Origin of the sequence: Euzebya rosea (genome assembly GCF_003073135.1) — a bacterium.
Classification (GTDB): Bacteria; Actinomycetota; Nitriliruptoria; order Euzebyales; family Euzebyaceae; genus Euzebya; species Euzebya rosea.
Genome location: NZ_PGDQ01000013.1, coordinates 1 through 115343, shown reverse-complemented (window position 1 = coordinate 115343; position 115343 = coordinate 1). Strand labels below are relative to the sequence as shown.

Annotated in this window: 94 protein-coding genes (1 of these 94 running past the window's edge); 43 read left to right on the top strand and 51 right to left on the bottom strand. The window is 72.0% G+C overall.

Translation table 11 applies throughout. From position 1 onward, the window contains the following. Together CUC05_RS17365 and CUC05_RS17360 are read right to left on the bottom strand one after the other, a co-directional pair. Window positions 1-1030: the 5' portion of a signal peptidase I gene (locus tag CUC05_RS17365; protein WP_157965696.1), read on the bottom strand. 215 nt of this gene lie to the left of the window's left edge; only the first 1030 of its 1245 coding nucleotides appear in the window; the start codon lies at window positions 1028-1030; its stop codon lies beyond the left edge, outside the window. A gap of 78 nt (window positions 1031-1108) precedes the next feature. Continuing rightward, the gene (locus CUC05_RS17360) at window positions 1109-1795 is read right to left on the bottom strand and encodes a TasA family protein (protein WP_108667393.1); all 687 of its coding nucleotides are present in this window, start codon (window positions 1793-1795) and stop codon (window positions 1109-1111) included. Between the two features lie 202 nt (window positions 1796-1997). On the opposite strand from CUC05_RS17360, the gene CUC05_RS17355 reads away from it, so the two are divergent. Together CUC05_RS17355 and CUC05_RS17350 are read left to right on the top strand one after the other, a co-directional pair. Continuing rightward, on the top strand, window positions 1998-3956 hold the full coding sequence (locus CUC05_RS17355) for a glycerophosphodiester phosphodiesterase family protein (RefSeq protein WP_108667392.1): 1959 nt from the start codon (window positions 1998-2000) through the stop codon (window positions 3954-3956). A 30-nt stretch (window positions 3957-3986) separates the two neighbouring features. After that, window positions 3987-4574: a GNAT family N-acetyltransferase gene (locus CUC05_RS17350; RefSeq protein WP_108667391.1), complete on the top strand. Its 588-nt coding sequence runs from the start codon at window positions 3987-3989 to the stop codon at window positions 4572-4574. Here CUC05_RS17350 and CUC05_RS17345 read toward each other — a convergent pair whose 3' ends face one another. The 6 genes from CUC05_RS17345 to CUC05_RS24305 form a co-directional block, all read right to left on the bottom strand. Further along, entirely contained in the window at window positions 4575-6629 is a 2055-nt protein-coding gene (locus CUC05_RS17345) for a S9 family peptidase (protein ID WP_108667390.1), read from the bottom strand. It abuts the gene before it with no gap. Then, entirely contained in the window at window positions 6626-7924 is a 1299-nt protein-coding gene (locus tag CUC05_RS17340; RefSeq protein ID WP_205712402.1) for an NAD(P)/FAD-dependent oxidoreductase, read from the bottom strand. The genes CUC05_RS17345 and CUC05_RS17340 overlap by 4 nt, the downstream gene beginning before the upstream one ends. 31 nt (window positions 7925-7955) lie before the next feature. Further along, entirely contained in the window at window positions 7956-10706 is a 2751-nt protein-coding gene (locus CUC05_RS17335; protein WP_108667389.1) for a phosphoenolpyruvate carboxylase, read from the bottom strand. Window positions 10707-10853: 147 nt separating this feature from the next. Beyond that, window positions 10854-11000 (bottom strand): type B 50S ribosomal protein L36, encoded by a 147-nt coding sequence (gene ykgO, locus CUC05_RS17330; RefSeq protein ID WP_108667388.1) that lies wholly within the window; start codon window positions 10998-11000, stop codon window positions 10854-10856. 184 nt (window positions 11001-11184) lie between these two features. Beyond that, window positions 11185-11928: a class I SAM-dependent methyltransferase gene (locus CUC05_RS17325; protein WP_108667387.1), complete on the bottom strand. Its 744-nt coding sequence runs from the start codon at window positions 11926-11928 to the stop codon at window positions 11185-11187. Then, complete coding sequence (locus CUC05_RS24305; protein WP_157965695.1) at window positions 11913-13070, bottom strand: amidohydrolase family protein; 1158 nt, start codon at window positions 13068-13070, stop codon at window positions 11913-11915. Before CUC05_RS24305 ends, CUC05_RS17325 begins: the two co-directional genes overlap by 16 nt. Before the next feature lie 177 nt (window positions 13071-13247). Between CUC05_RS24305 and CUC05_RS24300 the strand changes: the two genes are divergently transcribed. The 3 genes from CUC05_RS24300 to CUC05_RS17305 all read left to right on the top strand — a co-directional run bounded on the left by CUC05_RS24300 (window position 13248) and on the right by CUC05_RS17305 (window position 16976). Then, entirely contained in the window at window positions 13248-14600 is a 1353-nt protein-coding gene (locus CUC05_RS24300; RefSeq protein ID WP_114476331.1) for a hypothetical protein, read from the top strand. Window positions 14601-15162: 562 nt separating this feature from the next. Beyond that, the gene (locus CUC05_RS17310) at window positions 15163-15888 is read left to right on the top strand and encodes a MerR family transcriptional regulator (protein WP_170128048.1); all 726 of its coding nucleotides are present in this window, start codon (window positions 15163-15165) and stop codon (window positions 15886-15888) included. Next, on the top strand, window positions 15885-16976 hold the full coding sequence (locus CUC05_RS17305) for an isochorismate synthase (RefSeq protein WP_108667383.1): 1092 nt from the start codon (window positions 15885-15887) through the stop codon (window positions 16974-16976). The genes CUC05_RS17310 and CUC05_RS17305 overlap by 4 nt, the downstream gene beginning before the upstream one ends. Window positions 16977-17223: 247 nt before the next feature. On the opposite strand, the gene CUC05_RS17300 is transcribed toward CUC05_RS17305, so the two are convergent. The 4 genes from CUC05_RS17300 to CUC05_RS17285 all read right to left on the bottom strand — a co-directional run bounded on the left by CUC05_RS17300 (window position 17224) and on the right by CUC05_RS17285 (window position 21696). Continuing rightward, a complete protein-coding gene (locus CUC05_RS17300) occupies window positions 17224-18015 on the bottom strand; it encodes a DUF1206 domain-containing protein (RefSeq protein ID WP_108667382.1) in 792 nt (263 codons plus the stop codon). An 80-nt stretch (window positions 18016-18095) separates the two neighbouring features. After that, window positions 18096-19871 (bottom strand): 2-succinyl-5-enolpyruvyl-6-hydroxy-3-cyclohexene-1-carboxylic-acid synthase, encoded by a 1776-nt coding sequence (gene menD, locus CUC05_RS17295; RefSeq protein WP_157965694.1) that lies wholly within the window; start codon window positions 19869-19871, stop codon window positions 18096-18098. Continuing rightward, window positions 19871-20839: an o-succinylbenzoate synthase gene (locus tag CUC05_RS17290; protein ID WP_108667380.1), complete on the bottom strand. Its 969-nt coding sequence runs from the start codon at window positions 20837-20839 to the stop codon at window positions 19871-19873. Before CUC05_RS17290 ends, menD begins: the two co-directional genes overlap by 1 nt. Beyond that, a complete protein-coding gene (locus CUC05_RS17285) occupies window positions 20836-21696 on the bottom strand; it encodes a 1,4-dihydroxy-2-naphthoate polyprenyltransferase (protein WP_108667379.1) in 861 nt (286 codons plus the stop codon). The genes CUC05_RS17290 and CUC05_RS17285 overlap by 4 nt, the downstream gene beginning before the upstream one ends. A 136-nt stretch (window positions 21697-21832) precedes the next feature. Here CUC05_RS17285 and CUC05_RS17280 point away from each other — a divergent pair, with 136 nt between their 5' ends. The 5 genes from CUC05_RS17280 (at window position 21833) to CUC05_RS17260 (ending at window position 28023) form a co-directional block, all read left to right on the top strand. Further along, window positions 21833-23026: a class I adenylate-forming enzyme family protein gene (locus tag CUC05_RS17280; RefSeq protein ID WP_205712401.1), complete on the top strand. Its 1194-nt coding sequence runs from the start codon at window positions 21833-21835 to the stop codon at window positions 23024-23026. Between the two features lie 60 nt (window positions 23027-23086). Next, window positions 23087-23341, top strand: a complete 255-nt coding sequence (locus CUC05_RS17275; protein WP_108667378.1) for a hypothetical protein — start codon at window positions 23087-23089, stop codon at window positions 23339-23341. A gap of 94 nt (window positions 23342-23435) precedes the next feature. Then, the gene (locus CUC05_RS17270) at window positions 23436-24407 is read left to right on the top strand and encodes a cell wall-binding repeat-containing protein (protein ID WP_157965693.1); all 972 of its coding nucleotides are present in this window, start codon (window positions 23436-23438) and stop codon (window positions 24405-24407) included. Window positions 24408-24440: 33 nt separating this feature from the next. Further along, complete coding sequence (locus CUC05_RS17265; protein WP_108667376.1) at window positions 24441-27188, top strand: alpha/beta fold hydrolase; 2748 nt, start codon at window positions 24441-24443, stop codon at window positions 27186-27188. Window positions 27189-27219: 31 nt separating this feature from the next. After that, complete coding sequence (locus CUC05_RS17260; protein ID WP_108667375.1) at window positions 27220-28023, top strand: ABC transporter permease; 804 nt, start codon at window positions 27220-27222, stop codon at window positions 28021-28023. A 40-nt stretch (window positions 28024-28063) separates the two neighbouring features. Here CUC05_RS17260 and CUC05_RS17255 read toward each other — a convergent pair whose 3' ends face one another. Both CUC05_RS17255 and CUC05_RS17250 read right to left on the bottom strand, forming a co-directional pair. Continuing rightward, entirely contained in the window at window positions 28064-29884 is a 1821-nt protein-coding gene (locus CUC05_RS17255) for an acyltransferase family protein (protein ID WP_157965692.1), read from the bottom strand. A gap of 233 nt (window positions 29885-30117) precedes the next feature. Continuing rightward, window positions 30118-30846 (bottom strand): aspartate/glutamate racemase family protein, encoded by a 729-nt coding sequence (locus CUC05_RS17250; protein ID WP_108667373.1) that lies wholly within the window; start codon window positions 30844-30846, stop codon window positions 30118-30120. Window positions 30847-30962: 116 nt separating this feature from the next. Between CUC05_RS17250 and CUC05_RS17245 the strand changes: the two genes are divergently transcribed. The 4 genes from CUC05_RS17245 to CUC05_RS17230 all read left to right on the top strand — a co-directional run bounded on the left by CUC05_RS17245 (window position 30963) and on the right by CUC05_RS17230 (window position 34864). Continuing rightward, window positions 30963-32132, top strand: coding sequence for a mechanosensitive ion channel family protein (locus tag CUC05_RS17245; RefSeq protein WP_108667372.1), 1170 nt, complete (start codon window positions 30963-30965; stop codon window positions 32130-32132). Window positions 32133-32228: 96 nt separating this feature from the next. Beyond that, on the top strand, window positions 32229-32960 hold the full coding sequence (locus CUC05_RS17240; protein WP_170128047.1) for a TetR/AcrR family transcriptional regulator: 732 nt from the start codon (window positions 32229-32231) through the stop codon (window positions 32958-32960). Continuing rightward, entirely contained in the window at window positions 32957-33457 is a 501-nt protein-coding gene (locus CUC05_RS17235; protein WP_205712400.1) for a shikimate kinase, read from the top strand. The genes CUC05_RS17240 and CUC05_RS17235 overlap by 4 nt, the downstream gene beginning before the upstream one ends. 99 nt (window positions 33458-33556) lie before the next feature. Further along, window positions 33557-34864 carry an AAA family ATPase gene (locus tag CUC05_RS17230; protein WP_170128046.1) on the top strand — a complete coding sequence of 436 codons (1308 nt, stop codon included), beginning with the start codon at window positions 33557-33559 and terminating at the stop codon, window positions 34862-34864. 114 nt (window positions 34865-34978) lie between these two features. Here CUC05_RS17230 and CUC05_RS17225 read toward each other — a convergent pair whose 3' ends face one another. Beyond that, a complete protein-coding gene (locus CUC05_RS17225) occupies window positions 34979-35653 on the bottom strand; it encodes a hypothetical protein (protein WP_108667369.1) in 675 nt (224 codons plus the stop codon). A 163-nt stretch (window positions 35654-35816) separates the two neighbouring features. On the opposite strand from CUC05_RS17225, the gene CUC05_RS17220 reads away from it, so the two are divergent. Beyond that, complete coding sequence (locus CUC05_RS17220; protein ID WP_108667368.1) at window positions 35817-36101, top strand: hypothetical protein; 285 nt, start codon at window positions 35817-35819, stop codon at window positions 36099-36101. A gap of 319 nt (window positions 36102-36420) precedes the next feature. Here the strand turns inward: CUC05_RS17220 and ccsB are convergent, their stop codons facing one another. From ccsB to CUC05_RS17130, 18 genes are all read right to left on the bottom strand, one after another. After that, window positions 36421-37578: a c-type cytochrome biogenesis protein CcsB gene (gene ccsB / locus CUC05_RS17215; RefSeq protein WP_114476330.1), complete on the bottom strand. Its 1158-nt coding sequence runs from the start codon at window positions 37576-37578 to the stop codon at window positions 36421-36423. Then, window positions 37575-39224 carry a cytochrome c biogenesis protein ResB gene (resB, locus tag CUC05_RS17210; RefSeq protein ID WP_157965691.1) on the bottom strand — a complete coding sequence of 550 codons (1650 nt, stop codon included), beginning with the start codon at window positions 39222-39224 and terminating at the stop codon, window positions 37575-37577. Before resB ends, ccsB begins: the two co-directional genes overlap by 4 nt. Window positions 39225-39391: 167 nt before the next feature. Next, window positions 39392-40204 carry a cytochrome c biogenesis CcdA family protein gene (locus tag CUC05_RS17205; RefSeq protein WP_205712399.1) on the bottom strand — a complete coding sequence of 271 codons (813 nt, stop codon included), beginning with the start codon at window positions 40202-40204 and terminating at the stop codon, window positions 39392-39394. Beyond that, a complete protein-coding gene (locus tag CUC05_RS17200; RefSeq protein WP_157965690.1) occupies window positions 40201-40773 on the bottom strand; it encodes a TlpA family protein disulfide reductase in 573 nt (190 codons plus the stop codon). Before CUC05_RS17200 ends, CUC05_RS17205 begins: the two co-directional genes overlap by 4 nt. After that, window positions 40770-41609 (bottom strand): hypothetical protein, encoded by an 840-nt coding sequence (locus tag CUC05_RS24815; RefSeq protein WP_157965689.1) that lies wholly within the window; start codon window positions 41607-41609, stop codon window positions 40770-40772. Before CUC05_RS24815 ends, CUC05_RS17200 begins: the two co-directional genes overlap by 4 nt. Window positions 41610-41615: 6 nt before the next feature. Continuing rightward, window positions 41616-42635, bottom strand: a complete 1020-nt coding sequence (locus CUC05_RS17195) for a c-type cytochrome (protein WP_157965688.1) — start codon at window positions 42633-42635, stop codon at window positions 41616-41618. Window positions 42636-42686: 51 nt separating this feature from the next. Further along, entirely contained in the window at window positions 42687-43472 is a 786-nt protein-coding gene (locus CUC05_RS17190) for a QcrA and Rieske domain-containing protein (RefSeq protein ID WP_157965687.1), read from the bottom strand. Between the two features lie 9 nt (window positions 43473-43481). After that, on the bottom strand, window positions 43482-44333 hold the full coding sequence (locus CUC05_RS17185) for a cytochrome b family protein (RefSeq protein WP_205712398.1): 852 nt from the start codon (window positions 44331-44333) through the stop codon (window positions 43482-43484). Window positions 44334-44342: 9 nt separating this feature from the next. Next, the gene (gene extP / locus CUC05_RS17175; protein WP_420810909.1) at window positions 44343-45110 is read right to left on the bottom strand and encodes a selenite/tellurite reduction operon b-type cytochrome ExtP; all 768 of its coding nucleotides are present in this window, start codon (window positions 45108-45110) and stop codon (window positions 44343-44345) included. Between the two features lie 65 nt (window positions 45111-45175). Then, entirely contained in the window at window positions 45176-45520 is a 345-nt protein-coding gene (locus tag CUC05_RS17170; RefSeq protein ID WP_108667361.1) for an NADH-quinone oxidoreductase subunit I, read from the bottom strand. Next, window positions 45520-45993 carry a hypothetical protein gene (locus CUC05_RS17165; protein WP_108667360.1) on the bottom strand — a complete coding sequence of 158 codons (474 nt, stop codon included), beginning with the start codon at window positions 45991-45993 and terminating at the stop codon, window positions 45520-45522. The genes CUC05_RS17170 and CUC05_RS17165 overlap by 1 nt, the downstream gene beginning before the upstream one ends. A 228-nt stretch (window positions 45994-46221) precedes the next feature. Next, on the bottom strand, window positions 46222-46923 hold the full coding sequence (locus CUC05_RS17160; RefSeq protein ID WP_108667359.1) for a TlpA family protein disulfide reductase: 702 nt from the start codon (window positions 46921-46923) through the stop codon (window positions 46222-46224). A gap of 37 nt (window positions 46924-46960) precedes the next feature. Next, the gene (locus tag CUC05_RS17155; RefSeq protein ID WP_108667358.1) at window positions 46961-50188 is read right to left on the bottom strand and encodes a DEAD/DEAH box helicase; all 3228 of its coding nucleotides are present in this window, start codon (window positions 50186-50188) and stop codon (window positions 46961-46963) included. A gap of 27 nt (window positions 50189-50215) precedes the next feature. Continuing rightward, on the bottom strand, window positions 50216-51268 hold the full coding sequence (locus CUC05_RS17150; RefSeq protein WP_157965686.1) for an amidohydrolase family protein: 1053 nt from the start codon (window positions 51266-51268) through the stop codon (window positions 50216-50218). A 115-nt stretch (window positions 51269-51383) separates the two neighbouring features. Continuing rightward, entirely contained in the window at window positions 51384-52685 is a 1302-nt protein-coding gene (hemL, locus tag CUC05_RS17145) for a glutamate-1-semialdehyde 2,1-aminomutase (RefSeq protein ID WP_240606272.1), read from the bottom strand. 47 nt (window positions 52686-52732) lie between these two features. Beyond that, a complete protein-coding gene (locus CUC05_RS17140) occupies window positions 52733-53695 on the bottom strand; it encodes a hypothetical protein (protein WP_108667355.1) in 963 nt (320 codons plus the stop codon). A gap of 25 nt (window positions 53696-53720) precedes the next feature. Further along, the gene (locus tag CUC05_RS17135; protein ID WP_108667354.1) at window positions 53721-54749 is read right to left on the bottom strand and encodes an aldo/keto reductase; all 1029 of its coding nucleotides are present in this window, start codon (window positions 54747-54749) and stop codon (window positions 53721-53723) included. Window positions 54750-54797: 48 nt separating this feature from the next. Next, window positions 54798-55151, bottom strand: coding sequence for a nuclear transport factor 2 family protein (locus tag CUC05_RS17130; RefSeq protein ID WP_108667353.1), 354 nt, complete (start codon window positions 55149-55151; stop codon window positions 54798-54800). Between the two features lie 50 nt (window positions 55152-55201). On the opposite strand from CUC05_RS17130, the gene CUC05_RS17125 reads away from it, so the two are divergent. Together CUC05_RS17125 and CUC05_RS17120 are read left to right on the top strand one after the other, a co-directional pair. Continuing rightward, entirely contained in the window at window positions 55202-55384 is a 183-nt protein-coding gene (locus CUC05_RS17125; protein ID WP_157965685.1) for a hypothetical protein, read from the top strand. Between the two features lie 39 nt (window positions 55385-55423). Further along, window positions 55424-56191: a hypothetical protein gene (locus CUC05_RS17120; RefSeq protein WP_108667351.1), complete on the top strand. Its 768-nt coding sequence runs from the start codon at window positions 55424-55426 to the stop codon at window positions 56189-56191. 10 nt (window positions 56192-56201) lie between these two features. Here CUC05_RS17120 and CUC05_RS17115 read toward each other — a convergent pair whose 3' ends face one another. From CUC05_RS17115 to CUC05_RS17100, 4 genes are all read right to left on the bottom strand, one after another. Beyond that, entirely contained in the window at window positions 56202-57107 is a 906-nt protein-coding gene (locus CUC05_RS17115; protein WP_108667350.1) for an AIM24 family protein, read from the bottom strand. A 103-nt stretch (window positions 57108-57210) separates the two neighbouring features. Continuing rightward, window positions 57211-58806 (bottom strand): uroporphyrinogen-III C-methyltransferase, encoded by a 1596-nt coding sequence (gene cobA, locus CUC05_RS17110; RefSeq protein WP_108667349.1) that lies wholly within the window; start codon window positions 58804-58806, stop codon window positions 57211-57213. After that, window positions 58803-59738 (bottom strand): hydroxymethylbilane synthase, encoded by a 936-nt coding sequence (gene hemC, locus CUC05_RS17105; RefSeq protein ID WP_108667348.1) that lies wholly within the window; start codon window positions 59736-59738, stop codon window positions 58803-58805. The genes cobA and hemC overlap by 4 nt, the downstream gene beginning before the upstream one ends. 6 nt (window positions 59739-59744) lie before the next feature. After that, window positions 59745-61046: a glutamyl-tRNA reductase gene (locus tag CUC05_RS17100; RefSeq protein WP_108667347.1), complete on the bottom strand. Its 1302-nt coding sequence runs from the start codon at window positions 61044-61046 to the stop codon at window positions 59745-59747. A gap of 129 nt (window positions 61047-61175) precedes the next feature. On the opposite strand from CUC05_RS17100, the gene CUC05_RS17095 reads away from it, so the two are divergent. After that, window positions 61176-61460, top strand: coding sequence for a hypothetical protein (locus CUC05_RS17095; RefSeq protein WP_108667346.1), 285 nt, complete (start codon window positions 61176-61178; stop codon window positions 61458-61460). Between the two features lie 25 nt (window positions 61461-61485). Here CUC05_RS17095 and CUC05_RS17090 read toward each other — a convergent pair whose 3' ends face one another. After that, complete coding sequence (locus CUC05_RS17090) at window positions 61486-62637, bottom strand: acyl-CoA dehydrogenase family protein (RefSeq protein ID WP_170128045.1); 1152 nt, start codon at window positions 62635-62637, stop codon at window positions 61486-61488. Between the two features lie 182 nt (window positions 62638-62819). On the opposite strand from CUC05_RS17090, the gene CUC05_RS17085 reads away from it, so the two are divergent. Next, the gene (locus tag CUC05_RS17085; protein WP_157965684.1) at window positions 62820-65606 is read left to right on the top strand and encodes a cell wall-binding repeat-containing protein; all 2787 of its coding nucleotides are present in this window, start codon (window positions 62820-62822) and stop codon (window positions 65604-65606) included. Window positions 65607-65616: 10 nt separating this feature from the next. Here CUC05_RS17085 and CUC05_RS17080 read toward each other — a convergent pair whose 3' ends face one another. Then, window positions 65617-67839 carry a metallopeptidase domain-containing protein gene (locus tag CUC05_RS17080; protein WP_157965683.1) on the bottom strand — a complete coding sequence of 741 codons (2223 nt, stop codon included), beginning with the start codon at window positions 67837-67839 and terminating at the stop codon, window positions 65617-65619. Window positions 67840-67887: 48 nt separating this feature from the next. Then, window positions 67888-68340, bottom strand: a complete 453-nt coding sequence (locus CUC05_RS17075) for a YiiD C-terminal domain-containing protein (RefSeq protein ID WP_108667342.1) — start codon at window positions 68338-68340, stop codon at window positions 67888-67890. A gap of 72 nt (window positions 68341-68412) precedes the next feature. On the opposite strand from CUC05_RS17075, the gene clpB reads away from it, so the two are divergent. The 14 genes from clpB to CUC05_RS17005 all read left to right on the top strand — a co-directional run bounded on the left by clpB (window position 68413) and on the right by CUC05_RS17005 (window position 90386). After that, window positions 68413-71004 carry an ATP-dependent chaperone ClpB gene (gene clpB / locus CUC05_RS17070; RefSeq protein ID WP_108667341.1) on the top strand — a complete coding sequence of 864 codons (2592 nt, stop codon included), beginning with the start codon at window positions 68413-68415 and terminating at the stop codon, window positions 71002-71004. Window positions 71005-71310: 306 nt separating this feature from the next. Next, entirely contained in the window at window positions 71311-72468 is a 1158-nt protein-coding gene (locus tag CUC05_RS17065) for a phosphate ABC transporter substrate-binding protein PstS (RefSeq protein WP_205712397.1), read from the top strand. A gap of 163 nt (window positions 72469-72631) precedes the next feature. Then, window positions 72632-73612 (top strand): phosphate ABC transporter permease subunit PstC, encoded by a 981-nt coding sequence (pstC, locus tag CUC05_RS17060; RefSeq protein ID WP_108667340.1) that lies wholly within the window; start codon window positions 72632-72634, stop codon window positions 73610-73612. A 1-nt stretch (window position 73613) separates the two neighbouring features. Then, a complete protein-coding gene (gene pstA, locus CUC05_RS17055) occupies window positions 73614-74702 on the top strand; it encodes a phosphate ABC transporter permease PstA (protein WP_108667339.1) in 1089 nt (362 codons plus the stop codon). A 188-nt stretch (window positions 74703-74890) separates the two neighbouring features. Next, complete coding sequence (gene pstB, locus CUC05_RS17050; RefSeq protein ID WP_108667445.1) at window positions 74891-75670, top strand: phosphate ABC transporter ATP-binding protein PstB; 780 nt, start codon at window positions 74891-74893, stop codon at window positions 75668-75670. Window positions 75671-75907: 237 nt separating this feature from the next. Then, on the top strand, window positions 75908-77419 hold the full coding sequence (locus tag CUC05_RS17045; RefSeq protein WP_108667338.1) for a circularly permuted type 2 ATP-grasp protein: 1512 nt from the start codon (window positions 75908-75910) through the stop codon (window positions 77417-77419). Window positions 77420-77421: 2 nt separating this feature from the next. Further along, window positions 77422-78528, top strand: a complete 1107-nt coding sequence (locus CUC05_RS17040; RefSeq protein ID WP_108667337.1) for an alpha-E domain-containing protein — start codon at window positions 77422-77424, stop codon at window positions 78526-78528. A 46-nt stretch (window positions 78529-78574) separates the two neighbouring features. Further along, the gene (locus CUC05_RS17035; RefSeq protein ID WP_108667336.1) at window positions 78575-81973 is read left to right on the top strand and encodes a transglutaminase family protein; all 3399 of its coding nucleotides are present in this window, start codon (window positions 78575-78577) and stop codon (window positions 81971-81973) included. A 51-nt stretch (window positions 81974-82024) separates the two neighbouring features. Further along, complete coding sequence (locus CUC05_RS17030) at window positions 82025-84586, top strand: circularly permuted type 2 ATP-grasp protein (protein WP_108667335.1); 2562 nt, start codon at window positions 82025-82027, stop codon at window positions 84584-84586. Beyond that, on the top strand, window positions 84583-85596 hold the full coding sequence (locus tag CUC05_RS17025) for a transglutaminase family protein (protein WP_108667334.1): 1014 nt from the start codon (window positions 84583-84585) through the stop codon (window positions 85594-85596). Before CUC05_RS17030 ends, CUC05_RS17025 begins: the two co-directional genes overlap by 4 nt. A 32-nt stretch (window positions 85597-85628) precedes the next feature. Continuing rightward, the gene (locus tag CUC05_RS17020) at window positions 85629-86882 is read left to right on the top strand and encodes a lipase family alpha/beta hydrolase (RefSeq protein WP_240606276.1); all 1254 of its coding nucleotides are present in this window, start codon (window positions 85629-85631) and stop codon (window positions 86880-86882) included. Window positions 86883-87201: 319 nt separating this feature from the next. Next, a complete protein-coding gene (locus CUC05_RS17015) occupies window positions 87202-88008 on the top strand; it encodes an MBL fold metallo-hydrolase (protein WP_108667332.1) in 807 nt (268 codons plus the stop codon). A gap of 134 nt (window positions 88009-88142) precedes the next feature. Further along, window positions 88143-88676 carry an META domain-containing protein gene (locus CUC05_RS17010; protein WP_108667331.1) on the top strand — a complete coding sequence of 178 codons (534 nt, stop codon included), beginning with the start codon at window positions 88143-88145 and terminating at the stop codon, window positions 88674-88676. A 150-nt stretch (window positions 88677-88826) separates the two neighbouring features. Continuing rightward, on the top strand, window positions 88827-90386 hold the full coding sequence (locus tag CUC05_RS17005) for an AMP-binding protein (protein WP_108667330.1): 1560 nt from the start codon (window positions 88827-88829) through the stop codon (window positions 90384-90386). On the opposite strand, the gene CUC05_RS17000 is transcribed toward CUC05_RS17005, so the two are convergent. The 3 genes from CUC05_RS17000 to CUC05_RS16990 all read right to left on the bottom strand — a co-directional run bounded on the left by CUC05_RS17000 (window position 90371) and on the right by CUC05_RS16990 (window position 94580). Then, window positions 90371-90889, bottom strand: coding sequence for a DUF3237 domain-containing protein (locus CUC05_RS17000; RefSeq protein ID WP_108667329.1), 519 nt, complete (start codon window positions 90887-90889; stop codon window positions 90371-90373). The two genes, CUC05_RS17005 and CUC05_RS17000, sit on opposite strands and share 16 nt — an antisense overlap. A 144-nt stretch (window positions 90890-91033) precedes the next feature. Further along, entirely contained in the window at window positions 91034-92680 is a 1647-nt protein-coding gene (locus CUC05_RS16995) for an LVIVD repeat-containing protein (protein WP_108667328.1), read from the bottom strand. A 91-nt stretch (window positions 92681-92771) separates the two neighbouring features. Continuing rightward, a complete protein-coding gene (locus CUC05_RS16990; RefSeq protein WP_108667327.1) occupies window positions 92772-94580 on the bottom strand; it encodes a carboxyl transferase domain-containing protein in 1809 nt (602 codons plus the stop codon). An 81-nt stretch (window positions 94581-94661) separates the two neighbouring features. Here CUC05_RS16990 and CUC05_RS16985 point away from each other — a divergent pair, with 81 nt between their 5' ends. Then, entirely contained in the window at window positions 94662-95558 is an 897-nt protein-coding gene (locus CUC05_RS16985) for an NAD-dependent protein deacetylase (protein WP_205712396.1), read from the top strand. Window positions 95559-95592: 34 nt separating this feature from the next. Here the strand turns inward: CUC05_RS16985 and CUC05_RS16980 are convergent, their stop codons facing one another. After that, the gene (locus CUC05_RS16980; RefSeq protein ID WP_108667326.1) at window positions 95593-97209 is read right to left on the bottom strand and encodes a cytochrome P450; all 1617 of its coding nucleotides are present in this window, start codon (window positions 97207-97209) and stop codon (window positions 95593-95595) included. A gap of 207 nt (window positions 97210-97416) precedes the next feature. Here CUC05_RS16980 and CUC05_RS24810 point away from each other — a divergent pair, with 207 nt between their 5' ends. After that, window positions 97417-98337 (top strand): ABC transporter permease, encoded by a 921-nt coding sequence (locus tag CUC05_RS24810; RefSeq protein WP_108667325.1) that lies wholly within the window; start codon window positions 97417-97419, stop codon window positions 98335-98337. Beyond that, entirely contained in the window at window positions 98338-99930 is a 1593-nt protein-coding gene (locus CUC05_RS16970) for an ABC1 kinase family protein (protein WP_108667324.1), read from the top strand. A gap of 19 nt (window positions 99931-99949) precedes the next feature. On the opposite strand, the gene CUC05_RS16965 is transcribed toward CUC05_RS16970, so the two are convergent. Both CUC05_RS16965 and CUC05_RS16960 read right to left on the bottom strand, forming a co-directional pair. Beyond that, window positions 99950-100621 carry a hypothetical protein gene (locus CUC05_RS16965; RefSeq protein WP_108667323.1) on the bottom strand — a complete coding sequence of 224 codons (672 nt, stop codon included), beginning with the start codon at window positions 100619-100621 and terminating at the stop codon, window positions 99950-99952. Between the two features lie 59 nt (window positions 100622-100680). After that, window positions 100681-102606: a CocE/NonD family hydrolase gene (locus CUC05_RS16960; RefSeq protein WP_108667322.1), complete on the bottom strand. Its 1926-nt coding sequence runs from the start codon at window positions 102604-102606 to the stop codon at window positions 100681-100683. 71 nt (window positions 102607-102677) lie between these two features. On the opposite strand from CUC05_RS16960, the gene CUC05_RS16955 reads away from it, so the two are divergent. Beyond that, window positions 102678-103715, top strand: coding sequence for an alcohol dehydrogenase catalytic domain-containing protein (locus tag CUC05_RS16955; protein WP_108667321.1), 1038 nt, complete (start codon window positions 102678-102680; stop codon window positions 103713-103715). A gap of 108 nt (window positions 103716-103823) precedes the next feature. Further along, window positions 103824-104297 carry a hypothetical protein gene (locus CUC05_RS16950; RefSeq protein ID WP_157965681.1) on the top strand — a complete coding sequence of 158 codons (474 nt, stop codon included), beginning with the start codon at window positions 103824-103826 and terminating at the stop codon, window positions 104295-104297. Here the strand turns inward: CUC05_RS16950 and CUC05_RS16945 are convergent. Beyond that, a complete protein-coding gene (locus CUC05_RS16945; RefSeq protein ID WP_170128044.1) occupies window positions 104294-106036 on the bottom strand; it encodes a glycosyltransferase in 1743 nt (580 codons plus the stop codon). The genes CUC05_RS16950 and CUC05_RS16945 overlap by 4 nt on opposite strands. Before the next feature lie 111 nt (window positions 106037-106147). Between CUC05_RS16945 and CUC05_RS16940 the strand changes: the two genes are divergently transcribed. Then, the gene (locus tag CUC05_RS16940; RefSeq protein ID WP_157965680.1) at window positions 106148-107167 is read left to right on the top strand and encodes a TIGR03617 family F420-dependent LLM class oxidoreductase; all 1020 of its coding nucleotides are present in this window, start codon (window positions 106148-106150) and stop codon (window positions 107165-107167) included. Between the two features lie 12 nt (window positions 107168-107179). On the opposite strand, the gene CUC05_RS16935 is transcribed toward CUC05_RS16940, so the two are convergent. Together CUC05_RS16935 and CUC05_RS16930 are read right to left on the bottom strand one after the other, a co-directional pair. Further along, window positions 107180-108184 carry a Gfo/Idh/MocA family protein gene (locus CUC05_RS16935; RefSeq protein WP_108667317.1) on the bottom strand — a complete coding sequence of 335 codons (1005 nt, stop codon included), beginning with the start codon at window positions 108182-108184 and terminating at the stop codon, window positions 107180-107182. After that, a complete protein-coding gene (locus CUC05_RS16930; RefSeq protein ID WP_108667316.1) occupies window positions 108185-108778 on the bottom strand; it encodes an acyltransferase in 594 nt (197 codons plus the stop codon). A 124-nt stretch (window positions 108779-108902) separates the two neighbouring features. On the opposite strand from CUC05_RS16930, the gene CUC05_RS16925 reads away from it, so the two are divergent. After that, complete coding sequence (locus CUC05_RS16925) at window positions 108903-109367, top strand: hypothetical protein (RefSeq protein ID WP_108667315.1); 465 nt, start codon at window positions 108903-108905, stop codon at window positions 109365-109367. A gap of 27 nt (window positions 109368-109394) precedes the next feature. Here the strand turns inward: CUC05_RS16925 and folP are convergent, their stop codons facing one another. Continuing rightward, the gene (folP, locus tag CUC05_RS16920) at window positions 109395-110258 is read right to left on the bottom strand and encodes a dihydropteroate synthase (RefSeq protein WP_205712394.1); all 864 of its coding nucleotides are present in this window, start codon (window positions 110256-110258) and stop codon (window positions 109395-109397) included. An 80-nt stretch (window positions 110259-110338) separates the two neighbouring features. On the opposite strand from folP, the gene CUC05_RS16915 reads away from it, so the two are divergent. Continuing rightward, window positions 110339-110839 carry a CarD family transcriptional regulator gene (locus CUC05_RS16915; RefSeq protein ID WP_108667314.1) on the top strand — a complete coding sequence of 167 codons (501 nt, stop codon included), beginning with the start codon at window positions 110339-110341 and terminating at the stop codon, window positions 110837-110839. A 63-nt stretch (window positions 110840-110902) separates the two neighbouring features. On the opposite strand, the gene CUC05_RS16910 is transcribed toward CUC05_RS16915, so the two are convergent. Next, window positions 110903-111604, bottom strand: a complete 702-nt coding sequence (locus CUC05_RS16910) for a hypothetical protein (RefSeq protein ID WP_108667313.1) — start codon at window positions 111602-111604, stop codon at window positions 110903-110905. Window positions 111605-111685: 81 nt separating this feature from the next. On the opposite strand from CUC05_RS16910, the gene CUC05_RS16905 reads away from it, so the two are divergent. Then, window positions 111686-112390, top strand: a complete 705-nt coding sequence (locus CUC05_RS16905) for a hypothetical protein (RefSeq protein WP_108667312.1) — start codon at window positions 111686-111688, stop codon at window positions 112388-112390. Window positions 112391-112624: 234 nt separating this feature from the next. Continuing rightward, the gene (locus tag CUC05_RS16895; RefSeq protein ID WP_157965679.1) at window positions 112625-115174 is read left to right on the top strand and encodes a WD40/YVTN/BNR-like repeat-containing protein; all 2550 of its coding nucleotides are present in this window, start codon (window positions 112625-112627) and stop codon (window positions 115172-115174) included. The last annotated feature ends 169 nt before the right edge of the window (window positions 115175-115343 follow it).

Sequence of the window (115343 nt, the reverse complement as noted above, 5' to 3'; positions counted from 1 at the left end):
GCGTCGGCCCGGGCAGGGGGACGTCAGTCGGCAGGGGGTCCGGCTCACAGGTGTCCAGCAACGAGGCCGCGTTGGTGAAGTCGGAGGTCCATCCCTCGCTGACGGCACGCACGACCCAGGTGATCGAGGTGCCGAGCAGGGTGTCCACGAGCACGTCGTCGTGCGACGCAGCGTCGGGGCCCACCGTGGCGACCAGCACCGCGCTGCCGTCGAGGGGGCGACGCCACACCTCCTGGCCGACGAGGCCCATGCCGGATGACGGCGTCCACGTCAGCCGGACGGCGGTGGGGGCGTCGACCTCGCAGAGCAGCTGGGCACGCAGGTCCGACGGCGGGCTGACCGATGTCGTGCCCACGGTCGTCCCTCCGTCGGTCCGATCGGTGAAGGCGGCGCTGCCGGGCCGCAGTCCGCCGGCGACACCGACGATGCCCACCGACAGCACCGCGAGGACGGCGAGGCCGGGTCCCACGGCCGGGCGTCGTCGCGTCGACGGCGCCGCCGCCACGGGCTCGGCCGGGGCCTCCTCCCCGGCAGGCGCCCAGATCCTGCGCATGCCGACGAGCACGAGGAGCCCCACGATCGCGCCCAGGACGAGCAGCCGGACCTGCCGATGCTGCAGCCAGAGGACGGCGTGGCCGATCGTCGGGATGCGTCCCGTCGCCTGCCACAGCTCGGGGCCGTCCAGGCGAGCAGTCCACGGGTCGGGGTGCTCGTTGGCGTCACCCTTCGTGCGCACCACCGGCCGTTCGCCGACGTCGAGGACCTCGACCACGCGGTGCAGGGTCAGCGCGGCCTCGGGCGTGGGCGGGTGGAAGGCGATGACGTCGCCGACCCGGAGGTCGGCCGCGTCGAGGGGGGTCAGGACGCTGACGTCCCCTGCCTCGACGTATCCCGACATGCTGCCCGACAGCACGGGCACGAAGCGATGTGTGCCGAGCATCTGCAGCACGACGACGCCGGCGAGGACGACGACGCTGGCGAGCAGCATCAGCTGGGTCGGGCGAACACGGATTCGGGTGGCTCGGGACACGTGGGACCTCCGGATTGGCCGGGTCGGGGAAGGGGTGCACGCGGGGCCGGACGTCCGTGTCCGGCCCCGCGCTCCTGGCTACCGGCGCTCGGCGGTCCGCTGGACGGCGTCGAACACGTAGTCCACGGTCGTGGTCTGGCCCTGGAACTCGTTGCCGGCCGTCTCCGGCAGGACCAGCTCGATGGCCAGGTGTGCGGTCTCCCCCGCGGTGATGGCGGCGGTGGCCGAGAGGTCCATGTCGGTGCCGATGACGGGGCGCGGGCTGACGAGCGTGCTGGTGGCACCAGCGCAGGAGTACGCGAAGCCGTTCTCGACGCTGCGTTCCGTCCACGGGATCGAGCAGCCACGGACGGTCATCTGCAGGCCGTCGGCGGTGTCGGTGTCCAGCAGGGAGGAGCGAGAGGCCGACGTGGTCAGCGTCAGCTGCGAGAGGTCCAGCGTGCCGCTGTTGATGACGTCGACTGCACGTTCGACGATGTCCCCGGGCGCGATGTTGGCGGCGTCCATGGACAGGCGGTTGGCGGCGGTGCCGTCCGCGCCGAGGTCCAGCACGACGGTGCCGGAGGCGACCGACGTGGTGCCGGCGGTCGAGGCGGTGAACATGGCCGACGCGCCGGCGCCGAACAGCATCAGTGCGAGGACCAGCAGGAGGCCGCTCAGCAGGATGCGCTCACGACGCTGGCGGACGGCGGCGGGGTGCGCGGCGGACGGGCTGACGGTGGACGAGCGGGCGGTGGACGAGGGAGCGGTGGACGAGGGGGTCATGGGGTGTCTCCTTGGGGTCTGTGGTGTGTGACATCACGCACTGTGCGGTCGGCTCCTCACGGGTCACCGCCCGTCACCTCTCGACCACCTCAAGCTCCTCCGTGGATCGCCTCCAGCCATGTCGCGGTGATCACCCGGCCGTCGCCGTCCGGCCACTCGCCGTCCTCCCTCGTGTCATCCGCGTCCCCCACGGTCCCGCGGCATGTCCCTTCGCGCCCTCGCCTTCCTGCTCGCCCTGCTCGCGTCGTCCGTTCCGACGGCAGCCCTCGCCCAGGACGGCGAGCCGGTCGGCGCCGTCAGCGTCCTCGCCCACCGTGGCGCCAGCGCCTACGCCCCCGAGCACACCTTCTTCGCCTACGACCTGGCGGTCGAGCAGGACACCGACTTCCTCGAGTGCGACCTGCAGATGACCAGCGACGGGGTCCTGGTCTGCGTGCACGACTCGACGGTGGACCGGACCTCCGACGGCTCGGGCGACGTCGAGCAGCTGACGCTGGCCGAGCTCCGCCAGCTCGACTGGGGCAGCTGGTTCGAGGCGAGCGACCCGGCCGTCGGCGCACGGTTCGCCGGCGCGCAGGTCGTCCCCTTCGAGGAGCAGCTGGACTGCTACGCCGCGGTCAACCCTCGGCTGCGCTTCCACATCGAGACCAAGTCGCCCGACTCGTTGGGCGGGGCGATGGAGGAGGAGCTGGTCCGCGTCCTCGACGCCCGGGGGTTGGTCCCCGCCGAGGCCCCCTCCCCGCAGGCCGACCTCGCGATCGTGCAGTCCTTCAGCCGTCGGAGCCTGGAGATCGTGAAGGACCTGGAGCCCCGCCTGGCCACCGCGCTGCTGTTCGCGGCGCCGGACCAGGCCAACGTGACGCTGCTCGAGGCCCTGACCGGCCAGATGCCCGCCGTCGCCGACGTGATGGCGCCCAACGCCGCGTTCCTGACCGCCCATCCCCTGTACGTCGATGCGGTGCACGCCAACGGGGGAGAGGTCCACACCTGGACCGTCGACGACGCCGCACGGATGGACCGGCTGCTGGCCATGGGCGTGGACGGGATCTTCACCAACCGTCCCGACGTCGCCCGTGGACGGATCGACGCAGGGGGCAGCGCCGTCCCTGCGGACGTCCGAGGCAACCCGTCGGTGGTCGATCCGCTCTGCCCCGGCACCGCCGGGACGATCGAGCGCGATGCGGTCAGCGAGGCGCTGCGCTTCGCCGGCCTGGCGTTCTCCGCGTCCGGTCCTGCGGTCGTGGCCGAGCGCGGGGCCTTCGCCTACGCCCCCGACGTGCTGCTGGCCCGTGACGACGTGTTCGCCGATGCGCTCGGTGCGGGCGCCGCGCAGGGGTTGCTGCAGGCGCCGCTGCTGCTGACCGACGGCGACGTGCTCGACGGTCGGGTGCGGGCCGAGCTGGTCCGGCTGGGTGCCGAGCGCGTCCACCTGCTCGGCGGCGAGGCGGCGGTGTCACCTGCGGTCGAGCAGGCGCTGGTCGACCTGGGCTACGCGGTGTCACGGCTGGCGGGCGAGGAGCGGATCGCCACTGCACTCGCCGTCGCCGACGCCGCGATCGCCGCAGCGGCCGCTGCCGGCACCGAGGTGACGACCGCGGTGATCGCCAGGGCGGACGGCCCCGGCACGGCGGCCTTCGTCGACGCCCTCGGGGCCGGGGCGCTCGGCGTGTCCATTGACGCGCCGGTCCTGCTGACGGCGACCGACGGCCTGTCGCCGGCGACCGCCGCGTGGCTGGAGGCCAGCACCCTCACCGACGTGGTCGTCGCCGGGGGCGAGTCGGCCGTGTCCGCGGTGGTGGAGGCGGATCTCCGCGCGCTCGGACTGGGCGTGACTCGCGCCGGGGGCCCGACCCGCTTCGAGACGGCCGTGGAGCTGGCACGCGCCGCGGGCCACGAGTCCGGCGCCGATGTCGACACCATCGTGCTTGTCGACGGCACCGCCCCCGACGGCTGGACGGCCGGGTTCACGGCCACATCACAGGCCATGGGTCGCGACGCGGTGGTCCTGCCGGTCGCCGGAGAGTCGGTTCCGACCCCGGTGGCCGAGTGGCTGGGCGACGGCACGGGCGAGGTCGTCTGTGCGCTGGCCGTCGACGTGGGGGCGTGCCCGGACCACCTGCCGCTACGTGGGTCGAGCGTGGGGGAACATCCTGCGGGTTGACCTGTCCGGTGGTTGCTAGCGTCCATCCACATGACCACGTTCTTCCCGCCCGAGCGCTTGGAAACCGACCGGTTCGTGATTCGCTGCTGGATGCCGGGCGATGGTCCTGCCCTGCGGGATGCAAGCCTGGCGTCGTACGAGCACCTGCGGCCCTGGTTGTCCTGGGCCGTGCGGGAAGAACCCGAGGACGTCAACGAGGAGCGCGTCCGTCGGTTCCGGGCCAGGTGGCTGCTGAACGAGGACTACGTGCTGTCGATCTGGGACCCCGAGGGGGCCCGGGTGCTGGGCGGCTCGGGGTTCCACCTCCGGGACGGGTTCGGCTGGCAGGACGGGGTGGCCGAGATCGGCATGTGGATCAGCGGCGACGCCGCCGGTCGGGGCCTCGGCACCGACGTGCTGCGCGCCCTGCTCGGCTGGGGGTTCGACGCCTGGGGATGGGAGCGCCTGGAATGGCGCTGCGACGTCCGCAACGTTGCGTCGCGACGGGTGGCGGAGAAGGCCGGCATGCTGCTGGAGGGCACGTTGCGGGGCGAACCGGCACAGGTCGGCGAAGGACGCCGTGACACGCTGGTGTTCGGCCTCACCCGGGACGCCGTCGCGGCCGGGGAGGACCGCTGATCAGCTCGAGCTGATCACGCCGGTCGTCGACAGCAGGAACGCCAGGGTGCGGGCTTCGTCGCGCCACGCCTCGTAGCGACCCGAGGGACCGCCGTGGCCCGCTCCCATCTCGGTCTTCATCACGATGGGTCGCGTGCCGGTGTGCACCTCGCGCAGGCGGGCCACCCACTTGGCCGGCTCGTGGTAGCTGACCCGCGGATCGTTCAGGCCGGCCGTCACGTAGATCGCCGGGTAGTCGGCGGCGACGGTGTTGTCGTAGGGCGAGTAGCTCAGCATGTAGCTGGCGTACGGCTCCTCGCGCGGGTCGCCCCACTCCTCCCACTCCGTGACCGTCAGCGGCAGCGTCGGGTCCGACATGGTCGTCACGATGTCGACGAACGGCACGTCGGCCACGGCGCTGGCGAAGCGCTCGGGCCGCATCGTGATGCAGGCGCCGACGAGCAGGCCACCGGCGGATCCCCCACGGATCGCCAGCCGGTCGGGGGCCGACCAGCCCGTCTCGACCAGGTGGTCGGCGGCGGCGAGGGTGTCGGTGAACGTGTTGCGCTTGGCCAGCAGCTTGCCGTCGAGGTACCAGCGGCGGCCGCCCTCCCCTCCTCCCCTGGGGTGGACCAGCGCGTAGGTCATGCCACGGTCGAGCAGCGACAGTCGCGCGACGCTGAAGGACGGCGGGATGGAGTGCTCGTAGCTGCCGTATCCGTACAGCAGGCAGGCAGCCGATCCGTCGACGGGGGTGTCGACGTGGCGGACGACGTCGACGGGCACGCGGGTGCCGTCCTCGGCGGTCGCCCAGATGCGCTCGGCGGTGTAGTCGCCGAGGTCGACGTTGGGGGTCGGGTGCTGCTTGACCAGGGTCTGCTCGCCCGTGCGCACGTCGATGTCGACGATCCGGTGCGGGTCGACCATGGACTGCATGCCGACCCGGAGGACGTCGGTGTCCCAGGTGCGGTTGCCGGCGAAGCCGATGGAGTGGGGGGCATCCAGGCCCGGGAGGACCCGTCGGGTGCCGTCGCGGAACAGCAGCCGCATGCGCGGCTGGGCGTCGTGCCACTCGTGGATGACCAGGTGGCCGGCGAACGGGGCGACACCCGTGATGCGCGTGCCGGGCTGGTGGGGCTCGAGCTCGGTCCACTCGCCCGGGGCGTCGTGCGGGGCGGTCATGACCCGGAAGTCCTCGGCGTCGAGGTTGGTGTGGACGACCAGCGTGTCGTCCCAGTCGTCGACGTCGTACTCCACGCCGGTCTCGCGGGCGCGGACGAGGACCGGTTCGGCGGTCGGGTCGTCGGCGGGCAGCAGCCAGGACTCCGAGGTGATCTTGGACTGGCTGGAGATGATGATCCAGCCCTCCGACAGGGTCGTGCCGACCCCGACGAAGAAGCGCTCGTCGTCGTCGGTGTAGACCTCGAGGTCGTCGGCCTGCGGCGTGCCCATCCGGTGCCGCATCACCCGGTAGGGGCGCTCGGTGGCGTCGGGCAGCATGTAGAGGAACCAGCTGCCGTCGGCGGACCATGCCGACGCGCCTGACTTGGTGCCCTCGAGCACGTCGTCGATGTCGGTGCCGCTGGCGACGTCCCGGAACCGGACGGTGTAGCGCTCGGACCCGTCGGTGTCGGCCGACCACGCGGCGAGCGTGTGGTCGGGGCTGACGTTGAGCATGCCGAGGGAGAAGAAGTCGTGGCCATCCGCCTCGACGTTGGTGTCCAGCACCAGCTGCTCGCCGGCGGTCTCGGCGCTGCGGCCACGGGTGTGGATGGAGTACGCCTTCCCCTCCTCCGTGCGGCGCTGGTACCACCAGTCACCGTCGCGGACCGGCGGGGAGTCGTCGGTCTCCTGCACCCGGGAGCGGATCTCCTCGTAGATCGCCTCGATCGTCTCGCCGTGCGGGGCGAACCAGCTGTCGGCGAAGGCGTTCTCGGCCTCGAGGTAGCCGACCGTGTCGGGGTCCTCGCGGTCGCGGAGCCAGGCGTAGTGGTCCCGGGCCTCGCCGGTCGGACGGTCCCAGGTGTGGGGGACGCGCTTGGCGGCGGGGACTGCTGCGGGCTGGTTGCCGGTCATGCGGCGGGCACCGCGCGGGACAGGGTGTTGATGACGACGTCGGTCACGTTGCGGTTCTTCTCGTTGACCAGGTGCGCCATGGTCCGGAAGACGAAGTCCATCAGCCGCCGCTTGGGCATGCCGTACTGGGTGGCGATCTTCATCACGGTCGGGTCGGCCATGACGGTCAGGAAGACCCGACCGAGCTGGAAGTAGCCACCCCAGGCCCGCTTGAGCTCCGCGGGGTAGGCCAGCAGCGCGTCGTCGCGGCGGGTGCGCAGCGCGTCGTCGATGGCGCGGGCGGCCATCTCGGCGGCCTCGATGGCGTAGGAGATGCCCTCGCCGTTGAACGGGTTGACCATGCCGCCGGAGTCACCGACCAGCACCGCGCCCTTCCAGACGTGGGGGTGGCGGTTGTGGCCCATCGGCAGGCCGGCGCCCTTCGGCTTGCCGACCATGGTCTCCGGCGTCATCCCCCACTCCTCGGGGAAGCCGCTGACCCAGTCGTTGAGGACCTTGCGGTAGCTGGTCGTCTGGAAGTGCTTGGAGGTCGAGATCAGCCCCCAGCCCACGTTCACGAGCCCGTCGTCGAGGGGGAAGATCCAGCCGTAGCCGGGGAGGAGCTCGTCACCCTTCTTCAGCTCGAGGAAGCCCTCCATGTGGTCCATCGTGGAGCGGGGCGAGCGGTAGTACGCGCGGATCGCCGCACCCATCGGGCGGGACTCGTCGCGGTGCAGGCCCATCTCGATGGCCAGACGGGACGAGCCCCCGTCGGCCAGCACGACGGTGCGGGCACGGATGGCACCGGTGGTGCCGTCGGCCCGTTCGTAGGCGACCCCGGCGATGCGGTCCTCGCGCCCGTCGATCCACAGCGGGGCGACGGCCTTGGTCTCCTCCCACAGGTGGGCGCCGGCGTTGGCGGCGTTCTTGGCCAGCGTGTGGTCGAACAGCGCGCGGGTGGCGGTGATGGAGTGGGTCGGGAAGTCGTCGGTCTCGGGCCACGGCATGTTCCAGGTGACCCCGCCGCCGTACATCCGCAGTCCGGACTGGCGGGCCCAGCCGTCGGGGGTGCCCTCGGCCTCCTCCTCCAGGCCCAGCAGCTTCATGGCGTGGACCGCCCGCGGGGTCAGCCCGTCGCCGCAGACCTTGTCGCGCGGGAAGGCGTCCTTCTCCAGCAGGACGACGTCGTGACCCGCGCGGGCCAGGAAGTACGCGGCGGCCGAACCGCCGGGGCCGGCGCCCACGACGACGACGTCGGCCGTGTCGGTGGGGCTGGTGGGAAGGGGGGCGGCAGGGGAGTCCATCGCAGAGGCCATCGCCATCCGAGGCTACCCACCCCCGCCGCGGTCAGCCGGTGTTCTGGAGGGCGGCGGCGATGCCGTTCATCGTGAGCATGACGACCCGCTGGTCGTCCTCGGTGGCGTCGGTGCGGCGGGAGTGGCGCAGCCAGCGCTGCTGGACCGCCCCGAGCACGTCGAGGTAGGGGTTGCGCAGCGCCGTCGCCTGGGCCAGCGTCGGCCGGCGCTTCAGCAGCTGTCGCTGGCCGGTGATCTGCAGCACCAGCTCGGTGGTGCGGTCCAGCTCGTCCATGATCCGCTCGGTCAGGTCGGGACGGCCCCCGGCGTCCAGCAGCACGCGTGCCGCGGTCGCGTCGGCCTTCACCAGGCTCATCTCGGCGTTCTCCATCAGGTTGGCGAAGAACGGCCAGCGACGGTTCAGGTCCTGCAGCTCGGCCAGCCCCCGGGCGTCCACCCCTGCCTGCAGTCCGGTGCCGAGGCCGTACCAGCCGGGTGCGTTGATGCGTGCCTGGGCCCAGGCGAACGTCCACGGGATCGCCCGCAACGACGACAGGCCGTTGCCCGTCTTCCGCTTGGAGGGCCTGGAGCCGATCTGGAGGGCGCCGATCTCGTCGATGGGCGTGACGGTGCGGAAGAAGTCGGGGAACCCGTCGGCGCCGACGAGCTCGCGCCACGCCTCCTCGCTGGCCTTGGCCATCGTGGCCACCAGGTCGGCCTCGTCGTCCATCACGGTGTCGGGCTGGGTGGTCAGGTCGTCGAGCTCGGCGCGCATGGTGGCGCTGGTGACCTGCTCGAGGTGGCGCACGGCCAGCGCGCGCTTGCCGTAGCGCTGGTTGATGACCTCGCCCTGCTCGGTGACCTTGAAGCGGCCGGCCACCGCACCGCGTGGCTGGGCCAGCACCGCGCGGTTGGTGGGTCCGCCACCACGACCGAGGGCACCTCCGCGGCCGTGGAACAACGTGAGCTCGACGCCGGCGTCGGCAGCCCAGGCCACGAGGCCACGCTGCGCACGGTGCAGGGCCACGTTGGCGGCGAGGAAGCCGGCGTCCTTGGCCGAGTCGGAGTAGCCGAGCATGACCTCGAGGTGGGTGGTCCCGGGCTGCTCGGCGAGCCACTCCTCCAGCACCGCCGGCGCGGCGTCGAGGTCGGCGCGGGTCTCGAACAGCGGGACGATCTGGACGTCGAGGCCGGCGATCGCGGTCAGGGCCTTGACCCGCAGCAGGTCGACCAGCGAGGTGGTGAAGGAGATGACCCACCGCTCGCAGGCGCGACGGCCGAACCGCGCCTGGATCTCCGCGACCGTCCGCATCGTCGGCAGCACGTCGCCGGCTGGGTCCGCAGCAGCGACCTCACCGGCGGACCGGTCGGTCGGCGACAGGTCGCGGTGCGGGGCGGAGGCGACCGCGACGGGGTGGGGCGGCGACGGCCATGTCAGGTCGTCGGGCAGCGGAGGCGGGTCGGCCACGACGGCGCGCAGGGCGTCGGCATCGTCCGGGTCGATGCCCAGCCTCCGCAGCGCCTCGGCGTGCACGTCGGTGTGCTGGCGGACCTCCAGGGAGGCCAGGTGGAACCCGAAGGTGTCGGCCTGCCAGATCAGGTGCTGCAGTTCACCGTGTGCCAGCCGGGCGGCGTTGCCCCGGACGAGGGAGTCGCGGACCAGCCGCAGGTCGGCGGTGTACTCCTCGGGACTCGTGTAGGCCATGTCGTCGTCGACGCCACGCCCGGTACGGGTGGCGGCAAGCCGTTCGGCCGCCATGCTCAGCATCCGACGGTGGGGGGACCGGGCCGCACGCATGATCTGGGCGGTGGCGCAGGTCGGGAAGCGCTGGTCGAGGTCGGCCAGCACCTCCACCAGCTCGGGTGAGGGTGGGGTGACCTCCTCGGTGGCGCTCAGGGTCCGGGCGATGCGCGTCGTGGCGTTCTCCAGGCCGCGCAGCACGCGGTCGGCCATCAACGCGGCGGTCTCGGCGGTGACGGTGGAGGTCACCCGGGGGTTGCCGTCGCGGTCGCCGCCGACCCACGAGCCGAAGGTCAGGAACGGCGGCACCTCGGGCTCGGCGACCCCGCTGGCGTCACCGTGCATGGCCCGCTCGACCGAGCGGTACACCTCCGGCACCACCCGGAAGACCGTCGCGTCGAAGACGGCCATCAGCTTGCGGACCTCGTCGACCGGGGTCGGGCGGCTGGAGCGGACCTGGGCGGTGCGCCACAGGATCGCGATCTCCTCGAGGAGTCGCCGGGTGATGTCGGCCTGCTGCCCGTGGCCGAGCATGTCGGTGTCGCCGCGGGACAGCTCGGCGTCGATGCGACGCAGGCTGTCGACCACGGCGCGCCGACGGGCCTCGGTGGGGTGGGCGGTCCAGACCGGGTGCACCTCGAGCTTGGCGAGCACGCCGGCCAGCAGGTCCGGGGCGTCGTCGTCGGCGGGCTGGGCCCGGCGGATCGCGGCGATGCTGGCCGCCGGGGAGTCCTCCACCGGGGTGACCCCGTCGTCGCGACGGCGCAGCTCGCGGATCCGTACCCGCTGCTCGGCCAGGTTGGTCAGCTGGAAGAAGATCGTGAACGCCTTGGCGACGTCCTCGGCCGTCTCGACGTCGAGCTCGGCGACCAGCTCGTCGATCGGTGACCGGTCGGCCCCGTCGCGGCGCGCGGCCACGGCGGCACGGCGCAGGTCCTCGACCAGCTGGTAGGTCCGTTCACCGGCTTCTTCGGCGATCACCCGGCCGAGCAGGCGGCCGAGGTGGCGGATCTCGCCGCGAAGGCGTTCGGGCAGGTCGACGGAGGGGGTTCGTTGTTCCACACGACGAACCTAACGGCAGCGAGCCCCCATGTGAACACCGACCGGGTGAGAAACGGGACGTCGACCCCTGCGAGCGGGTCCCGCGGGGGGCAAGAACGACGAACGCCACCCCGCGGGGTGGCGTCGACTCGATCCCTTGGGGGTCGCCTAGTAGCGCTTCTTCTTGGCGCCGCCCTGGCGGACCTTGAAGCGGGGGTTGGTCTTGTTGATCACGTAGATACGGCCCTTGCGCTTCACGACCTGGCAGTCGGGGTGGCGCTTCTTGAGCGTGCCGATGGAGTTGACGACCTTCATGGGATGCTCCTCGTGGGGAAGGGGTGGTTCTCGTTGGTGCCCACCGTGGGGCGATGATGGGCACAGACGCGCGCACGACGCATGGCGGCGCGCAGCCGTGGACGAAGAAGCGTAGCACGCGGGTGGAGGGGGCGAAACCCGGGACCGGCCCGGGCTGTCCTCCGGCCCCTCCGGGGCGACCGGCTCAGCCGGGCAGGCGGGCGGTGTGGATGGCGACGATGCCGCCGGTCAGGTTCTGCCAGCGCGGGCCGGTCCAGCCCGCGTCGACGAACCATCTGGCCAGCCGGGGCTGGTCGGGCCACTCGAGGATGGAGTCGGCCAGGTACCGGTAGGCAGCCGGGTCGGAGGTGACGACCTCGGCGATGCGCGGCAGGGCGCGGACGAGGTAGTCCCGGTAGACCCGGCGGAACAGCGCGTTGGTGGGGCTGGAGAACTCCATCACGACCACGCGGCCGCCCGGCTTGGTCACCCTCGCGAACTCCCGCAGGCCCGCTCGGGGGTCGGGGAGGTTGCGCAGGCCGAAGCTGATGGTGACCGCGTCGAAGCTGTCGTCGGCGAACGGCAACGCGGTGCCGTCTCCGTTCAGCCACGCGAGCGGCCGCTGGCCGGTCCGGCGTTCGCTGCGCTTGCCCGCGGCCAGCATGTTCCACGAGAAGTCCAGCGCCACGGTGTCCGCGCCGGCCCGGTCCAGCTCGCGGGCCAGCAGCCCGGTGCCGGTGGCCACGTCGAGGATCCGCTCGGCCGGCTGCGGGTCGACCGCCCGGACGGCGACGCGGCGCCAGTGCTGGTCGGAACCGAACGACAGGATCGCGTTGGCGATGTCGTAGCGCGGGGCCACCCGGTCGAACATGTCCTGGACGAGGGCCGCGTCCTTGTCCTCGGTCGGGCGCGGGTCGGGCAGGGAACCAGCGGTCACATGTCCTTCCATTCTTCGAGCTCGGGCCACGGGATGTCGGGGTCCTTGCGGCGTGACTTGCGGAGGCCGCCGAGGACGGTCAGGACCTGCCGGCCCGGACCGCGTTCGACCAGGTCGCGGTAGACGCTGCCGGGTGTCGTGTCGATCGCGACACCCACCATGTCGGCGGGACGACCGGGTTCCAGGACACCGGCGATGTCACCGAGGCCGAGCGCTCGGGCGCCGTCGACGGTGGCAAGCCGGACCGCGGCCTCCTCCAGCGAGATGGGGCCGGCGGAGGGGGATGGCCACAGGACGAGCTCGCGGTTGCGGGCGACCCGCGCCCACGCGGCGGCGTCGGCGAGCAGGTCGGCGTCGCCGGCGGCGGCCGCGCTGCCGGTGCCGAGCGCCAGCGGCGTACCGGCTTCGGCGAAGCGTTCCAGCGGGGCCTCACCGACCTGCAGCATGGCGTTGGCCCGGGGGCAGCAGACGACGGGCACGCCGGCGCGGGCCAGCATGCGCGCTTCGGCGAGGTCGGCCCAGACGCCGTGCACGACGGAGGTGCCGGGGGCCAGCAGGTCGAGGGAGTCCAGGTAGCCGACCGCGCCCTTGCCGACGCCGTCGGGTGCCCACTCCACGTCCAGGCCGGCTTCGGTGGCGAGGTCGACCAGGGGGCCGTCGCCCTGGCGGATGGCGGCGATCTCGGCGTTGGACTCCGCCGCGCGGATCTGCAGGGGGCGGCCTAGCTCGCGGGCGAGTGCGCCGAGGGCCTGCAGGACGCCCGTGCCGAGGGTGTAGGGCGAGTGGGGGGCGACGCCGATCGTGCGGCCGTTGGCCGGCCTGGACAGCGAGGTCCGCACGGCCTCGAGCACCGCGTCGTGCTCGGTGATGTCGACCATCATCACCTGGACCAGCGAGTGGCCACGGAGGCCCGCACGCCCTGCAGCGGGCACCGCAGGTCCGCGGACGACGGAGTCCACGACCGTGGTCACGCCGTGCCGCAGGGCGTCCTGGACCCCACGGTGGGCCGACCGCATCCACCGTTCGCCGTCCCACCCGCGGGTGTAGCCGAGCACGGCGCGAAGCCACATGTGGAAGGGCCCCGGGCGGGCGATGGCACGCACGTCGGAGTGCTCGAGCACGGTGTGTCCGTCGACCAGACCGGGCAGCAGCACACCGTCGAGATGGTGGTGCCGGTCAGCCGAGGGTGCTAGGTCACTGGCGTGTCCGACCGCCACAATGACGCCGTCGGCCACGAGGACGGCCCCGTCGGCAAGCGGCGGTCCTGACATCGGGCAGACGACGGACGCGGAATAGCAGATGTTCGGCAACGAGCGCTGGAGTCTACGCACATGAGCCAGACCGACACACCTCGCGCCAGCCGCGGCAACCGCCTCGGCCGTGGGCGCGGTCGACTGCGCCACGATGTCGAGGCAGGCGAGCGGTGCGACAAGTGCCGGCAGGTCGTCGCGATCGACGACCGGGGCCGCTGCGCGCTGGGCCACCAGGTCGTCGACCCCGACCGGGCCGCCGAGATCCTGGCCGAGCTGGCTGCCCGTGCGGCCGAGGACGAGGACTCGCAGGACCACGAGGCGCGCGACGATTCGTCCGAGGAGGGTTCCGAGCCGGACGTCACGATCGTGCTGCCCGACGCGGAGCTGTCCCCGGCCATCCCGGCGCTGACGCAGAACGCGTTCACCACCCCGTCGCCGCGATTGGTCGAACGGATGGCCGGCGGTGGCGAGGGTGTGGCGGCGATGTCGGCGTCGGCGATGGCAGGCGACGCCGACGAACCGGCCCCCCTGCCGATCAGGGAGGTACCCGGCAGCCAGCAGCCGACGTCCGCTGGCGGGCCGACCCCCTCCTCCCCCGCGCCGCCCGCCACCACCCCCTCCACGACCTCGTCCGCTGCGACCCCTGCCGCACCCGCCACGACACCCGGCGCCGAGCCGGCCATCCGGTGGTCGGCCGACGCCACACCCCCAGCCGGCCTGCGGCGCAGCCACGTCGACGCCGTCGAGCGACGCTGGGTACCCGGCCGAGTGCTCGCGGGGCACACGCTGGAGACCCCCAGCTACCTGCCCCCGGCGGCCACCGGACGTCGACTGGCCCAGCCGGGCGACCACGCCATGCCGGTGATGGAGCCGTTGCCGCCGCTCCCCGGCCCGCCCGCACCCGACGGCCCAGCGGTGGCCCGGTCGCTCTTCCAGCAGCTGCACGGGCCGACGGAGGAGGACACCGGCGATCCGACCCCCGAGCGGCAGCCCCGGCAGGAGGACACCGTGCCGCTGTTCGCCCGCGCCGCCCACCTCCCACCCGAGCTGGAACGCACCCCGTCGGACCGGATCACCACCGAGCTGCCCGAGCTGGACCCCTCGACGGTCGTGCCCGCCGCCCTCGACACGCCGACCGACCCTCCCCCTGCCGTACACGAGGAGTGGGCCGTCGTCCTGCCGCCAACCAGCTCGTTGCCCCGAACCGGCGGACCGCGGGGCGTCACCGTCGACGACCTCGCCCCCGACGCCCCCTCCGTCCTGGACCTCCAGGACCTGCCCGCCGGCCCGCCCCGCGTCGAGCCGACCTACGAGCTCGAGCCGGTCACCGAGGACACCATCTCCCCCCGCGGCCCCCTCCAGCTCGCCGCTGGCACCCTCTTCCTGGTCGCCCTCGTCGCGATCGCCTGGTACCTCGCGACGACATTGTGAGTTGTTCGTTGGTCCTCGCTCCGCTCGTCGGGTCCTCGGGCTCGTGACCGACGATGTTTGTTGGTCCTCGCTTCGCCCGTCGGGTCCTCGGGCTCGTGACCGACGATCCGCTGCGGCTTCCTCGACCCCTCGCTTCGCATCGGGGCGCTGCGGGAGCCACCACGGAGTCGTCGGCGCCCTGCGGCGGTGCGTGGGCCCCCTCGGTGGGTCCCGCACACGACTGGTGTGTGCGTTCGAGCGCGCGAGGTGGAGTGGATCGCACCCACCCTTGCTCGGTGTGCGCGGTCGACGCCGTCCGGGGGCGCGCATGCCACACGAGGCCTGACCCTGGGTGCGGTCGACCGCCCCCAGAGGGGCCTATCGCACACGCCAGCCACCGCAGCCGAACCGAGCACAGACCGCCGCAGGGCGCCGACGCTCCGTGAGCAAGACTCGCAGCCACGAGCCTGCGAGAGGCGAGAATCGGCGCAGCGGATCGTCGGTCACGAGCCCGAGGACCCGACGAGCGGAGCGAGGACCAACGAACACTGACAGTTCGAGCAACCGCTCGTACAGTGGCGCGGTGCGATACCGCGTCGAAGAGCTCGCCAGCCGTTGTGACCTGTCGGTCGACACCATCCGCTACTACCAGTCGCTGGGGTTGCTCGACGCACCCGAGCGGGAGGGGCGGGCGGCCTGGTACGACGACGACCATGTCGCGACGTTGGGGCGGATCCGGGACCTGAAAGCGCAGGGGTTCACCCTCGCGATGGTCAAGCGGGCGTTGGCGGGCGAGCTCGACGCCGGGGAGGAGGCGCTGGCCGCCGCCATCCAGCGGCCCGCCGCCGAGGGGGCCGACCTCGCACCCATCGGCCCGATGGACCTGCCGGAGCTGTCGACGCACACCGGCGTGTCGCTCACGGTGCTGGAGTCCGTCGCCCGCCAGGGAATCCTCATCCCCTCGACCGACGAGGACATCCCCTACGGGGCCGAGGACGTCGCCGCCGTCCGGGCCGGTCAGGCCCTGCTCGACGCCGGGGTGCCGATCAGTGAGCTGCTGGCCCTCGCCCGGGAGCACGACGCCGCGATCGGCGGCATCGCCGACCAGGCCGTCGACCTCTTCGCCCGGTTCGTGCGCGACCCGATCCGCGCCCGGGTCGACGACGAGGACGAGGCGGCCCGACGGATGGTCGAGGCGCTGCAGACGATGCTGCCCGCGGCCACCGAGATCATCGCCCACACCTTCCGCCGTCGCCTGCTCACCGCTGCGCGCGAACGGCTCGAGGCCGACGAGGCCGCACGGGCATGACGCTGGACGCCCTCACCGACCCGGCGGGCTACGCGTTCGTCCAGCAGCAGCAGGGCTGGGTCGGCAACGGGGTGGCCGACCGGTTCGAGCCGCCCACCACCCTCGACCGCTTCACCAGCTCTGCGGAGTGGCTGGCCGACCGGCTCGCACCCGAGGGGGTGGCGTTCGCCTCCTTCACCTTCGACGCCGGGAGCGACGGCAGCGCAGTCGCGATCCCCGAGCAGCTCGTCCGGGTGGACGGCCCCGGGACCAGCGGTCGTGCGGAGCTGGTCAACGGCGTCGGCAAGGTCCGCTACGCCGGCGCCTCGGTCTCGGAGGTCGACTGGATGGAGGCCGTCGCCACCGCCACCGCACAGATCCGGGAGGGCCGCTACGAGAAGGTCGTCCTGGCCCGCGACCTGCAGGTCTGGGCCGACGACGTCCTGGACCCGATCGGGCTGGCCGAGAAGCTCGCCGCCCGCTTCCCCTCCTGCATGACCTTCGTGCACGAGGGGTTCGTCGGCGCCACCCCCGAGCTGCTGGTCCGTCGCATCGGCAACCGGGTCGAGAGCGTCGTGCTCGCCGGCACGACCACCCCCGACGACGCAGCCGGCCGGGCGTTGTTGTCCAGCGAGAAGGACCGGGAGGAGCACGGGTACGCCAGGGAGTCGGCCCGGACCGCCCTCGCGCCCCTCTGCGACGACCTCGAGGTGGACGCCGACCCGTGGCTGCTGCGGCTGGACAACCTCCAGCACCTCGCCACCCGCCTGACCGGCACCCTGCGGGAACCCACCCACGTCCTCGAGCTGGTCGGGGCCCTGCACCCCACGGCCGCCGTCGGGGGAACACCTCGCGAGGTGGCGGTTCCCCTCATCGGGTCGTTGGAGGGCATGGACCGGGCGCGGTACGCCGGACCGGTGGGCGTGGTTCGGGGCAACGGTGACGGCACGTTCGGCATCGCCCTGCGCTGCGCGCAGCTGACGGCTCGCCGTGCCCGCCTGTTCGCCGGCTGCGGGATCGTGGCGGGATCGTTGCCGGAGGCCGAGCTGGAGGAGACGCGCCTGAAGCTCAACACCATGCAGCAGGCGCTCGGCGCGCGAACGAACTGAACCGCGTTCGTGCGATGACCGCGCATTATGTTCGCTGACACAACATCGTTACATTGACGTTGCACAACGGCCACACACCCACCGCATTCTGTGGTCCAGCGACGGATCCGGACCTTGAAGCTCCGCCCTCTTTGCTCCAGGTGTCTCCGGAGTCCATCGCTCAAGAAGCGCCCGGAGATCGGCTCCTCCGGGCGCTTCGTTCTTTTCCCGAAACGTGTCAGCCGGCCCGGCGGCTGTCCCGGAGCGGTCAGCCGTTCGCGGGTTCCGGGGTCGCGTCGACCTCGTCCCGCACGCCGTGGCGGGCGACCAGGCCGAACCAGACGGCCAGCGTCACGAGTCCCAGCGCCACGACGGCGACGGCCACTCGCCCGGGCACGGTTCGCGACAGCTCGTCGAGGGCCTTGTCCAGTCCCGTCGCCTCGTCGGGGTCGAACACCACGGCGCCGTGGGTCACGAAAGCCCCGATCAGCAGGTAGCTGAGGCCGCGGCCGGCGTAGCCCAGGCGACCGACGGCGCGTGCCCACGACGGGTGCCCGATCCCGTCGAGCTCCTCGCGCAGGTCACCGTTCCACGCCCGCCAGAGCTGACGGATGCCGACGACGACGAAGACGACACCGGCGATGCCGATGGCGGCGCGACCGACGGGGTTCTCCATCACGGTCGCCGTCAGGGCGGACTGGGACCCACCGCCGCCGCTGGACCCGCCGGCGAACACCTGCTTGGCCGCGAGCACGGCAAGCCCGCCGTAGAACAACGCCTGCACACCCCTCCCCAGGCGGTGCATCACGTCGAGCTCCCCGTCGTCGCCGCCGATCGCCTGGACGCCTGCCCAGAAGGCGAACACCGCGAGGGTCAGCGACAGGATGCCCAGCAGGACCATCCCGAACGGCAGCTGGCCGAGCTGCTGCATCGCCCCCTGCGCCCCGGCGTCGCCGGGCAGGCCGACGGCGATGCGACCGGCCAGGAAGCCGGTGGTCGCGTAGAGGACGGCTCGTCCGGCGAACCCGATCTGGCCGAGGGAGGGGGAGTTGTCGGGCATGCGACGAACATGGCCCGCGGGGGGTGGGACGAAACGTGATGCGAGGGACGGGCCGGGCAGGGGCCGAGCCGACCCGGTGGTCAGCCGAGCTCGGCGGCGATGGCCTCGCGGATCCGGTGGTAGCGGGCGGTCTCGGTCGGGGTGTCGGTGGTGACCTCCACGATCGTGATGCCCGGGTTGGCCCAGGCGTCGTCCAGCGCACCGGGCAGGTCGGCCATCTCGTCGAGGCCGAGGTACCCCGCCCCGGTCGTGATCGCCAGCCCGCCGAGGGGCACGCCGTGTGGTGTGGCGAACAGCCGTCGGAACGTGGCCGGGGCCACGCCGGAGCCGTAGGGCAGCAGGTCGAAGATGCCGCCCCCGTCGTTGTTGATGACGACGATCGGGAGGGCGGGCACGGGTTCGTCGGGGCCGATGACCAGCCCGGTCATGTCGTGGACCATCGACAGGTCACCGGCCAGCGCCACCGCGGGGCCGTCGTGGGCGAGCGCGACGCCGACGGCGGTCGAGACGAACCCGTCGATGCCGGAGACCCCCCGGTTGCCGACCACCCGCAGGCCGTTCCGGACGGGCATGGTCTCGTTGAGGTGGCGGATCGCCAGGCTCGACGCGACGGTCAGCACGCTGTCGTCGGGCAGCGCCCGAGCGAGGTCACGGACCAGCCCCAGCTCGGTCGGGTCGGTGCCCTCGTCGAGGAGGCGGTCGAGCACTGCCCCGGCACGGTCATCGGCGTCCCGCCACGCGTCGAGCCACCCCTCGACCCGCTCGGCGCCGTCGACCGCGGGGGCAGCCCACTCCGCGAAGGCAACGGGCAGGACCAGTCGGGCGTTGCGCTGCGGATCCCACCCCCGGTCGAGGGGGTCGCAGACGACGACCTGTTCGCAGCCGGCCACGATCGCACCGACGGGGCGGGACAGGACGGGCCGGCCGAGCTGCACGACCACCTCCGGCCGGTGGCCCCCGACGAACGCCTCGCTGGCGGCCAGCCAGTGCCCGGTGCGGATGGCGGGGTCACGGTGACGCAGGCCGGAGGTGGGCTCGGCGAGGACCGGCCAGCCCAGCGCCGCGGCGACGTCGAGCACGTCGTCGCCCCCGACCGCCCCCTCCCCCGCGATCACCAGTCCACGTCGCCCCGCCAGGACCTCGACGGGGGCGGGCAGCCACGTGGCCGCCCCCGTGCCCGCCGACCCGGCCGGCCGAGGACCGGCACGATCGGGGCCTGCGTCGCCCATGCGCGATGCAGGCCCCGATCGCGCCGAAGGGGACGCGGCCACGGTCGAACCACCCGGGTGGCCGGGGAGGGCGGTGGCCGTGTCGTCGAGGAGCGGCTCGCGCAGCGGGACGTTGAGGTGGACGGGGCCGGCCGGGGCGACCCCGCCGGCCGCCAGCGCCATTGCACGGGCGACCACCGACCGCAGGTACGCGCCCGGCCGGTCACCGCCGGCCGACACCTCGTGGAACCAGCGGACCGCACCGCCGTAGAGGTGCTGCTGCGTGGCCGTCTGGTTGGCGCCGATGTCGCGCAGCTCGGGTGGCCGGTCGGCGGTCAGCACGATCACCCCGACCCCAGCGGCATCGGCCTCCATCACCGCCGGGTGGTAGTTCGCCGTCGCCGTTCCCGACGAACAGACCAGCGCCGTCGGACGCCCCGCCCCGCGGGCCAACCCCAGCGCCAGGAACGCCGCTGACCGCTCGTCGACCCGGACGTGCATGCGCAGCCCCTCGTGGGCCGCGACGGCCAGCGACAGCGGGGCCGACCGGGACCCCGGGGACACCACTACGTCGGTCACGCCCTGCGCCGCCAGCTCGTCGACCAGGGTCAGGGCAACGGCGGTCGCGCTCGGCTGCTGATCGGGCATCACAGTCCACCCTCCTCGGGCACCGCCGCCCCGGCGGCCGCGGCGGCTGCACGGTAGCGGTCCAGCACGACCTCGGGGTCCTCGGGTGCCCATTGCGCCAGCAGGGCGGGGTCGGGCTCGACCCGCCGGACCCCGAGCCGTCCCCCCTCCGGCACCAGCGGCTCGGCCACGACGTCACCGGCCAGCAGCGTCGCGGTGCCCAGGCCACACGCGTGGGGCAGCTCCGGCAGCGCGGCCGCCAGGGCCAGCCCCGCGGCCAGGCCCACCGATGTCTCCACGGCGGAGGACACCACCGCGGGCAGCCCGGCCGCGTCGATCACCGCCAGGGCCCGTCGCACCCCGCCGAGCGGCTGCACCTTGACCACGACGATGTCGGCGGCCTCCAGCCCGGCGATGCGCAAGGGATCCTCGGCGGTGCGGACTGACTCGTCGGCAGCCAGCGGCACCTCGACCCGCCGGCGGAGGGCCGCCATCTCCGCGAGCGTCGCGCAGGGCTGCTCGACGTATTCCAGGCCCCCGGCCGCCCGCTCGAGCAGGCCGATGGCGTGGACGGCTCGGTCGACGTCCCAGGCGGCGTTGGCGTCGATGCGGATCAGCCCGTCCGGCCCCAGCGCGTCGCGGACGGCCTCGATCCTGGCCTCGTCGTCGGCCAACGACACCCCGGGGTCGGCGACCTTCACCTTGGCGGTCCGGCAGCCGCTGGCGGTCACCATCGCGTGGGCTCGCTCGGGATCGACGACCGGCACGATCGTGTTGACCTCGACGTGGTCACGGACAGGGGCGGGATACCCCTCCTCCGCAGCCTCCTGCGCGGCGAGCCACCACCAGCGGGTGACATCCGGGCCGTAGTCGGGGAACGGCGAGAACTCCCCCCAGCCGGCAGCGCCGCGGATCAGCACGCCGGACCGGGAGGTCACCCGCCGGAACCGGGTGACCAGCGGGATGGCGAACGGGTGCGGCGCGCTCACGCCAGGACGAGGGCGATGGTCAGCAGCACCGCGAAGGTCAGCTGGGTGCGCGCGATCCCGCCGAGCACCGGGATCAGGCCCGGGCCGACCGCGCCCTCCCGGACGGCCTCGAGGGGTCGGGCGATCGGCACGGCGGCCAGCAGGGCGAGGAAGGGCCAGGCGGATCCGACGCTCAGGCCGATGACCCCGAGGAAGGCGAACGCACCGATGATCGTGCCGATCAGCAGCTGGCGGGTCCCCCGGTCACCGAGCACGACGGCCAGCGTGCGCTTGCCGGCGAGGCTGTCGGTGGGGATGTCCCGCAGGTTGTTGGCGATCAGGATCGCCACGGCGAACAGGCCGACCGGCACGGCGGCGAGGAGCGCGGTCACGGTCACCGCCTCGTCCTGCACGAAGGCGCTGCCGACGGTGGCGACGAGGCCGAAGAACACGAACACGAACACCTCGCCGAGCGCCGCCGACGCGTACGGCTTCGGGCCACCGGAGTAGCCCAGGGCGGCGAGGAAGCACAGCGCCCCGACCGCCACCAGCCACCACGTCGTCGCGGCGGCCAGCGCCAGGCCCGCCAGGGCGGTCACGACGAAGGCGTTGAGGATGGCGCGCTTCATGGCCGGCGGGCTGATCATCCCGGAGGCGACGGCGCGTCGAGGGCCCATGCGGTCCTCGGTGTCGACGCCCTTCACCCCGTCGAAGTAGTCGTTGGCGTAGTTGACGGCCACCTGCACGCTGACCGAGACGATCAGCGCGGCGAGGGCCCGCCAGGCGATGAACGTGGCCGCGGTGGCCGTTCCGACGATGACCGGCGCGACCGCGGCGGTGAGGGTGCGCGGCCGGGCCGCTTCGACATAGGCGTTCACGGGTCCAGATCGTACGGACGTGGTCCCGATGACACACACGCGCGGCCGCACCGTGCCGGGAGGGGGTCCGCAGCGCGTCGGGAGGGGGGTCCGCAGGGGCGTGGGGAGGATCGGATGGGCGGATACCGTGTCGACCGTGACTGACGACGGCTCCGCGACCCACAACGGCAACGGACGGCTGCTGCTGGCGGTGGAGGCCACCCCGGCGAGGATGGACGCGGCCCTCCGCGACGCGTGGGCGGGCGGGCCGGCCGTGCTGCCGCTGGACCCACGGCTGCCCCCACGGGCGCGTGGCGGCCTGGTCGCCGACCTCAAGCCCGGTGCGATCGTCAAGCCCGGCGGCCTCGTCGGCCTGCCCGGCGGCCAACCGGTGCCCGACGACACGGTCGTCGTGGTCCCGACCAGCGGCTCGACCGGCAAGCCCAAGGGTGTGATGCTGTCCCGCAGTGCGCTGGAGGCAAGCGTCACGCTGGGCCTCGAGGCCACCGGCAGCGACCCCGACGTGCCGTGGCTGTGCTGCCTGCCGACCAGCCACGTGGCCGGCGTCCTCGTCCTGCTCCGCGCGATCGTCACGGGCACCCCGGCGGTGCTGCACGACGACTTCGACGTCGATGCGATCCGCGGCATCGACGGCCCGGTGCACCTGGCCGTCGTCCCGACGATGCTGCGCCGCCTGCTGGACGCCGGCGTCGACCCTGACGGCTGGGGCACGGTGCTGGTCGGCGGGGCCCGCCTGACCGACGGACTGGTCGAGCGCGTCCCCGGCCTGACGACGACCTACGGGTCCAGCGAGACCAGCGGCGGCTGCGTGTACGACGGCGTGCCGCTGCCCGGTGTCGACGTGGGCACCACCGACGACGGCCGCCTGACCATCGGCGGGCCGACGGTGATGACCGGCTACCGGACCACCACGCCCGAGGTGGGACAGGGCCTGGTCGACGGGCGGTTCGTCACCTCCGACGTCGGCGAGGTCGACGACGATGGTCGGGTGACCGTGATGTGGCGGGCCGACGACGTGATCGTCACCGGCGGGGAGAAGGTCGTGGCGGCCAGCGTGGCCAGCCTGCTCGAGCAGCACCCGGCCATCGCCGAGGCCGAGGTCGTCGGGGTGCCCGACGCCGAGTGGGGCCAGCGCGCGGTCGCCGTCGTCGTCCCCGACCAGGTCGGTGCGGTCCTGTCCCTGGCCATCCTCCGCAGCTTCGTGGCCGAGCGCATGCCTCGCTACGCCGCACCTCGTGACCTGGTCGTGGTCAACGCGCTGCCACGCCTGCCGTCGGGCAAGGTCGACCGCCTGGCCCTGCAACGCGCCGTCGCCACGGAGGCTGGGTAGGCCCCACGGTCGGCACGTCGTCTTCGCCAGCGCGGCCGTGCTGGTGTACAAGATGGGGCCATGGCCGCCATCCCCGACGAGCCGACCAGCCCCGTGATCGCCAACCTGGTGGTCCTCGCGGGCTTCGTCGCGATCTTCAGCACCTTCGTCACCGACTCCCCCTTCTCGTGGATCGTGGGCGCGATCATGGTCCTCGCCGGTGGCATCTGGGCCGGGTTCGTGGGCTCCATGCCTGCCGACGAAGCCGCCGTGCCGAGCACCGCCGGAACCCATGTGGACGCCTCGGAGGGGCAGACCAACGGCGGCGCCGCCTGAGCCCAGCCGCCGGGTCAGGCGGCGGGATCCCGACGACCAGCAGGGGTGGGGCGACGTCCCCACGTCGCGTCTGGAGCATCCCTTCTTCCGGCTGGTGCAGGTCCTCGTCTTCGCGGCCGCGATCCTGTTCGGCCTGAACGAGCTCGGCCTGCTGTCACGCGAGGTCCGCGACGTCCGGGTGGTCCGGGTCACCGGTGAGGATCCGATCCGCGTGGCCGCGTCGGCGGCCCGTGAGGCCCACGGCGGCCGCGCCGAGACCGTGGTGGTCGTCAGCGTCGACGCCCTGGCCGACGGGGTGGCCGCGACCGGCCTGGCGGGGATCCTCCGGGCCCCGATCCTCCTCAACGAGGCCACCGTCGTCAGCCCGCAGACCCGCGACGTCATCCGCGAGCTGGACACCGAGCGGGCGATCCTGATCGGTGGCACCAGCGCCCTCAACGGGGAGGTCGAGCGCACCTTCGCCGACGAGATGGGCCTGGAGACGATCCGGATCGCCGGCAACTCCCGGTTCGACACGGCGGTCCGTGTCGCCGAGCTGTTCACCGCCAACGGCGAGGTCGGCGTGCTCGACGGCCTGCGCACGGCGTTGGTCGTCCCGGCCGAGGACGTCGCCACCGGGCTGGCCGCGGGTGGGCTGGCCGCCGGTCGTGCGGCGCCACTGCCGGTGCTGTACAGCCAGAGCGGCGCCCTGCCCGGCCCGACCCTCGACGCGCTGGCACGCATGGACATCGAGCAGGTCGTCACCGCGTCGCCCATCACGGCCTTCGACGGTCGCGTCGTCACGGTGTCCGGACCGGTCGACGTCGCCGACACCGGCACGGAGCTGCGGGAGTTCCTGCCCTCCCGCATCGTGATCGTGCCCGACGGCGATGATGCCCGCGCGCTGGTCGGCGGTCCGGTCGCGGGGCTGGAGAGCGGCGTGATCATGCCGTTCTCGCTCGCCCGCGGCTGGCTGGAGGCCAACTGCGGCACGGTCGCCGAGCTGTTCGTCATCGCCGAGGAGTCCGTGGTCACCGACCCCGACCTGGACGTCCTGCGCCGCGCCGCCACCGCCTGCGGGGACTGACATCCACGGCCGCCCCCTGACCGCACCGGGGCGATGATGCGGCGCGCCCTGGCAGGGGTCGTCGTCCTGGTGCTGGCAGTGGTCGGCCTGGTCATCGCGGGACGGGACACCCCGGTGGAGGAGGAGTCGCTGGTCGTCGAGGTCGCTGGGCCGGCCGGTGACCCGCCGGTGACGCTGGACGCAGGCCTGTACGTGGCGGAGGGGGTGCCGTTGCCCGCCCCCGCGGTGCTGCTGGCCCACGGCTTCGGTTCGGACCGGTCGTCGCTGGACGAGGCAGCCCGGCAGTGGGCCCGGCAGGGCTACGTCGTGCTGACCTGGTCGGCCCGGGGGTTCGGCGCGTCCGGGGGGACCATCGGCCTGAACGATCCGGACCGGGAGATCGCCGACGTCAGCGTCCTGGTCGACCTCCTGGCCGACCGAAGGGAGGTCCAGCAGGACGCCCCCGGCGACCCCCTCGTGGCCGTTGCGGGTGGCAGCTACGGCGGCGGGGCGGCGCTGATGGCCGGGGCCGCCGAACCACGGCTGGACGCGGTCGTCGCGGTCGCGGCGTGGCACGATCTGGCGCAGGCGCTCTCCCCGTCGGCCACGGCCGGGCCCGGGGTGCTGAAGGAGCAGTGGGTCAGCCTGCTGTTCACCTCGGCGCTGCTGGGAGGAGTCGCCGCGCCCTCCAGCGCCGTCACACCGTCCAGCGACGCGGTGCCGGGCAGCCTTCCCTCGCCGGGGGCAGCGCTCTCGTCGGGACTGTGCGGCCGGTTCGATCCCGTCGTCTGCGCGCTCCACGTCGAGGCGGCCCGGGCCGGCGTGCTGGCACCCGAGGACGCGGCGCTGCTGACGGCCCGCAGCCCGGCAGGCCGCCTCGAGGAGACAGACACGCCCACGCTCCTCGTGCATGCGATGGACGACACGTTGTTCCCCCTGGGCCAGTCGCTGGCCAACGCCGAGGCGCTGGCGGCCGCGGACGTGCCGTTCGCCCTTCGTTGGGTGGCCGGCGAGCACGGCGGCCTCCCCGGTCCCGACAGCGCGGCCGGCGGCGAGATGGCGTCCTGGCTGGACCGCTGGCTGACCCCCGGGGACGACGACGGGGCCGCACCGGTGTTCGCCTGGTACGACGCGGTCTCCGGCGGCGAGGTGACGGCCGCCGACGGCCCCGCCGACAGGGTCATGGGGTCTGCCACCCCGACGCCCTGGATGCTGGAGGACGGCCTGCTGGTCGAGGGCGGGCCGGGCGACGGGGCAGGCGACGAGACCCCGCTGGTCATGGTCCATCCTCCCGGCGGCCTTCCCGCGGCCCTGTCGTCCCTGCCGGGCCTCGGCACGCTGGCCGGGTTGTTGCCGTCCATCGACGTGCCGGGCCAGTCGGTGTCGGTGGAGACCGCCACGCTGGACGACGACCTCGTGCTGGTCGGACGTCCCACCCTCGCGCTGGAGGTCACCGCAGTCGAGCGCCCCGAGCCCGCTGATGCTGACAGCCCCCCACCGGCGTTGCTGGCCAAGCTGTACGACGTCACACCCGGCGGCACGGCGACGTTGCTCCACAGCACCGTCACGCCGCTCCGCGCCGCCGTCGGCCGCCTGGAGGTCCCGCTCGAACCCGTCGCCCACCGGTTCGTGGCCGGCAACCGGCTGCGCCTGGTCCTCGCGACCACCGACCAGGCGCTGGCCACCGGCCGGGAACCCGCCGTCGTCGTCGCCGACCGCCGCTCCCTCTCCCTGACCCTGCCGGTCACCACCCCGCCCCGCACCACCACCATCCCGGCGCTGGTGCGGGTGCTCGTCCCCGTCGCCCTGGTCGTCGCGACCGCGCTGATCGCGGCGCTCCTCCTGCGCCGACGGGAGTCCCACGTGGCCGCCGCGGCAGCCCGAGCCGACGCCCCCGCCGTGGTGATCGAGGGGCTCGCCAAGCGCTACGCCGACGGCAAGGTCGCCGTCGACGGCCTCGACCTGGTCGTCGAGCGCGGTCAGGTCTTCGGTCTCCTCGGCCCCAACGGCGCCGGCAAGACCACCACGATGCGGATGTTGCTCGGCCTCATCACGCCGACCGAGGGCACCGTGGAGGTGCTGGGCCACCGGATGGCGCCGGGCCACCCGGTGCTGCATCGGGTGGGGGTGCTGGTCGAGGGACCGGGCTTCGCCCCCTACCTCAGCGGCCGTCGCAACCTGGAGACCTACTGGCGGGCCGCGGGCCGGGATCCTGCCGAGGCCGACATGGATCGGGCCCTCGAGGTGGCGGCCCTCGGTGATGCGATCGACCGACCGGTCCGCACCTACTCCCACGGCATGACCCAGCGGCTGGCCATCGCCCAGGCGCTGCTGGGCCGGCCCGAGCTCCTCGTGCTGGACGAGCCGACCGACGGGCTGGACCCCGAGCAGATCCGCGGCATGCGACAGCTGCTCGCCCGCCTCGGCCGCGAGGGCATCACCGTGCTGGTCTCCAGCCACCTGCTGGCCGAGGTCGAGCAGATGTGCACCCACGCCGCCGTCGTGCAGCACGGACGCGTCATCGTCAGCGGACCGGTCGCCGAGCTCCGCGGGGCCAGCCGCTCGATCGTGGTCCGCACCGACGACCACGACCGTGCCGCTGCCGTGCTCACCGAGGCCCTCGACCTGGACCGGATCGACGTCGAGGGCGACGGGATCGTCGTGCACCTCGGCGACGACGAGGGGATCACCAGCCCGGACGTCGTGGCAGCCCTCGTGGCGGCGGGCATCGGGGTGGAGTCCCTGACACCTCGCGGACGCCTCGAGGACGTCTTCCTCGACCTGACCGGAGGCGCCACGTGACCACGGACACCACCGTGCGGAGGAGGCTCGTGTGCGTGCGGAGCTGAACCGACAGCTGCGGCGCCGCCGGACCCTGCTGGGGTTGGGCGGGCTGGCGCTGGTGCCGGTCCTGCTGGCCCTGGCGTTCGCGCTGACCACGGGCGACGGGGACGGCGGCGGTGGCGACCCGACGGGCCTGTTCGACCTGACCCGCCTGTCGGCGCTCAACTTCACCATCACCTGCGTGGCGGCGACCGCCCCGTTCCTGCTGCTGTCGGTGATCGCGTTGTTCACCGGCGACCCGGTCTCCTCCGAGGCGTCGTGGGGCAGCCTGCGGTACCTCCTGACCAGGCCGGTCAGCCGGACCCGGCTGCTGGGCCGAAAGCTCGTCGTCGGCCTCGGCCTGTCGGTGACCGCCGGGCTGGTGGTCGTGCTCGCGGGACTGGTCGCCGGGACGATCGCCTTCGGTTGGGGACCGGTCGAGACCCCGTTCGGGGTGCTAGCGGAGGGGGAGGCGATCGTGCGGATCCTGGCGATCCTCGGCTGCGTCCTGTGGAACGGCGCCTGGGTCGCCTGCCTGGCGTTCGCCCTGTCGGTCGTCACCGACGAACCCGTTGGGGCCGTCGCCGGCACGATCGTCCTCGTCATCGTCGTGCAGATCATGGACAACATCACCGCGCTGGGCGACATCCGCATGTGGTTGCCGGTCCACGAGTCCTCGGCATGGCTGGGCCTGCTGGCCGACCCACCGCGATGGGGCGACCTCGTCCGCGGGATGTGGCTGCAGATTCCCTGGGCGGCGCTGTTCCTCGGGTTCGCCTGGTGGCGGTTCCTGCGCCGCGACGTCCTCAGCTGACGGCGCTCGCGGACGCCCGGACCTGCCGGGACGAACGGCGTCAGTCGACCCGCAGGGCGTAGGCGATCGTGTCGCGGAGGGCCTTGGCACCGCTCTGCGTCAGGTGCACGCCGTCGCCGCCGAACCAGTTCGGGGTCCCGTCGGAGGCGCCCTGCCAGTCGGCGAGGACGGTGTTGGGGTACCGGCCGGTGGCGCCGGACAGCGCTCGGTTCACCTGGGACTCCCACGGACGGGGCACGCGGACGGTGACCAGCACCACGCGACCGGCGTCGGAGAAGCGCTCCAGCACGGCGTCGAGGGTGTCGGTGGTGACGGCGCCGTTGTTGCCGAGGTGGATCACGACGGCATCGTCGGGTCCCGGATCGACCTCCGGCATCTCCAGCAGCTCGTGCCACTGCCGACCGATCCGGGCGTCCATCACGACGCCGTCGAGGGTCTCCACCTGCTCGGCGGCGCCGACCATGACGCTGTCACCGACGACGAAGACGCGGCCGAAGTCGTAGGCCGGCAACGTGTCGGGGTCGGCGGGGGGTTCGTCGACGGGTTCGTCGGTGGACAGCGGGGTGGGCGGGCCGTCGACGTGCTCGGCGACCATGACCTCACCACGGACACCCTTCGGGATGTAGGACGGGGTCGTGCCGTCGGTGGTGGCCAGCTCGATGGGGGCCGCCGCCGCGGGGCTCTGCCGGGCCAGCTGCACGTTGCCGACCGCGAACAGCGAGATGCCGGAGATGGCCACGATCGCCACGCCGCGACGCAGCACCGGGGTCTCGGGGGCGCTGCGGAACAACGCCACGACCTGCTGGCCGAACCGGCCCTCCCGGACCGGCCGCTCGATGAAGGTGAACGACAGCTCGGCGAGCGCCACGGTGGCGCTGAGGCGCAGGACGGTCAGCCACGGCTCGGAGACGATGGTGTCCACGCCCGGACGAAGGACCATGAAGACCGGCCAGTGCCACAGGTACAGGCCGTAGGACCGCTGCCCGATCCAGCGAAGGGGCTTGGCCGACAACGGCACGGCGACCAACGAGCCGGGGTTGGCGACGGCGGCGACCACCGCGACGGTGGCGACGGCGATCAGCAGGAACCCACCGCGGTACAGCCGGGCGTCGTAGGCGCCGAGGGTCCACAGCTGGTGGCCGATGACGAGTAGTCCGGCCACGCCGGCGATGTCGGGCCAGGCGGACGCCCGCAGGCGTTCGGTCAGCGGGCCGCCGGCCACCCACGGCCGCCAGACCATGGCCATGGCGACGCCGACGAGGATGCCGGCCGCCCGGGTGTCGGTGCCGTAGTAGAGCCGCGAGGGGTCCACCGTCGGGTCGAACCCGGTCCACATCAGGGTGACCGAGGCCACGATGCCGGCCAGCACCACGCCGAGCGTGATCCGCCGGCCCAGCAGGCGTCGGCCGGCCAGGAAGAGGGCCGGCATGAGCAGGTAGAACTGCTCCTCGATCGCGAGGGACCACAGGTGCTGCAGCAGGGGCGGCCGACCGAAGGACTCGAAGTAGGACTGCTCGGTCGCGATCAACGACCAGTTCATCACGTAGGTCGACGCCGCGACCGACTGGCCCCAGAGGCTGCCGAGCGCATCACGCGCCGTGAACATCGCCAGCAGGGCCACGCCGATCAGCAGGACCCCAAGCGCCGGCAGCAACCGCTTGGCCCGTCGTTTCCAGAAGTCGACGAAGTCGATCCGATCGGTGCGGTCGAACTCGGTGATCAGCAACGCCGTGATCAGGTAGCCGGAGATGGCGAAGAAGACCTCGACCCCCAGGTACCCGCCCGGCAGCCACGCCGCGTCGGCGTGGTAGACGATCACGGCCATCACGGCCAGCGCACGCAGCCCATCGAGCGCCGGCATGTAGGGCAGGCTGCGAACCGGCCCGACACTGAAGCGAAGGGGAGACGAGCGAGGAAGGATCATGCGGGGAAGAGGGGTGCCGGTCTGACCGGCGGGAAGGCGGTGCGGACTGCACACGACACGAACCCTGGAGCGGGCGTCGGCGTCGGACGACACCGTAGTGCGTCGAGCCCGTCAAGGGGTATCCGGCACGAGTACACGTCAAGTGTGGGTCGAGGGTTCGACCCACCCGATCAGCTCCCCGGCGGGGGCCCCGGGAACGGGCATCCGAGCAGCCATCCGGCCGCCGCGTCGACGTGGATCTCCGTGGTCGGGAACCACGGGACGTCCACGTCGTCGCCGCCGATGAGCAGCTCGATCTCGGTGCACCCGGCGATCACCCCCCGTGCGCCGTCGGCGACGAGGTCCCGGACGAGCTGGCGGGCGACCGCGCGGCTGTCCTCGGTGACCACGTCGTTGACCAGCTCGTCGTAGATGATGCCGTGGATGGCGGCCCGGCCGGCGGCGTCGGGGACCACCACCTCCAGGCCGTGGGCGCCGAGCCGTCCTCGGTAGAAGTCCCCCTCCATCGTGTAGGCGGTCCCCAGCAGCCCCACGCGCTGGATCCCGGCCGCACGCACGGCGGCGGCGGTGGCGTCGGCGATGTGCAGCACCGGCAGCCCGCTGATGCGCCGCACGTCGGCCTCGACGCGATGCATCGTGTTGGTGCAGATCATGATCGCGTCGGCACCGCAGGCACGGAGTCCACCGGCCGCCGCACCCAGCAGCCGGCCGGCACCGTCCCAGTCCCCGTCGGCCTGCAGGGCCTCGACCGCCGCGAAGTCGAAGGAGCGGACGACCAGGTCGGCGGAGTGAACCCCTCCGAGCGCGTCGTTCACGAGGCGGTTCAGGCGGCGGTAGGCCTCCAGCGTGGACGGCCATGCCATCCCTCCCAGCAGGCCCAGGCAGCGGTCGGCAGTCATGGACGGGACGGTAGCGGGCGGCGTGGCGGGGTCGCATCACCTCCCGTTTGTGTGGGTGCTCGCGGGGTAGAAGGGGCCGCACGGCGCGTCCCGCACCCCGACTGGCGCCACCCCCCATGCCGGAAACCGAACTCGTCGAACAGGCCACCAACGCCGCCCTGAGCGTCGGCGTGCTGGCGATCGCCGGGATCCTCGCCCTCGGCGTGCACCTGCTGGCCGTCCGGGCCATCTTCCGGCTGGGCCGATCGGACCGGTTCGCCCAGGAGGCAACCGCGCGGGCCAAGTGGCCGGCACGGACGACGTCGGTGCTGGTCGGCCTGCTCGGCGGGATGTTGTTCACCGAGCTGCCCGACGGAGTCACCGAGGGCCTCACCCACCTCCTCCTGGTGCTGGCCATCCTCGCCGGCACCGTCACCCTGATGCGCCTGGCCGTGGCGGTGGAGGTGTCGATCCTGTCCGGCCTGGACATGGAGGCCGAGGACAACTCCTGGGCGCGCGGCCGGACGACGCGCGCCATCCTCCTGCGCCGCATCTCCTCGGCGCTCATCCTCATGGTCGGGTTCGGCTCGGTGCTGCTGACCTTCGAGACGGCACGCACGGTCGGCACCTCGCTCCTGGCCTCGGCGGGGATCCTGGGCCTGGTCGTCGGTGTGGCTGCGCAGTCGACGCTGGCCAACATCGTCGCGGGCATCCAGATCGCCGTCGCCGAGCCGATCCGCATCGACGACGTGGTGGTCGTCGAGGGCCACTGGGGCAACATCGAGCAGCTGTCCCTCACCTACGTCGTGGTGCGCACCTGGGACCGCCGGCGGATCGTCCTGCCCACCTCCTGGTTCGTGTCGACGCCGTTCGAGAACTGGTCGATGTACGGCGCCCAGATCATCGGTGACGTGGTGTGGCAGCTCGACCACCGCGTGCCGATGGGTGCCATGCGGGAGGAGTTCCACCGCCAGGTCGAGGAACATCCGCTGTGGGACGGCGACGTGGCGGTGCTGCAGGTCATCGAGGTGACCGGGCCGACGGTGAAGGTGCGCGGCCTCGTCAGCAGCCAGAACTCTCACAACGCCTGGGACCTTCGGTGCGCGGTCCGCGAGGGGATCCTCGTGTGGCTGGCCGAGCACCACCCCCACGCGCTGCCGACCACCCGCCTGCTCGAGGCGGCGCCCGACCCGTCGACGCTGCGTCCCTCGTCGCCGCCCCCGGCGCCCATGCGCAGCCCCGGTCCCGACGACGTGCCGAACCCCGACCCCTCGCGTACCGGCGAGTGGCCGGTCATCGACCGCTGACGCGTGTCGGGCAACGGGCCGCCCGTCGCAAGGACCCGACACGCGGCCGGGGCTATCCTCCGTCGGGACCGCACCCGCTGGAGGAGGAACACCGTCGTGCCAGGCCCGTCCGCAGCCGGCCGACGTCCCGACACCGGCACACGGGGCGACCGCACCCGTGCCGCCGTGGTCGCCGCCGCACGGGATCGGTTCGCCGCCGACGGGTTCGAACGGGCCACGGGGGCCAGGATCGCGGCCGACGCCGGGGTGTCCGAGCCCACCATCGCCTTCCACTTCGGCTCCAAGGCGGGGCTGCTCGTCGCGGTCATGCAGGACTACTACGACGACCTGCTGCAGCACATGGACGCCGTCATCGACTCCGCCGATGCGCCGCTGGACCGCCTGACCGCCTTCGCACGCTGGTGGATGCCGCACACCGCTGCACACCAACCCCTGATGGCCGTCTTCGGGCGACAGGGCCGCCGCACGACCAGCGACGAGGTCGTGGAGGCGTTCAGGGCCTGCAACCGGCGGGTCACCCGGGTCGTCGACCGCCTCCTCGACGACCTCGTCCACACCGGGGTCATGCGGCCGGACGTCCCCACCCGGGTCGTGCGTGATGCGTTCTTCGGCACGACCGAACACCTGCTGCTCGGCCACGCCGCGACCGGGCGGCCCGACGACCTCGTCGCGGCCGCCGACGACGTGATCGACCTGCTGCTCAACGGCGCCGGGTCGCGCACCGATCCGACCCCGGGGCCACCCCCCGCCCCGCCGGGCCTGGCCGAGATCGACGCGAAGCTGGACCGGGTGCTCGCCCGGCTGGACCCACCGGACGGCAGGGCGTGACGCCGCGGTCCGTCGTGGTGCTCGGGCTCATGGGGGCGGGCAAGACGACCGTCGCCAGTGCCATCGCCCAGCACCTCGGGTGGCCGCTGCGGGACTCCGACATCGACATCGAGGCCGCCACGGGACGGACGGCAGCGGCGCTGGTCGCGGCCGATCCCGAGGCGCCCACCCTGCACGACCTCGAGGCGCAGCATGCGCTGGACGCCCTCGCCGAGGACAGGGTGGTCATCGCGGCCGCGGCGTCGGTCATCGAGCGGCCCGAGGTCCGTGCAGCGATGGCGGATGCCTTGGTCCTGTGGCTGGACGCCCCGGCGGAGGTGCTGGCCGCCCGCATGGCCAGCTCGGACCACCGGCCGGACTACGGCGACCCGCAGGAGGTCGTCCGCACCCTCGACCGCCGTCGGCGTCCGCTGTACCGCGAGGTCGCCGACGTGATCGTCGACGCCGCCCAGCCGGCCGACGCGGTGCTCCGCGCCGCGCTGGCCGCGGTCGACTGACCGCTCGACGGCAGCCCGAGGGCACGGGGTCGGGGGTGGGCGCGGACCTCGATGTCACACCTCCCACCTACACTTGATCGGTTCTGCCAAACTTCGGTCATGCCGAAGTTCGTCAACCGTGAACAAGAGCTGCGCGCCCTCACCCGTGCGTGCGATCCGGGCATGGCCGTGGTCAGCGGACGTCGTCGGGTGGGCAAGACCGCCCTGCTGGACCACTTCTCCACCGAGCGGGCGTCGGTGTTCCTGCCGGGCACGCGGGCCCCGATCGGAGAGGCGCTGCGCCGTCTGGAGGAGCGGGTGCGCGCGGTCGTCCCGCCGCAGGCCGGCGACCTGCTGGACCTCGGGCACTTCGAGACGTGGGACACCGCGCTCGGGTACCTGATCGCGCGGTCCATGGACGACCCGCTGCTGCTCGTCCTCGACGAGTTCCCCTACCTGTGCGAAGCCGACCCATCGTTGCCGTCGACCCTGCAGGCACGGTGGGACCACCGCGGCGAGTCACAGCTGTCGATCATCCTCGCCGGCAGCCACGTGGGCCTGATGGAGGAGCTGGTCTCCACCGACGCCCCGCTCTTCGGCCGTCCCGACATGCACCTGCGGCTCGGACCGTTCTCGTGGCGCCACGCGCCGCTTCTGGTCGGCGGGGACGACCCGGACGTGTGGATGGAGGCCTTCGTGACCCTCGGGGGCATGCCGCGGTACCTGGCGCTGTGGGATCCCCGCCACGACGCCGCGACCAACCTGGCCGAGCTGTTGGACGGGCCCGGCGCGCCGCTCGGCGACGAGGGCACCGTCGTCCTGCAGGAGCTGACCCCCGGCTCGGCGGCTGCTCGGGTGCTCGAGCTCGTCGCCCTCGATGCCTCCACCTTCACCACCATCCGGGACCGGGCGGGCCTTGCCCCCGCGACCACCAGCGAGGCGCTGACCAGCCTGGAGCGCCTCGGGCTGCTGGACCGCATCACCCCGGCCGGCGAGGACCCCCGCCGCACCCGCAGGGTCCGCTACCGGGTACGCGACCCGTTCCTGCGGCTCTGGCTCGGTGTGGTCCTCCCCCACCGTGACGCCTTCGAGCTCGGGCGGGGTGCGGCGGTGCTGCGACGCAAGGCCGACCGCATCGCTGCCTCACAGGCTGCGGCGTGGACCGGTGTCGCGGCCGACTGGATGGCCGAGCAGACCGGGGTGTCGTGCGGTGAGTGGTGGGGCGGACCGGGCGAGGACGTCGTCGACGTGCTCGGCGTCGACGGCGCCCATCCGGTGGCGGCGGCGTCCTGCCACTGGGCGTCGGGGGTCGACGGTGGCGTGTGGCGCGACCGGATCCTCCAGGCGATGCCGACGAGGCCCGACGAGGTGCACGTCATGGCCAGGGCGGGCGAGGGCGTGCTGACCCCGGCTGCCCTGCACCGCTGAGCGCGGCCGGGCCCACCGACCCCGAGAAGCGCGACGACCGCACCGAGTGGGTCGGGCGGCCGTCGCGTGGAGACTGTATCCGGGGCAGCACGGCTGCGCTGCCCCGGGAGGGTGTCAGGCCTTGACCGTCGGGAAGGTCGCGTCCTCCGGGTTGAAGGTCAGGCCGGCAGGTACCTCGCTTGCGTCGAAGACCCAAGCGGTCTGCGCCTCGTTGTAGGAGTCGACCTGCAGGGTGATCGTGCGCTCGATGGTGCCGTCGCCGTGCTCGGTCAGGAAACCGAGGTCGGTGAACGTCATGGTGGCGGACTCCGAGGCACCGGTGCTGCTCTCGATCCACATGAAGCCGTCGACGTCACCGTCGTAGAGGACGTTGCCGTCGACGGTCAGCGTCATGACCAGCGCCGGGAAGGTGACCGAGCCACCGGCGCCGGCGAGCAGGCGGTGCAGCTCGACGCCGATGCTGTCCAGGTTGCCCGTGAACGTGCCGGTCCAGATCGCAGAGTTGGTCGGGCCGTTCAGGGCGGTGCCGGACAGGATGTTGTCGTAGAAGCCGCAGCCACCGCCCGCGGTGAACGACGTGGTCGGGGCCGTGGTGTCCCAGGACGGCGTGTTGCCCTGGATGGCGTCGACGTTCTGCACCTTCACCGGGCTGGCGCAGTGGAAGTACGTCTGCTCGGTGCGCAGCGTCGGCTCGAAGCCGGGTTCGCCGGGCTGGGGGGTCGCGCTGGCCGGCAGGGCCAGCGCGGCGATCGCGAAGAGGGCGATGATGGTGGTCAGTCGTGCACGCATGGTGGCTCGAGGTCCTCCTGGAGGGTCGGTCGTGTCTGCCCGGTTCGACATGCACCCCCCGAACTCCTTCCTGCAGCTGATTGTTGTTCAGGACCACGTTCGGTGACCTCGCCCGGCCATCACGCCGAGGCGGTCCGCACGGGCCCGCCGCTACGCTGTCGACATGGGCTTTGTCACCAACGATCCGAAGAAGGCCGACGAGCAGCTGCCGGGTGCCACGGGGCTGATCGTGGACCTCGGCCTGATGTCGTGTCCCCAGTGCCGTCGCGAGGTGCCGGAATGGCGCGATGACTGCCCGGACTGCGGCGTGCGGGCCGTGCCCCGGTCCTCGCTGGCCTCGGCGGTCCCCGACGTCCCGGCCCACCTGCTGATGGACGACGACGAGGACGACGCCGACACCAGCGAAGACGCCGACGCCGACAACGACGCCGACGCCGACGAGGACTGACGCGCCGCTGCCGGGTGAGCCCAGCAGCGCACCACCGCCGGAAAGACCAAGACCGCCGGAAAAGACCAACACCGCCGGGACGATCGCTCGTCCCGGCGGTGTCGGTGGGGGGGTCGCTCGGCTCGGGGGCCGCTGACCATCACCTCGTCGTGCTGGTCGCGGGTCAACCCTGTCTTGGGTGGGGCATCACCTCGCGGCCCCACGACCCCTCCGGTGACGAGAACCCTACCGACAGATGTCGGGATCTGTAAAGGGTCTGTTTCCGGACAGTGTCACGGGTCCGCCGGACCGGCGATCCGGCACGCCCCGCCCGAGGCGATCAGACGCCGGCGTAGCTGTGCAGGCCCACCACGAACAGGTTCACCGCGTAGTACGTGATCAGCAGCGCGGTGAAGGCCGTCACGCCGACCCAGGCGGCGCGGCGACCGCGCCAACCGTAGGTCGACCGGGCGTGCAGGTAGGACGCGTAGAGGACCCACGTGACGAACGAGCCGGTCTCCTTGGGGTCCCAGCCCCAGTAGCGGCCCCAGGCCTCCTCCGCCCAGATGGCCCCGCACATGATCCCGAAGGTGATCAGGGGGAACGCGAACGCGGTGGTGCGGTAGGCGAGGTTGTCCAGCTTGGCAGCGGGCGGCAGGTACGGCACGGCGTACCAGACGCTCGACCCGATCAGCGCAGCCACGCTCGCGGCCAGCATGGCCGGCACGGGGGCGCGCCACACGACCAGCACGAACAGCAGCACACCGACGAAGGGCACGACCGGGAACAGCACGGGGTTCAGGACGTCGCGCTGGGCGGTGGCCGAGGCGATCTGGACGTCCTCGACGCCGACATCGGCGTCGGCGACACGACCCTCGACATCACCCTCGCCGGTGGGGGTCACCGTGGCCGAACGAGCGGCACCGACGGTCGAGCCCGTGAAGCTGCCCGTGCGGGCGAGCGTGGTCTCGGCGCGGTCCTTCACCAGGTACAGCGCGGTGGCCACGAACCCGACGATGAACACCGAGGAGGAGAACATCATCGCGCTGACGTGGATCTGCAGCCAGTAGGACTCCAGCGCCGGCACCAGCGGACCGGCATCGGTGAACAGCAGCAGGGAGGTGGTCATCATCAGCAGGGACCCCGCGATGACGAAGCCGACGAGATGACCGTAGCGACGCTGCACGACGACCAGCGCGGTGGCGATGGCGAGCAGCGCGATGCCCGACCCGTACTCGTACATGTTCCCCCACGGCACGCGACCGGCGGCGACGCCCCGCATGACGAACGAGGTCAGGTGCACGACGAAGCCGCCCACCAGGACGGCGAGGCCGAAGTGCCCGACACGGCGGCCGGCCGCCGTGGACGTCTGCACCCCGTCGGCGCTGACCCGCGTGAACGCCAACCGGAAGAAGTAGGCGATCATCGCGATCAGGTACACGAAGAAGGCGACGTTGAACAGCGAGTTGGACGTCTCGGCCAGCGCGAGGTCGGTCACGAGGGACTCCCTTGGGGGTCGGTCTGCGGCTTCGAGGGGGAAGGTGCGGCGATCCGGGCCGTCCCGAGGGTACCGGCGAGGCCGTCGACGATGTCATCGAAGGTCTCGGCGAACCGGTCGCGCCGGTGCAGCGCCACACCCGCGACGACGATCCGGTCGTCCCGGACCTCGACCCACAGCCGGCGGCGATAGGCGTACAGCGACGGGATCAGGCCCATCAGGACCATCGAGGCGCCGGTGAGGATCAGCCAGCGGTAGGGCTGGTGGCTGATCTGCAGGCCGCTCCACATCGTCAGGTCCGCGAACTCGACCTCGAACAGCCCACCGGCGAGGGCCACCGGGGTGCCCGGAACGATCATCGCGCGGTCGACCACGGCGCTCTCGGGCCAGTCCAGCCGGCTGATCGGCACGGTGCGGTCCAGGCCGAGGTCGTCGTCCAGGTACAGCGTCAGCAGCAGCCGGGGGTCGTTGGCCTCGGGCGAGTTGAACTGCACCGTGCCGTCATCGGCGAACTCCGCGTCGGGCAGGAACAGCACCTCGATGGCGATCTGCGGCAGGGGCGGGTCGGCCGCGGGGTTGCCGACGCTGACCTTGCCCCGTCCGGTCCAGAACCCGCCGTCCTGGCGAAGGATCAGCTGGTCCTCGAACAGCTCGGCGCCGTTCAGCCCGCTCCGCAGCGCCACGGTCGGCGCGAAGCCGAACGCCCGCTGGTAGTAGGTCAGGCCCTCGAAGTGCACGGGATGGTTGACGCGGATCTCCTCGGTGACCGTGCGCTCGCCGTCGGCGGACGTGAAGGTGACCGTGGACACGAAGTCGTCGGGGGTGAAGCCGTCGGGCAGGTAGGTCACCTCGAAGTCGTCGAGGGTCGTGATGTGCCCGTTGTGGCGATCGGTGTCCCACAGGGTCCCGGCCGTGAAGGTGTCGTAGCCGACCGGCGTGTCGGCGAACCGGGCCCCCTCCTCGAAGTCGATCTGCCCGGTGAACGTGAACGCCGCGCCGAGGGTCACGCCGATGAGCAGGACGTAGAAGCTGGAGTGGAAGACGAGGGACCCGAACTCGCGCCAGTGCCCGCGTTCGATGGCCAGCTGCGGGGCGGTGTCATCGGTGGTGACGACCCGCGTCCGGTAGGTGTGGAAGGCGCGCTCGGCCCGGGCGAGGACCTCGGTGGCCGTCAGCTCGGCCGGGACGGCCAGCTCGGCCCGGTGGGTCAGGCGGTCGAGGTTGCGGCCGCGGACCGGCGGCTTGCGGACGTTGCGCGCGAACGCGGCCCAACGGGGGACGAGGCAGCCGGTCAGGCTGACGAACAGCAGGACCGTCAGGACGCCGAACCACCACGAGCCGAACACGTCGTAGAGGGACAGGGCGTCCAGCACGGCCGAGACGGCAGCCCCGGGTCCTTCCTCGCCGGTTCGCCACAGGCGCACGGTCGAGGCGATGACGGGTTCCTGCGGGATGAACGTGGCGATCAGCGTGGCCACGGCCAACGCGAACAGCAGGACGAGGGCCGTCGACATCCGTCGCAGGCGTCGCCAGAGGCGCCCGGCGACCTCCCACGGGGTGGGAAGGAGGGGAAGTCGCGGGCCGGGAGGGCGGGGGGCGGCAGGCTGCTCGTCGTCGGCGGCCCGCGCCGGCACGGTATCGGTCATCAGCGCGTCACCGTCCAGTATGACCCGTCGTGGAGGGGGCGCCGAACCGACCGACGGACATGGCATCGCCGTTGCACTTCGCGCGCCTCGATCACGGACGGCAACGCGATGTCAACAGGTTGTCCACAGGTGTGGACGACGCGAGGGACGGGCTCGGCGACAACCGGTCAGATGGGCGGTTCGAACCCGCTGATGAAGGGTCGCGTCCACTCGATGAACCGGTCCCACAGGCCGGTCGTGATCGCCAGGCCCACCAGCGCCAGCATGATGCCACCGCCGACCTGCAGCCGGGCGGCGTTGCGCCGCAGGAAGCCCAGCACGCGGCCGAGGCGATGGAAGAGCAACCCGAAGAGGATGAACGGCAGGCCCAGGCCGACCGCGTAGACGAACGCCAGCACGCCGCCGCGCACCGACGAACCGCCACCGGAGGTGACGGAGAGGGTCAGGATCGCCGCGAGCGCCGGTCCGATGCAGGGCGTCCAGCCGACGCCGAACACGAAGCCGAGCGGCAGCGCACCGAGCACGCCCTTGTCGATGGCGTTGTCGGTGATGCGTGCCTCGCGTCGCAGGAAGTCGAAGGGCAGCAACCCCGTGAACGCGATGCCGAGGAGCATCACCATCAGGCCCAGCCCGATCTGCCAGGGACGGGTCGCGAGGGTCCGCGAGAGCGAGCCGGCCGTCAGGCCCAGCAGCGTGAACGGGATGGCGAAGCCCAGCACGAACAGCAGACCACCGCTGAGGACCCTCGCGCGCGCGGCGGCCCCACCGCTGCCCTCGCGGATGTCGGCGCCCGACAGCCCGGTCATGTACGCCAGGTAGCCCGGGACCAGCGGGACGACGCAGGGGGAGGCGAACGAGACGATGCCCGCGATCAGCGCCACACCTGCGGCGACGATCAGGTTGGCGTCGGTGATCGCGGACTGGGCCTGCTGGGCGATGTCGCCCGCCTGGGCCAGCACCGGGACGAGCAGGGCGGTCACGCGGGCTCCGAGGCGAGCTGGTCGAGGAAGGGCACGAGGTCGGCCATGGTGACTGCGCCGAACAACCGGATGGCCACCCGATGTTCCCGATCCAGCAGGATCGTCGACGGGAGGGCTTCCGGGGCGATCCCGCCGAACGCGCCGGCGATGGTCGACCCCTCGTCGTACCACGACGGGTAGGTGACGCCCTGGTCGCGCTCGAAAGACCGGGCGTTGACGATCGAGTCCTGCACGTTGACCCCCACGATGTGCAGGTCCTCGCGGGTCTCGTCCAGCTCGACGAGCTCGGGGATCTCCCTGGCACAGGGTCCGCACCAGGAGGCCCAGAAGTTCACCAGCGTCGGGGTGCCGACGAGGGAGTCCAGGCACAGCTCCTCGTCATCGGTGGTGGTCCCGCACACATCGGGGGCGGGCTCGCGATCGGCCGGGTCGATCAGCTCCAGCGAGCCGATGAACGTGCTCCCGGCGCCCGCCTCGTTCTCGGAGATGCCGAGGGTGCAGGCGGAGCCGAAAACGGCGAACGCCAGCAGCAATGCTGCCGACGTTCGCGTGAACGAATGGCGGGTCACGCCGAGACGGTCGCCTTCTCCTCGACCTCGACGGTCTCCTCCGTCTCGGCCAGCTTCTCCCTGTTCGCGCGGGACTCGTCGCGAGCCAAGAGCACCATGTGCAGGGCGAACAGCAGCGCGGTCGCACCCAGCATCAGGTAGCTCGGGAAGGCCGGGGCCCCGGCGTCGAAGAACGCGAAGAGGGTGATGTCCTCGCCACGGGCGTCGGACCCCTCGGGCGCCACCTCGCCGACCTCGTTGCAGCCCTCGGGCAGGTTGCCGTCGTTGTCCATCTGGCAGGTGCGGCCGAAGGTCACGGCGATGATCGGACGGTCGTTGTCAGACGTGGCGTACTGGATCTCGACCGGCTCCTCCAGCCCCGTCAGCAGGGAGGTGTAGGGCTCGCTCAGGCCCGCGAAGACGTTGCCGATCTCCGCGATGCCGTCCTCGAGCAGGTCCTCCTCGATCGTCGGTTCGTCCTGGAACCCGTCGGGGTAGCCAGCGATGACGTTGTAGGGCGAGCCGTCCTCGGTCACGGCCAGGGCGTCCTGGGCCAGCGGGACCCAGATCGGCAGGTACTCGTCCAGCTCCTGGCCCGGGAGGTTCTGGGGGCCGGTGAACGCCGGGGTGCCCGGCGCGCCGAAGGTCCAGAACAGCGCGAAGAGGAAGATCGAGCCCCACAGGGTGACCGACATGACCAGGTAGCCCAGCCGCGTGCCGAGGTTGGACCGCAGCAGCATGAAGATCGGGCCGACGAAGAGCAGGATGCCCAGCGGGACCGAGATCTTGGCCCACGGGCTGTCTGCCGGGATGCCGCCCTCGGTGGCGAGGACGATCAGGGAGGTGAGAGTGCTCATCGGGGCCTAGACCTCGGTGGAGTCGGAGTCGGAGTCGGCCTCGGCGTCTGCCTCGGCCTCGTCGGCCGCGGGCTGCTCGACGGGCTCGCCGACGCCGGGGGTCTGGTACAGCGTTGCGTCGTCCGGCAGCGTGGCCGGCTGCGCCTCGTGCAGGTAGTCGATGATGCGCGACAGGGCGTCGTCGTCGTACCGCGCGTCGGGGTACATGTAGGCCTCCTGCCACGGCGGCATGATGTTGCCGGGCTGGATGGCGATGCCGTTCTGCAGGATGCCGAGGATGGTGTCGTCGCTGTGGCGCTCGGTGACGCCGATCAGGGACGGACCGACGATGCCCTGCAGCTCGCTGCCGTGGCACCGGGCGCAGTTCTGCTGGTACAGGTCCTCCCCGGACACCGCTTCACCGGTCTCGGTGTTGACCGCCGGGCTGGCTTCGGTGACGTCGCCCTCCTGGTTGGTCAGCAGCCAGTCGGTGATGGCCTCGATCTGGAAGTCCGTCATCGGTCCGCCGTAGGCCGTACCCCACGTCGGCATCGGGGTCCCCGGACGGCCACGGTGCAGCGTCGTCTCGATGTGGTCCCGGATGTCGGTGACGACACGGCTGTCCTCGTACCGGCTGACGATGTTCAGCAGGTTCGGGGCGGGCCAGGCGTCGGAGCCGTAGGGCGACAGGGCGGCACCACCGCGGGCGTCGGCGCCGTGGCACTCGGTGCAGTTGGCCTGGTAGAGCGCCTCACCGCTGGAGTAGTCGCGGGCGAACAGGCCCTCCTGCTTGTCCTGCGCACGGATGGGCTCACGCAGCCAGTACGCCGGCAGGAAGATGGCGAAGAACAGCGTCAGCACGACGCCCCACGTCATCAGCCGCTCGAGGTGGTTGCCCTCGAGCTCGTCGTCGGCGTACATCGGCCGCATGGCCGGCGGAATGGCGCTGGACAGCTTGCGTCGGGCGTTGCCCGATGCCAGAAGCAGCACGAGGGTGATCCCGGCGCCGATGGCCAGGATCACGATTGCGATCGAAACAGTGCTCACGCGTGGTTACCTCGAGGGTCTCGCAGATGCGACGCGGACGGCTGGCGTTGGCTAGCCGTTGCAGTTCGGCCCGGCGGCGGGTTCGCCGAGGGCCTGGGTGGTGCGGGTCGGGCCGGTGACGACCTGGCCGGTGTTGACGAAGATGTTGCCGTCACGCACCTCGGTCGGGAAACGGTCCAGGCCGCGGGGGGCCGGTCCGAACTGGTACTCGCCCCAGCGGTTGTAGCGCGACCCGTGGCAGGGGCACTCGAACCACTTGGAGGTCTCGCACCACGGGACACGACAGCCCAGGTGGACACACTTCTGGTAGATCGCCATGGCCGGCGACTCGCCGTTCAGGTCGGCGTACACGCCGTCGCTGTCCTTGGAGGCGTCGTAGGCGACCATGTACAGGCGCCCGGCCGGGTACTCGAGGCGGCCACCGCCGTCGGCGATGCTCGCGAGGACGTCGTCGACGCTGCCGAGGTTGATGACGGCACCGAAGCCGCCGCCGAGGCGGGGCCAGATGAAGCCGAGGGCCGACAGGCCGAAGGCACCGGCGACGCCACCCCAGGACGCCAGCCACGCGTTGCGCAGGAACTGGCGACGGTCGGGGCCGGTCGGCTTCTTGCGCTTGGGCTTGGCGGGAGCGCTGCTGCCGCCGCCGTCGGCGGCGGAGGCCATCAGGGCGATGCCGATCCCGCAGTCGGGGTCGGCGAGCCCGGGGGTGACCTCACGGGTGCGCTGCGGCGTGGCCGCGAGCTCCGCAGCCATGGACTGCAGGATCGGGCGGAGCCACCAGAAGGCGAGGACCAGGAGGCCGGCGACGGTGGCGAGGAGGAGGAGAGGAAGAGACATGAGGGACACCTAGATCTCGAAGAACAGGCCGTCGACCCAGGGCCAGACCCAGTTGAATCCCGGACCACGGAAGAACGAACCGATGAGGGTCAGCACCGCCGAGGCGCCGAGGAACATGCTCATCATCACGTAGGCGAACTTGCGGTTGTCCGGCTTCACCGACGGGTTCTTGTCCAGGTACGGGATCGCCATCAGGCCCATGAGGCCGACGATGCCCGGGATGGTCACACCGGCGATCATCGGGTGGAAGTACCGCAGGAGCTCCTGCAGGCCGAGGAAGTACCACGGCGCCTTGGACGGGTTCGGGGTCTGGTTCTGGTTGGCCAGCTCGCGCAGCGGGAACGCCGGCGTGATGGACAGCAGCAGGATGAAGGCCGTGACGGCCAGCAGGCAGACCAGCTCGGAGGACAGCAGGTGCGGCCAGGTGTAGACCTTGTCCTCCTGCTTGCCCTTGATCTGCTGGATCCCCGACGGGGGGACCATCGCGAGCAGGCGGTGGGTGTGCTTCTGGCCGGCCAGCTTGGCCTCGGGCGTCTGCAGGTCGGCGACCTTGCCCGACTTCTTGGAGAGGGCCTCGGCGACGCGCTTCTGGCGTTCCTCGGCGCTCATCATGCCGGTGGGGGCACCGGCGTCGGCCACGGCGGTCGCGGCACCGCCGCCACCTCCGCCGCCCCCGCCACCGGCGGCAGCGGCCTTGGCCTTCTGCTCCTCGAACGACTTCGGGCCGAGCGTCTCGCCAGCAGCCTTCTTCTGGGCCCGGACGAACGCCGCCTTCGCCTTGGCGCGGGCGATGCGCTCGCTCTTGCCCTCGGCGATCAGCTTGTCGTATACGGCCTGGTCGATCTCGACTGATTCAGACATCAGTGCCTCCTACAGCGGACCGGAGATACCGCCGTCCTTGCGGATCCGCCAGAAGTGGACCGCCAGGAACAGCGTGGTGACGAACGGGAGGGCGAGGACGTGCAGCACGTAGAAGCGCAGCAGCGTCTCGGGGCCGACCTCGACCCCGCCGAGCAGGACGAACTGGACCTGCTGGCCGAAGACCGGGGTGAAGCCCGCCATCTGCGAACCCACGGACACGGCCCAGATCGCCAGCTGGTCCCACGGCAGCAGGTAGCCGGTGAAGGCCAGCAGCAGGGTGAGGAGCAGCAGGATCACGCCGACGACCCAGTTGAACTCGCGCGGCGGCTTGTAGGCGCCGTGGTAGAAGACCCGCGCCATGTGCAGGAACACGGTCAGCACCATGAGGTGGGCCGACCAGCGGTGGATGTTCCGTACCAGGTCACCGAACTGCACCTGGGAGATGATCCGCTGCATGTCGGCGTAGGCGAGCTCCTGACCGGGACCCGCGGCGGGCCGGTAGAAGAACATCAGGAAGATGCCGGTGATGGTCAGCAGGATGAACAGGAAGAAGCTGGTCCCGCCGAGGCAGTAGGTGTAGGTCAGCTTCAGACCATGCCGCTTCACCTTCACGGGGTGCAGGTGGTACAGGATGTTGTTCATCGCCGCGAGGGCACGGTCGCGCGACGTGTCGCGGTAGCCCTTGCGGTAGATGGAGCCCGGCCGGAAGATCGACTTCCAGACGACGTTGTCCTGAACCTGCTTCTTCAGCTCGTCCGGCTTCGGCGGCTTGGGGATGGAGAGACGTGACACGAGGGGTGAACCTTTGCGTTACTTCGGGCTGTGCACGGGGTGGGGTGGGCCTAGGACTCCACGCGCCCGAGCCAGAGCGCGTCGGAGGGACACCGCTCCACGCAGATGGCGCAGCGGGTGCATTCGTTGTCGTCGATGATGAACGTCGCCGAGGATGACTGGGCGAGGGTCATGACCTCGGGGTTCTCGGCGTCGGTGATGACGTCGGGGGCCAGCATCCAGATGCACTCCCAGGGACAGACGTCCTCACAGGCACGGCAGAGGATGCAGAGCTCGGGCGTCAGGCCGATGTGGCGCTTGGGCTTGACGCGCTCCTGCAGCCACGACGGGTCGACGGTCTCGATCCGGTAGTCGTCGTAGATCTCGGGGTGCAACCCCTGATCGGTGAGACCCATTACTTGTAGCCCCCTGACTGTTCACGGGCTTCTTCGCCCTCGGCGAGGCCGCGGGGGTACCGCTTCTGGACGGCCAGGGCGATGGCACCGAACAGGCCCATGGCCACGAAGGTCTCGACCATCACGATCGAGTCGCGGAACACCTGGTAGAAGTTGCCCATGACCACGAAGTCGCCGATGGCGATCTGGCTGGGCACGATCTGGTCGGTGAGGGTGTCCTTGGAGCCGTCCAGGAAGTAGATCCATGCCGACGGCAGGATCCCGAAGGCCCAGAGGGCCGCGATGAACGCGGCGCAGCAGCCGAGGGTTGCCGACACCCAGCCGTACGTGTCGCGGGTGCGCATGGCACCCACGGTGAAGGCTGCGGTCAGGACGATGCTGCCGATGGTGACGAACAGGCCCTGCCACGTGTCACCGAACTGCCACAGCTCCCGGAACACGTCGGGGATCGTGGTGAAGAACTCCTGGATCACGCCTGATCACTCACTTCGTCCACTTCGGTCAACCTTTCAACTGCCGGATGGCGGGAACACCGGGTCTCGATGCCGGCCTCGGGCGCTCTGGTCTCCATCCCGGCACGACCTGCCTCGGATGGAGTGCTGATCCTACCCGGACGGGCCCCCGGCCTGCGAACCGTGCAGCGTTCAGGGGTGCCTTCGGTTGCCGTTGGACCGCCCGACGACCTGCTGGTTCGCCTGGTTCTAGAGCTGCACGTCGAGGTGTTCGGCCAGCAGCGCGGCCATCGCGTCGACGGTCAGGGGGCCTGTGTGGCGGTAGCGGATGTCCCCGTCGGGGCTGACGAACAGCGTCGTCGGCATCCCGAAGCCGTTGGTGGCGTTGAAGTACTCGCCGCGGGGGTCCCGCACCAGGTCGTAGGTGATGCCGAGGTCCTCCACGAACGGCGGGGCGAGCGCCGGGGAGTCCTGGGTGTTGATGCCGATCAACCGGAAGCGGCCGTCGGAGGCCTCGTGGACGTCCTGGAAGTCGGGCATCTCCGCCACGCAGGGGGCGCACCAGGTGGCCCAGAAGTTGATGACGAGGGGTTCTGCCCCGAGCCAGGCCTCGACGTCGACGGGGGTGTCGTCGGCGAAGGCGCACAGCTGTGCCGGCGGGAGCACGTCGGGTTCGGCCTGCGGGGCAAGCCCCCCGCCGTCGACCAGCGCGGGGTCGGCCTCGGCAGGTGGGCCGCCGCACGCGACCGTGGGACCGCCGTCGGCGCCGTCCCCACCGGCGGCCAGCGCGAAGGCGGCGACGCCGAGGGCGACGACCGCGACGATGCCGATCAGCAACGTGCGACCCGAACCGCCGCCGGGGGTCGGCGAGGTGTCGACGTCAGCGGCCTCCGGGGCCGGCGCGGGCGGGGCTGCGTGATCGGGCGAGGGTCGGTTGTCGGACGTGCTCACCCGGCCACGGTATCGACTCGGCGGGGCCGGTACCCCATCACCCCAGCAGCGCTGCGATGTCCTCCGCGGTCAGCCGCGAGCCGAAGGACTGTCCCCCGTCCATCACGCCGTCGAAGAGCGCGGCCTTGCGCTGGCTGAGGTCCAGCACCTTCTCCTCGATCGTGCCTGCCGCGATAAGCCGGTAGACCATCACCCGCCGGGTCTGGCCGATGCGGTGGGCCCGGTCGACGGCCTGCGCCTCGGTGGCGGGGTTCCACCACGGGTCCAGCAGGAAGCAGTAGTCGGCCTCGGTCAGGTTCAGGCCGACCCCGCCTGCCTTCAGGCTGATGGTGAACACCGGGGCGTCGCCCTCGGTGAACGACCTGACGACGGCCCTGCGGTTGCGGGTGGACCCGTCGAGGTGCACGTGGTCGATGCCCTCGGCGTCCAGCCGTTCGCGCACCAGGTCCAGGAAGCTCGTGAACTGGCTGAAGACGAGGGCACGGTGCCCGCCCTCGACGACCTCGTGCAGGTGGTCGACCAGCACGTCGAGCTTGGCCGAGGCGACGGCGTGGTGGCGATCCTCGACCAGGCCGGCATGGAGGCTGGCCAGCCGCAGGAGCGTCAGGGATCGCAGGACGGTGAAGCGGTGCTCGTCGAGGTCGCCCATCAGCCCCAGCACCTTCTTGCGTTCCCGCTGCAGCCAGCCGTCGTAGACCTTGCGGTGCGCGGGCGTCAGCGCGACGGACAGGACCTGCTCCTGCTTCGGCGGCAGGTCGGCGGCGACCTGCTCCTTCGTCCGGCGCAGGACCAGCGGCCTGATGCGGCGTCGCAGGCGGGCCAGCCGTACCTCGTCCCGGTTGCGCTGGATCGGTGTGGCGTAGACCTCCTTGAAGGTCGACGGGTTGGGGAACAGGCCGGGAGCGGTGATGGACAGCAGCGACCACAGTTCCATCAGGTCGTTCTCCATCGGCGTGCCGGTGATGGCCAGCGCGAAGGGGACCCGCAGGCGGCGAACGCAGCCGTACAGCTTGGATCGGGGGTTCTTGACCGCCTGCGCCTCGTCGAGCAGCAGGCCCGCCCAGGCGACCTGCCCGTAGGCCTCGGCGTCCAGGCGGAAGCGCGTGTAGCTGGTGATGACGACGTCGGCGCCGTCGGCCACCGCTGCGGCCGTCGTGCCCAGCGTGTCCAGCGTCGCGCCGACGGTGCGCACGTCGAGCCCGGGTGTGAACGTCGCAGCCTCGTGGGCCCACCCGTGGACGACCGATGCGGGGGCAAGGACCAGGAACGGCCCCGTCGCCGGGTCGGCCTCGCGCGCCCGACACATCACGGCGAGCGCCTGGAGGGTCTTGCCCAGCCCCATGTCGTCGGCCAGGATCCCACCCAGCCGGTGGTCCATCAGGAACGACAGCCACGCGAGGCCCTCCCGCTGGTAGGGACGCATCGTGCCCCGGAACCCACCGGGCACGTCGACGTCGGCGACGACGGCCTCCGTCCCGTCCGGACCGGCCAGCGCCGCCAGGTCGGCCAGCGCCTCCACCTGGGCTCGCCACTCCTCGGCCTGTGCGGTGACGACCCCGAGGGTCGACAGCTGCTCCCACAGGTCGACCTGGTAGCGGCTGACGCGAAGCTGGCCGGCCTGCCGCTCCTGCAGCGCGGTGGCCTCCTCGATCAGCTCCCGCAGCTGCTCCAGCTCCGGTGTGCGCAAGGACAGGTGGGCCCCGTCGGGCAGGACGAGCCGTGTCCGGCCGTCGGCGAGGGCGGTGAAGACCGTGCCGAGCAGGACCGACCGGCCGTCGACGGACAGTGACACGTCGAGGTCGAACCAGTCGCGTTCCTCCGGTGCGAGGCGGGTCGCGAGGTGCACCTCGACCGATCCGTCCACGTCGCGGTAGTCGGGCAGGCCGTCACCGAGGACCTCCACCGCGACCGCCGGGTGGGCCTCCAGCGCCGGGACGACTCGGGTCGCCAGGTCCACCGCGGCCTCGCCGTGGACCTCGGTCGACGCGGGGAGGTCGCCCAGCAGCGGGCGCAGGTCGGCCAGCAGCGCATTCTCCGCGTCCGGGTCGCGCCACGGGGCCCCGTGGCCGTCGACGAGCGGGCTGTCGCTGGGGTTGTCGTCGATGCGGTACCGGACCAGCCATTCGGTCCGCAGCAGGTCGGCACGTTCGGGGTCGATGCGCAGCAGGAGCGTCGGCGGGCCGATCGTGGGCGGCGCGAAGGACCCGTCGCTGGACGTCACGCGGACCAGGCGCTGCAGCCGCAGGTACCCGTCGGTGGCGAACCGGTCGCGGTCGGCCGGCGGGACGGCGACGCGGCTGCCGGCGATGGCAGCCCGGCAGAGGGTCATCGGCGCGGTGCGGGCCAGCGGGGCAAGGACCAGCCCGACGTCCTCGCCCGGTTCGGGGGCCACGACCATGCCATGGGCGGGATCGCCCACGGCCGCCAGCGGGGTGCGCCGGGCCTCGCCGGCCCAGACCGACGGGGTCAGCAGGCGGGACCCGTCGGGGGTGTCGGTGACGTCGACACGCACCTCCGCCGCGTGGGGTGGCAGCAGGGCAACTCCCTGCGCACCTGCCTGACCGGTGCGCAGGACCATGCCGGCCTCGGCACCGGCCGCCAGCAGCGCCCACAGCTGGGGATGGGGGAACTCGGCCAGGTCGAGGTCCCGGGCGGCCGAGCTGTAGGCGCCGAACTGCGACGTCACCGCCGACAGCGCATGGATGGCCTTCGCGATGCGGACGTGCTCGGCCTCGAAGGTCTCTGCCTGCCCCCAGCGCGACCCCGACCACGTCGAGATCGACCGCCACTCGAGCGTGCCGGTGACCCATCCGCGCCCGCTGGGCTTGACCAGCCGCATGCCGACCCGTCCGTGGTCCCCGACCGACACCAGCAGGCCGAGGGGGACGACGTCGGCGTCGGCCACGTCCTCGCCGAGGGTCCAGGCGTCCAGCGCCCGGTCCCACTCCGCCCGCGGACCGGACGCGCCACCGGTCGACCTGCCGTTCGCGGTCATGCCGCCGATCAGCGCGACGGCGGCCACGTGCTTGCAGTCGCGCTGCATCGGGCAGGTGCACTCGCCGCCGACGAACTGCTCACGGCCCCGGTGCACCCGCCAGACCGCGGTCGCCTCGTACAGGCGTCCGGCACTTCCGCGGACCGTCCCGAACAGCGACAGGTCCGAGGGGTTCCAGGCAGCGTCGAGCACCCGTCCGTCGGCGGCGTACCGCTGGCCCCGGTCGGTGAAGACGGGTCCCAGCACCCGGGCGACATCGGCCCGGGACATCGCAGGGGGTCGTGCGCCCACGGTGGGTCAGCCGACGATCTCGCCGGAGGCCAGCACCAGCCGGACGTCGTCGTAGCGGGAGGGATCCTCGAACGGGTCCCCGCCGAGGACCACGAGGTCGGCCAGCAGCCCCTCGGCGATGACGCCCGTGTCCAGCGACAGGTACGCCGCGGCGTCCGATGTGGCCGAGCGAAGGACTTCCTCGGGGGTCATGCCCGCTGCCAGCATCGCCCGCACCTCGGTCACCTCGATTCCCGGGGCGGTCCCGCCGTTGCCGAGGTCGCTGCCGTACAGCACCTCGCCGCCGGCCTCGCGGAAGGCCGCGAGCGCTTCGAGCGCCGAGGGGTCGTCGCCCCGGATCTCCAGGGTCGGGACCAGCACCATGGCGGCGGCGGCTGCGGCCTGCATCTCGGTGGGGGTGACGTCGTGCAATGGCAGGTGGCACAGCTCGCGGACCCCACCCTCGATGGCGCGTTCGAGGGCCGCCGCTGATCCGCAGTGCGCGGTGGTGCGCAGGCCGGACTCGCGGGCGGTGGCCACGATCGCCTGCAGGGTCTCGAGGTCGAACAGCGGCCGACCCTCGGAGTCCTCCAGCGCCACCTTGATCACGGTCGCCCCCGATCCGGTCTGCTCGCGGACGGCGCTGACGGCGTCCTCTGCGCTGGCGATCTCTCGGGCGGTGCCGTCATCGCCCCACGATCGGCTGGGGTACCCCCCGATCGGGGTGAGGATGCGCCCCGCGATCAGCACCTTCAGCGGGGTGGTGCCGATCAACGACTGCGCTGCGGTCGGCGGGCCGCCGAGGTCGCGGACGGTCGTGACGCCGCCGGCGAGCACCTCCGCGGGCGTCGAGAACTGCATGTGCACGTGGCTGTCGACGAACCCGGGCACGATCCATCCGCCGTCGAGGTCGAGGGTGCGCACACCGTCGGGCGGCTGCTCGCCGACGCCATGGATGCGGCGGCCGAGCACCGTCACGGTGATCGGCTGGTCCGGGCTGCCCGGCTGCCGGACGCCGGTGATGGCGAGCGGTTCCATGTCCATCGGGTCGCGGTCCTCCAGCTGCTCGACGTCGATCACGTCCGGATCATCCTCGCTGCACGCCGCCAGCGCTGCTGACATGCCCGCGGCGGCGAGGACACCGGCCCGACGGAGGACGTGTCGTCGGGTCAGCTGCGTCCCCGCGACGCGCTGTCTATCCGGCAAGGGTGGCCGCGACGCGGGCCGCTGCCGCGACCGTGGCGTCGATGTCGTCCTCGGTGTGGGCGGTCGAGACGAACATGGCCTCGTAGCCCGACGGCGGCAGGTAGTGCCCCTCGGCGAGCATGCCGTGGAAGAACCGGCCGTAGCGGTCGTGATCGGCCGCCTTGGCCCCGTCGTAGTCGGTGACCGGCGAACCGGTGAAGAACAGCCCGAACAGGTTGCCGGCCCGCTGGATGCAGGCGGGGACGTCGGCGTCGGCGAACGCGCCGAGGAGCCCGCGGACAAGCCGGTCGGCGAGGGCATCCAGCCGTGCGTAGGCGTCGGCGTCGAGCAGGCGCAGCTGGGTCAGGCCCGCCGCGACCGCCACCGGGTTCCCGCTGAGGGTGCCTGCTTGGTAGACGGGGCCGACGGGGGCCAGCTGCGACATGATCTCGCGCCGTCCGCCGAACGCGGCGAGGGGGAAGCCGCCCCCGACGACCTTGCCGAAGGCGATCAGGTCGGGGTCGAGGCCCAGCAGCTCGGTGGCACCGCCCCGGGCCAGCCGGAACCCGGTCATGACCTCGTCGACCAGCAGCAGGGCACCGTGTTCGCGGGTGATGTCGCGCAGGAACTGGTGGTAGCCGTCCGCGGCGGGGACGACGCCCATGTTGGCGGCGACCGGCTCGCAGATGATCAGGGCGATGTCGTCGCCGTGTGCCTCGAAGGCGGCGGTGACGGCCGCACGGTCGTTCCACGGCACGACGATGGTGTCGCCGGTCGCGCCTGCGGTCACGCCCGGTGAGTTGGGCAGGCCGAGGGTGGCCACGCCGCTGCCGGCCTCGACCAGGAGCGCGTCGCCGTGGCCGTGGTAGTGGCCGGCGAACTTGATGATCTTGTCCCGTCCGGTGAACCCGCGGCCGATGCGGATGGCGCTCATCGTCGCCTCGGTCCCCGAGGAGACGCAGCGGACCTGGTCGACGCCGGGGATGCGGTCGACGATCTCCTCGGCGAGCTCCACCTCACCGCGGGTCGGCGCCCCGTAGGAGGATCCGGAGCGGGTGGCCTCGATGGCGGCGGCGACCACGTCCGGGTGGCTGTGGCCGAGGATGAGCGGCCCCCATGACATGACGTAGTCGATGTAGGTGCGGCCGTCCTCGTCGGTGACGCGGGGGCCCTCCCCCTTCGCCATGAACCGTGGGGTGCCGCCGACGCCGCGGAAGGCGCGAACGGGTGAGTTCACCCCGCCGGGGATCACGGCCTCGGCGCGGGCGAACAACGACTCGGACACGGGCACTGAAGCAGGGGTGGTGGACACGGGCCGCAGCGTAGCGGCGACCCCGACGACCGACGACGCCGGGTGGCTCAGCGGTTGCCGTCCAGCCATCGGAGGACGGTGCTGCGCCACCCCGGCCGGTCCTCCACGAGCTCCGGGCCGTCCCATGTGGTGGTCATGTTGATGCCGTCGAGGGCGTCGGCGACGGCTCGGCGGACCCGCGTGGTCCACGACCGGCACACGGAGACGGCGGTCGCGGCACCGCCGGCGGTCCAGACGCCGAAGGTCAGTCCGAACTGGCCGAGGTCGGTGAACCCGCCGGCCGCGTCCGGGATGATCGTCGCCGCGCCGACGCCGAAGGCCACACCTGCCAGCGTCGAGCCGGCGGCGATTGCCACGCCGGTCTTCTGAATCTTCCGGGTGTCCGCCTCGACGGTGACGACCGTCGCGTCGTCGAGCGCCTCGACGGTGACGTCGACCTCGTCGAGCCCGCGGAGGATGCCCGTGGCGCGGGGGCTGCCGAGGCCGCGCTTGATCTCGGTGACGACCCGCGCGTCCTTGCCCCAGCGTTGCCTGCCGGCGCTGGTGCCACGCATCCGCATGCCCTCGTCGGTGGTCATCCACCGGTCCACGGCCTGGCGGGCCGCGTCGACGTCGACGGGAACCGACGTCGCGCCGGTGATGCGAGCCGGCCCGAGCAGCCGTTCGGTCGTGCTCGGCTCGTGCTCGACGGCGCCCGCCAGCCGGACGTCGAGCGCGGCCCGGCGCACGAGGTCGGGGGAGACGCCCAGCTGTCCGGCCACCTCGGCGACCTCCTCCAGGGTCAACCCGTCGGGTCGTCCCAGATGGGCGTCCTGCAGCTCCAGCGCCCGGGCGATGACCCGTTCGGCGTGTGCGCGGTCCAGCCGGACGTCGTCGGCCGTGGGGGCGGAGGGGGACGACTGGGCGACGGGGTGGTCGGCCTCCCCGCGCGGGGTGGCGGCTGCTGCCGGCTCGGCGGCAGGGGGCGGGGCCTGCTGGACGGCCTCACCCGACTCGGGCCGTTGGTTCATGTCGTTCCGCCCCTCCTGCGGTGGGTCAGCTGCCGACGCCGCCGTTGACCTTGTCGGTGTCGGGCAGGCCCTCGGGGACCACCCCGAAGTTGTCGTCGTACAGCGCCTGGATCCGGTCGAGCTCCTCGGCCGTCAGGTCGCGCTTGTCGGGGGCAGCGGCGAACTCCGCGATCTGCTCGCTGCCGTAGATGTTGGGAAGCGTGGTGACGCAGCGGTCGTGGGACAGCACCCACTTCAGCGCGGCCTGGCCCAGCGTCATGCCGGTACCGCCACCAGCCTCGGTCAGGAAGTCGAGCGTGGCGACCTTCTGGACACCCTCGATCAGCCACGAGCGGGGACGGTGGCGGCGGTGGTCGTTCTTGGGGAACACGTGGTCGGCGGTGAGGTTGCCCTCCAGCATCCCCGAGGAGTGGGGGACCCGGACGATCATCGTCCGGCCGGTCTCCTCCGCGACCTCCAGCAGCTCCTTGCCCGGCGACTGCTCCAGCATGTTGAAGATCATCTGCATGCCGTGGACGTCCCGGGTGCGCATCGCGTGCACACCCTCCTCCAGCCAGCCGATCTTGGGGCCGAGCGCCACGCCGTAGGCGCGGATCTTGCCGGCCTCCTTGGCGTCCTCGAGGAACGCCCACAGGTCGTCGGCGTCGATGTGGGCCATCCGCGGGTTGTGCAGCTGGTAGAAGTCGATCGTGTCGACCCCCAGGCGCTTCAACGAGTCGTCCAGCCGCTGGGAGATGTAGCCCACATCGGTGCGGTGGGCCCGCTCCTGCTGTCCGACTCGCTGGTGGTCCGACGTGATGTCGTAGCCGAACTTGGTCGCGATGACGACCTCGTCACGGATCGGCGCGATGGCCTCGCCCAGCACCTCCTCGGCGTACCCCTCGGCGTAGGCGTCGGAGGTGTCGAAGAACGTGATGCCGTGGTCGAAGGCCTCGCGGTGCAGGCGCAGCGACTCCTCACGGGTGTAGTCCCCCCACCACCCGGTGGTGACGGTCCAGTTCCCGAACCCGACCTCGGAGACATCGATTCCTGGTGCAAGCTGGCGGTAGCGCATGGGACCGAGCGTACCGCCGTGCGCCCCGACGGCCTCGGCCGATCGGCCTCACTGGATCGGGTCGACCACCACACGCGACACGGCGCCTGCCACGACGGTGAAGACGCACCGGATCTCCACGTCGTGGCCGATCGCCTGCTCGCCGTCGGAGATGGTGAACCGACGGGTGGCCCGGCAGTGCAGCACGTTGCCGTCCTGCTCGACGTGGCGGAGGATCATCCGGGGGCGCGGTTCCTCCAGGGTGCCGTCGAACAGGGCCGCGAGCTCCCGTCGGCCGCTGGCGATCCCCCCGTCGGAGGAGAACACCGCGTCGTCGGTGAAGGCGTCCAGGATCTCCGGCAGGTCCCCGTGGTTCAGGGCATGGACCAACGCCTCGACGGCATCGTGGGTGGGGGTGGACATCCTGCGTCGAAGCGTACCCGGCGGGTCCACCTGCCCCTATGCTGCCGGGCATGGAGGATCTGCTGAGCGGGATCGAGCTGGACCCGGTGGCCTCGCCCATCGCGCTGCTCGTGCTGCTGTTCGCCGTCCGCTTCGTCGTCGGGGCGGTGAAGACGGTCATCAAGGTCATCCTGCTGATCGTGATCCTGGCCGCCCTGTACGTCTTCTTCTACGGGGGCACGTTCGGGACGTGATCCCGCGATCCCGACGGCCCGCGCGGGTACCGTCGGGGCGTGGACCTCGAGGACTTGCTGGAGGACCTGCTCGAGGAGGCAGGCCGAGCCGCACGACGTGGCGCCAAGCGGGTGGTGCGCTCGACCGCGCCCGCACGGCGGGGCATCCGGCGTGGGGTCCGGGCGGTGGCGGTCGTGCTGGCCGTGATGCTGCTGGGCCTGGGCGGGCTGCTCCTGGCGGTCGGTGACCCCGGCGCCCTGCGGACGATCCTCGGTGCGCTGATGGTCGCCGGTGGGCTCGGCGCCGGTGGCGTGGGTGCCGTGGCCCAGATGCTGGAACGGCGGGATCCGGACATGGCACGCGAGCGGGCTGCGGCGGAGGGGACGTTGACCCCGGAGATGCTCGACGACGACCTGTCGGAGCTGCCCAAGGACGTGCGCGCGGAGTTCCGCCGCCTGCTGACGGCGCGGGGGCTGGTGCAGGACCTGGCCCACGACGGCTGGGTGGCCAGCCGGGCGGTGATGGAGGCGGACGGCGAGATCGCCCGGCTTCACCGCCTGCTCGCCGCCGAACGCCGCGCGACACGGATCGGCGGGTCCCCTTCCCCCCTCCTGCGCCAGCAGACGGCCGACCTGGCCGACCTGCTGGTCGCCCTTGCCGACGAGGCCGTGCAGGAGCAGGCCGAGGCGCTGGCGGAGACGACCACGACCGGGGTGACCCTGACCGACGCGCGCGAGCACCTGGTCGCGCTCCGGGAGGCCCGGGCGGAGGTCCGCGCCACGGAGGACCGGGCGATGGGCAACCCACCCACGCCCGGCACCGCCTGAGCCGAGGGGGTCAGCCGGCCGTCGGGATGGGAATGCCCTCCGACGGCTGCACGATCACGAAGCCCTGGCCGCTGAAGGCCACCTGGAACGCCTCGCCAGAGCCACGGCCGATCAGCGCACCGGCCTTGAAGCTGGACTTCAGCTGCGTCTGGAGGTGCGCCGACCACGCCACGACCGCCTGGGTATCGGTGAACGTGGGGGCCTCGGCGGTGTTGAGCACGACCGGCTCGCCGTCGGTGGTGATCGCCACCCACCCCGAGCCGCGGAGGGTGGTGTTGAACAGTCCGCCGGTGGCGATGGACCCACCCTTCACCCGCTCGATGTTCCAGTCCAGCGACGTGGAGAACGCCAGGACGTTCTTGCCGTTGATCGACAGGCCGGAGTTGTTGAGGTGCAGCAGGTGCACGTGGGTGGCGGTGTCGGCGAGGAACACGTCACCCTGGCCCGATACCCGCATGAGGGACAGGCCCTCGCCGGTCAGCGCCTTCTTGATGAACCGCGAGGCCCCGCCGCCCTCGAAGGAGAAGTCGACGTTGCCCTGGTAGGCCACCATCGAGCCCTGCCGGGCCATGAACGGCTCGCCCACGCGGACGCGCAGCATCTTGCCGTTCTGGTTGGCCACCGGCTGGCCGTCGCGTTCGGCGAAGCGACCGTCGATGAGGTCGCCCGTGATGCCCGCGAAGCCCCCTCCACCCCCGGGCTGTCCCTGCACCTGCGCGGGCTGGGCCTGCACCTGCGCGGGCTGGGCCTGGACGGGCTGGGCCTGATCGGGCTGGTCGGCCGTCGCCGGGGCGCCGCCACCCATGGGCACCACGCCGACCTGCCCCTGATGGGCCACCTGGTCGGTCCACCCCTCGCCGTCCCACCACCGGTACTCGTAGTTGCCCTCGGGGTCGGGTCGCCATTCGCCGGCCATCGTGCTGCTCCTCGTCGTTGCGTGCGGACGGGGCGATCCAAGCACACCCCCGATGCGTGTCGCACCACCGGCGTCCCGCGCGTGCCGGACGACACGCGTGGGGTCAGGGGGTGAGGGCGCGCACGACGGCGTCGGTCAGGCCGTCCAGGTCATGGGGGTCGGCCTCGGCGGCGACGGTCAGGCCGAGCTCCTCGCAGGTGGCCGTGGTGACCGGGCCGATGGAGACGATGGCGACGTCGGGATGGGGACGGCCCTCCAGCAGCGACACGAGGTTGCGGACGGTGGAGGAGGAGCCCAGCGCGACGGCATCGACGTCACCGGACCGGAGCCGGTCGGCGACCTCGGGGTCCAGCCCGGCGGCCGGCACGGTCCGGTAGGCCTCGACCTCGTGGTAGTCCACCCCGGCGGCGGTCAGCATCTCCGACAGCTTCTCGCTGGCGATGTCCGCGCGGGGCAGCAGGACGGGCCGCTCTGGGTCGTCGGCTGCCTCGGCCAGCGCCAGGCCGAGCCCACGCGTGGTGAAGGAGTCCGGCAGCAGGTCGGGACGCAGGCCGAAGGCCTCCAGGCCCTCGGCGGTTCCGGATCCGACCGCGGCGATCCGCACGTCGCTGAACCAGCGGACGTCGCCGCCGGCGTCACGGATGGCGGCCATCACGGCCTCGACGCCGTTGCGGGAGGTGAACCCGACCCACGAGTAGACGCCGTCGCGCATGCGCTCCACGGCGGTCAGCAGGCCGTCGGGGTCACGGGAGGGTTCGATGGCGATCGTCGGGGCCTCGACCGGATCGGCGCCCAGCGCCCGCAGTCGTCGGCTCAGCTCGCTGGCCTGCTGGCGGGTGCGGGGCACCACGACGGACTTGCCGTGCAACGGCCGGTCGGCGAACCAGCCGAGCTCGTCGGCGAGGCCGGCGACCTCGCCGATCACGGTCACGGCAGGTGAGGAGAAGCCCGTCGACTCGATGACGTCGGCGATCGTGCCGAGCGTCCCCTGGACCTGCTCCTGCTTGGGAGTGGTCGCCCAGCGCACCGAGGACACGGGGGTGTCGGCGGACTTGCCCTCGGCGATCAGCGCGTCGGCGATCCGCCGGATGCGCCCGACGCCCATGAGGAACACCAGGGTTCCCGGGAAGCGGGCGAGCGCGGCGTAGTCGACCTGGGTGTCGTCCTTGGTCGGGTCCTCGTGGCCGGTGATCACGGCGAACGCCGGCGACAGGCCTCGGTGGGTCACGGGCACCCCGGCGAAGGCGGGGCCGGCGATCGAGGACGTCACGCCCGGCACGACCTCGAACGGCACACCCGCAGCGACGCAGGACTGGGCCTCCTCCGAGCCACGCCCGAAGACGAACGGATCGCCGCCCTTGAAGCGGACGACGGCCTCGCCGGCCTGGGCCTTCTCCACCAGCAGGGCGTTGATCTCCTCCTGCACGAGCGCGTGGCGGTCGGGCAGCTTGCCGACGTAGACCATCTCGGCGTCCTCGCGGCACACCGCGAGCGCCTCGGGCGGGGACAGCCGGTCGTAGGCGACGAACGTCGCGGTGGCCAGCAGCCGGGCCGCCCGGGTGGTGACCAGCCCCAGCGCACCGGGGCCGCCGCCGACGAGGTGCACGGTGCCGGGCTCGGCGGGTTCGCCGCCCAGCGACAGGAACGCCGCCTCGGCAGCGGTCGGGACGGCGGTGGCGGGGGAGGGATCGACGGTCACGTGGGCATCATCTCCAGCATCTCGCCGGCCAACCGCCGGCCGATCTCCTCGGCCTGGTCGAAGCCACCGGAGGTGGACCGGCGCAGCACGCGGCGGTTGCGTTCGTCGCCGAGCATCCCGATGACCTCGAGGCCACCCATGCCCGTCAGGGAGCACAGGGCCCCGGCGGGTGTGGTGCAGCCGGCCCCGAGCGCGTTCAGGTAGGCCCGCTCGGCGCTGACGGCCCGATGGCTGGGCAGGTGGTCGACGGCCTCGAGCAACGAGGCGGTCCGGGCGTCGTCGGCGCGGCACTCGATGGCGATGGCGCCCTGCGCGGGGGCCGGCACCATCTCGCCGGGTTCCAGCGGGACGGCGGCCAGCGGCAGCTGCAGCGCGCCGATCCCACCGCGTTCGGGGGAGGTGTAGAGGCGCTTCAGCCCTGCGAGGGCCACGACGATGGCCTCGAACTCGCCGTCGACGAGCTTGCGCAGCCGCGTGTCGAGGTTCCCGCGGATCGGCAGGACCTGCAGGCCCGGCTTGGCGCGCAGCAGCTGCATCTTCCGACGCGCCGAGGAGGTGCCCACGATCGCGGTGGCCGGCAGGTTGCCGAAGGTCCAGCCCTTCGGCGAGACCAGCAGGTCGCGGGGGTCCTCACGGCCGGGCACGGCGGCCACGACCAGGTCGGGATGGGGTTCGGTCGGCACGTCCTTGTAGGAGTGCACGGCCAGGTGGCAGTCCTTGTCCAGCACGGCCTGCCGGATCGAGTCGACGAACAGGCCCTTCACGTCACCGCCGGCGACGAGGGTGTCGATGCGTGCCTCGGGGTTGTCGTCACCGGTGGACGACATCGGCACGAGCTCGACCTGCTGGCCGGTGCGCTGGGTGATCAGCTGGGCGGTCTGGGTGGCCTGGGCGACGGCCAGGGCCGACCGCCGGGTGGCGATTCGGAGCACGTCGGGTCAGCCGGTGCGGTCCGCGTCACCCCGGGGGGTGCGGTCCGAGTCGCCCTCGGGGGCGAGGTCGAAGAGGTGGCTGAGTGCCCGCACGAAGCGTTCCCCGTCGGGGCTGTCGACGAGGCCCTTCAGCCGGACGGTCGGCTCGTGCAGCAAGGTGTTGAGGATGCCCTTGGTGAGGGCGTCGACGGCATCGCGCTGCGTGTCGTCCAGTCCGGACAGCTTGGCCTTCAGCCGGTCGAGCTCGGCCTGGCGGACGGCCTCGGCGCGCTGGCGCAGCGCGGAGATCGTCGGGCCGGCCTGCACACCACGACACCAGGCCAGGAAGTCGTCGGCCTCCTGGCCGACGATCCGGCGGGCGTCGCGGACGGCGTCGCCGGTCGGGCCCTGGGCGACCACGGAGCGCATGGACTCGATGTCGACGACGCTGACGCCGGGGATGGCGTGCACGTCGGTGTCGATGTCGCGCGGGACGGCCAGGTCGACCAGCACCAGGGGGCGGTCGGGGCGCTGCTGCATGGCGCGACGCACGTCGTGCACGGTGATGACCGGCTGGGCGGCGTCGGTGGAGGTGATCGCGAGGTCGGCGGCGGCCAGGAGGTCGGGCAACGCGTCCAGCCCGTGGGCGGTCCCGCCGATGCGCTCGACGAGGCCCTCGGCCTTCTCCACGGTGCGGTTGGCGACGGCGATCCGGGCGGCGTCCTCGGCGATGCGCGTGCCGGCCATGCCACCGATCTTGCCGGCCCCGACGACCAGGACGTTCGGCGCCTCGCCGGACAGGTACTGCTCGGCGGTGGCCAGGGCCAGGTCGACGATGGAGGCGGCGCCGTCGGCGATGCCGGTCTCGGACCGGGTGCGTCGGCCGACGCGGACGGCCTGCCGGAACACGCGGTTGAGGACGGGCCCGACGGCTCCCTCCTCCAGCGCGTCAGCGAAGGACTGCCGGACCTGGGTGTGGATCTGGCGTTCCCCGACGACCATCGACTCCAGCCCGCTGGCCACGGCGAACAGGTGCTCGGCGGCCTCGCGGTCGAACCGGTCGTAGGTCAGGTGGGCGAACGTCGACGGGTCGAGCCCGCCCCACTCGGCGAAGTGGTCGCGGAGGTCCGCCATGCCGCCGTGGTACCGGGTGACGTTGGCGTACACCTCGACCCGGTTGCACGTGGACAGCACAACGGCCTCCTGGACGTGTTCGCGTTGCGTCAGCGACAGGAGGGCTTTGGCGGTCAGGTCAGCCGGAACGGCGAGACGCTCGAGGACGTCGATGGGGGCCGTTCGGTGGCTGAGACCGAGGACGAGGAGAGTCATGGGCGGCACCCAGAGGGTAACGACGGGGCGTCGGCAGCGCCAACGTGACAAAAGGTGCTGATGGAGCCCCGTCGCGGCCGGTGCCTACGATGGCATCCCCGAACCGATCGGACCGAGAGGAACCGCCCCGTGGACGACGCCACACGAGACCGCCTCGTCCGGGTCGGCGGCGGCGTCGCGTACCTGGTGGTGCTCGCCGTCCTGCTGCTGATCCCCTCCCCCGGAACCCTGGTCACCGCGGCCTCCATGGTGTGGATCGTCGTCGGCCTGGTCCTGTGGATCAGGGCCATCCCCTCGCCGAGCCGTCGCCGGTACCGGGAGGCCCGTCGGTCCCACGCCGAACAACGGGCGAGGGATGCGCTGCCCCCGCAGCACCGCACCCGGGGCCGACGCGGGGACAACCCGCACCGCTGATCGACGTGGACGCCGGGAGGCCGGCTCAGGAGAGCAGCATGCGCGAGATGACCATCTTCTGGATCTCCGTGGTCCCGCCACCGATGGAGGACAACTTGGCGTCGCGCCAGGCCCGCTCGACCGGGAAGTCCTTGATGTAGCCCCAGCCGCCGTGGATCTGGATGGCGTTGTCGGCGTTCTCCAGGGCGCACTTGGCGATGAAGGCCTTCGCCATCGAGGCCTCCATCATGTGCTCGAGACCCTGGTCCTTGAGCCACGCGCCCCTGCGCAGCATCAGCCGGCTGGCCTCCAGGTTCATCTTCATGTCGGCGAACTTGTGCCCGATGGCCTGGAAGTGGGCGATCGGCTTGCCGAACGCCTCGCGCTGCTTGGCGTAGGCGATCGAGTCGTCCAGCCCCCGCTGCATCCCGCCGATGGCCGAGCCGAGCATGACGGTGCGCTCCCAGTCGAAGCACTCGAAGCCGACCGCCCACAGGGCCGATCCCTCCGGTCCGAGGCGGGCGCTGTCGGGCGCGCGCACGTCCTCCATGATCATCTCGCTGGTCGGCGAGGACCGGTTGCCCATCTTGTCCAGGTGGTTGCCGACGCTGAGTCCGGGGGTGTCGGCGTCGAGCACGAAGGCGGTCATGCCCGCCCCGGCGGAGGCGTCGGGGTCGGTGCGGACCACGACGGTGAACACGTCACAGACCGGCCCGTTGGTGATGAAGGTCTTCGTGCCGTTGAGGACCCAGTGGTCGCCGTCCCGTTCGCCCCTGCTGGTCAACGACGCGGTGTCGGAGCCGGCGTCGGGTTCGGTGATGCCGAACGCGCCGATCCACTCGCCGGAGGCGAGCTTCGGCAGGTACTTGGCCTTCTGCTCGGGTGTGCCGTGCAGGTCGATCGGCTTGGACCCGATGACCAGGTGGGCACCCATGGAGAGGCCGAGTCCGGCGTCGTGCCCCCCGTAGGCCAACGCCTCGAGCGCCAACCCCGTGTCGAGGGCACCCGCCCCTCCACCGCCGTACTCCTCGGAGATGCAGATACCGGTCAGCCCCACCTCGCCGCAGGCATCCCAGACCGCGCGGTCGAAGCGGCCCTCCCTGTCGCGGGCGCCGGCCTCGGGTTCGACGACGTCTCGCGCGAACGCGACCAGGGACTTGTACAGCTGCTGCTGTTCCTCGGACAGGGTGAAATCCACGGGGCCCTCCATGGGATCATGAGACAGAAAGACTCTGGTTGTCTCACAGCCTCGCCGACGGGGGCGGCCGTGTCCAGCCGGACCCGTCGGTGACGAAACGCCAACACCTTCCATCGCCTGGTCCTGCGTTCCTATACTGCCGACGGGGGCCCGTTGAGGGGGCCACGAACGAAGGCGTGGAGATGCCCATCCGTACTCGAGTGGATGTTCGAGCGACCGCCACGGTCCTGCTGGGGGCGCTGGTCGCGGCCCTGCTGGCCATCGCACCCGCGGCGGCGCAGCCGGACGCGCCGGTCGACTTCCTGCAGGTGATCAAGGACGACGACGCCCCGTCCAACGTCGAGCTGGTCGTTCGCCTCAGCGAGGCCACCCCGCGGACCGACGTGCGGCGGGTGGCCATCTCCCGCGACGACCAGTTCGCCGACGCGCTTGCGTCGGGGGTGCTGCAGGACGACTCGCCGTTGCTGATGGTGCCCTCACAGGGGCAGGTCCCGACCCGTGTGCTCGACGAGATCCGGCGCCTCGGCGCGGAGGAGGCCGTGATCCTCGGGGGCAATGCGGCCGTCTCGTCCGAGGTGGAGGCGCAGTTCCAGCAGGCGGGACTGCGGACCGACCGGCGTGAGGGCGGCAGCCGGTTCGAGACCGCCATCGAGATCGCCCGGGCCGAGGCGCCCGAGGCCACGACGGCGATCCTCGCGCGGGCCGGCGCGAGCGACCCGAACAACCCGACCCAGGGGTTCGCCGACGCGCTGGCGTCGGGCGCCATGGCCGCGGAGAACGGCTGGCCGATCCTCCTGACCGACACCAACGCCCTGACCCAGGCGACCCGTGACTACATGGCCGCCTCCTCCATCGAGCGCGTCATGATCATCGGCGGGACCGCCGCCGTGTCGGCTGCCGTCGAGGACGAGGTCCGCAGGATGGTCGGCATCACCGAGCGCATCGCCGGGGACTCGCGGGCCGCCACCGCGATCGAGATCGCCAAGGAGCTGGGCGTCGACGACGCCGGCGACACCGACCGTGTCGTCCTGGTCGACGGCACCAGCCCCAACGGGTTCGCCGGCGGGTTCGCCGCAGCCGGACACGCCGCGGTGCTCGACGCGCCGATCGTGCTGGCCGACGGCATCATGCTGCCCCCGGAGACCGAGGCGTTCCTGTCGACCGGCGCCGCGTTCGCACAGGCCGGCGACCCGGTGGCGGTGACCTGCGTGGTCCATCCGCTCGCCTGCGACGGTGGCCGCGAGGAGCTGGGCCTGGTCGCCTTCCCGCTGCTGGACGTCAACCCGCCGATCAACTCGCTGGTCCAGCCGGGACAGTCCGTGCAGGTCACCCTGACCCCGGTCGAGGAGGGCGCCAACACACCCGTGACCGTCAAGGGATCGTGCCTGGACGGGCAGCAGGACCTGGTCACCGATGGCAGCGGACGGACCTCGTTCGTGCTGGCCGGCACCTTCCCGCCGTTCAGCACCTGCAGCCTCGACGTCACCTGGGGCCAGGAGGGCGCCCGGGTCCAGCAGGGGTACTCCTACGCCCTCGTGCCCGACCTGGCGCGGGGTGACGGGGTCACGGTGTCCTCCTCGATCTTCAGCTTCGGCTCGGAGATCCCCTCGACCCCGCTGTACGTGGCGGACCGGATCAGCTGTTCGGGACCCGCCGGGGACGAGGCCCACGAGGACGCCACCTACGAGGCCAGCTACCTGCACGAGGACTTCTTCGTCGAGACCTTCGGGCTGACGTCGTTCCCGCTGGAGGCGTTGCCCGGCGACACCTGCACCGCCGAGGCGCAGGTGCCGAGCGGCCTGGGCAGCAGCGTGCTGTGGGGCGTCTACTCGTGGAGCGATGCCGGGCTGCGCAACCCGCTGGCCCTGGGGCGTGGCACCACCGCGACGTTCGGATTCGACGACATCGGCTCGGTCGCCGACGTCAGCGTGGTCTGGATCCTCCGCACCGACACCACCGAGATCGGGACACCACCCAGCCCACCCGAGGGCGTGACGGGCCAGGTCTTCAACCCCGAGAACCTCCAGATCACGTGTGACGGCGTGCTGATCGAGCCCGACCTGTCGTTCCAGACGCCGGGGGCGACCTGTGAGGTGCCCGCCGATCCGTCGGGCCGCCAGATCCTGGTGGTGGAGCCGGGCCGGCCGCTCGTCCCGTCGACGACGGCGTCCTTCACGGCCCCGACGTCGGCGTTCACCACGGCGGTCTACACCGTGCTGACCGACCGCAGCGGTGCGATGGCCGGCGGCGGCGGAGCCGGTGGGTGCATCGGTGCCCCCGAGCTGCCGTTCTCCACGATCACCCCGGGCCTGACGACGCCGAGCGCGCCGTCGTCGTACAGCACGTTCTTCGGCTTCGAGGCCGAGGCGCTGCGCTTCCGGGCCGACAACCAGTACGGCGACTTCGAGCTGGGCCTGGACCCGGTCATGCACCTCTACGGGCCCGACGGCACGCTGCTGTACTCCAACGACGACGGCGACAGCCTGCTGAACAGCCGCATCGACGCGGTCCTGCCCGAGGAGGGCACCTACTGCATCGAGGTCACCGGCTTCGGCGGCACCACCGGCAACTTCCTGCTGGTGGCCGACCCGGCACCAGCGTTCAGCGACACACAGGAGCTGTCGCCGGACGTGCCGGAGTACGGCTACGTCTACACGGGGTCCGCCGGCGATTCGCTCGTGGTCGAGATGCGCGTCCCCGGCTTCGAGGCCACCGACCCGCTGCTGGGGATCTTCGACAGCCAGGGCAACCTGTTGGCCAGCGACGACGACGGGGGCGGCTACCCCAACGCCCGCCTCGAGCTAGTGATCCCCGCCGACGGGGACTACCAGATCGTCGCCGCGGTCTACGGCGAGAACTACGGCCCCTACCTGCTGGAGGCGTCCTTCCCGACCGCCGGCGCCCCCGCGGCGTTCGCCGCCACCGGCCCGGCCACGACCGGCCAGGCCACGTTCGGCCCAGCCGGCTGACCGGTCCCGGTCAGGCGCGGCGGCGGACGGCCAGCCAGCCGGCGGGCAGGGCCGGGAGGACGAGCGCCAGGCCGGGCAGCGTCGGACCGGCCGCACCGTCGTCGGTCACGATGACCGTCGCGGTGTCCGTGACGGCCTCGCCGGTCAGCTCCGACGTGGCGGTCAGGGTCACGCCGTGGGCGCCGGTGTTGCCCTCCGCGAGGCCGACGTGGACCTGCACGGTCGTGCCGCCGAGCGCCGCGACCTCGACGTACTCATGGGGCAGCCGCGCCTCGAGGTCGGTGTCGACCGACAGGCGGGAGATGTCGGTGATGCCGAGGTTGGCCAGGTCGAACTCCAGCGTCACGACCTCACCCATGGGCACGGTCGTGTCGCCGGTCGAGGTGATGGTGGTCGCCGGGTCGATCGGGCCGTGGCCGTCGAGGGACCGGACGGCCACGCGGTAGCTGCCGATCGACATCGGGTCGTCGGCGTCGTGCTCGGTCGTCAGGACGTAGAACTGCAGGCGGTTGGCGTCGTCGACCCACGTGTTGACGACGTCGTCGCCGGTCCCGGCGTGGAACAGCGCGTCGGCCAGCTGGCGGGCATCGCCCAGAGAGATGGCCGCGCGGGTGCCGTCGGGGCGGATGAAGTCGTACACCTCGCGGCCCTCGTGCTCGCCGACGCCGGTGACCGTGTTGATGTCCTCGGGGTGGGCGTCGATGGCCCACATGAACGGGCCGAGGTCCACGCCGGTCTTGTTCTTGGCGATCAGGACGCCGTGGTCGGGGGTGTAGGAGTCGTGGCCCATCTGGTCGACGACCTCGACGGTGTAGTTGTCGTAGCCGCCGCCGTCACAGGTGTGGTCCTGCGCGGTCGAGCAGGACGGGCTGCGGTCGCGACCCAGGTTGATGACCATGCCGTGCAGGCCGACGTCACCGGTGATGGGCGCCAGCGGGTAGGCGCGCGGGAAGATGTCCGCGGCGACCGGACCGGTGACGGCCAGGGCGCGGGCGTCGACGGTCAGCACCTCGTGCGGCGGGGTGAAGCCCAGGCGGATCTTGTTGCGCAGCATGTGGTGGGAGCCCATCGAGGCGCCCTGGACCGCGGGGATCTGCCAGCGGGTGTGTGCGCCGCCGGGGCCGTTGAACGCACCGCGGGACAGCATCGCCCAGGGGCCCGTGTAGGAGCGGCGCACCGGCGTGCCGTAGGGGTTGTTGTAGTTGTCGAGCACGCCGAAGATGTGGGACAGCTCGTGGGCGAAGACCGCCGAGCCGTCGTTCTCGCCCTGGGTGGAGCTGACACCGGGAACGGCGTGGGACCAGATGCCCTCCGACGCCGCCCACGAGGTCCAGTCGACGTAGCGGGTGGCTGCCGCGTTGGGGCAGGCCGAGTCGCACATGCCCAGCTCGCTGCGGACGGGTGCGGGCGGACCGAAGCGGTCGGTGACGGCCTCGGGGCCGTCGAACATCATCTCGCCGAACTCCTGCCACGTGCCCGACTCGTCGTAGCCGGCGTGGACCAGCCAGCGGAAGTCGTAGTCCTCGGCGTTGAACACCATCCCGGTGGTCGTGTCGGCTGCCGCCGCCTGGATCAGCTCGGTGTCGAAGCCACCGGCGAAGCCGCCGACCAGCGGCAGGCTGCCCGAGCCGCACGTGTCGCCCTGGGGGCACTGGTTGGCGCCACCGCCGGCGTCACTGCCCCCGAGCCCGTACTCGTGCTCCTTGCCCGACATCCGGTAGGGACCGAACGGGGTGGCCTCCACGCCGATCAGGCCGTAGGAGTCCTCCAGCCAGTACTCGTTGACCGTGTGGAAGTTGTTGATCTCGCTGGGTTCGTTGACGATCAGGTCGGTGTAGAACTCGCCGACGTCCTCGCGTGCCACGCCACCCACGATGGGGTTGGCAACCGGTCCGTCGAAGCCGGGGACGCGGTCGGCCCACTCCTGGTCGACGCCGAACACGTCGCTCCCGGCGGGCTCGGTGACCACGAAGTCGCGATCCTGGAAGTCGCCGAAGATCATCGCCGCGCGGATCGGCTTGGCCGCCTGGCGCTCGGGGTCATTCCAGTCCACGCCGGGGATCGCCCGGTAGTCGTCGGTGGTCTGCCACTCGGGCAGCTCCCACGACTGGGGATCGACCGGGGCCGGGAACGCCAGGACGGGTGCGTCCTGGGTGGTGGCGCCGGAGGCGATGGGCAGGAGCGCGAGCGCCGCCGCAACGGAGGCGGCCAGCACGGGGCGAAGACGGGACATGCCGACCTGTTCGACGACCGACCCGTCGAATCCTGCCCGACGGGATGGCTAGGACCCGTGTCGACGCAGCTGGTAGCGGTTGGTGGTCACGCAGACCACGTTGCCGTCGGTGTCGGTCAGCTCGCAGTCCCACTCGAAGTCGGCCTTGCCGTTGGCGTCGGCCTCCGCGGTGATCCGGGCGACCTCCTCGGGGGAGATCGACACCTCCACGGAGATGTCGGTCGTCGCCAGCTTCACGAACGTGATCTCCATGCCCTTGACGATCGGGTAGTACGTCGCGGCGTCGAAGGTGGAGAGGAACAGCGCGCCACCGGGGATCTCGGCCAGGGTGAACAGGGCCCCGGCGTACATCGTCCCGATGTGGTTGCCGTTGGGCTCCAGCGGGCAGGTCATCCGCACCCGACCGGGCTCGATGTGGTCCAACCGCAGCCTCATCCGCTCGACGAAGGGGAACGCTCGCTCGACGAGGGGGCGGATCGTGGTCAGCAGGTCGTCGCTCATGGGCCCGGAGCATCGCACATCCCCCCGGAGAAACCTGAGCGGGACACACTCAGGTCTGCTATCTTCGGCACCATGAACTTTGAGCGCTTCACACTCAAGTCGCGCGAAGCGGTGGCGGCCTCCGTGCAGGACGCCGAGCGGCGCGGCAACCCCGAGGTCCGTCCGGGCCACCTGCTGCACGCGCTGATCCAGCAGACCGAAGGCCCCGTCATCCCGATCCTCGACCGCGTCGGGGTCACCCCGACCGCGATCCGCCGCCTGGCCGAGGACCAGATCGCCACCTCGCCGACCGCCCGCGGCGCCACCGGCCAGCCCAAGCTGTCCCAGGTCCTGATCGCCGTCCTCGACGACGCCGAGGAACGCGCCGGACAGCTGGGCGACGAGTACACCTCCACCGAGCACCTGCTGCTCGCGCTGGTCGCCGGCAAGAACCCCACCGGCAAGGCCCTGCAGGACGCCGGCCTCGACGAGGAAGGCGTCCTGGCGGGCCTCAAGCAGGTCCGCGGCAACCAGCGGGTCACCTCCGCCACCCCCGAGGGCACCTACGAGGCCCTGGAGAAGTACGCCCAGGACCTGACGCTGCTGGCCCAGGACGGCAGGCTCGACCCGGTCATCGGCCGCGACGAGGAGATCCGCCGGGTCATCCAGGTCCTGTCCCGCCGCACCAAGAACAACCCGGTGCTGATCGGCGAGCCCGGGGTGGGCAAGACCGCGATCGTGGAGGGGCTGGCCCAGCGCATCGTCGCCGGCGACGTCCCCGAGGGCCTCAAGGACAAGCGGCTCATCGCGCTCGACCTCGGTGCGATGATCGCCGGCGCGAAGTACCGCGGCGAGTTCGAGGAGCGCCTGAAGGCCGTCCTCACCGAGATCGAGGCCAGCGAGGGCCAGCTGATCACCTTCATCGACGAGCTGCACACCATCGTCGGCGCCGGCAAGGCCGAGGGCTCCATGGACGCGGGCAACATGCTCAAGCCCATGCTCGCCCGCGGCCAGCTGCGCATGATCGGCGCGACCACGCTGAAGGAGTACACCGACATCGAGGGCGACAAGGCCCTGGAGCGCCGGTTCCAGCCGGTCAAGGTCGGCGAGCCCTCCCTGGAGGACACCGTCGCCATCCTCCGCGGGCTCAAGGAACGCTACGAGGTCCACCACGGGGTCCGGATCACCGACGCGGCCCTGGTCGCCGCCACCCGGCTGTCGGACCGCTACCTGACCGACCGGTTCCTGCCGGACAAGGCCATCGACCTCGTCGACGAGGCCACCAGCCGGCTGCGGATCGAGATCGACTCGATGCCCGCGGAGATCGACGTGCTCGACCGGCGCGCCAAGCAGCTGGAGATCGAGAAGGCGGCGCTGGAGGGTGACGAGACCGCCACCGACCGGCTGGCCTCGATCGCCGACGAGCTGGAGGCGCTGCACGGTGAGCTCGGCACGCTGCGTGCCCGGTGGGACCGCGAGAAGGCCGCCATCCACGCCGTGTCCGGGCTGATGGGCGAGATCGAGCAGGCCCGCGAGCAGCTGGAGAAGGCCAAGCGCGACGGTGACTTCGCGACGGCGGGCGAGCTGGAGTACGGCCGCATCCCGAGCCTGGAGGGACGCCTCACCGAGGCGTCCGAGGCGCTCGCGGCGGTGCAGGCCGACGGTGCGCTGCTGAAGGAGGAGGTCGATGCCAGCGACATCGCCGCCGTCGTGGCGAAGTGGACCGGCATCCCGACCGACCGCCTGCTGGAGGGCGAGCGGGACAAGCTGGTCAACCTCGAGTCGCACCTGTCGGAGCGTGTCGTCGGCCAGGCCGAGGCCGTCACGGCGGTGGCCGATGCGGTTCGCCGGTCCCGCGCGGGCCTGGCCGATCCCGACCGACCCGTCGGATCCTTCCTCTTCCTCGGTCCCACCGGCGTGGGCAAGACCGAGCTCGCCCGCACGCTCGCGGACTACCTGTTCAACGACGAGCGGGCGATGGTCCGCATCGACATGGGCGAGTTCGGCGAGAAGCACACCGTCTCGCGGCTGCTGGGTGCCCCTCCGGGCTACGTCGGCCACGACGAGGGCGGGCAGCTGACCGAGCCCGTCCGGCGGCGGCCGTACTCCGTGGTGCTGCTGGACGAGGTCGAGAAGGCTCACCCCGACGTGTTCAACGCGCTGCTGCAGCTGCTCGACGACGGTCGGCTGACCGACGGCCAGGGCCGGACCGTCGACTTCCGCAACACCGTCGTCATCATGACCAGCAACCTCGGCAGCCAGCACATCCTCGACCCCACGGAGTCCGAGGAGGTCCGCAACGAGAAGGTGATGGCCGAGGTGCGCAGCCACTTCCGCCCCGAGTTCCTCAACCGCCTCGACGAGATCCTCATCTTCCACCGCCTCGACCGGGATGCGCTGCGACGCATCGTGGACGTCCAGCTGGCCCGGGTGGCCGATCGGTTCGCCCAGCGCGACCTGGCGCTGGAGGTCACCGATGGTGCCCGGGACTGGCTCGCCGATCGGGGCTTCGACCCCATCTACGGTGCCCGCCCCCTCAAGCGGGTCCTCCGCAAGGAGCTGGAGGACAGGGTCGCGTTGCTGCTCCTCGACGGCCACCTCGACGACGGCGACACCGTCCGCGTCGACGCCGATGCCGCCGCCGGACTCGTCATCGACGCCGGTCCACCCGCCCTCTCCGCATAGGACTCGGGGCCCCTGGCACAGGGGCCCGAGTTGCCCGGACGTGGCCGGTCGGGCGCCGATCACGCTCCGGCGAGGGGAGTTCACCTGGCGGTCACCCGGTCGTTCATCGTTCGTTCATGCGGTGAACGAACTGTGTCCTCGGGTCGCGTGACGCCGACAGGCCCGCTTGCCCGTGTTCACCCAACGTCCACGTGGCGATCGGCCGGCGGAAAGACAGCGCACGCAGACTCCCGCCAGTCAACTACTCCAGTAGTTGGCCCACATCCCCCTCCGGGGACCTCCCCGACCTTCAGGAGAAGAATCACCATGCGATACACCTGGCGCACCCTGCTGGCGCTCATCGCGCTGCTGGCCATGGTTGCCACCGCCTGCGCGTCCGACGACACCGCCGCCGAGGAAGATGCCGCCGACGAGACCACCGAGGCCGACGAGACCACCGACGCCGACGACGACATGGCCGAGGACGTCCCCGCGGGCGACCTCTCCGGCACCCTGGTCGGGGCCGGTGCATCGTCGCAGGCCGCCGCGATGGACGGCTGGGTCGCTGGCTTCCAGAGCGCCAACGAGGGTGTCACCGTCAACTACGACCCGATCGGGTCCGGCGGTGGCCGCGAGCAGTTCCTCGCCGGCGCCACGACCTTCGCGGGTTCCGACGCCTTCCTCGACGAGGAGGAGCTCGCCGCGTCCGAGGAGCGCTGCGTGGACGGCAACCCCGCCATCAGCATCCCCCACTACATCTCGCCGGTCGCCGTTGCCTTCAACCTCGACGGCATCGAGTCGCTGAACATGACCCCCGACGTGATCGGCGGCATCTTCGCCGGCACCATCACCAACTGGAACGACCCGGCCATCGCCGAGGTCAACGAGGGCGTCGAGCTGCCCGACCTGGCCATCAACCCGGTCCACCGCTCCGACGACTCCGGCACCACCGAGAACTTCACCGGGTACCTCGAGGTCGTGGCCCCCGACGCGTGGCCGTACGGCGAGATCGAGACCTGGCCGACCGAGGCCGGCGGCGAGGGCGCTGCCCAGACCTCCGGTGTGGTCCAGGCCATCACCGCCGGCAACGGCTCCATCGGCTACGCCGACGCCTCGCAGATCGCCGGCCTGGGCACCGTCGCCGTCGGCGTGGGTGACGAGTTCGTCGCCTTCTCCCCCGAGGCCGCTGCCGCCGTCGTCGACGTCTCCCCTCGCGCCGAGGGTCGCCCCGAGGGCGACTTCGCGATCGAGCTGGCTCGTGACACCACCGAGTCCGGCGTCTACCCGATCGTCCTGGTCTCCTACCACATCGTCTGCCAGGCCTACGGCGACCAGACCGAGGTCGACCTGGTGAAGGCGTTCATGCAGTACGTCGGCTCCGAGGACGGCCAGGCCGCGTCCGCCGCCTCCGCCGGTTCCGCCCCCATCTCCGAGACGCTGCGCGGCGAGATCGCCAGCTTCCTCGAGACCATCACGGTCGCGTAGCCGACCACCACACGGCTCCCACGGCCCGGTCGGCAGCACTGCCGGCCGGGCCGTGACCGTGTCGGCGCCGGACAGCACGACGACGGACGTTCGAGTGAACGGAAGTTGAACATGCTGCACATCGGTTGCCGGCCCCCGAGCCCATCTCCACACTCGAATACTCGTGAGCACCAACCTCTCCCCCGACCTCGACTCGACCGGTGCCCCGTCAACCCCTGACACCGTCACCGACGAGCGTGGCACCCAGGGCGCTGACCGGATCTTCTCGGGCGTCTCCACCGGCGCCGGCATCGTCATCCTCCTCGCGCTGGCCGGCGTGGCCTTCTTCCTCGTCAAGGAAGCCATCCCTGCCATCTCCGCCGACCCCGCGGAGCTGAGCGGCAACGCCGAGAGCCTGTGGGACTTCCTGGCGCCGCTGGTCTTCGGCACCGTCTACGCCGCGATCCTCGCGCTGATCATCGCCACGCCGCTGGCGATCGCCATCGCGCTGTTCATCTCCCACTACGCGCCACGCAAGCTGTCCACGTCGCTGGGGTACCTGACCGACATCCTCGCCGCCGTGCCGTCGGTCGTGTTCGGGCTGTGGGGCCTGTTCGTCCTCGCGCCGCTGCTCGTGCCCCTCATGGGTGTGCTCGAACGCGGGCTCGGGTGGCTGCCGCTCTTCGCCGGTCCCGTCGCCAACTCCGGTCGAACACTGCTGGTCGCCACACTGGTGCTCGCGGTCATGATCCTGCCGATCATCACCGCCATCAGCCGCGAGATCTTCCTGCAGACGCCGCGCCTGCACGAGGAAGCCGCCCTGGCCCTCGGCGCCACCCGCTGGGAGCTCATCAAGATGGCCGTGCTGCCCTACGCACGGTCGGGGATCATCTCCGCCACCATGCTCGGCCTCGGTCGTGCGCTCGGCGAGACGATGGCCCTCGCGCTGATCCTCTCCCCGACCCCGGGCCTGATCAGCCTCAACATCATCTCCACCCAGAACTCCCAGGCGATCGCCCCGAACATCGCCCTGCGCTTCCCCGAGTCCTCGGGCCTGGCCATCAACGGGTTGTTCCTGACGGGCCTGGTGCTGTTCGTCATCACCTTCCTGGTGAACTTCGGCGCCCGCCGCATCACCAGCAACGCGTTCTCCGGAGCGAACTGAGATGGCATCGACCCAGACCCGCGAGCCCCTCACCACGGGCAGCAACACCCCGGCCTCCATCCGCCAGGGCACCCTCGCCAGCAACACCGTGATCGGCATCGCCGCAGGCTCGGTCGCCGCCGGCGTGGGGATCACCCTCGCGCTGTTCGGCGCCAACTACGCGCTGATGATCCTGATCGCGACCGCCTGCTACATGGTCGCCCTCTACAGCGTGTCCCGCCGCACCGAAGGTGCCCGACGCGCCACCGACCGCATGGTGACGACCATCGTCAGCCTGGCGTTCGCGCTGGCCGTCCTGCCGCTCGTCAGCGTGATCTACACCGTCGTGGAGAAGGGCACCGCCCGCTTCGACATGGCGTTCTTCACCGAGACGATGCGAAACGTCGTCGGTGTCGGCGGCGGTGCCAGCCACGCCCTCATCGGCACGCTGATCATCACCGCGCTCGCTGCCGCGATCTCGGTGCCGATCGGCATCATGACCGCCGTCTACCTGGTGGAGTACGGCCGGGGGCCGCTGGCCAGGGCCGTCACCCTCCTGGTCGACGTCATGACCGGCATCCCCTCCATCGTCGCCGGCCTGTTCGCCGCCGGCCTGTTCGCCCAGCTCGCCGGCCCCGGCACGAAGAACGGCTTCGCCGGCGCGGTCGCGCTGAGCGTCCTGATGGTGCCGATCGTCGTCCGCTCCGCGGAGGAGATGATCCGGCTGGTGCCCAACGAGCTGCGCGAGGCGTCCTACGGCCTGGGCGTCCCGAAGTGGCGCACCATCACCAAGATCGTCCTGCCGACCTCCATCGGCGGCATCCTCACCGGCGTCACGCTGGCCATCGCCCGCGTCATCGGCGAGACCGCCCCGTTGCTCATCGCCGTCGGCACCACCGACTCCACGAACCTGAACCCGTTCAGCGACCGCATGGAGACGCTGCCGATCTTCGCGTACTACTCCTACCAGCAGCCGGGCTTCGGCGAGGGCATCCAGGCGTCCTACGACCGTTCCTGGGCCGCGTCGTTGACCCTGATGCTCGTCGTGATGGTCCTCTTCGGCCTCGCACGGGTGCTGGCCAGCGTGCTGAAGCCGAAGGGACTGAAGTAGCCATGGACTCGAACGGAACCGACATGACGCTCGCCAACCAGACGGAGACCGCACTCGCCGTGGACACCGACACCGCCGCTCCCGACACCGCCGCCCCCTCGACCGTGGACACCGACACCGTGGACCCCAACAGCAACGAGATCGCGCAGATCGCCACCGCGCGCGAATCCGTGGATCGGTCCGACGAGATGGTCAACCGCATCGAGGTGAAGGACCTCGACATCTACTACGGCAAGTTCAAGGCCGTGGAGGGTGTCGACATGACCATCTTCCCGCGCTCGGTGACCGCGCTGATCGGCCCGTCGGGCTGCGGCAAGTCGACGTTCCTGCGGTCCCTCAACCGCATGCACGAGGTCATCAGCGGGGCCTACGTCACCGGCCACGTCTCGCTGAACGGCGAGGACCTGTACGCCCCCGGTGTGGACCCGGTGCTCGTGCGCCGCAAGGTCGGCATGGTCTTCCAGCGCCCGAACCCGTTCCCGACGATGTCGATCTACGAGAACGTGCTCGCGGGCATGCGGCTGAACAACAAGCGCCTGAAGAAGTCCGACGCCGACGACCTCGTGGAGAGCTCCCTGCGGGGCGCCAACCTCTGGACCGAGGTGTCGGACCGCCTCGACAAGCCCGGATCGGGCCTCTCGGGCGGCCAGCAGCAGCGCCTGTGCATCGCCCGTGCCATCGCGCTGCGCCCCGACGTGCTGCTGATGGACGAGCCCTGCTCGGCCCTCGACCCGATCTCGACCCTCGCCATCGAGGACCTGATCAGCGAGCTCAAGGACAGCTACACGATCGTCATCGTGACCCACAACATGCAGCAGGCCGCCCGTGTCTCGGACCGGACCGGGTTCTTCAACATCGAGGGCACCGGCAAGCCCGGCAAGCTCGTCGAGATCGACGACACCGCCGTGATCTTCTCCAAGCCGTCGGAGAAGGCCACCGAGGACTACGTGACCGGTCGGTTCGGCTAGGGCCGTCGCCAGCCGTCAGCCCCTCGCCCCCGGCCGCCGCGCCGGGGGCGTTCCCTTTTCGGGAACGTTTGGACCCACGGTGAACGGGCGAGGACTGGGGGTGCAGACGCCGCGGTTCGCAACACATCCGTCACCTGGGTTCGCTACGGTGACTTGTGCTGCGTCACCGACGACTGCTGGGCGCCCCCCCGCGTCCGATACCCCGAACACGAGGAGGCGGTCCCCCTGGAGGCCCGCATGTGGCATGCCTACCGCAGCGACGGCTGCTTCGACGAGATGATCGACCCCGACGGGCGGCCCCGTCCGGAGTGCGCCGGCCTCGTGGACATGCTGGGCAGGCTCGATGACCTGACCCAGCGGCAGGAGGACGCGGAGCTGGCCATCAAGACGATGGGCATCAGCTTCACCGTCTACTCCGAGGGCGAGAACATCGACCGGGCGTGGCCGTTCGACATCATCCCGCGGGTCATCTCCACCCAGGAGTGGGACGGGGTCTCCAGGGGACTCATCCAGCGGCTGACCGCCCTGAACATGTTCATCGACGACCTGTACCACGACCAGCGCATCATCAGCGAGGGAGTCTTCCCCGCCCACGTGCTGAAGGGCTCGGTCAACTTCCGCCCCGAGTGCGTCGGCGCGAACCCCAAGGGCGGTGTCTGGGCCCACATCTCCGGCAGCGACCTCGTGCGCGACGCCGAGGGCACGATGTACGTCCTGGAGGACAACCTGCGGGTGCCCTCCGGGGTCAGCTACATGCTGGAGAATCGCGCGATCACCAAGCGCGTGCTCGGCGAGGCGTTCCAGGGCCTCGACATCCACCCCGTCGACAGCTACCCCAACGCCCTGCGCGACATGCTGGCCGACCTCTCGCCGCGCCCGGGCGAGCAGCCCGTGATCTGTGTGCTGACGCCCGGCGTGTTCAACAGCGCGTACTTCGAGCACGCGTTCCTGGCCCAGGAGATGGGCGCCCACCTCGTGGAGGGCAACGACCTGTTCGTCGACGCCGACGACTGCGTGCAGATGCGGACGATCGACGGGCCGGTCCGCGTCGACGTCATCTACCGCCGCATCGACGACGCGTTCCTCGACCCCGAGGCGTTCCGGCCGGACTCCGCGCTCGGTGTCCCCGGGCTGATGCGGGCCTGGAAGGCCGGCACGGTCGCCCTGGCCAACGCCCCCGGCGCAGGTGTGGCCGACGACAAGGTCGTGTACGCCTACGTGCCCGACATCATCCGGTTCTACCTCGACGAGGATCCGCTGATCCCCAACGTGCCGACGTACCTGTGCGACGACGACCGCCAGCGGGCGTGGGTCCTCGACCACCTCGACGAGCTGGTCGTGAAGCCGGCCAACGAGTCCGGCGGCTACGGGCTGTTCATCGGCCCCAAGTCCACCGCGCAGGAGAAGGAGGACGTGGCCGCGGCGATCCAGGCCGACCCCCGCAACTACATCGCCCAGCCGACCCTCACCCTGTCCACGGCACCCACGCTGCGCGATGGTCGGGTGGTGCCCCGCCACCTCGACCTGCGACCGTTCATCCTCTCCGGGCCCCGGCCGTACGTGACCAACGGCGGGTTGACCCGCGTGGCGTTCACCGAGGGGTCCCTGGTCGTCAACTCCTCGCAGGGCGGGGGCAGCAAGGACACCTGGGTGCTGGACCCGACCCCCGGGACGACCACTCCCGAGATGGCCACTCCCGGGATGGCCACGGCCCCGCCGACCGCATCCCCGACAGGAGAGGGACGCTGACCATGCTGCTGTCACGACTCGCCGAGAACATCTACTGGGCCGGCCGCTACCTGGAACGGGCCGAGGACACCGCTCGCCTGGTCAAGGTCCACACCGAGCTGTACATGGACCTGCCGCAGGCGACCTCCATGGGCTGGAGCCCGCTGCTGGCCGTCACCGGGTCCGGTGACGCCTACGACGAACACGTCCGCCAGAACGGGGACGACTCCGGCCTCAGCGAGGAGCTGCGCGTGGTCACGTTCCTGACCACCTCGCCGGACAACCCCAGCTCGGTGCTGTCCTGCCTCGACGCGGCCCGCGCGAACCTTCGCTCGGTCCGGGCCCTGCTGCCCCGCTCCGGCTGGGAGCAGGTCAACCACCTGCACCTGTGGGGACGCGACACGCAGGGCAAGGCGGTTCCGCGACGCAGCCGCACGGAGTGGGCGGAGGACCTGATCCGCAAGTGCCAGACGGTGTCCGGGCTGCTCAGCGGGACGATGAGCCACGACGAGAGCTACCGGTTCCTGCAGGTCGGTCGGCACCTGGAGCGGGCCGACATGACGACCCGTGTCCTGGACGTGCAGGCCCAGGTGCTGCTCCAGCAGATCTCCACGGGCAACACCTACGCCGACGTCACCTGGATGTCGGTGCTGAAGTCGGTCTCGGCGATGCAGATGTTCCGCCGCGTCGCACGGGCGGGCGTCTCGGGCAGCCGCGCGCTGAACTTCCTCCTCACCGACCGGGAGTTCCCCCGCTCGGTGGCCCACTGCCTCGTCGAGCTCGACCTGCGGCTGCGCGAGCTGCCGAACTCCGCGCCCGTGATCACCGCCGTCGGTGACGCCCTGATCCGGCTCGACCGAGCGGACCTGGACGTGCACCTGCGGGCCATGGCGCCGGCCGACCTGCACGACTTCATGGACCGCCTGCAGACCGACATCGGCCACATCCATGCCACGGCGTCCGACACCTGGTTCGCTCCCCCACCGGTGTCACTGCCGGAGACCGAACCAGCGGTCGCGACCACGGAGCCGGCACCAGCCGAGCCGGTCGTGCCCGAGTCCGAGGGCAACGGTCAGCAGGTCCAGCGTCAGTCGCAGTCCTCGACGCGCTCCGTGTCGACCTCGGCCTGATCACCCTTCCGCCCCACCTCCCCCACCACCGCCAGGAGCCCCACGCATGGCCATCCATGTCGCCCTGACCCACCGCACCACCTACACCTACGACCGGCCTGTCGGGCTCGGTCCCCACGTGGTGCGCCTGCGCCCTGCCGCGCACACCCGCACGCCGATCCTGTCCTACTCGCTGAAGGTCACGCCGGAGGACCACTTCCTCAACTGGCAGCAGGACCCGTTCGGCAACTACCTGGCCCGCCTGGTCTTCCACGAGAAGACCGAGAAGCTGGAGTTCGTCGTCGACCTCGTCGCCGACATGACGACGATCAACCCGTTCGACTTCTTCGTCGACGAGTACGCCGAGACCCATCCGTTCACCTACGAGCCGTCGCTGAAGCGTGACCTCGCGGTCTACCTGGACGCCGACGAGCCCGGTCCGCTGCTGGCGGAGTGGATGAACGACCGCGTCCGCGACATCGCCCCCGCCCGCAAGGGCAACGAGGGCATGCGCACGATCGACTTCCTGGTCGAGCTGAACCGCCGGGTGATGAGCGACATCGCCTACACCACCCGCATGGAGCCGGGTGTGCAGGACCCGGAGGAGACGCTGGAGAAGGCGCTGGGGTCCTGCCGCGACTCCGGCTGGCTGCTGGTGCAGATCCTGCGTCGTCTGGGCCTGGCGTCCCGCTTCGTCTCCGGCTACCTGGTCCAGCTGACCGCCGACGTGAAGTCCCTCGACGGGCCCAGCGGACCGGCACAGGACTTCACCGACCTGCACGCCTGGACGGAGGTCTACCTGCCGGGCGCCGGTTGGGTCGGCATGGATCCGACGTCGGGCCTGTTCGCCGGCGAGGGCCACATCCCGCTGGCGGCCACCCCCGAACCGCGGTCGGCCGCCCCCATCGAGGGGGCGGTGGACGAGGCCGAGGTCGAGTTCGACCACGCCAACCTGGTCACCCGCATCCACGAGGATCCCCGGGTCACCAAGCCCTACACCGTGCAGCAGTGGAAGGACGTCGACGCCCTCGGGCGACGGGTCGACGCCGACCTGCAGGCCGGCGACGTCCGGCTGACCCAGGGTGGCGAGCCGACGTTCGTGTCGATCGACGACATGGAGGCGCCGGAGTGGAACACCGCCGCCGACGGCTTCCACAAGCGCGAGCGTGCGTGGGACCTGTCACAGCGGCTCTTCGCCCGGTTCGCCGACGGCGGCCTGATCCACCACGGCCAGGGCAAGTGGTACCCCGGCGAGCCGCTGCCGCGGTGGCAGACCGGCCTGTACTGGCGCACCGACGGCCAGACCCTGTGGAGCGACCCCGGGTTGCTCGGTTCGCCGTGGGACCCCTCGACCGCCACGGTGACGGACGCCGAGGAGATGGCCCGCAGGATCGCGGAGTCCTTCGGCGTCCCCGACGACAACGTGCACGCCGCGTGGGAGGACGAGCTGTACCGGCTGTGGAAGGAGTCCACGCTGCCGGTCGGGCCCGCCCCCGTCGTCGACATCGACCCCGACGACGACCGGCTGGTCGACCCCGACGAACGTCGTCGCCTGCTGGAGGCCATCGACAAGCGGGACCTCAACCCCAACGGCTTCGCGGTCCCGCTGCACCACGACGGCCTCGGCTGGGCGACCGCCCGCTGGGAGTTCCGCCGTGGCCGGCTGGTGCTGATGCCCGGTGACTCGCCGATGGGCCTGCGCCTGCCCCTCCCCGGGCTGTCGTGGCACGACCCCAAGGTCCAGCCCGAGCGGTCGACGTTCGACCAGCTGTTCCTCCAGCGGCCCACCGGCGACCCCCTGACCGCCCAGGAGTACGGCCAGCCGATGAGCCCCGGCGACCCCGACGCTGCGGCCGGCGCCCCCGCCGGCGAACGCGGCGCGCGGATGCTGCCCATCCAGAACGGTCCGTTCAGCGCGGTGTGCGTGGAGGTCCGCGACGGCCGGCTGCACGTGTTCTTCCCGCCGCTGACCCACCTCGAGCACACCCAGGACGTCCTCAACGTCGTGGAGGACGCCGCCGCCGACATGGGCGTGCAGGTCGTGCTGGAGGGTTACACGCCGCCCAGCGACCCGCGCCTGCGCAACCTCGTCGTGGCACCTGACCCCGGGGTCATCGAGGTCAACGTGCACCCGGCGGCGGACTGGGAGGACCTGTCGACGATCATCAACGGCGTCTACGAGGACGCCCACCACGCGCGGCTGGGCACGGAGAAGTTCGACCTCGACGGCAGCCACACCGGCTCCGGCGGTGGCAACCACATCACCCTCGGCGCCGAGACGCCGGCGGACTCCCCGCTGCTGCGTCGCCCCGACCTGCTGCAGTCGATGATCACCTACTGGCAGCACCATCCGTCGCTGTCGTACCTGTTCTCCGGCAAGTTCATCGGCCCGACCTCACAGGCACCCCGCGTCGACGAGGGCCGCGACGAGTCGTTGTACGAGCTGGAGACCGCGTTCGCCGAGATGGGCCGTCAGGCCGAGCTGCACGGCGGCCAGCCGCCGGCGTGGGTCGTCGACCGGTCGCTGCGCCACCTGCTGACCGACCTGACCGGCAACACCCACCGGGCCGAGTTCTGCATCGACAAGCTGTTCAGCCCCGACAGCGAGCGGGGCCGGCTGGGCCTGCTCGAGCTGCGCGGCTTCGAGATGCCGCCGCACGCACAGATGTCGCTGGTGCAGGCGCTGCTGGTCCGCTCGCTGGTCAGCCGGTTCTGGCAGGAGCCCTACGCCGGCTCGATGGTCCGCTGGGGTGGCCTGCTGCACGACCGCTTCCTGCTGCCGTGGTTCGCGCAGGCCGACGCCCACGAGGTCGTCGCCGACCTGCAGGCGCACGGCTACGACTTCCAGACGTCGTGGCTGAACCCGTTCGTGGAGTTCCGCTTCCCGCGGCTGGGCACCGTCGTCGTCAACGACGTCGAGATCGAGCTGCGCAAGGCCGTCGAGCCGTGGCACGTGCTCGGTGAGGAGGCCACCGGACAGGGCACGGCCCGCTTCGTGGACTCCTCCGTGGAGCGGGTCCAGGTGAAGGTGAGCGGTCTGACCCCCACCCGCCACATCGTGACCTGCAACGGGGCGCCCGTGCCGCTGACGCCGACCACCGAGGCGGGCACGTCCGTCGGCGCGGTCCGCTTCAAGGCCTGGCAGCCGCCGTCTGGCCTGCACCCCACGATCGGCATCCACTCGCCGCTGACGTTCGACGTGATCGACCGGTGGAGCCGGCGGTCGCTCGGCGGGGCGCGCTACCACGTCGTCCACCAGGGAGGGATGGGCTACGACCGCATGCCGGTCAACCCGCTGGAGGCCGACTCCCGGCGCGTCAACCGCTTCGAGGTCCTCGGCCACACCCCCGGGCCCGTCGACATCGAGCAGCTCGACCGCTGGGGGGCCCGTGACGGCGGTGAGTATCCTCGCACCCTTGACCTCCGCCGCCCTCACCCTGCGACCGGTCACGCCCGCGAGGCGTGACCCGTCGGCGGCGCCCGTGATGACCGCTGACCTGCCCGGCCCGGAGGTCGTGTGACCTCGGTGCTCGACGGAGCGGCCGAACCCGTCATCCCCACGGACGCCGCCAACGAGATGACGGCGCCCGACGGCAGCATCCGTCCGGGCTGGGAGGGGTTGCACCGCGCAGTCGAGGCGATGGACCTGCGACAGCAGCGACGGCTGCGTCGCGAGGTTGCCCGCCTGCTGGAGGACGACGGCGTCACCTACCACGTCCCCGGCACCGGCAAGCGGCTGGCGTGGCAGCTCGACCCCCTCCCCCTCATCATCAGCGGGGAGGAATGGGCAGGCATCGAAGCCGGGATCGTGCAGCGCGCCGAGCTGCTGAACCTGGTGCTGGCCGACCTGTACGGCCCCCGGACGCTGCTGACCAGGGGGTTGCTGCCCGCACGGCTGGTCCACGACCATCCGGGGTTCCTGCGCGCCCTGCACGGGGTGCACCTGCACGGCCCCCAGCAGCTGTTCACCTACGCCGCGGACCTCGCCCGCATGCCCGACGGGGCGATGGTGGTGCTCGGGGAACGCACGCAGGCCCCGTCCGGCGCGGCCTACGCGCTGCAGAACCGTATCGTCACCTCGCGGGTGATGGGCCAGCTGCACCGCACGAGCCACGTCCAGCGGCTGGCCCCGTACTTCCGCGCGTTGCGACGCGGGTTGCAGCAGGTCGCCCCCGGCGACGTGACGTTGCCGCGCACCGTCCTGCTGTCGCCCGGCTCGCGCAACGAGACGGCGTTCGAGCACGCCCTGCTGGCCGCCCGACTCGGGCTGTCGCTGGTCGAGGGCAGCGACCTGCAGGTCCGCGACGGCCGGGTGTGGCTGCGCAGCCTCGGCCATCCCGAACCCGTCGACGTGATCGTCCGTCGCATCGACGAGGAGTGGTGCGACCCGCTGGAGCTGCGACCCGACTCGCTGATCGGCGTCCCAGGGCTGGTCAACGCCGTCCGCAACGGCACCGTCGCCGTGGTCAACACCCTCGGCAGCGGGGTGCTGGAGAACCCCGCGCTGCAGGCCTTCCTGCCCGGGCTGGCCCAGCACCTGCTGGGCCAGTCGCTGCGGCTGCCGTCGGTCCACACGGTGTGGCTCGGGGAGGAGGAGGGACGGCGCGAGGTCATGGCGGCCCCCCGCGAGTGGTTGTTCAAGCCGACCGCCCGGACCGCTGGTCACGACAACACCATCGTCGGTGCGGGCCTGGACGACCGCGAGGTGCTGGCGCTGCGTGCCCGCGTGGCCGCCGCCCCCCATCGCTGGGTGGCCCAGGAACCTGCCTCGCCCGCGCGGTCGCCATCGATCGGCACCGACGGCATCGTCGACCGGCGCACCGTGCTGCGGACCTTCGCGGTGGCTGACGGATCCTCCTACACCGTCATGCCCGGCGGGCTGACGCGAGTGGCCCCCGACGACGGCATCATCATCGCCAACCACCAGGGCGCGTGGTCCAAGGACACCTGGGTGCTCGGCGACGCCCACCAGCCAGTCACCGGGTTCTGGAGCGACGGCGGTGCCGACGACCCCGTCGTCCCCGACGCCACGATGCCGTCCCGCGCGGCGGAGAACCTGTACTGGCTGGGACGCTACGCCGAGCGCGCCGAGGGGGTCGCCCGGCTGCTGCGCGAGATCGAGGCCCGTCGCACCGAGTTCCACGAGGCCACCAGCGGGCCCGGCGTCGCCTGCATCACTGCCCTCCTGCAGGCCGTCACCCAGGTCACCACGACGTACCCGGGCTTCGTCGGACCGGGCGCCGACCGGCGCCTGGCCAGCCCCCAGGCCGAGCTGACCAGCCTGGCCAGCGACGAACGTCGTCCGGGCACGCTCGCCCACGCCATCCGCAACCTGCTGGACAGCGTCGACGTGGTTCGCGACCAGCTGTCGGGCGACACGTGGCTGGTGGTCGTCGACCTGCAGCGTCGGCTGGCCAGGACCGATCCGGCCAACCGCATGCCGACCGCCGAACCCGGCGAGCTGCGCCTGGACGACATGGCCCGGGTCCTGCACGGCCTGCTGTCCATCCAGGGGCTGGCCGCGGAGAACATGATCCGCGACGCGGGCTGGCGCTTCATGGACGCCGGCCGGCGGATCGAACGCGGCCTGCAGATCCTCGCCCTGCTGCGCGCGACCACCACCCACGTGCGGGAGGAAGCCGCCGACGGGCTGGTCGCCGAGTCAGTCCTGCGCGTCGCCGAGTCGATCATCACCTACCGACGTCGGTACCGGTCGACCGCGCGGGTCTCGACGCTGCTCGACCTGCTGCTCGTGGACCCCGACAACCCACGGTCGTTGACCTACCAGTTCGACCGGCTCGCCGAGGACCTGACGATGCTGCCCGGCCACCCCGGCGCCGGCCGGGTGTCGGCCACCGAACGGCCGGTGCTCGAGGCCTCCACGGCCCTGCGCGTCGCCGACACCGACCACCTCGCCAGCGACCAGTCCGACCAGGTGCGCGGCGAGCTCGACGACTTCCTCAGCCACCTCTACGGCCTGATGTCACGGGCAGGTGAGGAGGTCCGCCGGGCCCACTTCACTCACCTCGCCCCGCAGCGGACCATGCGCGCCGACACCAGCGGAGGAGTGCGCTCGTGACGTTCGCCGTCGTGCACACCACGACCTACACCTACGAGTCGGAGGTCTCCGCCAGCTACGGCGAGGCCCACCTGCTGCCGCGGTCGATGCCGGGCCAGCAGGTGCACACCGCCGAGCTGACCGTCACCCCGACGCCCGGCACGCTGGACGAGCGGGTGGACTGGTTCGGCAACCGGACCCACTTCTTCGAGCTGTCCGCCGGCCACACCCGCCTGTCGGTGACCGCGTCCAGCACCGTCGACGTCACCCGCCAGCCGATCGGCGACCAGCTGCTGGCGAGCCAGCCGTGGGAGTCCGTCCGTGACCGCCTGGCCGGTGGGCCCGGCGGCGGGGACCCTGCCTCGGTGCTGGCGGCCACCGAGTTCCTGCTCGCCTCCGAGCAGGCCCCCACCACCGCGGCGGCCGCCGCCTACGCCGTGCCGTCGTTCCGACCGGGCCGACCGGTCCTGGAGGCGGTGGAGGAGCTGTCCTCGCGGATCCATCGTGACTTCGAGTTCCAGCCCGGGGCGACGACCGTCGGCACCCCCGTCGACGACGTGCTCCGCCGCCGGGCCGGGGTGTGCCAGGACTTCGCCCACCTGACGATCGCGGCGCTGCGGTCGCTGGGGCTGGCTGCCCGGTACGTCTCGGGGTACCTCGAGACCGACCCGCCCCCCGGCAAGCCCAAGCTGCAGGGCGCCGACGTGTCCCATGCGTGGGCGTCGGTGTTCGTGCCCGACATCGGCTGGGTCGACATCGACCCGACCAACGACCAGTTCGTGGGCGACCGCTACATCACGACCGCATGGGGTCGTGACTATGGGGACGTCGCCCCGCTGAAGGGCGTGATCTTCACCGACGGCGACACGCAGCGCCTGGAGGTCAGCGTCGACGTCCGGCGCGTGCGACCGGCCGGCACGGCGTCGCCGGGGCCTGCGCTCACGGGTCCAGCACCCACGGGGCCGGCGTCCACGAGTCCGCCGCCGCAACCGATGGTGCAGCAGCAGTCCCAGACCGGCTTCGACGTCTGACCCACGCTCCTTACACTCGGGTGGTGACCACCATGGAGCCGACCACGACCAACCTGCCGGCCACGACCGGTGACGACGCGCTGGACGGCTTGGCCGACCTGCTGCCGCAGGTCTGGCAGGACGTGGTCGTCGACACCGTCCGCGAGGTCCACCGGGCCGTCGCCGACCGCGCCTTCGGGTTCGTCCCGGGGTCGAAGCCGATCAGGGTGGTGCACGATGGGGTCGCCGACGCCGTCTACGGCACGTTGCGGATGGCCGGGGCCGGGGCGAGGACCGCCCTGCGCGCGGTCGTGCGCGCCGGGGCGACCACTCGTGATCCGGCGGTGCTGGAGCGCAGCCGTGGATGGCGGTCGTCGGTCGCCGTCCTCAACGGGGTGCTGGGCGACCTGCTGGACGAGCAGCACAACCCGCTGGCGATCCAGATGTCCCCGCGGGTCGACGGACGCGACGTCCGGTTGTCGCGGGAGGGGCTGGCCGCGGCGTACCCCGAGGCCACCGGACGGATCGCCGTGCTGGTGCACGGGCTGGTGGAGAACGACGAGTCGTGGCAGTTCCGTGCGGCCGAACGCGGCGGCACCTACCCCGACCTGCTCGAGCAGGCCGGGATCACGCCCGTGCTGGTGCGGTTCAACACCGGCAAGCACATCTCCGACAACGCCCTGGAGATGGCCGACCTGCTGGACCGCCTGACGTCGCGCTGGCCCGAGCCGGTGGAGGAGGTGCTGCTGATCGGCCACTCGATGGGCGGGCTGGTGCTGCGCGGGGCGGCCGACATCGCCGCCGCGAGCGGGCTTGGCTGGACCGGGCTGGTCCGCAACGTCGTGCTGCTGGGCACCCCCCACGAGGGCGCGGCGCTGGAGAAGGTGGCCAACGCCGGCGCGTGGCTGCTGGCGAGCGTGCCCGAGATGGCCCCGTTCGGCGCGATCCTCAAGCGGCGCAGCGCCGGCATCAAGGACCTGCGCCACGGGTACGTGCGGGCGTCGGACTGGGCCGACCAGGACCCCGACGGCTGGCGCAGCCGCACGGCGTCGGACACCGAGCCGTGGGAGGGCGTCACCATCCACAACATCGGCGCGACGATCACCCACGACCACACCCACCCGATGGGCCACGCCCTCGGGGACCTGCTGGTGCGGTGGGACTCCGCCCGTGCGGACGGCCGGCCGTGGGCCCGGTCCGCCTCGGTCACCCACGTCGGCGGCACCGACCACTTCGGCCTGCTGAACCACCCCGTGGTCAGCGACCTCCTCGCCGACCTGCTCATCGGCCGCCCGCCGACCACCTGACCCCCGTCCGGGCTCCTCCGGCCGATCCCGACCTCGAACCGGCTCGGGCCGGACACGGCCGGCCGCCCGACCCGACACGACGGCCCCCCGACCCGACCCGACCGGCCGCCCGACCCGACCGGCCGCCCGACCCGGAACTGGCTTCCCGCGACAATTGTGGGATCCGGTGCACCGGTGCACCCCTGACCACAATCGTGGTCGGATGCCGATCTCGCGAGCCGGGTGTTCGGCGACGATCGTAGGATCCGGTGCACCAGTGCACCCCTGACCACGATCGTGGTGGGATGCCAATCGTGACCCGACTGGCCGGAGGCCCGAGATGCCCGCGACCCGCACGCGCCGGACGTTCCTGACCGACCTGGGGAGAACCGCCGCGGGAGTCGTGGTCGTGGGGTTCGCCGGGGGCTGCTCCGGCGGGGACGAGCCCGTGGCGCAGGTCACGGCACCGACCGATCCCACGGCGGCCCCGACGACCGCTTCGACCGATCCCACGGCCGACCCGACGACCGACGGCGCGTCACCCGACGCTGCCGGGCTGGTCGTCCCCCACACCGTGGACCTCGGCATCGGGGCGGCCTACGTGCTGGTGCGCGCGGGCGAGGCCGCGATCGTCGACACCGGCGTGGCGGGCAGCGAGGACGCGATCGAGGCCGTGCTGGCCGAGGCCGGGGTCGGCTGGGGCGATGTCGGCCACGTCATCCTCACCCACCAGCACGGCGACCACGTCGGCAGCCTGGAGGCCGTTGCCGGCCTGGCCTCGGGCGCGGCCCTGTACGGCGGCGCGGCCGACATCCCCAACATGACCGCTCCGCGGGAGATCAGCGCGGTCGGCGACGGCGACACGGTCTTCGACCTGTCGATCATCGAGACACCGGGGCACACCGCCGGGCACATCAGCGTGCACGAGCCCGCCGCCGGGTTGCTCGTCACCGGCGACGCGCTGGTCGGCAACGCCGGTCGCGTCGCAGGCCCCGCTGCCCAGTTCACCGCCGACATGACCAGCGCGATCGCCAGCGTCGCGACGCTCGCCGAGCTGGACGTGCAGCGGATCCTGGTGGGGCACGGATTCCCGGTCGAGGGCGGGACGGCCGAGCTCGCGGCCCTCGCCGAGACGCTCGCCGGCTGACCGAGCGACGGGCCCACCCCGGCGGACCCTGCCGACCGGGCTCACCTGCTGACGTGTCGGCAGCCGGCATCCGGGAACGTTGGGGGTGCACCCGGCGTCGGACCGACCGAGTCCCCGACCCCGAAGGAGCCCCCATGACTCGTCGACTCCCCCTCCCCCTGCACCTCGCCACCGTGGCGCTGCTGCTGGTGGCAGCCGTCGGCCTGGCCTCCTGCGCCGAGGACGCCACCCGTGACGACGTCGGCCTGGCCACGCCCGGCGCGGCCGCCGCCGACACCGCCACCGCCGACACCGCCGCCGAGGACCCTGCGGCCGAGGACCTCGTCGGCGATGCCCGCCAGGCGATCGGCCAGTGGATCCTCCTCGACGGGACCGTCGACGGCGAGTCCATCGCCCTGCCCGACGGCGAACGGATCACGATGGAGGTCACCCGCACCCAGGTCGTCGGCGCCGCCGCCTGCAACCAGTACTCCGCGACCGCATCGGTGTCCGGTGACGAGATGACCATCGGCAGCCCGACGTCCACCCGGATGATGTGCGCCGAGGACATCATGTCCGCCGAGACCGCCTACCTCGCTGGCCTCCAGCGCGTCACGTCCCTCGACAGCGAGGGCGAGGAGCTCGTCCTGACCGGCGACGGCGTCCAGCTCCGCTTCGTGGCCGCCTGACCGAGCACGCCCACCCGACAGTCCCACGCCCAACCGACAGGCCCGGCGCCCGGGTGCCCCTTCCGGGCGCGAACCATCGAACGTAGACTGCCTCACCGCACCCAGCGGCCTCCTGCGCACCTCCCGTTCGGGAGAAGGGATCGGCCCTCGATGGTCACCACGCTGCTCGGCCATGTCGCTCGGCGCCCACGGGACACCGCGCTGGTGGACGTGGACGGCATCACCAGCTGGTCGGTGCTCAACGACCGGTGCAACCGGTGGGTCTGGGCCCTCCGTGGACTCGGCCTGGCGCCGGGCGACCGGGTGGCCGTGATGGCCGGCAACCGTCGCGACGCGTGGGAGGTGTTCCTCGCCGGGCTGCACGCCGGACTCGTCGTCGTGCCCGTCAGCTGGGAGCTCGACATCGACGACGCCGCCTACGTCCTGCGCCACTCGGGCGCCCGCGTGCTCGTGGTGGAGGCCTCGACGGAAGGGGTCGCCGTGGCTGCCGCCCGCGGGGTACCGACGGTGACGGTGGTGCTGACGCTGGACACCCCCGGACACGGGGCCCAGTTGGCCGAAGACGTGCTGGGCCAGGTTCCGGCGATCGAGCCGGACAACCAGGTGGCGGGCGGGCCCATGTTCTACACGTCGGGCACCACCGGGGCCCCCAAGGGAGTGATCTCCGCCGGCCTCGGTGGGGCGGGGCAGCCGGTCGAGTCCCTGGCACGGACGGCGGCCGCGGTCTGCACCGGCGTCGGGTTCCCCCCTGACGGGACTGCGATGATCGTCGGGCCCGCCTACCACTCCGGTCAGTTCGTCCTCGCGACGTTCCCGCTGCTGTTCGGCCAGGCCCTCGTCGTCCACCGACAGCCCGAGCCGGCCGCGATCCTCCGCGAGATCGACCGGCGCCGGGTCACCAACGTGCTGCTGCTGCCCAAGGACTTCATCGACATGCTGGCCCTGCCGGAGCCGCACCGTCGGGCGTTCTCCGGCCGGTCGCTGCGCGTGGTCCTGCACGGCGGTGCGCCCTGCCCGCCGGACGTGAAGCAGCGGATGATCGACTGGTTCGGCCCGGTCGTCACCGAGTACTACGGGGCGACCGAGGGAGGGTTGTTCGCCCTGGCCTCCTCCATGGAGTGGCAGAAGGTGCCCGGCACCGTCGGTCGGGTCCTGCCGTTCCTCGAGGTCCGGGTGGTCGATGCCGCCGGGGCGGAGGTCGAGTCGGGCCAGGAGGGTGTCCTGTACTTCCGGAACCGGACCGGCGCGGCGTTCCGCTACCACGACGACCCCGACCGCACCGCGGCGGCGCACCTCGAGCCCGGGCTGTTCACCGTCGGCGACGTCGGCTACCTCGACGAGAACGGGTACCTGTTCGTCTCGGGCCGCGAGGCCCACCTGGTGACGGTGGACGGCCAGCGAGTCCACCCCAACCGCGTCGAGCAGGCGCTGTCGGGCCACCCGGCGGTCGCAGACATCGGGGCCTTCGGTGGCCCGGACCCCAGCGGGTCCGGCGACTGCATCCACGTCGCGGTCAGGCCGGTCGACCCCGAGGTCTCCGCCGACGAGCTCCGCGCTGCGCTGCTGGTCCGGGCGGCGGACAGCCTGCCCGCCGCTGCGGTCCCTCGCGGGGTCCACGTCGTCACGCACATCCCACGGTCAGGCGCCGGGAAGATCCTGCGCCACGAGCTACGGGACACGCTGGCACCGAGCGGTCAGACGACCTCGTAGATGTCGTAGCGGATCACGCCGGCGTCGACGACGGCGCGACCGACGGTCAACACCTTGTTGAGCCACAGGTAGCGCGGGTCGCCCGTCTCGAACACCGGGGCGCTGTACAGGGGGCTCGTCCCGACGCCGCCGGAGTGGTCGGCGCGGCCGTAGTAGCGCACGAACACGAGGGCGTCGTCGTGGGTGCGGATGGTGAACTGGACGTCGATGTGCGCCGAGCCGTCGGGCCCCTCCAGCAGCCAGTCGACGGCGCTGGGACCGACCAGGCGGCCGGTCAGCCGGGGGCCCTCGTAGACGACGTCGGTCATCTCGATGAGGACCCGACGCCCACGGGGGGTGTCGGTCTGCACGATCGCCTCGCCCAGGGTGATCCGGCCGGTGGTGAAGGGCACGAGGACCGGTGGGTGCCCGAGCATCGCGACCTCGAGCGGCGTCGCGGGTTGTTGCAGGGCGGCGGTGACCGCCGCGTCTCGCCCGTCGGCGCGCGTTGCGCGATCATCCATGGCGTCTCCTCGAGGACAGCGCTCGGATGGCGAGCGTCCCTCCGGCCCCGCAGGCCGTCAGGTCCCTGAGGAAGAATGTACTGCGTCGTGACCCGGGTGGTCAGGCGATTCGCGGCTGGGTCTGCCGCGCTCGGGGCGGGCCCTTCAGGGACGGCGGCGACGGGCGGGCAGCATGGCGGTGGCACCCAGCGCCACCGCGCCCAGGGCCAACGCGTCGGTCGGCAGCTCGGTGTGGCCTTCCAACGGCAGGACCGATCCGTCGGCGGACACGGTCACCTGCTGGCCGAGCGGCACGGAGTCGTCGACCGGGGTGCCCCAGCGGCCCCACGAGTTGCCCTCGTCGACCGCGAGCGGTTCGACGTCCTCGATGCCGTCGACCTCGATGATCCAGAGGCCACGGCCGGGGGCGTTGGTGTCCTTGCCGGCGGCGCCGTACTCGAAGGAGGAGCCGTAGACGTAGCCGTGCCACGCGTAGGCGGAGAAGAAGCCGGACTCGGCGGGCTCGAAGAACGCGTGGGAGGTGGGGGCCCCCGTCACGCCGTCGACGACGGAGGTGTAGTCGGCGATCTCGATACCTGCGTCGTACCAGCCGCCGACCATGTAGTTGGTGTCGCGGACGAAGCCGTAGAAGTGGCTGGTGCAGAACTCGCCCTCGGTGTCGGTGGGCGAGAAGGTGCCGGTCACCACTGGCAGCTCGGGCACGTCGACGTTGTAGAACCACGTCGCCCCGACGGGGTTGGCCGTCGCCTTGCCGCCGGTGCAGACGGGCTCGGGCGTGCCGGCCGCGGCGCCCGCGGTCTCGTCGCCGAGCACCAGGGTGCGCTCGTCGGGGGTGAAGCGGGAGCCGTGGTGGATGCTGATGCCGGGGTTGGGGATGACCGCGACCTCGGTCGGCAGGCGGGGGTCGGAGAGGTCCCAGATGTAGGAGGCCGTGATGCCGGCGCAGGCGTACAGCTGGCGGGTGGGGGCGATGCCGGAGTCGTGGCACCCGTCCATGGCCGAGGGCGACCAGTCGCGGATCGACTCGATGGTGATGGCCTCGGGGAAGTCGGGGGTCCCGGCCAGGCCGGTCTGTCCGGCGGCCCGCAGCTCGTCGAGCTTCCGGAGGTCGATGAAGCCCCACGGCGGGTTCACGGCGTTGAACTCCGCCATGTTCAGGTAGACCAGGCCCTCGGGGCCGTTGATGGTCAGGTTGTGCACGCCGGAGGGGATGCCGTGGTCCCTGCCGAAGAAGGCGACCAGGCGGGGGCGAGCGGGGTCGGTGATGTCGAAGACCCGCACACCCTTGTTGCCGGGAGCCTCGTCGAGGTTGTCCGGGTCGGTCGGGTCACCGTCCGCGCAGGGGCGTGCCGATCCGTCCCACACCTGGATGGCGTAGTTCTCCCAGACACCGGCGTCGGAGTGGAACCCGCCGCAGGTCGAGGCCGCCAGCAGCGCCGGGGCTGTCGGGTCGGTCACGTCGATGATCGACAGGCCGGGGACCGCGGTCCCGCCCATGACGACGATGTCCCTCGTGTCGTCGATGACCTCGCCGTCCCAGACCTGGCGGCCCTCGCGACGCTGGAACTGCATGTCGGAGGTCGCGGCGACGGGCAGGTTGGCGACGAACTCGACGTTGTCGGACTGCCGGGTGATGTCGACCTCGGCAACGTCGGTGATCGCCTCGACGTCACCGCCGATGTCGTAAGTCCCGTCCCACCAGTCGGATGCCGGGTGGGCCATGGCGGTGCCGGGGATGGTGGCGACCAGTCCGACGACGAGCAGGAGCAGTGCGAGCGCGCGAGTCCTCATGCCCCCGGGTTCGACGTCGAAGGGGGTGATTCCTGCCCGCGCCGGGGGTCAGTCCCCGCACTGCACGCGGCCGGCCATCACGAGGGGAGGGTCAGCGGGGGTCGACGAACCGTCCGCCGCGAGTCACCGGCCCGTGGGCGCGGAGGGCTGCGACGATCCGCTGCCGCGTGTCAGCCGGGTCGATCACGTCGTCGATCTCGGCAAAGGTGGCGATGTTGAGCCCCTCGGCGTTGGTGTGGGCGAGCTCGATCAGCTCCGCCTCCCGCGTGGCCCGCTCGTCGACGTCCTCGATGGCCTCGAGCTCCCGTCGGAAGCCCAGCCGGACCGCGCCCTCCAACCCCATCGGTCCGAGCTCGGCCGTCGGCCAGCCGAGGGTCAGCAGGGGCACCTTCAGGTGGCCGCCGAACATGGCCTGTGCGCCCAGCCCGTAGCCCTTGCGGGTGATGACGGTGACGATGGGCACCGACAGCGCCGCCCCGGTGACGAACAGGCGGCTGAACCGCCGCACCCCGGCGTCCGCCTCGGCCTCCGGACCGACCATGAAGCCCGGGGTGTCGCACAGCACCACGACCGGCAGGCCGTGGGCGTCGCACAGCTGCAGGTGCCTGGCCGCCACGTCGGCACCCTCGGCGTCGATGGCACCGCCCAGGTGGGTCGGCACGTTGGCGATCACCCCGACCGGTCGCCCCTCGATCCGGGCGAAGGCCGTCAGCATCCCCGGCGCGTGGGCCTCGCGCAGCTCCAGGACGCTGTCGGTGTCGGCCAGCGTCGCCAGCAGCTCGCGCATGTCGTAGACCCGCTTGCGGTTCTCGGGGACGACGTCGCGCAGCGCTGTCTGGTCGGCGCAGGACCACGTCTCCACCGTGCCCTGGGTGTAGGACAGGTAGCGCTTGGTGACCGCGACCGCCTCGGCCTCGTCGTCGACGACCACGTCGACGACGCCGTTGGCGGCCTGGACCTCGATCGGCCCGATGTCCTCGGGTGCCACGACGCCGAGGCCGCCACCCTCGATCATGGCCGGGCCGGCCATGCCCAGGTTCGACGCGCGGGTCGCCACGATCAGGTCGGCACACCCGGCCAGCGCCGCGTTGCCGGCGAAGCAGCGGCCGTTGACGATCGCCACCGTCGGAACTTGCCCCGAGAGGCGCGCGAACAGCGCGAAGGCCGCCGCGTCCAGCCACGACCCGCCGACGTTGTCGGTGTCCCCCGGACGGCCGCCGCCACCCTCGGCGAAGACCACGACGGGCAGTCCCATGCGTGCGGCCAGGGCGAACAGCCGGTCCTTCTTGGTGTGGTTGGCGTGGCCCTGGGTGCCGGCGAGGACGGTGTAGTCGTAGGCGGCCACGGCGACCTGGCTGGCGTCGGCGCCGAACAGGTCGGCGTTGACGGTCCCGATGCCGGTGACCAGCCCGTCGGCGGGGGTGCGGGCGATCAGCTCGTCGAGGTCGCGTCGGCTGCGTTGCGCCGCGATCGCGAGGCCGCCGTACTCGCTGAAGGAGCCGTCGTCGAGCAGGTCGGCGACGTTCTCCCGGGCCGTGCGGAACCCCAGCGCGTGCCGCTTGGCCACCGCGTCGGGGCGGGCGTCGTCGAGCAGCATCGCCCGTCGTCGGTGCACGGCTGCGAGGTCGGCCCGTTCGTCCTGCGTGGTGTCGGTCGGGACCGCGTCGTCGGTCGGTGCGGTCGTCGCGGGCGCGAGCGACACGAGCGCCCGGCCCACCTCCACGGTGTCCCCCGGCGCGACGAGGATGCGGTCGACGACCCCGTCGGCCGGGGCGACGACGGGCTGCTCCATCTTCATGATCTCGAGGTGGAGGAGGGTCGTCCCGGCGGTGACCGGCTGTCCCTCCTCCACCTGGAGGTGGGCGACGGTCGCGGCGATGGGGCTGGTGACTGTGGTCATGTGCACGCCCCTCTCCTACGCCACCCAGCCCCCGACGGCAAACCGATGGGGCACCGCGGAGGTGGGTAGCCTGCGATCACGATGCCGTCCGACCCCGTGCCCCGACTCGAGCTGCCCATGCCGGTGGCCGAGGGGCCGGTGCCCACCTCGAGTGTGGAGGAGCTGGCCGACGTCATGCGGGGACGGCGGACGCTGGTGCTGACGGGGGCCGGGATCTCGACCGACTCGGGCATCCCGGACTACCGCGGTGACGGTCGGTCGGCGCGTACGTCGGTACCGATCATCTACCGCGAGTTCATGGGCGACCCCGAGGCCCGGCGGCGGTACTGGGCGCGCAGCCAGGCGGGGTATCGCCATGTCGGCACGGTCGATCCCAACGACGGGCACCGGGCGGTGACGCGGCTGCAGCAGGCCGGGGTGGTCGCCGGGGTGGTCACGCAGAACGTCGACCGGCTGCACCAGCAGGCCGGCACCGTGGACGTTGTCGACCTGCACGGCCGGATCGACCGGGTGATCTGCACCAGCTGTGGTACCCGCACCCCACGGGAGGAGCTGGCCGAGCGGCTCGCAGCAGCCAACCCCGACTACGACGCCCTGCTCGACGTGGTGTCCACCCCGTTCCAGCCCGACGGCGACGCCGACGTCGCCGAGCAGCTGTTCGAGTCCTTCACCGTCGTCGACTGCCTGGTCTGCGGCGGCCTGCTGAAGCCGGACGTGGTCTTCTTCGGCGAGTCGATGCCTCGGGAACGGCGCGACCGGGCGTCGGCGTTGCTGCGGGACGCCGACGGGATCCTCGTCCTCGGATCCTCGCTGGCGGTGATGAGCGGCTACCGGCTGGTGCTGCAGGCCAGCAAGGACGGCCAGCCCGTGGCCATCCTCACCCGGGGTCCCTCACGCGCCGACCACCTGGCCGACGTCCGCCTCGACGCCCCGCTGACCCCGACCCTCCGCGCCCTCGTCGACGCGATCGGGGCCTGAGTCGGCCAGACGCGACGACCGGCACGATCCGCGGTCAGCGGGGGTGGATGACCACCGGTAGGTCGTCGGTCGGCTCGGGCAGCGCCTTCCAGCCCATGGTCGGCTCGTAACCCGGCGCCACCTCGAACCGGCGGGTCAGCAGCAGCCGGTGCCACATCGCCTTGGTCTCCAGCTGGGCGAAGGCGAACCCGATGCACTTGTGGGCGCCGGCGCCGAACGGGTAGTAGAGGTGCTTGTGCTGCTTGTGCTCCTCCCGGCCCTCCTCGAAGCGGCTCGGGTCGAAGGTGTCGGGGTCGGTCCAGTACTCCGGCAGGCGGTGGGTGGCGGGGTTCATGACCGCGATCCACGTGCCCTCCGGGATGTAGTAGTCGCCCAGCGCCGTGTCGCGGACGGCCCGACGGACCATCACGGGCACCGGCGGCCAAAGCCGCATGACCTCGTTCATCACCAGCTCGATGGCGGTGAGGGACTTCAGGTCCTCGGGGCGAAGCGGCCCGTCGCCGAGCGCAGCGGACTCGGCGTACGCCCGTTCCTGCCACTCGGGGTGGGCGGCGAAGCCCCACGCCATCATCGCCATCGCCAGCGTGGTGGTGTCGTGGGCGGCGAACCACATGAAGTTCATGTGGCGCACGATCTCCTCGTCGGTGAACGCCGAGCCGTCGTCGTCGCGCGCGTGGACCATGGCGGAGAACAGGTCGTCGCCGTCGCCGGCGCGCTTGTCGTCCAGCTGTGCACGCAGCCACCTGGTGACGTCGTCGTACCCGTTCCGCCCTCGCCCCCACAGCGTGAACGGCAGGTCCATGCGGAGGAACTCCGTCGCGGCGCGGGGCTGGGCGTGGAAGCCGGCCAGCAGGTGGTCCCGGCTGGGACGGTCGAGCTCCACGCCGAGGAACACATCGGCGGCCACGCGCATCGCCAGGTCCTTCATCCGCTGGTACAGCGTCGTGGGCCCCTCGGTCGGCCAGGAGGCATCGAGGTCGGCGGTGATCCGCCGGTCCATGCCCTCCAGGTACCCGCGCAGCCGCTTGGGGGTGAAGGCCGACTGCATGATCCGACGGTGGTCGAGGTGCTCCTGGAAGCTCAGCAGCATCAGCCCGCGGTCGAAGAACTTGCCGATCAGCTCCTGCCAGCCCTCGTTGGAGAAGTCCTTGTCGGCGTTGACGAGGATCTGCCCGGCTTCGTCGGGGCCCATCACGAACACGGCGCGGCGGCCGGCGAGGTGGGACCAGAAGACCGGGCCGAACCGGTCGTTGGACTCCATCAGCCAGCTGACCCGATCCCCCGTCAGGTCACGGAGGCACCCGAGGACCGGATCACCGGCATGGCCGGGGACCGGTCGGAGGCCGCTGCCGATGGGCGGCTCGGCCAGGGAGTGTTCGTTGGGCAGCGCCACGTCACGAGCCCACGACACCGCGGTGGAGGGGGTCACCTGTCGCATCACGTCGAGGGCATGGCCCGGCGCCTCGACCAGGAACCGGCCGGTCGCCCGAGCCCGCCGGGCGGTGTGGCGGGCGCCGTCGAGGACCCTGTCGATCGGCCCCGTGCCGATGGTCGGTGCGGCGCGCCGAGCGGATGGCGCGGTGGCCTCGGGGCCGGGGGCTCGGGACGCCGTCGTGGCGGTCGCGTCCAGCGGCGTGGTGGGGGCAGACATCGTTCGGCTCTCCTCGTGCGTGGACCACCAACGTACGGAACATCGCTTTACATATCAAGGGTATTTGTAAAGCGACTGGTTCCATGCAGGGAAGTTCTGGCAACCACGGGATCGCAACGCACTACACTCGCCGTCGATGGGTGCCCCCCGCCGGATCGGCGCCCGCTCCGCCGGCCAGTCATCGCCTGCTCGAGGGAGCGGACACAGGTGAACGCGAGGTCCTTCGCCGCTCGCCTGGTCTGGACCCTGGTCTCCATGCTGGCGTTCCTGACGGTGATGCACGCGGTGTTCTACCTGCTGCCGGGCGATCCCGTCCGGGCGCTCTTCGGCTTCCGTTCCCCCGGCCCGGAGCTGCTGTCGGAGCTGCGCGAGGCGTTCCGGCTCGACGACCCCTATCCGGTGCAGCTGGGCCGGTACCTGACCGGGCTCGTGACCGGTGACCTCGGCCCCGTCTACCGCCTCTCGCCCAACGGACTGTCCGCGTCGGGGACCACGGTCAGCGGGGTGATCTGGGCCTCCGTCCCGGCCACCCTCCGCATGGTCGGGCTCGCGGTCGTGCTGCAGACCGTCGTCGGGACCGCCCTCAGCGGCGTGCTCTCCGGGGTGTCCGGGCGTCGTGCGCTCGGGTTCAAGGCGGGGGTGTCGCTGCTGATCGCCGTGCCGTCGTTCGTCCTGGCCAGCCTGGCCCAGATCGGCGTGCCGTGGCTGGTCGACGCGCTTGGATTGCTCGCCGGCGCGGCGTTCCTGGCCGCGGTGCCGAGCGGCATGGTCGCCCTCATCGGGTACCCCCTGGTTCGCGAGACCCGGCGGTCGGACTTCGCCCGTCGGGCGTTCGCCAGCGGCATGTCGGATCGACGGGTCAGGTGGATCCACACGATGCGTCCCACAATGGGGACGATGGTGACCCTGGGCGCAGCCGAGACCGGCAACCTGCTGACCGCCGCGGTGCTGGTCGAGCCGATCCTCGGCCGGCAGGGGTTGGGGTCGGTCCTGGTCGCGGCGATGAACGCCCGGCAGGGGCCGACGATCCTCGGTGCCGTGGGGACGGCGTTCGTGCTGGTCGCCACGATGAACCTCGTCGCCGACCTGCTGACGATGCAGCTGGACCCCCGCATCGACGCGCTGTAGGTGGCGGTCCGCGACAGCCTGCCGCGGACCGTCCGCCGCACGGTCCAGCTGTCGGCGCTGCCCGTCGGATCGATCGGCGACCGCGTGGTGGGCCTGGCCCGACGGGCGGGAGGGGCGGACGCCGAGGACGTCCGGGCCGACCTTCGTCGACGCGCCGCCGATCGCATGCGGTCGGTCCTGGGTGACGCGAGGGGAGGGGCGCTCAAGGCCGGCCAGCTGCTGTCGACGGTCGACGCGTTGTTCCCCGCCGACCCCGACGCGACGTGGGCTCGAGCCCTCGCCGCGTTGCCCGCCGACAACCCTCCCCTGCCGTTCGTGCTGGTCGAGCCCGTCCTTGCCGCCGAGCTGGGCGACCGCTGGCGTCGACGGTTCGGCACCTTCGAGGAGCGTGCCGTGGCGGCCGCCTCGATCGGGCAGGTCCACCGAGCCACGTTGCCGGACGGACGCGCGGTGGCGGTCAAGGTGCAGTACCCCGAGGTGGCCGAGACGTTGCGGGTCGACCTGTCGATCGTGTCGACGATGACACGGCTGGCCTCGGCGCTGGCTCCCGGCATGGCGCTGCCGCCGCTGGTGGCGGAGATGCGCGAGCGCCTGGTGGAGGAGCTCGACTACCGCCGGGAGGCCGAGGTGCAGCGTGCCTTCGGCGCGGCGTACGAGGACGACCCCGGCGTGGTGATCCCCGCCGTGCACCTCGCCACCCGCCGCGTCCTCGTCATGGACTGGCTGGACGGGATCCCGTTCACCGCGCTGGCCACGCGACCCCCCACTCCCCCGGGTGTGTCGCCCAACGACGACGGGCAGCCGGTTCGACGACACACCGACCGGACCACCGGCCGGGACACCCCGGGTGTGTCGCCCAACGACGACGGGCAGCCGGTTCGACGACACACCGCCTGGGAAAGCGACGGCCGCCGCCCCGGCGACCCCGCCGAACCCGGCGACCCCGCCGAACCCGCCGGCCACGCCGGCCACGCCGTCGACCAGGCCACGCGGGACGCGGCCGGGCGGGCGTGGACACGGTTCCTGCTGTCGGGGCCCGAGCTGGCCGGCTGGTTGCACACCGACCCGCACCCCGGCAACTTCCGCTGGTTCCCACCCAAGGGTCCGGACACCGACCCCAACACCGACGCTGCCAACCCCGACGCTGCCAACCCCGAGTCCGGGCGGCTCGGCGTGCTGGACTTCGGGTCGGCGCTGCCGATGCCCGACGGGATGCCCCGCACGTTCGGTCGCCTGATCACGCTGCTCCGCGAGGAGGACGCCGAGGCCACGCTCGGGGGACTGCAGTCGGAGGGGTTCGTGCGGGCCGGCGCCGAGGTCGACGCGGTCAAGCTGCGCGACTACCTGGCCCCGTTCTCCGAACCGAGCCGGCACGACACCTTCACGTTCACCCCGGAGTGGCTGCGGGGTCAGTTCGGACGGCTCGGCGACCCGCGGAACCCCGACTTCGCGGTCGCCCTGCAGCTGACCATGCCGGCCGAGCACCTCTTCACCCACCGGGTCTGGCTCGGCATCGTCGGCGTGCTCTGCCGGCTGGGCGCGACGATCGACATCGAGGCCGACGTGCGGCGGTGGCTGCCCGGCCTGGAGTAGTCGACCGGACCGGCCGGCGTCAGGTCCACAGGCCGGGGCGCCCCTCCTCGACCCAGCGGTACAGCAGGTCGCGTCCCGCGAGCTCCGCGTCCACCTCGGACCGCGGCAGGCCGTCACGGAACTGCTCGATGTGCCGCAGCTCGTGACCCAGCACGAAGACGATGTCGTCCTCGGGCAGGTCGATCCACGTGGGGCCGGCCGTCTTGGCCCGGTGGTAGGTCCGCTCGGCCGGCAGCTGCCCCTCCGCCACCACCTGCGGCACCTTCAGGGTGACCAGGTACCGCGTGCCCGCCGGGACGCTCCTCGGGAACGGGACCCCGTCGTAGGCCCGGCCGCTGACCCAGTACCGCGTGCGGTCCAGCGGCACGATCCGGCTGCCGCCACGGCACAGCTCGAGGTCACGCTTGCGGCGGTAGAGGTGGCCGGGACCGACCGCTGCCCCCTCGACGTAGGACTCGTCGGCGTTGTGGCGCAGCGGACAGTCCGGCCGCCAGCACTGGGTGAACCAGACCCGCTTGATCCCGTGGCGCTTGACGTTGATCGCCACCCCCGAGAGGTCCGTGGCGACCATGTCCAGCGCCGCCCCGACCACCCGGTCGACGTCGACGGGGAGGGTGCGGACGACGCTGAGGTGGGGGCCGGCCGACGAGCGGCCGGCCGAGCCGATCGAGGGTCGAGATCCGGTTGCCATGCCTGCACCCTGTCACGACCCTGTGACGCCCGCCGCAGAACTCGCGGCGGGCCTGTGGACTACGGCTTCTCCCAGTCGACGAAGACCTGCTGGTCCGACGCCACGTCGACCAGCGGCAGGTGCAGCACCGACCCGTCGAAGTCCTCGCCGCCGAGGTGGACGCTGGTGAACCCGGCGGGGTTGCCGGGGAGCGCCCAGACCACGTTGGAGGACTGCAGGATCATGCCGATGCGGTTGCCGGCCGGGACGATGTAGTCCTCCGGCAGGAACTCGACGTCGGCGCGGATCATCCCGTTGGGTGCGTCGGCCCGGGACTCCAGCCCCTCGCGGTAGTCGAGGTTGAGGAAGCCACGCTGGATGGTCTTGTACCGGCCGCTGGGGTCGATGTCGACCAGGACGGGGGTGATGTGGGTGCCGGAGACCGGTCCGAGGAGGGAGAAGTACCCCTCCAGCTCGGCGGAGCCGGCGATCCGGACGGCCTGCGTCAGCGGCGTGGTCGAGAACGCCAGGGAGTAGTAGCCCTGCCCGCCGAGCACATCGGCCTTGTTGCCGTCGTTGGACCAGGGGTCGGTGCGGGAGATCTCCTCCGTCGACGTGCCCGTGTCCAGCCACCCGGAGGTCGCGCCGTAGCTGCCCGAACGACCGGCAAGCGGTCCCTCGTGGGCGTTGGTGTAGGACAGCTCGCCGACCTCGCCGGTACCGGGGCCGGGGACGCACACGGGGGTGCAGTCGAGGTCCTGCTCGTAGGTGCGGTTGAGGAACAGCGAGGTGGTCTGCGTCGTGGCCGGCGGCCAGGTCTCGGAGAACGCCACGGTGCTGGCACCCGACGTGGTCTCGGTCTGCGACCGGACGTGGGGGTACTGCTCGACCCGGGCGGCCCCCGCGGCGGCCGCGGCACCCTCCAGCAGGTGGGCGCGCCAGAAGTTGTCGCGCAGGTCGGTGTAGCCGTCGCCGCTGCCGTTGGCGTGCCGGGCCTGCGTCATCCACAGGCGGAGGTCGAAGCCGTTGCCCTCGACCACGTCGGGGGTGGTGGGGTCGTCGGCGTGGGGGGCCAGCGCCTCGTACAGGTACGTGGCCTCGTACTGCTTGACGTTGTAGTCGTTCCACCCGTGGACGATCAGGGTGTTGGTCGTCCAGTCCTCGGCGTGGGTGGTGAAGTCCCGCTCGACCCAGAAGTCGGTGTAGTCGGGGTTGCGGCTGTAGGCCTGCATCTCGTGCTCGACGGCGTCGCACTCCGCCGCACGGTCGGTGATCGACTCGGGCTCGTCGGTGTGGACGGTGTCGCCGAAGCCGTGGTCGAACAGCAGCGGGGTGTCGAAGCCCTCGTCGGTCGCGGACTCGGAGTTGAGGAAGAAGCGGGCGCCGTTGGAGTAGGCGTAGCCGTACCAGTGGCTGATCGCAGCGATCGGCACGATGGCCTTCAGCGGCGTGGTGCCGTCGGCGTCGATGGAGGTGCCGCGCTCGTCGGTCCACATGTCACGCGGGGCACCAGCGACCATGTTGGCGGTGGTGCCGTCGTAGGAGACGCCGGTCAGGCCGACCCGCCCGTTGCTCCACGTCAGGACGTTGCCGTCGCGGTCGGGGATGTCACCGGCCAGGAACCGGATCGCGTCGACGCCGGCCTTCTGCTCGTTGTATCCGCCGTAGTCCCAGCAGCCGGTGGACCCGCGGGTGCCCAGCACGTCGATGGACGCCTCGGCGATGCCCTCGGCGATCAACCCGTTGCCGACGACCGTGCCGGTGCCGGCGGGGTCGCCCAGGGTGTTGTAGGGCGACATGGACGCCTTCACGCCCTGGCCCGCGGCGTCGAAGCTGTCGTTGCGACGCACCTCGACCCGGATGTGCTCCGTGGTGCCGTCGGGCAGCGTGGTCGGCACGTAGTGCACCGAGGTGACGGTCGCGGCCGAGGACGGCAGCGCCGGGAGCACGAGGAGGGACAGCATGGCGACGCCAGCGAGGAGGACACGAACGGGACGAGAGCTCATGCGCCTACTGTTCGCGGTCGACCGGCCGGATTCCTGCTGACCGGTGGGACGAACGAGGAGGAGGAACGACGGTGCGCGGAGTGGTGTTCGAGGAGCCCGGACGGGTCGTGGTGGGGGAGGTGCCCGATCCGCAGGTGCTCGAGGCAACGGACGCGGTGATCCAGGTGACCCGCGCCGGTCTGTGCGGGTCGGACCTGCACCCGTGGACCGGCGCGGAACCGGCGGGATCCGGCGTCGTGTGTGGGCACGAGGCGACCGGACAGGTAGTGGCCGTCGGCGACGACGTCCGGACCGTCGCGCCGGGGGACGATGTCATCGCGTGCTTCACCACCTCCTGCGGTCGATGCGGTCCGTGTCGCGAGGGGCTGACCGCGAGGTGCGTGCACGGCCAGCTGTTCGGCTGGGGTCCGCCCGACAACCCGGCCGGCGGGTTGCACGGCGGGCAGGCGGAGCTGCTGCGAGTCCCGCTGGCGGACGGCACGCTCGTCCCCCGACCGACGGGGATCAGCGCCGACGCCGCGGTGCTGCTGGCCGACAACATGCCGACGGCCTGGTACGCCGCCCGGCGGGCCGAGGTCCTGCCGGGAACGCGAGTCGGGGTCATCGGCCTGGGTGCGGTGGGCCTGTGCGCCATCGCCGCCTGCCGGGCGCTCGGTGCAGCCGAGGTCGTGGCGGTCGACCCCGTGCCGTCCCGCCGTGCCGCGGCCGACCGCCTCGGGGCAAGGACCACCACCCCCGACGACGCGGCGCTGGCCGACACCGGGCTGGACGCGGTGATCGAGGCGGCCGGCCCGTCCGCAGCACAGCGGCTTGCTGCCAGCATGCTCCGTCCCGGCGGCGTGGTGTCGATCATCGCCGTGCAGACCGCCGAGGCGTTCGGCATCTCCCCGGTGACCGCCTACGACCGCAACCTGACGATCCGGGCCGGGCGGGCGCCGGTCAGGGCGGTGCTGGAGGAGGTGCTGCCGGCCATCGTCGACGGCCGCCTGCAGCTCCCGGTCGAGGAGGTCGTCACCCACCCCCGCCTGCCGCTCGCGGACGCGCCCGACGCCTACGCCCGGTTCGCCGCCCGCGAGGAGGGGATGGTCAAGGTCACGTTCGCACCCTGACCGCCGCGGTGAACCGCGCGAGCGGACGGGCATCGGATGGACGGTCGGCCCGGCGGCGTGTCCCCGGCGACGGATACGATCGTGTGCCCGATCCGACCGGAGTTCCCCATGCGAGCCGTCCCCGCCATGCCGACCGACCTGACGCTCGCGCTGGCCGATGCAGAGGGCCGCTGCATGGACGCCCACGGGGATGCCGCCGAGGTGCTGCTGCAGATGCTGGGCAGGCTCGTGGCCAGGCACCACCCCGACGCGACGGGGCTGGCCGTGACCAACCCGCCGCAGCGGTCCGGCTGGCACGTCGTGTCCATCGTCACCGGTCACGGGTCGGTGCCGGCAGGCCTGCCGGTCGGTGAGCAGGACCCCTCCGAGGCGCGCTGGGTTGCCGGTCAGCTCGACGTGCTGGTCACCCGCCTCGACGACCACCTGCGCGCGGTCGGCCGCACGCTGCCGGTCGACGACCCCAACGGCGGTCGACACCTCCCCCTCCCCGGCATGGAGGCCCCGACGCTGCTGCTGACGCTCGACATCGCCGCTCCCGCGCCCCGCACCTCGGCCGGCCCCACCCTCTTCGCCGCCAGCTAGGCCTGCTCGGGTCGGGCCGACAGCTCGGCCAGCAGGTCATCGGCGTCCTGTCGCACGGCGGGGTCGACGTGGCCCAGCGACAACCCGTGGGCCAGCACCTCGCGCGCGGCGTCCCGCTCGCCATGCGCACCGAGCGCCCTGGCCATGGCCACGCCCCGCGCCGGCGTGGTCACGGCCGACAGCACCAGCAGCTCCAGCGCCGCAGGTGCCAGCTGGCCCACCAGCCCGAGCAGGTCGCCGAACAACGGCGGATCGAGGACAGCGGCGACGGCCTCCACCCCGTGGCGCCCGCGATCGTCGTCGAACAGCTCGACCAGTACCGCCGCGCTGAGCAGCCGGTCGGTGGCACCCAACGTTTCGCTCGTGGCTCGGCTCGCGAGCGGACAGTGGGCGGACAGGCCGGCGGCGCGGGCGCGGGCGGACCACTTGACGGCCTGCTCCAGGTGCAGGTGGTCGGCCACCAGCGGCGCGAAGGCCACGGTCAGCGCGCTGCCGGGGTACGCGTCGTCGAGGACCTCCAGGAGCGCCGACACACCCGGTCCCGGATCGGCGGCGAGCTCGGCCAGGACCAGCCGGCAGCGGTCGACGTCACCCTCCGGGTCCAGCAGCGCGGCCACCCGCTCGAGCTGCCCCAGCTGGTGGTACCCGGCCACCAGCTGCGGCCAGATCCGCATCGCCCCCTCACCGGCCGCCTCCAGCAGGTGGGCGACCCCCTCCTCGGTCCGCCCGGCGGCCAGCAGCGCCGAGCCGAGGTCGGCCCGGACGCGCTCGGCGGCCGGCCCCACCCCATCGTCGTGCGGCACGACCCCGCCGTTGCCCTCCGCCGCGGCCAGCGCCCGCTCGTAGGCCGCCACGAAGGCGTCGGTCCGGCCGAGCGCCACCAGCACCTCGGCACGAAGCACGTCGACCGCGCCCTCGAACCGCGACGCGGCACCGAGCTGATCCACCCACGTCAGCGCCTCGGTCGCCCGCTCGAGGCGGACCAGCGTGGCCGCGCCGTGGGCCAGGGCCGTCCGGCGGGTGAACCCGTCATCGGCCGCCCGCGCCTCCTCGAACCGCACCAGGGCCTCCTCGAGCCGGCCGGCCGCAGCCAGCGTCCGGCCCAGGTCGACGACGCCGCGCAGCCCGGCGCCCTCGGCGATCGCAGCCTCGCAGATGCGGATGTTGCGCTCGGTCTTGCCCCGCTCCTCCACGATCCGCTGGATGTAGCCCCAGTGGCCGATCGTGATCAGCGACGTGCGCTCCACCTGCAGCGACGCGTCCGGACGGACGGGCCGGACCTCCTCGTGCAGCCGACCCTCGTAGCGGACCCGGCGTCGCCGCAGCACCCGCAGGCTCTGGTGGGACATGCCCACCGTGCCGACGTCGTCGCGGTAGCTGTCGACGGTGACCTGGAGGGCGTCCGCCCGCGACCGGCGCAGCGTCCGTCGCAGGCCGGCCACGTCGTGCACGAACAGCACCTCGTCGGCATCGACGATCACGGCCCAGCGGCCGACGCAGTGGTCCAGCACCTCGTTGCGCGATCGGCCGAAGTCGTCGTGCCACGTCCCCTCCACGACCCGTGCGCCGGTCGCGCGAGCCAGCGCGACGGTCCGGTCGGTCGACCCGGTGTCCAGCACGACGACCTCGTCCACGACCTCCTGCAACGAGGCGAGGCAGCGCTCGATGACCGCCTCCTCGTCGCGGACGATCAGGGCGGCGGACAGCAGCGGTGCAGGAGGTGGCGACGTGCGGGCCATGCCAGCAGTCTCCTCGGCAGCCCCGCCGTCCACGTGAGGCAACCCCGTTCGCACGAGTGACCCCGGCGACGAACCCGTGATCCGACACAACGGTCCTCTAGCGTGTCGCCCGTGAAGCTCGACACCATCACCTACGGCCATCCGCTCCGCGACATCGGCGAGGTGGTCCGCAACGCCGAAGCCCGGGGTTATGACGCCTGGTTGACCTCGGAGGTCCAGTACGACCCGTTCCTGCCCTGCGCGGTGGCGGCCGTGGCGACGGACCGGATCCAGCTGGGCACGGCGATCACCGTCGCGTTCGCGCGCAACCCCATGACCGTCGCGCAGTCGGCGCACAACATCCAGCAGGCGTTGGGTGACCGGCCGTTCCTGCTGGGCCTCGGCTCCCAGATCAAGCCGCACATCACCAAGCGGTTCTCCCAGGACTGGCCCGACCGTCCGGCCGCGGCCATGCGTGAGTTCGTCCAGGCCCTGCATGCCATCTGGTCCTGCTGGAACGACGGGGAGGAGCTGGCGTTCCGCGGCGAGTACTACACCCACTCGATCATGACGCCCATGTTCACGCCGCCTCCGAACACGGTCACCCCGGAGGTGTGGCTGGCTGCCGTCGGGCCGGGCATGACGCGCGTCGCCGGCGAGGTCGCCGACGGCATCCTCTGCCACGGGTTCACGACGGCCACCTACTTCACCGAGACGACCCTCCCGGCGGTGGAGGAGGGCGTCGCCCGTGTGGAGGGCCGGACCCGCGAGGACGTCGAGGTCGTGCTGCCGCCGTTCGTGATCACCGGCTACACCGACGAGCAGCGGGCGGGCGCCCGGCAGGCGGTGCTGCAGCAGATCGGCTTCTACGGCTCGACCCCCGCGTACCGGCCGGTGCTGGAGGCCCACGGCTGGGGCGAGCTCGGCGAGGAGCTGCACCGCCTGTCGCGCTCCGACGGGTGGGGCCGGATGCCGGCGATCATCGACGAGGAGGTCGTCGACGCCTTCGCGATCGTCGCCGACCCCGACGTGCTCGGCGAGGCCATCGTCGAACGGTTCGGGGGCGCGGCAGACCGCATCCAGCTCGGCGAGGCCTACGGCCTGTCCGACGCGCACCTGGACCGTGCCCGGGAGGTCCTCGCTGACGCGTGACCGCCGGACGGGTCAGGCGGTGGTCGGCTCGTCGTCCTCCAGGTAGCTGGTGACCCCCTCGCGGGCGGACAGTCGCATCGCCTCGGCCACCCGCACGGCCGCCAGGCCCTCCCGCATCGTGACCACGGCCGCCGGCTCGCCGAGCACGGCGTCACGGAAGGCCAGCATCTCCGTCATCAACGGTTCGGGCTTGGGGATTGAGTAGCGGATCACGTCGCCCTCCGACACCCCGCGGAAGCGCGTCAGCTCCTCCCACTGGTTGAGCTCCGAGCCGTTGGCGTGGAAGGTCAGGTCAGCGGTCACCGTGTCGGCGATCAGCGCGCCGGCCTCACCCAGCGCGACGATCTCGCGTTCCTTGTAGGGCGACAGCCAGTTCACGAGGTGGTTGGTGACGGTGCCGTCGGCCAGCACGCCGGTCGCCGCGACCAGGTCCTCGTGGGGGCGCCCCGTCTTGTGGGCGGTCCGCGCGCTGATGGCAGCCACCGACGATCCACCGACCCAGGCGGTCAGGTCGACGTCGTGGGTCGCCAGGTCGAGGATCACGCCGACGTCCTTGATGCGAACGGGGAACGGCCCCTGGCGGCGGGTGGCGATCTGGTACAGCTCGCCGAGGAGCCCCTCCTCCAGCTTCGTCCGCATGGCCTGCAGGGCCGGGTTGAACCGCTCGATGTGGCCGACGGCACCGACCAGCCCCGCGGTCTCGAACGCCTCGGTGATCCTCGTCGCGGCGTCGAGGGTGTGGGCCAGCGGTTTCTCCACCAGGGTGGGGACCCCCGCCCCGGCCAGGCGCATCGCGACCTGCTCGTGGTGTTCGGTCGGGGCGGACAGCACCGCCATGTCCAGCCCGCCCTCGATCAGCTGCTCGTCGCTGATGAACACCCGTCCGCCCTGAGCGGCGCCGTGCGGATCACCCGACGGGTCGGCCACCCCGACGAAGTCGACGCCCTCCATGGCCCGCAGCACCCGGACGTGGTGGCGCCCCATTGTCCCAAGCCCGATGACACCCGCCCGGAGCATTCAGTCCTCCGCGGCCATCGTGCCGTGGGTCGCGCGGTGGCCGACGCCGTCCTCCCGGCACACCCAGCGGCCGTCGTCGTCGGGGTCCTGCTGCAGTCGGCCGCCGCAGGCGCAGACCCAGCCGAGCTGTCGTGCCGGCACCCCCGCGACCAACGCGTGGTCCGGCACGTCGCTGGCGACCGTGGCACCCGCCGCGACCATCGCCCAGCGCCCCACGGTGACGCCGGCCACGACGATGGCGCCGGCGCCGATGGCCGCACCGTGACGGATCGTCACCCCGGCCGCAGCCCAGTCCGCGCCACGCTTGAGCGTGCCGTCGGGTGCGATCGAACGCGGCCGCAGGTCGTTGGTCAGGATCGCCGCCGGACCGATGAAGACACCGTCCTCCAGCGAGGCGGGTGCATACACCAGCGCGTTGTTCTGCACCTTGCAGCGGTCGCCGAGCACCACGCCGGTGTCGATGAACGCGCCGCGGCCGATGATGCACTCCTCGCCCAGCCGGGCCCCGTCACGGACCTGGGCGAGGCCCCACACCATGGTGCCCTCGCCGATCTGGGCGTCCTCGGCGACGGTGGCTGCTGGGTCGATCCGCATGGTCGCCGGATCCTACGCCGACTCGCCCGACGACCGACGGACGGCGAACGGTCGCAGCCCGATGCTGCGCCAACCTTCGTTGAGGAAGGAGGAGTGCGGTGCCCGCTTGGCGAACAGACCGTCCATGCGCCTCATCATCCTCGCCCTGTCCGTCCTCACCGTCCTTGCCGTGGCCATTCCCGCCACGGCCGATCCTGTCCTGAACGGTCCCTGCGCCAACCCCAACGGGCTTCCCGTGGTCACGACGGCCACGGGTGTGACCGCTGACGTGGAGACCCCCTGGGGCGTGCTCGGCGTCGGCGAGGCGCTGTCCGGCGGCACCTACCTCGTCGACCTGGAGGGCGTGGAGGTCGGCCTCAAGAAGACCGTGAACGTGACCCTCTCGTGGACCAACGGCATCTTCGACGAGCTGACGGACTACGACATGGTCATCGGCGGCACCACCTACGACGCGTCGGACACCACCGAGACCGCCAGCCTGTCCATGGGACACTGCAAGACGATCTCCGTGGACGAGGTCTACTCCTTCACGGGCACCCCCGCCGACAGCCTCACCCTCGACCTGTCGATCAGCAGCTTCTCCTTCTAGGTCTCGGCGTCCCTCCGGGCGCCGGCCTCACGCCAGCCCACGGACCGTCCGCAGCGGGTCGCGCCAGCCGAGGATCACCTCGGCCATGCGCACCGCGCGGACGGTCCGCTGCGTTTCGTGGACCCGCACCATGCGGGCCCCCAGGGTCATGCTGACGACCGCCGCCCCGATGGACGCGTCGACGCGTTCCTCCAGCGGCAGGTCCAGCGACTCGCCGATGAAGTCCTTGTTTGACAGGGCGACGAGCACCGGCCGGCCGAGCTCGGCCAGGACCGGCAGGTTCCTGGTGACCTCCAGGGAGTGGAGGGTGTTCTTGCGGAAGTCGTGGCCCGGGTCGACGACGATCCGGTCGCGGTCGACCCCGGCCGCGACGGCCTCCTCGAGCAGCCGGGCGAGCTCGTCGCGGACCACCGTCGTCACGTCGGGGTGGTAGTGGTTGCGCATCGGCCGCTGGCGGATGTCGCCGCCGGAGTGCATGACCACCAGGGCGGCGTCGTGCCGTGCGACGACGCCGGCAAGCGCCGGGTCCGAGAGGCCCGAGGTGTCGTTGATCAGGTCCGCCCCGGCCGACAGCGCCGCGTCGGCCACCTCCGCCCGGAACGTGTCGATCGACAGAGGAGCGTCGCTGCGACGACGGAACGCCTCGACGAAGGGGACGATGCGGTCGAGCTCGGCGGCGGTGTCGACGTCCTCGCCCGGCCCTGCCTTGACGCCGCCCACGTCGACGAGGTCGGCCCCCTCCTCCACCTGGGCCAGGGCATGGTCCACCGAGGCATCGAGGGCGTAGGTGGCGCCGCGGTCGTAGAACGAGTCGGGTGTCCGGTTGACGATCGCCATGACCGCCATGCGGCGATGCAGGTCGAGGGTGGTGGCGCCGAGTCGCAGCAACATGCGCCGCATCCTGCCAGTTCAGCCTGTTTCCGGCGGCGCCAGCGGAGCGAACCGGCGGTCGCGCCGTAGGTTGGGAGGGTATGGCTCTCGAACCCGGCGACGACGTCGTCCACTCCATCCACGGTCCCGGCCGTGTCGTGGCGGTGCAGATGCGCGACACCCCTGACGGCCCCGTGGAGTACGTCACCATCGAGGTGGGCGACATGCGCATCCTCATCCCCACCAGCGAGGTGGAGGCGGTCGGCGTCCGGGACCCCATCAGCGAGGAGGACGCCGAGGCGATCCTCGAGCTGCTCGCCGAGGACCCCCTGAAGGACCCGGGTCACTCGGCCCGGCGACGGCGCAACCAGAAGCGACTGCTCGACGGCGACGCCGAGGCGCTGGCCAAGATCGTCCGCAGCCTGCAGGCGCTCCGCGAGGACCGCGACAAGCCGCTGGCCATGCGCGACAAGGACCACCTGCGGTCGGCCACCGCGAAGCTCGCCGGCGAGCTGGCCATCGCGCTGAAGGTCACCGAGGAGGAGGCGACGGCGCTGATCGAGCGCGCCACCGCCACCGACGAGGCCGACGCAGAGGCCTGACCCCCGGCCCCGGACGACGAACGGCCGACCCCGAGGGGTCGGCCGTCCTGCTGTCGGGGTCGGTCAGCCGGCGGTGACGGTGATGGTCCCGGACCCCATGTGGGTCTCGTAGGGGATCGTGGTCGTGCCGAACAGGGCGGTGGCCCCGTCGTAGGTGAAGGTGGCACCGCGGGGCATGCCGGAGGCCGGGCCCTCGCCGGAGGAGAACTTCTCGCCACGGACGAAGCCGTACTCGTCGGTGTCGTTGACGAAGACCAGGCGCTGGCCGGACCGGATCTCGACGTCGAGGTCGCCGCTGAGCAGGACCTGCTGCGCCTCGAAGCCGGCGTAGTCGAAGGGCACGTTGCCGCCCGACGCGGGGTAGATGGTGGCGTGGGTCGATCCGAGCGGGATGATCCCGGACTCGCCGTCGATGCCGGTGCCGACGAACTCACCCGATGCCGTCGGGGTGGCGTTCAGCCCGCCCGGGTCGGAGTAGAAGATGATGTCGAGGTCGGCGTCGACGCTGGAGGTCAGCTCGAAGGTGCCGCCGACGGTCGCGGGGTCGACCTCGAAGAACCAGCTGACGACGCCCTGCGCCTCGGGGCCGACGAACATGGCGGAGCGGGTGTGCCGGGTCACCGGCAGCGCGGCCTTGGTCGGGTTGGGCACGAGGACGGAGCCGGAGATGGCCTGGGCCACCGCGGGCTCGACGCCAGCGGATGCCGGCACGGCGACCATCGCCGAGAGGAGGGCAGCGGCCAGGAGGAGTCGGATGGTTCGCATCTGTCGACCTTTCGTGAATCGGGTTCGGTTCCACGTTCGACGTCACCCACGTCCACTCCTTCCGGCACCTCGGCTACCGTCGTGACCGTGCTCGTCGTCGCCATCCCCTCCACCGCCCTCGTGCTGCCGTCGGTCCGGACCGGCGACGATCCGGCCATCCACGGCATGCGCGACGAGGTCGCCCGCGTCCTGGCCGACGTGACGGGTGTGGTGGTCGTGCTGGCCGCGGACCCGGCAGCCGTCGACGGGGCCGTGCGCCTGCACCCGCCGGGCGGCGACGTCCACCTCGGCGGGCTGGGCCTGCCGGAGGTGACGGCGCGGGTCAGCGGACGGCCACCGGGCCTCCCCGGGGTCGACGTCCACCCGGGGGCCGACCTGTCGGTGCTGGCCTGTGCGGTGAGTCGGCTGGAGGTGGTCCGGTCGGTCATCGCGGTCGGTGTGCCGTCCTCGGGTGCCGGGGCCGACGACGTGGCTGACTGGGTTCGGAGCACGGCCGACGTCGATGCGCTGGTGGTCGCGGGAGACCTGTCGGCGGGGCACGGCCCCAAGCCGCCCCGCCCCTCGGTCGGCGAGCAGCGTGCCGCGGCGTACGACCACGCCGTCGTCGCGGGTGTACGGGCGGGGGTGCTCGAACCCGAGCTCGTCGGCGACGCCGAGGAGGCTGCGGCTCGCGGCGTCCCCGCCCTGGCCGTCGCCGTCGCCCTGGCGGGCCCGGCCGAACGCGTCACCCATCAGGTCGTCGACGGCGTGGGCAGCCTGGTCGCCCGCTGGCCCACCCCGGCCTGAACGGCTCGACACGATCGGCTCGGCCGGCCCCGCCCGCCGGTCCGCGCGATCGGGGCGGGGCTGCCGGGCCGTCCGCCGGTCGGCGCGATCGGGGCCTGCATCGCCCCCGGACGATGATCGGCACGATCGGCGCGGCCAGGCCGCCCACCGGTCGGCGCGATCGGGGCCTGCATCGGCCCCGGACGATGATCGGCACGATCGGGGAGGTGCTGCCGGCAGGAGTTCCGGCCGGCCGTGGCGAACACCCCGAGCATGCAGAGCCTCCTCTCCCCCCGTCGTCCGCTGACGGCGCTGGCCGCCATCACGCTGCTGGTGCTCGGACTGGTCGTCACGACCCTCCTCCCCCGCGGTCAGACAGCACCGCTGGCCGACCCGCGGCTGGAGCTGCCGCCCCTCCAGGCACCGGGTGAGTGGTTCGACTCCCAGCGTGGTGTGGAGGGGGCGAGCATCGACTACGCCGGCACGCTGGCGGAGTCCGCCGCGATCGCCGACCGCACGCGGGCGGTCAACCCGGCGGTGGCCGACCTCGAGTGGGACCTGCTCGGCCCGACCGAGATCGGCGGCCGCGTCGTGGACCTCGCGCTGGTGCCCGGTCGTCCCAACGAGGTCTGGGTGGCCACGGCCTCCGGTGGCGTGTGGCACTCCGCCGACGCGGGCACGACCTACAGCCCACGGTGGGACCCCGAGCTGACCCAGGCGCTGGGCGCCATGGCCGCCGGACCGGACGGGACGCTCTACGTCGGCACCGGCGAGGCCAACCCCGGCGGCGGCTCGGTCGTCTACGGCGGCACCGGCCTGTACGTCTCCCGTGACGACGGCGCCAGCTGGCAGCTGTCCGGCCTGCCCGACTCGGGCGCGTTCGGTCGGATCGTGGTGGACCCCAACGACGGCGACACCGTCTACGCGGCCGCGGCCGGCGACCTGTTCGTGCCCGGTGGGGAACGCGGCCTGTACCGCTCGCCCGACGCCGGTGACACCTGGGAGCTGATCTTCCCGCAGGCCGACACCGCCCTGCCGAACCGCGAGACCACGGGCGCGGTCGACGTCGCCATCGACCCGAGCGACTCCGACCGGATCCTCGTCGCGATGTGGGACCACTACCGCACGCCCGAGAAGCGCGTCTACGCCGGACCCGGTTCGTCGGTGTGGCTGACCGAGGACGGCGGCACCACCTGGATGCACGTCACCGACATCGCCCTCGGCGAGGGCGACCGGACCCGCAACGACCTCGAGGACCGGCTCTACACCCCGGAGGAGGAGACCGGCCGCATCGGCCTGGCCTTCGCCCCCTCCGACCCCAGCCGCGTGTACGCGATGATCGCCAACACCCTCGACGGCACCCACGGCGCGTGGTTCAGCTCCGACGACGGCGGGCGGTCGTTCACCCGCAGCGAGCCGTTCGGGCTGGCCGCCAACAACTCCTCCTACGGCTGGTGGTTCGCCCGGATCTTCGTCGACCCCCTGAACGCCGACCACCTGTACGCGGCCGGGCTGGAGGTCATCGAGTCCCTCGACGGCGGCTCGACGTTCCTCCCCCAGTCCAACACCACCGCCCTGGTCGTCACGGGCGCCAACCAGGCCATCGTGCACTCCGACCAGCACACGATGGTGTGGTCGCCGGACGTGCCGGGGCTGGTCTACCTCGGCAACGACGGTGGGGTGTACCGCTCGGCCGCCAACGGTGCGGCAGGCACGTGGGTGACCGGCGCCTCGCAGGGCTGGACCCAGCACTACTCCGTCGACGTCGACGAGCAGACCGCCCAGTACGTCGTCTCCGGACTGCAGGACAACCTGTGCATGCACCACGTCGGTGACGTCGAGGCCGGCAGCGCGGCGTGGATGAAGTACGGCTTCTGCGGTGACGGCATCGTGACGCGCGTCGACCCGGGCGATCCGTCGACGACGTACTACTGCTCGCAGTACGGCGGCTGCGGTCGGGCGAAGGGCGGGGCGCCGCTGCTGGTCGGCGGCATGCGCATGCCGAGCGACCGCTACGGCTGGCTGGCCGACATCCAGTTCGACCCCAACAACCCCGACACGATCTACACGGCGGGTGCACAGCTGCATCGTTCGACCAACGAGGGCACCGCGTTCAGGACCATCTCCGGGGACCTGTCGTCGCAGCCCGAGCAGACCGACCCCAACAGCGGCTACCGGCTGCGCGGCGTCGTGACGACCATCGCGACCCACCCCGACGGCAACACCGTCTGGGTCGGAACCGACGAGGGCCGGCTGTGGGTCACCCATGCCGCCTCGACCCTGCCCGCGGTCGGACGTGGCGTGCCGCAGGACAGCAGCGGCGGCTGGACGCTGGTCGACGACGGCGACCCCACCACCACCGACGACAACGATGGCGACCTCGGGCTGCCCGAGCGCACGTGGATCACCTCCGTCACCGCCGACCCGGCCGACCCGACGGGCAACAGCGCGTGGGTGGCCTACTCGGGCTTCCGCCAGGGCGAGGAGGGGGCACAGCTGTTCCGCACGACCGACGGCGGCGCGACGTTCACCGACGTCTCGGGTGACCTGCCGGGCGCACCGATCAACGACGTGATCCTCATCGACGGCGACCCGGCCGTGGCCACCGACGTCGGCGTGTTCATGTCGACCGACGACGGCACGTCGTGGCTGCGGGTCGGCGACCTGCCGGCGGTGCCGGTGCTGGAGCTGCGCCACCACGTCGGGACCAACACCCTGACCGCGGCCACGTTCGGCCACGGCATCCGCCGGACGACCCTGCCGGGCGAGCAGGCGGGCGGTCTCGGACTCCCGCTGCACGACTGACGATCGTCGGCCCAACGCGTCAGGCCCCGGTCACACGGGCCGGGGCCTGACGCGTCGGGTGAGCCCGAGGGCCGCGGCCGGCTCGGCCCGACGGGCCCCGTGTGCGATCAGCCTCCCTTGCGGCTGGGGATGCCACACGGAGGACGCCGACGGGTGGGATCCCCTCCCC

What these genes read in the sequence shown, in the direction of transcription:
- CUC05_RS17360 (WP_108667393.1), bottom strand. Translation starts at nt 1,795, where the DNA reads ATGACCCCCTCGTCCACCGCTCCCTCGTCCACCGCCCGCTCGTCCACC.
- CUC05_RS17355 (WP_108667392.1), top strand. Translation starts at nt 1,998, where the DNA reads ATGTCCCTTCGCGCCCTCGCCTTCCTGCTCGCCCTGCTCGCGTCGTCC.
- CUC05_RS17350 (WP_108667391.1), top strand. Translation starts at nt 3,987, where the DNA reads ATGACCACGTTCTTCCCGCCCGAGCGCTTGGAAACCGACCGGTTCGTG.
- CUC05_RS17345 (WP_108667390.1), bottom strand. Translation starts at nt 6,629, where the DNA reads ATGACCGGCAACCAGCCCGCAGCAGTCCCCGCCGCCAAGCGCGTCCCC.
- CUC05_RS17340 (WP_205712402.1), bottom strand. Translation starts at nt 7,924, where the DNA reads ATGGCCTCTGCGATGGACTCCCCTGCCGCCCCCCTTCCCACCAGCCCC.
- ykgO (WP_108667388.1), bottom strand. Translation starts at nt 11,000, where the DNA reads ATGAAGGTCGTCAACTCCATCGGCACGCTCAAGAAGCGCCACCCCGAC.
- CUC05_RS17325 (WP_108667387.1), bottom strand. Translation starts at nt 11,928, where the DNA reads ATGGAAGGACATGTGACCGCTGGTTCCCTGCCCGACCCGCGCCCGACC.
- CUC05_RS24300 (WP_114476331.1), top strand. Translation starts at nt 13,248, where the DNA reads ATGAGCCAGACCGACACACCTCGCGCCAGCCGCGGCAACCGCCTCGGC.
- CUC05_RS17305 (WP_108667383.1), top strand. Translation starts at nt 15,885, where the DNA reads ATGACGCTGGACGCCCTCACCGACCCGGCGGGCTACGCGTTCGTCCAG.
- CUC05_RS17300 (WP_108667382.1), bottom strand. Translation starts at nt 18,015, where the DNA reads ATGCCCGACAACTCCCCCTCCCTCGGCCAGATCGGGTTCGCCGGACGA.
- menD (WP_157965694.1), bottom strand. Translation starts at nt 19,871, where the DNA reads ATGCCCGATCAGCAGCCGAGCGCGACCGCCGTTGCCCTGACCCTGGTC.
- CUC05_RS17275 (WP_108667378.1), top strand. Translation starts at nt 23,087, where the DNA reads ATGGCCGCCATCCCCGACGAGCCGACCAGCCCCGTGATCGCCAACCTG.
- CUC05_RS17265 (WP_108667376.1), top strand. Translation starts at nt 24,441, where the DNA reads ATGATGCGGCGCGCCCTGGCAGGGGTCGTCGTCCTGGTGCTGGCAGTG.
- CUC05_RS17255 (WP_157965692.1), bottom strand. Translation starts at nt 29,884, where the DNA reads ATGCCGGCGCTCGATGGGCTGCGTGCGCTGGCCGTGATGGCCGTGATC.
- CUC05_RS17250 (WP_108667373.1), bottom strand. Translation starts at nt 30,846, where the DNA reads ATGACTGCCGACCGCTGCCTGGGCCTGCTGGGAGGGATGGCATGGCCG.
- CUC05_RS17245 (WP_108667372.1), top strand. Translation starts at nt 30,963, where the DNA reads ATGCCGGAAACCGAACTCGTCGAACAGGCCACCAACGCCGCCCTGAGC.
- CUC05_RS17230 (WP_170128046.1), top strand. Translation starts at nt 33,557, where the DNA reads ATGCCGAAGTTCGTCAACCGTGAACAAGAGCTGCGCGCCCTCACCCGT.
- CUC05_RS17225 (WP_108667369.1), bottom strand. Translation starts at nt 35,653, where the DNA reads ATGCGTGCACGACTGACCACCATCATCGCCCTCTTCGCGATCGCCGCG.
- CUC05_RS17220 (WP_108667368.1), top strand. Translation starts at nt 35,817, where the DNA reads ATGGGCTTTGTCACCAACGATCCGAAGAAGGCCGACGAGCAGCTGCCG.
- resB (WP_157965691.1), bottom strand. Translation starts at nt 39,224, where the DNA reads ATGACCGATACCGTGCCGGCGCGGGCCGCCGACGACGAGCAGCCTGCC.
- CUC05_RS24815 (WP_157965689.1), bottom strand. Translation starts at nt 41,609, where the DNA reads ATGAGCACTCTCACCTCCCTGATCGTCCTCGCCACCGAGGGCGGCATC.
- CUC05_RS17190 (WP_157965687.1), bottom strand. Translation starts at nt 43,472, where the DNA reads ATGTCTCTTCCTCTCCTCCTCCTCGCCACCGTCGCCGGCCTCCTGGTC.
- CUC05_RS17185 (WP_205712398.1), bottom strand. Translation starts at nt 44,333, where the DNA reads ATGTCTGAATCAGTCGAGATCGACCAGGCCGTATACGACAAGCTGATC.
- CUC05_RS17170 (WP_108667361.1), bottom strand. Translation starts at nt 45,520, where the DNA reads ATGGGTCTCACCGATCAGGGGTTGCACCCCGAGATCTACGACGACTAC.
- CUC05_RS17155 (WP_108667358.1), bottom strand. Translation starts at nt 50,188, where the DNA reads ATGTCCCGGGCCGATGTCGCCCGGGTGCTGGGACCCGTCTTCACCGAC.
- CUC05_RS17140 (WP_108667355.1), bottom strand. Translation starts at nt 53,695, where the DNA reads ATGAACCAACGGCCCGAGTCGGGTGAGGCCGTCCAGCAGGCCCCGCCC.
- CUC05_RS17135 (WP_108667354.1), bottom strand. Translation starts at nt 54,749, where the DNA reads ATGCGCTACCGCCAGCTTGCACCAGGAATCGATGTCTCCGAGGTCGGG.
- CUC05_RS17130 (WP_108667353.1), bottom strand. Translation starts at nt 55,151, where the DNA reads ATGTCCACCCCCACCCACGATGCCGTCGAGGCGTTGGTCCATGCCCTG.
- CUC05_RS17125 (WP_157965685.1), top strand. Translation starts at nt 55,202, where the DNA reads ATGGAGGATCTGCTGAGCGGGATCGAGCTGGACCCGGTGGCCTCGCCC.
- CUC05_RS17115 (WP_108667350.1), bottom strand. Translation starts at nt 57,107, where the DNA reads ATGGCCGGCGAATGGCGACCCGACCCCGAGGGCAACTACGAGTACCGG.
- CUC05_RS17100 (WP_108667347.1), bottom strand. Translation starts at nt 61,046, where the DNA reads ATGACTCTCCTCGTCCTCGGTCTCAGCCACCGAACGGCCCCCATCGAC.
- CUC05_RS17085 (WP_157965684.1), top strand. Translation starts at nt 62,820, where the DNA reads ATGCCCATCCGTACTCGAGTGGATGTTCGAGCGACCGCCACGGTCCTG.
- CUC05_RS17080 (WP_157965683.1), bottom strand. Translation starts at nt 67,839, where the DNA reads ATGTCCCGTCTTCGCCCCGTGCTGGCCGCCTCCGTTGCGGCGGCGCTC.
- CUC05_RS17075 (WP_108667342.1), bottom strand. Translation starts at nt 68,340, where the DNA reads ATGAGCGACGACCTGCTGACCACGATCCGCCCCCTCGTCGAGCGAGCG.
- clpB (WP_108667341.1), top strand. Translation starts at nt 68,413, where the DNA reads ATGAACTTTGAGCGCTTCACACTCAAGTCGCGCGAAGCGGTGGCGGCC.
- CUC05_RS17065 (WP_205712397.1), top strand. Translation starts at nt 71,311, where the DNA reads ATGCGATACACCTGGCGCACCCTGCTGGCGCTCATCGCGCTGCTGGCC.
- pstA (WP_108667339.1), top strand. Translation starts at nt 73,614, where the DNA reads ATGGCATCGACCCAGACCCGCGAGCCCCTCACCACGGGCAGCAACACC.
- pstB (WP_108667445.1), top strand. Translation starts at nt 74,891, where the DNA reads ATGGTCAACCGCATCGAGGTGAAGGACCTCGACATCTACTACGGCAAG.
- CUC05_RS17045 (WP_108667338.1), top strand. Translation starts at nt 75,908, where the DNA reads ATGTGGCATGCCTACCGCAGCGACGGCTGCTTCGACGAGATGATCGAC.
- CUC05_RS17040 (WP_108667337.1), top strand. Translation starts at nt 77,422, where the DNA reads ATGCTGCTGTCACGACTCGCCGAGAACATCTACTGGGCCGGCCGCTAC.
- CUC05_RS17035 (WP_108667336.1), top strand. Translation starts at nt 78,575, where the DNA reads ATGGCCATCCATGTCGCCCTGACCCACCGCACCACCTACACCTACGAC.
- CUC05_RS17020 (WP_240606276.1), top strand. Translation starts at nt 85,629, where the DNA reads ATGGAGCCGACCACGACCAACCTGCCGGCCACGACCGGTGACGACGCG.
- CUC05_RS17015 (WP_108667332.1), top strand. Translation starts at nt 87,202, where the DNA reads ATGCCCGCGACCCGCACGCGCCGGACGTTCCTGACCGACCTGGGGAGA.
- CUC05_RS17010 (WP_108667331.1), top strand. Translation starts at nt 88,143, where the DNA reads ATGACTCGTCGACTCCCCCTCCCCCTGCACCTCGCCACCGTGGCGCTG.
- CUC05_RS17005 (WP_108667330.1), top strand. Translation starts at nt 88,827, where the DNA reads ATGGTCACCACGCTGCTCGGCCATGTCGCTCGGCGCCCACGGGACACC.
- CUC05_RS17000 (WP_108667329.1), bottom strand. Translation starts at nt 90,889, where the DNA reads ATGGATGATCGCGCAACGCGCGCCGACGGGCGAGACGCGGCGGTCACC.
- CUC05_RS16995 (WP_108667328.1), bottom strand. Translation starts at nt 92,680, where the DNA reads ATGAGGACTCGCGCGCTCGCACTGCTCCTGCTCGTCGTCGGACTGGTC.
- CUC05_RS16990 (WP_108667327.1), bottom strand. Translation starts at nt 94,580, where the DNA reads ATGACCACAGTCACCAGCCCCATCGCCGCGACCGTCGCCCACCTCCAG.
- CUC05_RS16985 (WP_205712396.1), top strand. Translation starts at nt 94,662, where the DNA reads ATGCCGTCCGACCCCGTGCCCCGACTCGAGCTGCCCATGCCGGTGGCC.
- CUC05_RS16980 (WP_108667326.1), bottom strand. Translation starts at nt 97,209, where the DNA reads ATGTCTGCCCCCACCACGCCGCTGGACGCGACCGCCACGACGGCGTCC.
- CUC05_RS16965 (WP_108667323.1), bottom strand. Translation starts at nt 100,621, where the DNA reads ATGGCAACCGGATCTCGACCCTCGATCGGCTCGGCCGGCCGCTCGTCG.
- CUC05_RS16960 (WP_108667322.1), bottom strand. Translation starts at nt 102,606, where the DNA reads ATGAGCTCTCGTCCCGTTCGTGTCCTCCTCGCTGGCGTCGCCATGCTG.
- CUC05_RS16950 (WP_157965681.1), top strand. Translation starts at nt 103,824, where the DNA reads ATGCGAGCCGTCCCCGCCATGCCGACCGACCTGACGCTCGCGCTGGCC.
- CUC05_RS16945 (WP_170128044.1), bottom strand. Translation starts at nt 106,036, where the DNA reads ATGGCCCGCACGTCGCCACCTCCTGCACCGCTGCTGTCCGCCGCCCTG.
- CUC05_RS16935 (WP_108667317.1), bottom strand. Translation starts at nt 108,184, where the DNA reads ATGCTCCGGGCGGGTGTCATCGGGCTTGGGACAATGGGGCGCCACCAC.
- CUC05_RS16930 (WP_108667316.1), bottom strand. Translation starts at nt 108,778, where the DNA reads ATGCGGATCGACCCAGCAGCCACCGTCGCCGAGGACGCCCAGATCGGC.
- CUC05_RS16925 (WP_108667315.1), top strand. Translation starts at nt 108,903, where the DNA reads ATGCGCCTCATCATCCTCGCCCTGTCCGTCCTCACCGTCCTTGCCGTG.
- folP (WP_205712394.1), bottom strand. Translation starts at nt 110,258, where the DNA reads ATGTTGCTGCGACTCGGCGCCACCACCCTCGACCTGCATCGCCGCATG.
- CUC05_RS16915 (WP_108667314.1), top strand. Translation starts at nt 110,339, where the DNA reads ATGGCTCTCGAACCCGGCGACGACGTCGTCCACTCCATCCACGGTCCC.
- CUC05_RS16910 (WP_108667313.1), bottom strand. Translation starts at nt 111,604, where the DNA reads ATGCGAACCATCCGACTCCTCCTGGCCGCTGCCCTCCTCTCGGCGATG.